The 115,343-nt window shown below is 42.5% G+C and carries 112 protein-coding genes and 6 pseudogenes (1 of these 118 running past the window's edge); 20 read left to right on the top strand and 98 right to left on the bottom strand.

Annotated features, from left to right (window positions below):
• The 3 genes from HF992_RS01695 to HF992_RS01685 form a co-directional block, all read right to left on the bottom strand.
• Positions 1-1,426, bottom strand: partial view of an endonuclease MutS2 gene (locus HF992_RS01695; RefSeq protein ID WP_168548332.1) — the 5' portion only. The gene continues 908 nt to the left of window position 1, outside the view; 1,426 of the gene's 2,334 nt are visible here — the first part of the coding sequence; it begins with the start codon at positions 1,424-1,426; its stop codon lies beyond the left edge, outside the window.
• Between the two features lie 297 nt (positions 1,427-1,723).
• Positions 1,724-2,272 carry a CvpA family protein gene (locus HF992_RS01690; protein WP_168548331.1) on the bottom strand — a complete coding sequence of 183 codons (549 nt, stop codon included), beginning with the start codon at positions 2,270-2,272 and terminating at the stop codon, positions 1,724-1,726.
• Positions 2,272-2,580, bottom strand: coding sequence for a hypothetical protein (locus tag HF992_RS01685; protein WP_168548330.1), 309 nt, complete (start codon positions 2,578-2,580; stop codon positions 2,272-2,274). Before HF992_RS01685 ends, HF992_RS01690 begins: the two co-directional genes overlap by 1 nt.
• 89 nt (positions 2,581-2,669) lie before the next feature.
• Between HF992_RS01685 and rnhC the strand changes: the two genes are divergently transcribed.
• From rnhC to recD2, 3 genes are all read left to right on the top strand, one after another.
• On the top strand, positions 2,670-3,578 hold the full coding sequence (gene rnhC, locus HF992_RS01680; protein ID WP_168548329.1) for a ribonuclease HIII: 909 nt from the start codon (positions 2,670-2,672) through the stop codon (positions 3,576-3,578).
• 2 nt (positions 3,579-3,580) lie between these two features.
• Complete coding sequence (lepB, locus tag HF992_RS01675; RefSeq protein ID WP_168548328.1) at positions 3,581-4,204, top strand: signal peptidase I; 624 nt, start codon at positions 3,581-3,583, stop codon at positions 4,202-4,204.
• A 90-nt stretch (positions 4,205-4,294) separates the two neighbouring features.
• The gene (gene recD2, locus HF992_RS01670) at positions 4,295-6,727 is read left to right on the top strand and encodes an SF1B family DNA helicase RecD2 (RefSeq protein WP_168548327.1); all 2,433 of its coding nucleotides are present in this window, start codon (positions 4,295-4,297) and stop codon (positions 6,725-6,727) included.
• A gap of 213 nt (positions 6,728-6,940) precedes the next feature.
• Here recD2 and HF992_RS01665 read toward each other — a convergent pair whose 3' ends face one another.
• From HF992_RS01665 to HF992_RS01655, 3 genes are all read right to left on the bottom strand, one after another.
• The gene (locus tag HF992_RS01665; RefSeq protein WP_168548326.1) at positions 6,941-9,097 is read right to left on the bottom strand and encodes a G5 domain-containing protein; all 2,157 of its coding nucleotides are present in this window, start codon (positions 9,095-9,097) and stop codon (positions 6,941-6,943) included.
• A gap of 1,103 nt (positions 9,098-10,200) precedes the next feature.
• On the bottom strand, positions 10,201-11,304 hold the full coding sequence (gene dinB / locus HF992_RS01660; protein WP_168548325.1) for a DNA polymerase IV: 1,104 nt from the start codon (positions 11,302-11,304) through the stop codon (positions 10,201-10,203).
• 196 nt (positions 11,305-11,500) lie between these two features.
• Positions 11,501-11,878, bottom strand: coding sequence for a hypothetical protein (locus HF992_RS01655; RefSeq protein ID WP_168548324.1), 378 nt, complete (start codon positions 11,876-11,878; stop codon positions 11,501-11,503).
• Positions 11,879-12,826: 948 nt separating this feature from the next.
• Here HF992_RS01655 and pflB point away from each other — a divergent pair.
• Positions 12,827-15,169, top strand: coding sequence for a formate C-acetyltransferase (pflB, locus tag HF992_RS01650; protein WP_168548323.1), 2,343 nt, complete (start codon positions 12,827-12,829; stop codon positions 15,167-15,169).
• 377 nt (positions 15,170-15,546) lie between these two features.
• Here the strand turns inward: pflB and HF992_RS01645 are convergent, their stop codons facing one another.
• From HF992_RS01645 to HF992_RS01625, 4 genes are all read right to left on the bottom strand, one after another.
• Positions 15,547-16,782, bottom strand: a complete 1,236-nt coding sequence (locus HF992_RS01645; RefSeq protein WP_168548322.1) for an MFS transporter — start codon at positions 16,780-16,782, stop codon at positions 15,547-15,549.
• 607 nt (positions 16,783-17,389) lie between these two features.
• Entirely contained in the window at positions 17,390-19,885 is a 2,496-nt protein-coding gene (locus tag HF992_RS12265; RefSeq protein ID WP_168548321.1) for a YSIRK-type signal peptide-containing protein, read from the bottom strand.
• Between the two features lie 251 nt (positions 19,886-20,136).
• The gene (locus tag HF992_RS01630) at positions 20,137-21,060 is read right to left on the bottom strand and encodes a serine hydrolase domain-containing protein (RefSeq protein ID WP_168548319.1); all 924 of its coding nucleotides are present in this window, start codon (positions 21,058-21,060) and stop codon (positions 20,137-20,139) included.
• Complete coding sequence (locus HF992_RS01625) at positions 21,057-21,809, bottom strand: CppA N-terminal domain-containing protein (protein ID WP_168548318.1); 753 nt, start codon at positions 21,807-21,809, stop codon at positions 21,057-21,059. Before HF992_RS01625 ends, HF992_RS01630 begins: the two co-directional genes overlap by 4 nt.
• 300 nt (positions 21,810-22,109) lie before the next feature.
• On the opposite strand from HF992_RS01625, the gene HF992_RS01620 reads away from it, so the two are divergent.
• A complete protein-coding gene (locus HF992_RS01620; protein WP_168548317.1) occupies positions 22,110-24,389 on the top strand; it encodes a Xaa-Pro dipeptidyl-peptidase in 2,280 nt (759 codons plus the stop codon).
• A gap of 33 nt (positions 24,390-24,422) precedes the next feature.
• Positions 24,423-24,722 carry a YbaB/EbfC family nucleoid-associated protein gene (locus HF992_RS01615; RefSeq protein ID WP_168548316.1) on the top strand — a complete coding sequence of 100 codons (300 nt, stop codon included), beginning with the start codon at positions 24,423-24,425 and terminating at the stop codon, positions 24,720-24,722.
• 420 nt (positions 24,723-25,142) lie between these two features.
• Here HF992_RS01615 and HF992_RS01610 read toward each other — a convergent pair whose 3' ends face one another.
• On the bottom strand, positions 25,143-26,345 hold the full coding sequence (locus HF992_RS01610; protein ID WP_168548315.1) for a transglutaminase domain-containing protein: 1,203 nt from the start codon (positions 26,343-26,345) through the stop codon (positions 25,143-25,145).
• Positions 26,346-26,508: 163 nt separating this feature from the next.
• Between HF992_RS01610 and HF992_RS01605 the strand changes: the two genes are divergently transcribed.
• Complete coding sequence (locus HF992_RS01605) at positions 26,509-27,294, top strand: L-threonylcarbamoyladenylate synthase (protein WP_168548314.1); 786 nt, start codon at positions 26,509-26,511, stop codon at positions 27,292-27,294.
• A gap of 139 nt (positions 27,295-27,433) precedes the next feature.
• Here the strand turns inward: HF992_RS01605 and HF992_RS01600 are convergent.
• From HF992_RS01600 to HF992_RS01560, 10 genes and pseudogenes are all read right to left on the bottom strand, one after another.
• A pseudogene (locus HF992_RS01600) lies at positions 27,434-28,339 on the bottom strand (IS3 family transposase); the annotation flags it as partial.
• A 250-nt stretch (positions 28,340-28,589) separates the two neighbouring features.
• Positions 28,590-29,165 (bottom strand): ABC transporter permease, encoded by a 576-nt coding sequence (locus tag HF992_RS01595; protein ID WP_168548313.1) that lies wholly within the window; start codon positions 29,163-29,165, stop codon positions 28,590-28,592.
• Positions 29,158-29,898, bottom strand: coding sequence for an ABC transporter permease (locus HF992_RS01590; protein ID WP_168548420.1), 741 nt, complete (start codon positions 29,896-29,898; stop codon positions 29,158-29,160). Before HF992_RS01590 ends, HF992_RS01595 begins: the two co-directional genes overlap by 8 nt.
• Complete coding sequence (locus HF992_RS01585; RefSeq protein WP_168548312.1) at positions 29,888-30,787, bottom strand: ABC transporter ATP-binding protein; 900 nt, start codon at positions 30,785-30,787, stop codon at positions 29,888-29,890. The genes HF992_RS01590 and HF992_RS01585 overlap by 11 nt, the downstream gene beginning before the upstream one ends.
• The gene (locus tag HF992_RS01580) at positions 30,780-31,040 is read right to left on the bottom strand and encodes a phosphoglycerate mutase (protein WP_168548311.1); all 261 of its coding nucleotides are present in this window, start codon (positions 31,038-31,040) and stop codon (positions 30,780-30,782) included. The genes HF992_RS01585 and HF992_RS01580 overlap by 8 nt, the downstream gene beginning before the upstream one ends.
• The gene (locus HF992_RS12260; RefSeq protein WP_343032936.1) at positions 31,027-31,767 is read right to left on the bottom strand and encodes an SPASM domain-containing protein; all 741 of its coding nucleotides are present in this window, start codon (positions 31,765-31,767) and stop codon (positions 31,027-31,029) included. Before HF992_RS12260 ends, HF992_RS01580 begins: the two co-directional genes overlap by 14 nt.
• Positions 31,768-31,854: 87 nt before the next feature.
• Complete coding sequence (gene gggC, locus HF992_RS01570) at positions 31,855-33,417, bottom strand: streptosactin export ABC transporter GggC (RefSeq protein ID WP_168548310.1); 1,563 nt, start codon at positions 33,415-33,417, stop codon at positions 31,855-31,857.
• Complete coding sequence (gene gggB / locus HF992_RS01565) at positions 33,410-34,606, bottom strand: streptosactin maturase GggB (protein WP_168548309.1); 1,197 nt, start codon at positions 34,604-34,606, stop codon at positions 33,410-33,412. Before gggB ends, gggC begins: the two co-directional genes overlap by 8 nt.
• A gap of 63 nt (positions 34,607-34,669) precedes the next feature.
• Positions 34,670-34,774: a streptosactin gene (gene gggA / locus HF992_RS12320; protein ID WP_423191654.1), complete on the bottom strand. Its 105-nt coding sequence runs from the start codon at positions 34,772-34,774 to the stop codon at positions 34,670-34,672.
• A gap of 78 nt (positions 34,775-34,852) precedes the next feature.
• Complete coding sequence (locus HF992_RS01560; protein WP_168548308.1) at positions 34,853-35,716, bottom strand: helix-turn-helix domain-containing protein; 864 nt, start codon at positions 35,714-35,716, stop codon at positions 34,853-34,855.
• A 467-nt stretch (positions 35,717-36,183) separates the two neighbouring features.
• Here HF992_RS01560 and HF992_RS01555 point away from each other — a divergent pair, with 467 nt between their 5' ends.
• Positions 36,184-36,915, top strand: coding sequence for an alpha/beta fold hydrolase (locus HF992_RS01555; RefSeq protein ID WP_168548307.1), 732 nt, complete (start codon positions 36,184-36,186; stop codon positions 36,913-36,915).
• On the opposite strand, the gene HF992_RS01550 is transcribed toward HF992_RS01555, so the two are convergent.
• Both HF992_RS01550 and HF992_RS01545 read right to left on the bottom strand, forming a co-directional pair.
• On the bottom strand, positions 36,898-37,854 hold the full coding sequence (locus HF992_RS01550) for a glutathione S-transferase family protein (RefSeq protein ID WP_168548306.1): 957 nt from the start codon (positions 37,852-37,854) through the stop codon (positions 36,898-36,900). The genes HF992_RS01555 and HF992_RS01550 overlap by 18 nt on opposite strands.
• A 171-nt stretch (positions 37,855-38,025) precedes the next feature.
• The gene (locus HF992_RS01545) at positions 38,026-39,474 is read right to left on the bottom strand and encodes an NCS2 family permease (protein WP_168548305.1); all 1,449 of its coding nucleotides are present in this window, start codon (positions 39,472-39,474) and stop codon (positions 38,026-38,028) included.
• A gap of 395 nt (positions 39,475-39,869) precedes the next feature.
• Here HF992_RS01545 and HF992_RS01540 point away from each other — a divergent pair, with 395 nt between their 5' ends.
• The 5 genes from HF992_RS01540 (at position 39,870) to HF992_RS01520 (ending at position 44,634) form a co-directional block, all read left to right on the top strand.
• Positions 39,870-40,682 carry a Cof-type HAD-IIB family hydrolase gene (locus HF992_RS01540; RefSeq protein WP_168548304.1) on the top strand — a complete coding sequence of 271 codons (813 nt, stop codon included), beginning with the start codon at positions 39,870-39,872 and terminating at the stop codon, positions 40,680-40,682.
• Between the two features lie 692 nt (positions 40,683-41,374).
• Entirely contained in the window at positions 41,375-42,358 is a 984-nt protein-coding gene (locus HF992_RS01535; RefSeq protein WP_168548303.1) for a PTS sugar transporter subunit IIB, read from the top strand.
• A gap of 110 nt (positions 42,359-42,468) precedes the next feature.
• A complete protein-coding gene (locus HF992_RS01530; protein ID WP_343032938.1) occupies positions 42,469-43,278 on the top strand; it encodes a mannose/fructose/sorbose family PTS transporter subunit IIC in 810 nt (269 codons plus the stop codon).
• A 14-nt stretch (positions 43,279-43,292) separates the two neighbouring features.
• A complete protein-coding gene (locus tag HF992_RS01525; protein WP_168548302.1) occupies positions 43,293-44,204 on the top strand; it encodes a PTS system mannose/fructose/sorbose family transporter subunit IID in 912 nt (303 codons plus the stop codon).
• A 67-nt stretch (positions 44,205-44,271) separates the two neighbouring features.
• Complete coding sequence (locus HF992_RS01520; RefSeq protein WP_168548301.1) at positions 44,272-44,634, top strand: DUF956 family protein; 363 nt, start codon at positions 44,272-44,274, stop codon at positions 44,632-44,634.
• A gap of 350 nt (positions 44,635-44,984) precedes the next feature.
• Here the strand turns inward: HF992_RS01520 and HF992_RS01515 are convergent, their stop codons facing one another.
• From HF992_RS01515 to xylA, 3 genes are all read right to left on the bottom strand, one after another.
• Complete coding sequence (locus tag HF992_RS01515) at positions 44,985-46,043, bottom strand: aldose epimerase family protein (protein ID WP_168548300.1); 1,059 nt, start codon at positions 46,041-46,043, stop codon at positions 44,985-44,987.
• 1 nt (position 46,044) lies between these two features.
• Complete coding sequence (xylB, locus tag HF992_RS01510) at positions 46,045-47,517, bottom strand: xylulokinase (RefSeq protein ID WP_168548299.1); 1,473 nt, start codon at positions 47,515-47,517, stop codon at positions 46,045-46,047.
• Between the two features lie 111 nt (positions 47,518-47,628).
• On the bottom strand, positions 47,629-48,936 hold the full coding sequence (gene xylA, locus HF992_RS01505; protein WP_168548298.1) for a xylose isomerase: 1,308 nt from the start codon (positions 48,934-48,936) through the stop codon (positions 47,629-47,631).
• A gap of 167 nt (positions 48,937-49,103) precedes the next feature.
• On the opposite strand from xylA, the gene HF992_RS01500 reads away from it, so the two are divergent.
• Positions 49,104-50,267 carry an ROK family transcriptional regulator gene (locus tag HF992_RS01500; protein ID WP_168548297.1) on the top strand — a complete coding sequence of 388 codons (1,164 nt, stop codon included), beginning with the start codon at positions 49,104-49,106 and terminating at the stop codon, positions 50,265-50,267.
• 102 nt (positions 50,268-50,369) lie between these two features.
• A complete protein-coding gene (locus HF992_RS01495) occupies positions 50,370-50,678 on the top strand; it encodes a LapA family protein (RefSeq protein ID WP_168548296.1) in 309 nt (102 codons plus the stop codon).
• A 337-nt stretch (positions 50,679-51,015) separates the two neighbouring features.
• Here the strand turns inward: HF992_RS01495 and HF992_RS01490 are convergent, their stop codons facing one another.
• From HF992_RS01490 to HF992_RS01465, 6 genes are all read right to left on the bottom strand, one after another.
• A complete protein-coding gene (locus tag HF992_RS01490) occupies positions 51,016-51,984 on the bottom strand; it encodes a Gfo/Idh/MocA family protein (RefSeq protein ID WP_168548295.1) in 969 nt (322 codons plus the stop codon).
• Positions 51,985-52,071: 87 nt separating this feature from the next.
• A complete protein-coding gene (locus HF992_RS01485) occupies positions 52,072-53,109 on the bottom strand; it encodes a sugar ABC transporter substrate-binding protein (protein WP_168548294.1) in 1,038 nt (345 codons plus the stop codon).
• A gap of 64 nt (positions 53,110-53,173) precedes the next feature.
• Complete coding sequence (locus HF992_RS01480; RefSeq protein ID WP_168548293.1) at positions 53,174-54,127, bottom strand: ABC transporter permease; 954 nt, start codon at positions 54,125-54,127, stop codon at positions 53,174-53,176.
• Positions 54,128-54,129: 2 nt separating this feature from the next.
• Positions 54,130-55,626 carry a sugar ABC transporter ATP-binding protein gene (locus tag HF992_RS01475; RefSeq protein ID WP_168548292.1) on the bottom strand — a complete coding sequence of 499 codons (1,497 nt, stop codon included), beginning with the start codon at positions 55,624-55,626 and terminating at the stop codon, positions 54,130-54,132.
• An 8-nt stretch (positions 55,627-55,634) separates the two neighbouring features.
• The gene (locus HF992_RS01470) at positions 55,635-57,251 is read right to left on the bottom strand and encodes a glycoside hydrolase family 43 protein (protein ID WP_168548291.1); all 1,617 of its coding nucleotides are present in this window, start codon (positions 57,249-57,251) and stop codon (positions 55,635-55,637) included.
• Positions 57,252-57,292: 41 nt separating this feature from the next.
• Positions 57,293-58,474: an iron-containing alcohol dehydrogenase gene (locus HF992_RS01465; protein WP_168548290.1), complete on the bottom strand. Its 1,182-nt coding sequence runs from the start codon at positions 58,472-58,474 to the stop codon at positions 57,293-57,295.
• Between the two features lie 365 nt (positions 58,475-58,839).
• On the opposite strand from HF992_RS01465, the gene serS reads away from it, so the two are divergent.
• Positions 58,840-60,120, top strand: a complete 1,281-nt coding sequence (gene serS / locus HF992_RS01460) for a serine--tRNA ligase (RefSeq protein WP_168548289.1) — start codon at positions 58,840-58,842, stop codon at positions 60,118-60,120.
• Between the two features lie 23 nt (positions 60,121-60,143).
• Here the strand turns inward: serS and HF992_RS01455 are convergent, their stop codons facing one another.
• From HF992_RS01455 to fabM, 14 genes are all read right to left on the bottom strand, one after another.
• The gene (locus HF992_RS01455) at positions 60,144-60,776 is read right to left on the bottom strand and encodes a ribonuclease P (protein WP_168548288.1); all 633 of its coding nucleotides are present in this window, start codon (positions 60,774-60,776) and stop codon (positions 60,144-60,146) included.
• Positions 60,777-61,006: 230 nt separating this feature from the next.
• Positions 61,007-61,777, bottom strand: a complete 771-nt coding sequence (locus tag HF992_RS01450) for an acetyl-CoA carboxylase carboxyl transferase subunit alpha (RefSeq protein ID WP_168548287.1) — start codon at positions 61,775-61,777, stop codon at positions 61,007-61,009.
• The gene (gene accD / locus HF992_RS01445; protein WP_168548286.1) at positions 61,774-62,640 is read right to left on the bottom strand and encodes an acetyl-CoA carboxylase, carboxyltransferase subunit beta; all 867 of its coding nucleotides are present in this window, start codon (positions 62,638-62,640) and stop codon (positions 61,774-61,776) included. Before accD ends, HF992_RS01450 begins: the two co-directional genes overlap by 4 nt.
• An 85-nt stretch (positions 62,641-62,725) precedes the next feature.
• On the bottom strand, positions 62,726-64,096 hold the full coding sequence (locus HF992_RS01440; RefSeq protein ID WP_168548285.1) for an acetyl-CoA carboxylase biotin carboxylase subunit: 1,371 nt from the start codon (positions 64,094-64,096) through the stop codon (positions 62,726-62,728).
• Positions 64,097-64,627: 531 nt separating this feature from the next.
• Positions 64,628-65,050: a 3-hydroxyacyl-ACP dehydratase FabZ gene (gene fabZ, locus HF992_RS01435; RefSeq protein ID WP_168548284.1), complete on the bottom strand. Its 423-nt coding sequence runs from the start codon at positions 65,048-65,050 to the stop codon at positions 64,628-64,630.
• The gene (gene accB, locus HF992_RS01430; protein WP_168548283.1) at positions 65,047-65,523 is read right to left on the bottom strand and encodes an acetyl-CoA carboxylase biotin carboxyl carrier protein; all 477 of its coding nucleotides are present in this window, start codon (positions 65,521-65,523) and stop codon (positions 65,047-65,049) included. The genes fabZ and accB overlap by 4 nt, the downstream gene beginning before the upstream one ends.
• Positions 65,523-66,758 (bottom strand): beta-ketoacyl-ACP synthase II, encoded by a 1,236-nt coding sequence (fabF, locus tag HF992_RS01425; RefSeq protein WP_168548282.1) that lies wholly within the window; start codon positions 66,756-66,758, stop codon positions 65,523-65,525. The genes accB and fabF overlap by 1 nt, the downstream gene beginning before the upstream one ends.
• Before the next feature lie 230 nt (positions 66,759-66,988).
• Positions 66,989-67,723 (bottom strand): 3-oxoacyl-[acyl-carrier-protein] reductase, encoded by a 735-nt coding sequence (gene fabG / locus HF992_RS01420; protein ID WP_168548281.1) that lies wholly within the window; start codon positions 67,721-67,723, stop codon positions 66,989-66,991.
• A 4-nt stretch (positions 67,724-67,727) separates the two neighbouring features.
• Positions 67,728-68,657, bottom strand: a complete 930-nt coding sequence (gene fabD, locus HF992_RS01415) for an ACP S-malonyltransferase (protein ID WP_168548280.1) — start codon at positions 68,655-68,657, stop codon at positions 67,728-67,730.
• A 1-nt stretch (position 68,658) separates the two neighbouring features.
• Positions 68,659-69,627: an enoyl-[acyl-carrier-protein] reductase FabK gene (gene fabK, locus HF992_RS01410; RefSeq protein ID WP_168548279.1), complete on the bottom strand. Its 969-nt coding sequence runs from the start codon at positions 69,625-69,627 to the stop codon at positions 68,659-68,661.
• A gap of 105 nt (positions 69,628-69,732) precedes the next feature.
• Complete coding sequence (locus HF992_RS01405) at positions 69,733-69,957, bottom strand: acyl carrier protein (protein ID WP_168548278.1); 225 nt, start codon at positions 69,955-69,957, stop codon at positions 69,733-69,735.
• Between the two features lie 61 nt (positions 69,958-70,018).
• The gene (locus tag HF992_RS01400; RefSeq protein ID WP_168548277.1) at positions 70,019-70,996 is read right to left on the bottom strand and encodes a beta-ketoacyl-ACP synthase III; all 978 of its coding nucleotides are present in this window, start codon (positions 70,994-70,996) and stop codon (positions 70,019-70,021) included.
• Entirely contained in the window at positions 70,993-71,427 is a 435-nt protein-coding gene (fabT, locus tag HF992_RS01395) for a fatty acid biosynthesis transcriptional regulator FabT (RefSeq protein WP_168548276.1), read from the bottom strand. The genes HF992_RS01400 and fabT overlap by 4 nt, the downstream gene beginning before the upstream one ends.
• 108 nt (positions 71,428-71,535) lie before the next feature.
• Positions 71,536-72,327, bottom strand: coding sequence for a trans-2-decenoyl-ACP isomerase (fabM, locus tag HF992_RS01390; RefSeq protein ID WP_168548275.1), 792 nt, complete (start codon positions 72,325-72,327; stop codon positions 71,536-71,538).
• 213 nt (positions 72,328-72,540) lie between these two features.
• Here fabM and HF992_RS01385 point away from each other — a divergent pair, with 213 nt between their 5' ends.
• Complete coding sequence (locus tag HF992_RS01385; RefSeq protein ID WP_168548274.1) at positions 72,541-73,896, top strand: aspartate kinase; 1,356 nt, start codon at positions 72,541-72,543, stop codon at positions 73,894-73,896.
• A gap of 701 nt (positions 73,897-74,597) precedes the next feature.
• Here HF992_RS01385 and rplQ read toward each other — a convergent pair.
• The 38 genes and pseudogenes from rplQ to purK all read right to left on the bottom strand — a co-directional run.
• A complete protein-coding gene (rplQ, locus tag HF992_RS01380) occupies positions 74,598-74,984 on the bottom strand; it encodes a 50S ribosomal protein L17 (protein WP_168548273.1) in 387 nt (128 codons plus the stop codon).
• A gap of 14 nt (positions 74,985-74,998) precedes the next feature.
• Positions 74,999-75,937, bottom strand: coding sequence for a DNA-directed RNA polymerase subunit alpha (locus tag HF992_RS01375; protein ID WP_168548272.1), 939 nt, complete (start codon positions 75,935-75,937; stop codon positions 74,999-75,001).
• Positions 75,938-75,984: 47 nt separating this feature from the next.
• A complete protein-coding gene (gene rpsK, locus HF992_RS01370) occupies positions 75,985-76,368 on the bottom strand; it encodes a 30S ribosomal protein S11 (RefSeq protein ID WP_004195509.1) in 384 nt (127 codons plus the stop codon).
• A 17-nt stretch (positions 76,369-76,385) separates the two neighbouring features.
• Positions 76,386-76,751 carry a 30S ribosomal protein S13 gene (gene rpsM, locus HF992_RS01365; protein ID WP_168548271.1) on the bottom strand — a complete coding sequence of 122 codons (366 nt, stop codon included), beginning with the start codon at positions 76,749-76,751 and terminating at the stop codon, positions 76,386-76,388.
• An 18-nt stretch (positions 76,752-76,769) separates the two neighbouring features.
• Positions 76,770-76,886, bottom strand: coding sequence for a 50S ribosomal protein L36 (gene rpmJ, locus HF992_RS01360; RefSeq protein ID WP_001808836.1), 117 nt, complete (start codon positions 76,884-76,886; stop codon positions 76,770-76,772).
• 22 nt (positions 76,887-76,908) lie between these two features.
• On the bottom strand, positions 76,909-77,127 hold the full coding sequence (gene infA / locus HF992_RS11865; RefSeq protein ID WP_018374463.1) for a translation initiation factor IF-1: 219 nt from the start codon (positions 77,125-77,127) through the stop codon (positions 76,909-76,911).
• Positions 77,128-77,244: 117 nt separating this feature from the next.
• Positions 77,245-77,886, bottom strand: a complete 642-nt coding sequence (locus tag HF992_RS01350) for an adenylate kinase (RefSeq protein WP_168548270.1) — start codon at positions 77,884-77,886, stop codon at positions 77,245-77,247.
• Positions 77,887-78,011: 125 nt separating this feature from the next.
• Entirely contained in the window at positions 78,012-79,319 is a 1,308-nt protein-coding gene (gene secY, locus HF992_RS01345; protein WP_168548269.1) for a preprotein translocase subunit SecY, read from the bottom strand.
• Positions 79,320-79,333: 14 nt separating this feature from the next.
• Positions 79,334-79,774, bottom strand: a complete 441-nt coding sequence (gene rplO / locus HF992_RS01340; RefSeq protein ID WP_168548268.1) for a 50S ribosomal protein L15 — start codon at positions 79,772-79,774, stop codon at positions 79,334-79,336.
• 241 nt (positions 79,775-80,015) lie between these two features.
• Positions 80,016-80,198 carry a 50S ribosomal protein L30 gene (gene rpmD / locus HF992_RS01335; protein WP_168548267.1) on the bottom strand — a complete coding sequence of 61 codons (183 nt, stop codon included), beginning with the start codon at positions 80,196-80,198 and terminating at the stop codon, positions 80,016-80,018.
• Between the two features lie 14 nt (positions 80,199-80,212).
• Positions 80,213-80,710 carry a 30S ribosomal protein S5 gene (rpsE, locus tag HF992_RS01330; RefSeq protein ID WP_018374468.1) on the bottom strand — a complete coding sequence of 166 codons (498 nt, stop codon included), beginning with the start codon at positions 80,708-80,710 and terminating at the stop codon, positions 80,213-80,215.
• A gap of 18 nt (positions 80,711-80,728) precedes the next feature.
• The gene (rplR, locus tag HF992_RS01325; RefSeq protein WP_168548266.1) at positions 80,729-81,085 is read right to left on the bottom strand and encodes a 50S ribosomal protein L18; all 357 of its coding nucleotides are present in this window, start codon (positions 81,083-81,085) and stop codon (positions 80,729-80,731) included.
• An 86-nt stretch (positions 81,086-81,171) separates the two neighbouring features.
• Positions 81,172-81,708 (bottom strand): 50S ribosomal protein L6, encoded by a 537-nt coding sequence (gene rplF, locus HF992_RS01320; RefSeq protein WP_168548265.1) that lies wholly within the window; start codon positions 81,706-81,708, stop codon positions 81,172-81,174.
• Between the two features lie 204 nt (positions 81,709-81,912).
• Positions 81,913-82,311 carry a 30S ribosomal protein S8 gene (rpsH, locus tag HF992_RS01315; RefSeq protein ID WP_168548264.1) on the bottom strand — a complete coding sequence of 133 codons (399 nt, stop codon included), beginning with the start codon at positions 82,309-82,311 and terminating at the stop codon, positions 81,913-81,915.
• 205 nt (positions 82,312-82,516) lie between these two features.
• Positions 82,517-82,702 (bottom strand): type Z 30S ribosomal protein S14, encoded by a 186-nt coding sequence (locus tag HF992_RS01310; protein ID WP_001085697.1) that lies wholly within the window; start codon positions 82,700-82,702, stop codon positions 82,517-82,519.
• 14 nt (positions 82,703-82,716) lie between these two features.
• Entirely contained in the window at positions 82,717-83,259 is a 543-nt protein-coding gene (gene rplE / locus HF992_RS01305) for a 50S ribosomal protein L5 (protein ID WP_168548263.1), read from the bottom strand.
• Between the two features lie 23 nt (positions 83,260-83,282).
• The gene (rplX, locus tag HF992_RS01300) at positions 83,283-83,588 is read right to left on the bottom strand and encodes a 50S ribosomal protein L24 (RefSeq protein ID WP_168548262.1); all 306 of its coding nucleotides are present in this window, start codon (positions 83,586-83,588) and stop codon (positions 83,283-83,285) included.
• Between the two features lie 78 nt (positions 83,589-83,666).
• Positions 83,667-84,035, bottom strand: a complete 369-nt coding sequence (gene rplN, locus HF992_RS01295) for a 50S ribosomal protein L14 (protein ID WP_168548261.1) — start codon at positions 84,033-84,035, stop codon at positions 83,667-83,669.
• Between the two features lie 24 nt (positions 84,036-84,059).
• Entirely contained in the window at positions 84,060-84,320 is a 261-nt protein-coding gene (gene rpsQ / locus HF992_RS01290; RefSeq protein ID WP_168548260.1) for a 30S ribosomal protein S17, read from the bottom strand.
• A gap of 20 nt (positions 84,321-84,340) precedes the next feature.
• Positions 84,341-84,550, bottom strand: coding sequence for a 50S ribosomal protein L29 (gene rpmC / locus HF992_RS01285; RefSeq protein ID WP_168548259.1), 210 nt, complete (start codon positions 84,548-84,550; stop codon positions 84,341-84,343).
• Positions 84,551-84,559: 9 nt separating this feature from the next.
• On the bottom strand, positions 84,560-84,973 hold the full coding sequence (gene rplP / locus HF992_RS01280; protein WP_168548258.1) for a 50S ribosomal protein L16: 414 nt from the start codon (positions 84,971-84,973) through the stop codon (positions 84,560-84,562).
• 3 nt (positions 84,974-84,976) lie between these two features.
• Complete coding sequence (gene rpsC / locus HF992_RS01275; RefSeq protein WP_168548257.1) at positions 84,977-85,627, bottom strand: 30S ribosomal protein S3; 651 nt, start codon at positions 85,625-85,627, stop codon at positions 84,977-84,979.
• 11 nt (positions 85,628-85,638) lie between these two features.
• Complete coding sequence (gene rplV / locus HF992_RS01270) at positions 85,639-85,986, bottom strand: 50S ribosomal protein L22 (RefSeq protein ID WP_168548256.1); 348 nt, start codon at positions 85,984-85,986, stop codon at positions 85,639-85,641.
• Between the two features lie 15 nt (positions 85,987-86,001).
• Positions 86,002-86,283 (bottom strand): 30S ribosomal protein S19, encoded by a 282-nt coding sequence (gene rpsS / locus HF992_RS01265; protein WP_000533766.1) that lies wholly within the window; start codon positions 86,281-86,283, stop codon positions 86,002-86,004.
• A gap of 238 nt (positions 86,284-86,521) precedes the next feature.
• On the bottom strand, positions 86,522-87,355 hold the full coding sequence (gene rplB / locus HF992_RS01260; protein ID WP_168548255.1) for a 50S ribosomal protein L2: 834 nt from the start codon (positions 87,353-87,355) through the stop codon (positions 86,522-86,524).
• A 17-nt stretch (positions 87,356-87,372) separates the two neighbouring features.
• On the bottom strand, positions 87,373-87,669 hold the full coding sequence (locus HF992_RS01255) for a 50S ribosomal protein L23 (protein ID WP_168548254.1): 297 nt from the start codon (positions 87,667-87,669) through the stop codon (positions 87,373-87,375).
• Positions 87,669-88,292 carry a 50S ribosomal protein L4 gene (gene rplD / locus HF992_RS01250; RefSeq protein WP_168548253.1) on the bottom strand — a complete coding sequence of 208 codons (624 nt, stop codon included), beginning with the start codon at positions 88,290-88,292 and terminating at the stop codon, positions 87,669-87,671. The genes HF992_RS01255 and rplD overlap by 1 nt, the downstream gene beginning before the upstream one ends.
• A gap of 23 nt (positions 88,293-88,315) precedes the next feature.
• Complete coding sequence (gene rplC / locus HF992_RS01245; RefSeq protein ID WP_168548252.1) at positions 88,316-88,942, bottom strand: 50S ribosomal protein L3; 627 nt, start codon at positions 88,940-88,942, stop codon at positions 88,316-88,318.
• Between the two features lie 201 nt (positions 88,943-89,143).
• Positions 89,144-89,452, bottom strand: coding sequence for a 30S ribosomal protein S10 (gene rpsJ / locus HF992_RS01240; protein WP_168548251.1), 309 nt, complete (start codon positions 89,450-89,452; stop codon positions 89,144-89,146).
• 381 nt (positions 89,453-89,833) lie between these two features.
• Positions 89,834-91,126, bottom strand: coding sequence for an adenylosuccinate lyase (gene purB, locus HF992_RS01235; protein ID WP_168548250.1), 1,293 nt, complete (start codon positions 91,124-91,126; stop codon positions 89,834-89,836).
• The gene (locus HF992_RS01230) at positions 91,126-92,322 is read right to left on the bottom strand and encodes a hypothetical protein (RefSeq protein ID WP_168548249.1); all 1,197 of its coding nucleotides are present in this window, start codon (positions 92,320-92,322) and stop codon (positions 91,126-91,128) included. The genes purB and HF992_RS01230 overlap by 1 nt, the downstream gene beginning before the upstream one ends.
• A gap of 4 nt (positions 92,323-92,326) precedes the next feature.
• Positions 92,327-92,554, bottom strand: coding sequence for a phosphoribosylaminoimidazole carboxylase (locus tag HF992_RS01225; protein ID WP_168548248.1), 228 nt, complete (start codon positions 92,552-92,554; stop codon positions 92,327-92,329).
• 348 nt (positions 92,555-92,902) lie between these two features.
• Positions 92,903-93,373: a Rossmann-fold NAD(P)-binding domain-containing protein gene (locus HF992_RS01220; RefSeq protein ID WP_162012409.1), complete on the bottom strand. Its 471-nt coding sequence runs from the start codon at positions 93,371-93,373 to the stop codon at positions 92,903-92,905.
• A gap of 10 nt (positions 93,374-93,383) precedes the next feature.
• Positions 93,384-93,440: pseudogene (locus tag HF992_RS12315) on the bottom strand (hypothetical protein); the annotation flags it as partial.
• A gap of 333 nt (positions 93,441-93,773) precedes the next feature.
• A pseudogene (locus HF992_RS11860) lies at positions 93,774-93,995 on the bottom strand (phosphoribosylaminoimidazole carboxylase); the annotation flags it as partial.
• Positions 93,996-94,070: 75 nt separating this feature from the next.
• Positions 94,071-94,832 carry a hypothetical protein gene (locus HF992_RS01205; RefSeq protein ID WP_168548247.1) on the bottom strand — a complete coding sequence of 254 codons (762 nt, stop codon included), beginning with the start codon at positions 94,830-94,832 and terminating at the stop codon, positions 94,071-94,073.
• Positions 94,790-95,509 carry a hypothetical protein gene (locus HF992_RS01200; RefSeq protein WP_168548246.1) on the bottom strand — a complete coding sequence of 240 codons (720 nt, stop codon included), beginning with the start codon at positions 95,507-95,509 and terminating at the stop codon, positions 94,790-94,792. Before HF992_RS01200 ends, HF992_RS01205 begins: the two co-directional genes overlap by 43 nt.
• A gap of 20 nt (positions 95,510-95,529) precedes the next feature.
• Positions 95,530-96,297: pseudogene (gene purK / locus HF992_RS01195) on the bottom strand (5-(carboxyamino)imidazole ribonucleotide synthase); the annotation flags it as partial.
• 239 nt (positions 96,298-96,536) lie between these two features.
• Here purK and HF992_RS01190 point away from each other — a divergent pair.
• Positions 96,537-98,567, top strand: a complete 2,031-nt coding sequence (locus HF992_RS01190) for a GBS Bsp-like repeat-containing protein (RefSeq protein WP_168548245.1) — start codon at positions 96,537-96,539, stop codon at positions 98,565-98,567.
• A 540-nt stretch (positions 98,568-99,107) separates the two neighbouring features.
• Here the strand turns inward: HF992_RS01190 and HF992_RS01185 are convergent.
• From HF992_RS01185 to HF992_RS01170, 4 genes are read right to left on the bottom strand one after another with little or no spacing between them, the layout of a single operon-like run.
• Entirely contained in the window at positions 99,108-101,309 is a 2,202-nt protein-coding gene (locus tag HF992_RS01185) for an alpha-galactosidase (RefSeq protein ID WP_168548244.1), read from the bottom strand.
• A 39-nt stretch (positions 101,310-101,348) separates the two neighbouring features.
• Positions 101,349-102,179, bottom strand: coding sequence for a carbohydrate ABC transporter permease (locus HF992_RS01180; RefSeq protein WP_168548243.1), 831 nt, complete (start codon positions 102,177-102,179; stop codon positions 101,349-101,351).
• A 12-nt stretch (positions 102,180-102,191) separates the two neighbouring features.
• Complete coding sequence (locus tag HF992_RS01175; RefSeq protein WP_168548242.1) at positions 102,192-103,085, bottom strand: carbohydrate ABC transporter permease; 894 nt, start codon at positions 103,083-103,085, stop codon at positions 102,192-102,194.
• A gap of 54 nt (positions 103,086-103,139) precedes the next feature.
• The gene (locus HF992_RS01170) at positions 103,140-104,426 is read right to left on the bottom strand and encodes an ABC transporter substrate-binding protein (RefSeq protein ID WP_168548241.1); all 1,287 of its coding nucleotides are present in this window, start codon (positions 104,424-104,426) and stop codon (positions 103,140-103,142) included.
• Between the two features lie 199 nt (positions 104,427-104,625).
• On the opposite strand from HF992_RS01170, the gene HF992_RS01165 reads away from it, so the two are divergent.
• The gene (locus HF992_RS01165; RefSeq protein ID WP_168548240.1) at positions 104,626-105,462 is read left to right on the top strand and encodes an AraC family transcriptional regulator; all 837 of its coding nucleotides are present in this window, start codon (positions 104,626-104,628) and stop codon (positions 105,460-105,462) included.
• Positions 105,463-106,702: 1,240 nt separating this feature from the next.
• Here HF992_RS01165 and HF992_RS01160 read toward each other — a convergent pair.
• From HF992_RS01160 to HF992_RS01140, 5 genes are all read right to left on the bottom strand, one after another.
• Positions 106,703-106,945 (bottom strand): phosphopantetheine-binding protein, encoded by a 243-nt coding sequence (locus HF992_RS01160; RefSeq protein WP_168548239.1) that lies wholly within the window; start codon positions 106,943-106,945, stop codon positions 106,703-106,705.
• 2 nt (positions 106,946-106,947) lie between these two features.
• Positions 106,948-107,943 carry a phosphate acyltransferase PlsX gene (gene plsX / locus HF992_RS01155; protein WP_168548238.1) on the bottom strand — a complete coding sequence of 332 codons (996 nt, stop codon included), beginning with the start codon at positions 107,941-107,943 and terminating at the stop codon, positions 106,948-106,950.
• 50 nt (positions 107,944-107,993) lie between these two features.
• Entirely contained in the window at positions 107,994-108,758 is a 765-nt protein-coding gene (gene recO / locus HF992_RS01150; RefSeq protein WP_168548237.1) for a DNA repair protein RecO, read from the bottom strand.
• Positions 108,745-109,923, bottom strand: coding sequence for a pyridoxal phosphate-dependent aminotransferase (locus HF992_RS01145; RefSeq protein WP_168548236.1), 1,179 nt, complete (start codon positions 109,921-109,923; stop codon positions 108,745-108,747). Before HF992_RS01145 ends, recO begins: the two co-directional genes overlap by 14 nt.
• Positions 109,924-110,239: 316 nt before the next feature.
• On the bottom strand, positions 110,240-111,205 hold the full coding sequence (locus HF992_RS01140) for a ribose-phosphate diphosphokinase (protein WP_168548235.1): 966 nt from the start codon (positions 111,203-111,205) through the stop codon (positions 110,240-110,242).
• A 354-nt stretch (positions 111,206-111,559) separates the two neighbouring features.
• Here HF992_RS01140 and HF992_RS01135 point away from each other — a divergent pair.
• Positions 111,560-111,835, top strand: a pseudogene (locus tag HF992_RS01135) (transposase family protein); the annotation flags it as partial.
• A gap of 136 nt (positions 111,836-111,971) precedes the next feature.
• On the opposite strand, the pseudogene tnpA reads toward HF992_RS01135, so the two are convergent.
• The 5 genes and pseudogenes from tnpA to HF992_RS01110 all read right to left on the bottom strand — a co-directional run.
• Positions 111,972-112,444, bottom strand: a pseudogene (gene tnpA / locus HF992_RS01130) (IS200/IS605 family transposase).
• A gap of 244 nt (positions 112,445-112,688) precedes the next feature.
• Positions 112,689-113,300 (bottom strand): 30S ribosomal protein S4, encoded by a 612-nt coding sequence (gene rpsD, locus HF992_RS01125; protein WP_168548234.1) that lies wholly within the window; start codon positions 113,298-113,300, stop codon positions 112,689-112,691.
• 220 nt (positions 113,301-113,520) lie between these two features.
• Positions 113,521-114,102, bottom strand: a complete 582-nt coding sequence (gene rpoE, locus HF992_RS01120) for a DNA-directed RNA polymerase subunit delta (RefSeq protein ID WP_168548416.1) — start codon at positions 114,100-114,102, stop codon at positions 113,521-113,523.
• A gap of 234 nt (positions 114,103-114,336) precedes the next feature.
• Entirely contained in the window at positions 114,337-114,654 is a 318-nt protein-coding gene (locus tag HF992_RS01115) for a DUF4298 domain-containing protein (RefSeq protein WP_168548233.1), read from the bottom strand.
• 252 nt (positions 114,655-114,906) lie between these two features.
• On the bottom strand, positions 114,907-115,343 hold a 437-nt coding region (locus HF992_RS01110), incomplete at its 5' end, for an IS30 family transposase (protein WP_168548232.1).

The raw sequence follows: 115,343 nt of genomic DNA, 5'->3' as shown, positions 1-115,343 counted from the left end.
GTAGGAAGCGATAAGTCGGGCTCAAGGTTTCCGTATCAAAAGCCATGCTGGCATTTTCAGCGTATGCTGTATTAATGCCATACGCCTTAAGTTCTGGGTAGTGCGTCGTTGCCATGGTCTTGATCATGCGCAAGCGTAAATCCTCTAAGATAGCCATCGCCAGTGCCGCTCCCTCTTGAGGGTCTGTCCCAGCTCCTAGTTCATCAAAGAGGACCAAATCCTCTTCTGTCACGTCAGCAAGAATACGGATAATATTGGTCATATGACTAGAGAAAGTTGACAAACTCTGCTCAATAGACTGCTCATCTCCAATATCTGCAAATATCTGCCGAAAAATCCCAACACGACTACCTGAATCCGCCAGAATTGGCAAACCCGATTGGGCCATTAGCTGCGCTAATCCCAAGGTTTTTAACATGATGGTTTTCCCACCTGTGTTCGGCCCTGTAATCAAGATAGCTGTTAAATCTTTTCCAAAATGCAAATCATTGGGGACAGGATTTTCTAGGAGTGGATGGCGGACGTTTAAGAGCTGAATCGCACGTTCTTTTGACAGTTTAGGAACAGTCGCTTGATGGGTTCTGGCAAAGAGATGTTTCGCGCGTACCAAATCCAAGTGTCCAATTAACCAGGCATTGTTCTTGAAGGCCTGATGGTGAGGGCGAACCAGGTTTGACAACTCTGTCAAAATTCGATAAATCTCATGGCGCTCATCTGCTCTAGCATTGGTAATCGCTTCGTTCAAGGTGACCACAGCTCTAGGTTCGATGTAAACCGTTGTCCCAGAGGCTGAAATATCATGCACAATTCCTGGGATTCGGTTGCGGTAAGTGTTCTTGACCGGCAGAACATTGCGACCATTCCGGTTAACAATCATTGTCTCAACCAGCATATCTCCTTGTTTTTTGAGAATATCCTGGAGTACCTGACGGATTTGATTTTCCCCCTCTTGGATACTGCGGCGTATTCTGCTCAATTCAGGACTCGCAAAAGATTCCACAAAACCACCGTCATTGATTGCCTGCAAACTTCCCTGCAACTGAGGAAATACTGCAATGTTTTCAAATAAACGGCTCAACTGATCAAGCGTAACATTCTCTAAATTGTCATAAGTATCCTTAAGCGATTTGCTGACTTCTAGGACACGTTTTAGGGCTAAAAATTCATCGATATTGAGCTGTCCTTCGACCGCTAGACGCGCCACAACAGTCGAGATATCTCTTGTTTCTCCGATGGCAAATTGGGGTGAGGCGATAAACAGCTCTGCCATTTCCGTCATCTCTGCAAAAAGCGCCCTCAAACGGCCTTCTTCAGCCACTGGATAAAGCGCATCTAACTCTAGATTGCCTTGAGCCGTCGTTAGGAACGGCCGAAAACGTTCCTTAACTTTGTCGAATTCCAACGTCTCTAATATTTTTTGATTCATATTTGTTAATCCTTATCACTAAAAAAGGAAGTAGACCAAGAGAGGCTTGAAGGGGCCTGCTCTTTTCTCGCTCCCTAATAGTTTTTTGAAAAAATCAATGGTACCAAGGTCATCTTGACTCATTCTTGGCAACTCAAGGATGCGCTAAAACAGTTCATTCCCAGATTATTTCACCCTCATCTTAAAAAGGGAAATTAGGATGAGCAGTTAGGCTTATACAGTGAAGCACAAACCTCCCACCTCATGCCTCCAGTTATATAGCTATGAAAGTAGAGATCAAGAAGCTTTTTGCCAGCATCAACCGCCAATCACCTTGGTTACCCAAAGATTTTTGAGGAATTGGGAAACAATAGGCGTGTGGAGCATCAGCTTCACTAGCCAACTTCCCGTAATCCGTTCTTGAACCATGGCTATTGGAATCGTCGTCAGGATCATCACAACCATTTCGAGACCTATCCAGGTCACAAGAACAGACAAAACTCCTGCCCCAATCCGTGAATAGCCAATATCTAAGGTATCTAAATCTGTTAAATGAAAGAAAATTCCTAGCAAACGCACCAAGCCATAGGTCAGGAGATAAACAGCCAAGAAGGCTGACCCTGCATAGAAGACCTGATCCAGGTCAAAAATGTTATTTTGATCAAAGAAGACCGTCTTCGCTCCTTCTGCCGGGCTGGCATATGGCACCCACAAATAGAGCCAGTCGGCCAAACGCCGATAATATAAACTCGCAACAAAAAGCGAAATCAAACTCCCCAAAAAGTAAAACCCCTGCAGGGCTAAGCCTCTGCGAAAGCCAATATAAAACTGCCAAGCTAGAATCAGTAAAAGGGCAAATGTTACCATTATTTTACCTCCGTATCACCAGCACTGTCAGCTGTTTGAATGTGTTCCAACATTTTCTTACGCAGACGAGCCAGCTCCTCTTCTTGCTGATCAAACTCCAGCTCACGCACCAACTGAACAGACAAGGTATTGATTGCTAACAATATCGCCAAGGTTTCCGTATCTGCTGTCGGCATCTCCTCTTGAAGCGCGCGATACTTTTCCTTAGCCACACGCTCAATCTCTTCCATAAAAAGATTATCATGCTCAGTTGTCAGGGTTAATTGCTTATCTGAAAATGTAAATTTGTATCGATTTAAATCTGCCATAGCTTACCTCATCCCTCATTATACCTTATTTTTAAGCATTTGACCATTTATCAGGGGCTTTTTCTCGAAAATATGATAGAATAGAAAGCATGAATCCTATCGTATTGCAATTGACCACTGCGCAAATTTCCCAACTGGTCAAGGCTTATCAAGACTTTTCTGTCCCTCATAAGGACCCCTACAAAACGCATTTTTTCAAAGTTCGCTCAACCAGTATCAGTGTTTATACGACAGGCAAGGTCCTCTTTCAGGGCCAGGAGGCAGCGGTATTGGCCAAGGACTGGCAGACGGCTACTAACCTTTCAGCAAGAAAAAGCAAGCCAGCCACAAAGGTGGATCAATCCTTTACCACTGTAGGCTCTGACGAGGTTGGGAATGGGTCTTATTTTGGAGGAATTGCGGTAGTCGCCAGTTTTGTGAAACCCGAACAACACCAGCGCCTCAAGGCTTTAGGGGTTGGAGACTCAAAAACGCTGACTGACCAAAAAATTCTCCAGCTAGCTCCTATTTTAGAAAAAGAGATTGACCATCAAGCCCTACTGCTATCCCCGCAAAAGTATAATGAAGTTGTTCCCGCGCGCTATAATGCTGTTTCAGTCAAGGTCGCCCTTCATAACCAAGCCATTTTTCTCCTTCTCAAGAGAATTGAAAGACCTGAGCAAATCATCATCGATGCCTTTACTAGCGATGCGAATTACCACAAATACCTCAAAAAGGAAAGCAACCACTTTGACCAAGCTGTCTCCTTGATTGAGAAAGCTGAAGGGCAATGTCTGGCAGTCGCAGTCTCATCGATTATCGCGCGTAGCCTCTTTCTCAATCAACTCAAAGAACTAGGGCAAAAGGTCGGCTACCAACTTCCGAGTGGTGCTGGCACTACCTCTGATAAGGTCGCTAGTCAAATCCTTGCGGCCTACGGCCAAGCAGGGCTTGAGCAGACAGCTAAACTACATTTTAAAAACACAGAAAAAGCAGCCCAGCTGCTCAGGAGATCTTAACTATGTCACGAAGAAAAACCAGACAGTTCCATTTTGTTTCTTTCCTTAAGGAATGGGGAGGGTTTATCCTCTTTATGACTCTTTTTCTTATCTCACGGTATACCCTTTGGAATCCTGTAACGGTTGATGGCCATTCCATGGATCCTACGCTCTCCGATCAGGATAAACTCATCGTCTTACTTCACACTAAAGTCGAGCGTTTCGACATTGTGGTGGCTAATTCTGTTGATGATAAAGGAAAGCTAACCCAAATCGTTAAACGAGTGATTGGGATGCCTGGAGACGTTATTTCTTTCAAAAATGATCAGCTAATGGTCAACGGTCAGGTTGTGGAAGAACCCTACTTAAAAGAGTATCTAGCAGCCTTCCAAAAGGACAAGCTGCAATCTACATACAGCTACAACACCTATTTCCAAGAGCTAGCCCAGAAATCTCCTAGCTTCACTACAGACAGCAACTTTGTCTCAGAATTTACTGTAACTATCCCCGAGGACCAATACTTCTTGGTCGGCGATGATCGCATCGTCTCTAAGGATAGCCGCCATGTGGGTACCTACTCTGAAGAAAGTCTCGTCGGCGAAGTCAAACTCAGGTTCTGGCCTATTCCACACTTTAAACTTTTTTAACAGAAGATAAACTCAGTTGGTTAACCCGCTGGGTTTTATCATAAGTCTAGCTGTGATAGCAGACTTTTGCTATTTCAGAGAAAGGATCTCATGACCTATTTTTTCTCGGGCTCTATTGAGCGAGTGATTTTTGAAAATCCAAGCAATTTCTATAAGATTATCCTGTTAACCATTGAAGAAACAGATTGTCCAGACTTTGATGATCTTGAGATTATCGTGACCGGAACGGTTGCCGAGGTTATTGAAGGGGAAGACTATACCTTCTTTGGTGAATTAATCACCCACCCACGCTACGGCCAGCAATTGGCCATCTCCCGTTACGAGCGTGCTAAACCAAGTGCCAAGGGGCTGGTCAACTACTTCTCTAGCGACCATTTTAAAGGGATCGGCCGCAAGACTGCTGAACGTATTGTCGACACCTATGGCCCGGAAGAGACCATTGACCAGATTTTGAAAGCTCCTGAAAAACTGACCAATATCCAAGGTCTTTCTCAAAAAGCACGGGAAAATTTCCTAGAGAAGCTACGGGCCAACTATGGGACCGAGATGATTTTAGCCAAGCTAGCTGAGTATGGCATCCCCAATAAATTAGCCTTTCAGATCCAGGATACCTACAAGGAAAGTACCTTGCAAGTTATCGAGGAAAACCCCTACCAGTTGGTTAGCGATATCCATGGCATTGGTTTCAAGCTGGCCGATCGGATTGCTGAAAACCTCAATATCGCTAGCGATGCCCCAGAGCGTTTCCGAGCTGGCTTGCTCCACAGCCTCTTGCAACGCTCGATGGAGACCGGCGATACCTATGTGGAAGCAAGAGATCTGCTAGAAGCCAGTTTATTGCTTTTAGAGGAGTCTCGCCCTGTCGAGTTGTTCCCCGAAGCTGTGGCAGCAGAACTGAGACATTTGATTGAGACTGGAAGCGTCCAGCAAGTCGGAACCAAGATTTTCAACAACAGCCTCTATTTTTCTGAAGAGGGGATTCAAAAACACCTCAACCGCTTATTAAAGCAAGGGCCCCCGCAGACTTTTGCTCCAGAAACGATCCGTGCAGAATTGGCAGAATTAGAACAACAATTCGGTATCCAATACGATTCACTGCAGGCCTCCGCCATCATCGAGGCCATCAATCAACCGGTCTTTGTCCTGACAGGTGGTCCTGGCACCGGAAAAACAACCATCATCAATGGTCTGATTGCCGTTTACGCCCGACTCCATGGGATTGATTTGACACGGTCAACAGGCGATTTGCCCATTATGCTGGCAGCTCCAACCGGCCGAGCTGCACGGCGGATGAATGAGCTGACAGGCCTGCCTGCCGCAACGATTCACAGGCACTTAGGGCTGACGGGAGAATCTGCAGAAGAGGTCAGCTACCTTAGTGACTATCTGGATGCGGAGCTTCTGATTGTTGATGAGTTTTCCATGGTAGACACCTGGTTAGCCAACCAGTTGCTGACTCACGTTTCGCCCAATACTCAGCTTATTCTTGTCGGCGATAGCGACCAGCTGCCGTCCGTCAATCCTGGCCAGGTTCTTGCTGACCTACTCAAGGTCAAGACAATCCCCCACATTGCACTCAAGACGATCTATCGTCAAACTCAGGATTCGACGATTGTTTCCTTGGCCAACGATATCCGACAAGGCCAGTTACCTCCCGATTTTCGTGATAAAAAGGCTGACCGTTCTTATTTCGAGGCCCTGCCTGAGCAAATCCCTCAGATGGTCAGTCGGATTGTCAGCGCAGCAATAAAAAGCGGCATTCCTTCAAGAGATATCCAAATCCTCGCTCCCATGTACAAGGGAACAGCTGGCATTGATCAGCTTAATCTCCTCATGCAAGAACAACTCAATCCCTTAGCCAATGAGCAACTGTCCTTTGCCTTTAACGACCTCAGTTTTCGCCAAGGGGACAAGGTCATCCATCTGGTCAACGATGCCGAAGCCAATGTCTTCAATGGCGATTTGGGCTACATTACCGATCTCCTACCTGGCAAATACAGTGACAGCAAGCAAGATGAAATCAGCATCAGCTTTGATGGCAACGAAATCACCTACCCTCGAAACGAATGGTACAAAATAACGCTGGCCTACGCTATGTCTATCCATAAATCGCAAGGAAGCGAGTTTCCTGTGGTTATCCTGCCCTTGGTCAATGCGAATCGACGCATGCTCCAGCGTAACCTCCTCTACACGGCCATCACCCGTAGCAAGAGCAAATTGATCTTGCTCGGCAACTACACCGCCTTTGATTATGCAACCCAGACCAGAGGAACTGCCCGAAAGACCTACCTTATTGAGCGCTTCGAACCATTTGAACCCGTCGAAGGGCAACATCAACAAGAAAACACGCCTGTTTCTATCACCGAAGACCACCCAGTAAGCACGAAGCAAGAACAAGTTGAAGTACCTGACCAAGTTCTGACCGAGCCCACTGAATACCGCCTGACGCCAGACAACTATCTGGCGATTGACACCATGATTGGTCTTGACGAGGAACTGATTGCTCAATTCTTTAAAAGCTGAACTATCTTCTATCAAATCTTAGTCCACATCACCAGCCAGCGCCTATTCTGCTCTCTTTCACTTTTCTAATTGTTTTGTGGTTATAATAATTATAAACCATGACATGGAAAAACGAGCATCTCCTACTGCGGAAATGCTCGTTTTTTCTATCTTGAGACTAGTTTTTGCCCAGCCTCTTTAACACAATAGAAAACTAAATGGTTTTTCTTCTGGTTACGATAAAGATGAAAAACGTCTTTTAAAGAAAGCGTAAGCAGTTAATAAAACTAAACCAATTCCACCCAATAGGCTCAGGAAAAGGCTATGTTTGGTACCTGTTTGTGGTAACACTCTCCTACCAGTAGTGTCTCCTGCTTTTGCTTGGTTAGAGGACGTTTGGCGCATGCCATTTGCATCTCCATTTCCTTCGCTCGGCTGTGTATTCCCCACTATCTCTTTTGTGCCAACTTCTACAACTTCTGTAACAGCGGCCTTAACCACTTGGCGACCTATTTCCTTGCGACTGGTTTCCACGCCATCGGTATAGGTCACTTCATAAGTAATAGCTACCTCTCCTGCTTGGCCTTTTGTCTTGATGCGGCGCTCCCCTTTTGGCAATACTGGATTTTGTTCCTCTTTGGTGTCAAAGGGAATTGGGCTATTCAGAACTTCTTCTTTTGTAGAAACAAGAGGATTTGGTGCCAATTCTTTTGTGCCAACTTCTACAACTTCTGTAACGGCTGCTTTAACAACCTGACGGCTAATTTCCTTGCGGCTGGTTTCCACACCATCGGTATAGGTCACTTCATAAGTAATAGCTACCTCTCCTGCTTGGCCTTTTGTCTTGATGCGGCGCTCCCCTTTTGGCAATGCTGGATTTTGTTCCTCTTTGGTGTCAAAGGGGATTGTTTCTTGCTTGATTTCTGTCTTGACTTCAGTTTTTGTTCCTGGGTCAGTTTTTACAATTATTTTGTTGCCTTTTTCTAAGTGCGGTTTCAAGGTATCAGCAATGGATTGTTCCTGCACATAGATGATCGTTTCAGCTGGAATGGCTAAACTCTTAGCTTCTACTTTCCAGTCTGAGCTATCTGTCAAGAAATGAATTTCTTTTAAAGAATCCAAATTTCCAGATAAAAAGTTCGCTGGGAGATGAGTGACTCCTTTTCCAAATGTGATTTTTTCTAACTTTGGCAATCCGTTAAATGGGTGTACTTCAAACTCCGAAACCTGATTTGGAATCGTCAATTCCTTTAATTCCATATCTTCATAAAAAGCAAGACGTCCAATCTTTTTCAGACTAGTTGGCAATGCAATGCTTTCAACATTGATAGTCGTTGCAAAAGTAAAGGTTGGAATTTCTTCAATCCCTTCTCCAAGGGTAATCTTCTTTAAAGTCGTGTTATTATTAAATGCATAAGGTGATATAGCCTTGGTTGCATTCGGTGTTGTAAAGCTATCTCCTGGTTTTTGAGCAGGATAATAAATCAAACGGTCTAATCCCTTAGTATACAAAACACCATCTTGCGATTCGTAACTGTCATTTCCTTCTGCTACATAAACAGCTTTCAAACCAGACGACAAAGCAAATGGTTTTTCCCCAATATTTTTTAAGGTTTTGGGAAGGGTCAATTCTTCTAATTTGGGTAGGTTCGAAAATACTTCATTTCCCATACTGTTTAGGTGTGATCCTTCTTCAAAGGTAAAACTTTTCAAACTTTCATTGAAATTAAAGACCCGGTTTCCTATGGTTTCAACAGAGGCTGGGAGCTGAAAACTTTGTAGGTTGGTAAAGGAAAAAGCACCATCTTCTATCGTTTGCAGTTGACTGCCGGCTTCAAAGGCAATCGTTCGTGCATTGCTAGCCTTAAAGCCATTTTTCTTGATGAGGGTAACTCCTTTTGGTATGGTAATAGCCGAAGGGTAATAGGTCAGCATTCCAGATTCATCAGCATAGTAAGCTAAGGCCTCTTCACCGATAGCGGTAACCGTATAGGTTGTGCCATCAATCGTCACTTGAGATGGCACGGTATAGGGCTGACCATCTTGTTCACTTTTAAATTCAATGGGGTACAGCCCATTTCCTAGCTGAACAGTTGGGTGCTCGCCTAAACTCAAAACCTTAAATTTCACACCATTATCGACTAGAACCTTCCCTACCGACACAGCCTCATTACCAAGACTTGTCTCTCTGTTCTCTGCTTCAAGGCCCGGAAAAGTCGTGCCAGCTTCTGAACGACTATCCTCGGGCAGCGTTTCACCAGTGCCGACAAGGGCTTCCACTGACGAATTTGTAACAGGTGTTTCTTCAGCCAAAACAAGAATCGGTTGAGTCAACTGTGATGTCAACAAGGTTGCAACAGTCGCTAAATAAATAATTTGTTGTCTTTTCATATCAATTCCTAACTAAATAAAAAGAAATGATGAAACAATAAACTGCGAGCTCTTTCAGTTTATTCTTCCTCGCAATTCTTGAGAACACATTTTCCAACAAAAGAGGATTCCATTTCTCAGTAGAATTGGTTCGAAAAAGTTGTTAACAAGCCTTTTCTCTTGTTTTCCAGTATAGCACCACTTACTTGTTAAGTCAACTTAATTTATTATTTAATCAATGTTAATTTTTTTAAAGTCATACCCACTCGTCTAACGGATGGTTTGTATAAGAGCTATAAGCCCACACTATCAGTCAGCGCTTAAAGGCGCTGGTTTTCACTTTGTTTAAACCTCACCCGCTTTTGACTCATCAACAGCCTCATAAAGAGGCATTTGTATTACTTACCACTATCCCTAAAGGAATCTTTATATGCTTTCGCACTCAGTTTGACAAGTGCGATATCATGTTAATTCGCCTTCTTATTTCTAGGCTCATGAAGAAATCATCCACTGGAAAATTCTTCTCCTTTCGCTATGCAATAGGCATAAACACCTTTATTGTATAGCGTTTGAAGTTTTTGGGTATAACCAGAGACACGCACCTTACGGAACGTGACAGACTTAAAGTCATAAACCCAAAATCCCCCTGCTTCTTGTCTGGAAAAAAACAAAGGGATTTTTACAGTGCTCCTACTTAAAAAATGTTCAATACTTGCGATAGCGAGCCGTTGAAACAGCGAATCTTGAAATCAGAAAGCAACAGGAGCTCAAAATTCAGCAATGACAACACCTTATACGCAAAAAAATCAATCTAGCCTAGCAAACGAAACTGATGATAGAACTGGAGTTCGTAGAAGAGAGTTGACAAGGGCTATCTTTCTACCATTTGTCAAGTCTATCAATGTTTTGATTGTCAGAGAGTATTGAATTTCCAAAACAGTCTCCCTGACTGATTTGCTAATATCCGTTCTATCTCCCCAAACGGTCTGAGCCTAAAAATAAAAACGCTCAGAAAAAGAGAATTTAATTTCCTAGATTAGGAAAAATGTTTTTAAAATGGAACAATTATATCATATGATCTGGTTTCCTATCTGCCGTCAAAGGGGTATGAGTGTCCTAGTCGTCTAAATCGGATCCTCCAAGATTCCCTGATCCTGCCCCAAAGGTTCGAGACCGGTCACCGTTATCCCCAAGAGCCTGATACCGCCACGTTGGACCTCCAGTTGTTGATAAATGGCCTGGGCCAGCTCTGCGATTTCCTCCGAACCATGAATCCCCCTGTCAAGAGTCTTACGCTTGGTTAGGGTATAAAAATCTTCATAACGCACCTTTAGAACGATGGTTTTCCCCTGAAAGCCATGGCGCATCAGGCTTTCCGCCACCCTCTGACTCAGTTTGCCCAATTCCTTGAACACGTCCTCATCCCTGTAGAGCCACTTGCTATAGGTTCGTTCCTTGCCCAAGGACTTCCTCACGCGCTCTGTTCGGACAGGCGAGTTGGAAATCCCTCTGGCCTTACGGTAAAGGTCATAACCCAATCGGCCAAAGGCATCAATTAGGGTCATTTCAGGAATCGCCTGCAAATCTTTCCCACGATAAATGCCCATCGCATTTAAACGCTCAACCGTCTTTGTCCCCACACCATGAAATTTCTGAATCGGGAGGTCCGCTAAAATAGACACCGCCTGGTCAGGCAAAATGACTGTTAGACCGTGAGGCTTTTCCATATCAGAAGCAATTTTGGCTAAGAACTTGTTGTAAGAGACTCCTGCGGAGGCAGTCAGGTGCAATTCCTCCCAAATGTCGCGCTGGATCAGTTTAGCAATCTTGACAGCAGAAGAGAGACCCAACTTATTAACCGTCACATCAAGGTAAGCTTCATCAATCGACATAGGCTCCACGGCATCAGTGTATCGTTGGAAAATGGCCCTTACCTGACGGCCAACTTGGACATACTTGTCATAGTTCCCTGAGATAAAAACTGCCTGCGGACACCGCTGATAGGCTTCTTTGGCAGACATCGCTGAACGAATGCCGAAGGCCCGTGCTTCATAGGAACAGGTTGATACCACTCCGCGCCCACCCGTCAGTCTGGGATCTCTAGCTATCACAACCGGTTTCCCCTTAAGTGTAGGATTATCCCTTTGCTCAATGGCCGCAAAAAAAGCATCCATGTCAATATGGATAATCTTTCGGCTCCGATCATCAACCAAAGGAAAAATAAGCATGTCTTCTCCTACCTCTTTACCATTACAGAGCCAAGCTTATTGACCACTCTGAACTCTATTTCTTAAAACTAACACTAGTATAGCAAATATTGCTAAAATAGACCTCCTATTAGCATTAAGCTTCCTAATAAAAGAAATCCCCCGATCTGTCCAAATTAGGAAAATCGAGGGAGCCTCAAAAGGCAACACAAGAAGGTTACACCCAGCCAGCATATAAGCTACTGAAAAACAACAGCCATAAATAAAGGAGCAAGGCAAGTAGTATCGCTAGTACAAGGTAGGTCGCCAAGGTTTGCTTGTGAGACGTCACTTTTCGAATCAGCGCTGAAGCCAGAGGCAAAAACAGAAGAACAGCCGTCCCGTTTAAAAGCAAGGGGGACTCAGCAATCACTTCAAAGGCTTTGTTTTGATAGATGTGATGATAATAGTAGGCAGAAAAACTCAAGTGAATCATGAAAAAGAAGAGAAAACTGACTTTTGGGAAAAGCAACCCCCGTCGAATAGCGCGAAGGATGAGAAAATAAACAACACATCCTAGAAGTAAGTAAAGCGGTCTGATTGCCATAATTGCCATAACTAGTTATTCCAACAAAATACAGTCATCGCGGCTGCCGCAAACCTGAATTTTGTTGTCCCTTCTGAACTATTTCGAATGACTCCCCTGAGAGCATCGCAAAATTGTTGATTGCAAGCACTATTATCGCCACCATGAACAGTGCACTGATCATGAGCCCTACAAGCACTACCCAAGTCATCACGAGGCGCAACAGACCAACCTCTATTCCCTCTCCCACAATAATTTCCGTGCAACATCAATCCAGAAACAACTGCTCTAAATCTCAACTAACGATCTTTTTCAGGATCACTCATTGTAGACAGTTGAGAAGTTAGTTGATTGATGTGACTCCCTATGGCTATGACTTCTTTCGTCTCACCTGCAGAAACAGCTGCCTTATCGTCAAAAATCACTTTCCCATTACTATCTTTAGAGACCTAGTGTTTAACCTTTTCTATGATCAACGCTTTATCTAAAGGGATCCCTTCCGTACAGGTTACACACCTTTCCCTTCCAGATTCAAGCGTCACTATTGTGGCAGAGCCTAAGAGAGTGGGTAAAAATAGAGCTATCGCGATTAAACATTGACGTTTCAGTTTCCGAAAAAACATAACATCAACCTGCTTATTTAACCAAAAAAACTACGGTTTGACAATGCTCTGTACAGAGATAAGTACAGTTACACTTCAATGATAAAGTAAGCGCTCTCTTTTGTCAAGCATTCCCATCTATCCAAATCAATAAGAATAACAATAATACTGAAAATTTCCAAAATACATTCTATTTAATGTTCTGTGATTCACTTATCAAAGTTAATGAGCTTTTTAACCATATTAGTCAATGTAAAATAAATAACACAAGAAAGCGGTTACTATTGTTTTTTAGCTGTTCTTCGCCTTGTGCAAACGGTTCCTGAGTGCTATAATAGGAACTGTAAAAGCAATAAAAAAGAAAGAAGGATATCACATGTCAACAATTGTTAAAACAAAAAATGTGACAGAAGATGTTTTTGCCAAAGCCTGGGAAGGTTTCCAAGGTGATGACTGGCGTACCAAGGCCAGCGTTTCTCGCTTCGTGCAAGCGAACTATACGCCTTACGACGGAGATGAAAGCTTCTTGGCTGGACCAACTGAGCGCTCTCTTCATATCAAGAAAATCATTGAAGAAACAAAAGCTCATTACGAAGAAACACGTTTCCCAATGGATATTGATCGTGCAACGTCTATCGCTGATATCCCTGCTGGTTTCATTGACAAAGACCGTGAACTTATCTTTGGTATTCAGAATGATGAGCTCTTTAAACTTAATTTCATGCCACGCGGCGGTATCCGTATGGCTGAAACCACTCTGATCGAGAACGGTTACACACCTGACCCACTTCTTCATGAAATTTACACCAAACACGCTACTACGGTTAACGATGGGATCTTCCGTGCTTACACAGCTGACATCCGTCGTGCGCGTCACAGCCACCACGTATCAGGGCTTCCTGATGCTTACTCACGTGGTCGTATCATCGGGATGTATGCGCGTTTAGCGCTTTACGGTGCTGACTACTTGATGGAAGAAAAGGTGGCAGATTGGAATGCTGTCACTGAAATCGATGAAGAATCCATCCGTCTTCGTGAAGAAATCAACCTTCAATATCAAGCGCTTCAACAAGTTGTAAAACTCGGTGACCTTTACGGTGTGGATGTGCGTCGTCCAGCTCTTGATACCAAAGAAGCCATCCAATGGACTAACATCGCCTTCATGGCTGTCTGCCGTGTCATCAATGGTGCCGCAACTTCTGTTGGTCGCTTGCCAATCGTTCTTGATATCTACGCAGAACGTGACTTGGCTCGCGGTACTTACACCGAGTCTGAAATCCAAGAATTTGTCGATGACTTCGTTCTTAAACTCCGTACAGTGAAATTTGCTCGGACCAAAGCTTTTGACGAAATTTACTCCGGTGACCCAACCTTCTTGACTACTTCTATGGCTGGTATGGGGAACGATGGCCGTCACCGTGTCACTAAGATGGATTACCGTTTCTTGAACACCCTTGACAACATCGGTAACTCACCAGAACCAAACTTGACCGTTCTCTGGTCTGACCAATTGCCATACGCTTTCCGTCGCTACTGTATGGCCATGAGCCACAAGCATTCTTCTATCCAGTATGAAGGCGTGACAACCATGGCTAAAGACGGTTACGGTGAAATGTCATGTATCTCTTGCTGTGTGTCACCGCTTGACCCAGAAAGCGAAGACAAACGCCACAACATCCAGTACTTCGGTGCCCGTGTAAACGTGTTGAAAGCGTTGCTCTCCTCTTGGAATAACGGTTATGACGATGTCCATAAGGACTATAAGGTCTTTGATGTGGTTGAGCCAAACAACTCAGAAATCTTTGAGTACGATGAAGTTATTGCTAACTTTGAAAAAGCTCTTGACTGGTTGACAGACACTTACGTAGATGCGATGAACATTATCCACTACATGACCGACAAATACAACTACGAAGCAGTCCAAATGGCCTTCTTGCCAACCCACCTTCGTGCTAACATGGGCTTCGGTATCTGTGGCTTTGCCAACACTGTTGACTCACTCTCAGCTATCAAATACGCCCAAGTTAAGCCAATCCGTGATGAAGATGGTTTCATCTACGACTATGAAGTAACGGGTGAATTCCCACGTTACGGTGAAGATGATGACCGCGTTGATGATATTGCGAAGTGGTTGATGGAAGCCTTCTTTACTCGCCTCAACCGTCACAAGCTTTATAAGAATGCTGAGGCAGCTGTGTCTATCTTGACCATCACATCAAACGTTGCCTACTCTAAGCAAACCGCTAATTCACCTGTTCACCGTGGGGTGTTCCTCAACGAAGATGGTTCTGTTAACACGTCTAAGGTTGAATTCTTCCCACCAGGTGCCAACCCAACCTCTAAATCTCGTGGTGGTTGGTTGCAAAACTTGAACTCATTAGCAAAACTTGACTTCAATCACGCTAATGACGGTATCTCACTCACTACTCAGGTATCACCAAAAGCACTTGGTAAGACCTTTGATGAGCAAGTGAAGAACTTGGTGACCATCCTTGACGGTTACTTTGAAAGTGGTGGCCAACACGTCAACTTGAACGTTATGGACCTTCAAGATGTCTATGACAAGATCATGGCTGGTGAAGACGTTATCGTTCGTATCTCTGGTTACTGTGTCAACACTAAATACCTCACTAAAGAACAAAAAACAGAATTAACACAACGTGTCTTCCACGAAGTACTCTCCCTGGATGACTCTGTTGATGAGTTGATCAATAACTAATCTAAAAAACCTATCCCTAATTAAAAACCAGGGATAGGTTTTTAATTTATATAGTCAAGCAGCTTGTCTCTATCACCTTATATTTCTGATTAATAGCAGAAATCCTGGTATTTCGTCCGTCTACCCTATTCCTAGACCGATCACTTTATCTGTTTGCTGCCTATCTGGCTTCCTTGCTTTAAAAACTCTCTTAACCACTGAAAGCCATGAAGTACTAATAATCTCAAGCTGACTTCATCAAGAAAAGAGGCCACTTTCGATTCTTAAGCAAATAGCTCATTCAAGAGTCCTTAGGACCTCCTCGGATAATCAGTAAAGAATTATGACCACCCAAAAAATCAGTAGTGGTCTTATCCCACTACTGAACTCTTTCTTTTCTAGACCAAAGATGAGCTAGCTCCCAAGGTTTTATAGTGATGCGTTTTGAGGTTGGCAATGGAGAGCATAGCCACCAAACTAACCAGGTAAAGACTAGCTAGGAAAACCATCACTGTTGAAGGACCTGACACATCTAGGATTCTTCCAATAATCACCGATGAAAATCCTCCAATTGCTCGACCGACATTTAGGATAATATTATTGGCTGTTGAGCGAATGTGGTGCGGGTAAAGGCGAGTAATCATAGCCCCGTAGCCTGCAAACATCCCATTGACAAAGAAACCAACAACAGCACCTCCCAAAAGCAGAGCAAGCTGTGAATTAGCAAACTGAAAGAGGTAAACACAGACGGCTGAAGCAATCAGAAACACTGCATAGACAGGTCGCGGCCCAAACTTATCTAGGATATTCCCAAAAACTAACATGCCTAGACACATGCCAAGAATGGTCGTCACCATCCAGAGAGAGGAGTCCTTCACTGAAATTCCTAGGCTTGTCTGAATCATAGTAGGAAGCCAGTTCATCATGCCAAAGTAGCCTGCAATCTGCACAGTCGTCATTACCATGAGGGCAATGGTCTGTGCCGTCAAAGCTGGTGTCTTGAAGAGTTCTTTGATGCTAACCAAATCTGTAGAATGTTCTTCGACTTCTCCTTGATCTAGGATTGCATCGTCTTTGACGAAAACCTGCATCCAAATCACAAGGGCCAAAGGTGCTAGACCAAAGAGGAAGAGGCCTCGCCATCCCAAGGCTGGAGCGATCAAACCCGCTAAGACTGCTGATGTGATGGAGCCAATTTGCCCTGCGATGCCATTGAGTGAGGAGATTCGTCCCATCTTTTCCTTAGGCACAATCCCTGCCATGATAGCAATGGCTACTCCGTATTCACCACCAACACCAATTCCAGCAATAAAGCGCATCAGATAAAGGTAGGACAAACTGCTCGTAAAGTAAATTAGGCCACTAGCAAGAGCAAAGATAGCAATGGTCCACTTCAATACTTTAAACTTATTGTACCGGTCAGCCAACAGTCCAAAAATCAAGCCACCCACCAACATTCCTAAATTAGTGATGGTAGCAATCCAACCTGCCTGAGCCCCTGAAATAGCCAAATCTGCAATGATACTAGACATCGAAAATGACAAGAACATGACATTTAGGTCATCCGTTCCAGACGCCACGATGGCAGAGGCAAGCGCACGCTGATTGTTTTTATCGAGTTTTAAACCCAACATAGTATTCCTCCTTTAATGGCAGCTCTCTGTCTGCCGTTATTAAATTGGAACCAACTCTATGAGAAAAGCCGAGGAAAATCCCTCGGCAGTGAAAGCTTCTCAAAAAACATGGTTTGCTAGCAAACCAAGACTTCCTTTTTAGATTAACTTCCATGCCTCACAGGACATCATTAAAGTTATTCGCAATTTTTAATAGTTTATTATAATTTAGATATCTTGTCAATGGATTTGCCGAAATTTTTGAGAAATGTTCGTAACACCGTAACCCAAAAACTGAAGCATCCCCTATGTCTGTATGAATTCAAGAACATCTTAATAGGCTGAAAGCCTTAGCACACTGCCATGAGAAGATTTTAAAAATCTACATCCGATAGTAAACGTTTGATTCTAATTTCTAAACATTTGGTAACTTCTTTTTCCCTAACAAGAGGAGTATGGAAGAATTCCAAACCATGGTAAAGAATTCAATTCATACTCCTTTTATATAGCCTTTGTTTAACAGTCCGACTCTAAATGCCCTATGCCATTACTGTCTAAACAGTTGCAAGGTGAGACATACCACAATTTTATCTAAAAACAATGGATAAGTAGCTTACAGAGATCGGATTTAATTTTTTCTCTTTTTATGGACAAGACCTAACAAGCCGAACAGACTGCCTCCTAACCAAGTTAAGGCTGATGGCAAGTCACCTGTTACTGGCAACTGCTCTGCCTTTTGAGGTTGAGCCATCCTTGTTGCTTGAGTCACAGCTGATTTCATTGGCGCTTCTGGTTGCTTAGGTGCCTCTGGCTTCATTGGCACTTCTACTTGCTTAGGTGCCTCTGGTTTCATTGGTGCTTCTGACTGCTTAGGTGCCTCTGGTTTCATTGGCGCTTCTGACTGCTTAGGTGCCTCTGGTTTCATTGGCGCTTCTGCTTGCTTAGGTGATTCTGGTTTCATTGGCACTTCTGGCTGCTTAGGTGATTCTGGTTTTATTGGCACTTCTGCTTGCTTAGGTGCTTCTGGTTTCATTGGCGCTTCTGCTTGCTTAGGTGATTCTGGTTTCATTGGCACTTCTGCTTGCTTAGGTGCCTCTGGTTTCATTGGCACTTCTGCTTGCTTAGGTGATTCTGGTTTCATTGGCACTTCTGCTTGCTTAGGTGCCTCTGGTTTCATTGGCACTTCTGCTTGCTTAGGTGCTTCTGGTTTCATTGGCACTTCTGCTTGCTTAGGTGCCTCTGGTTTCATTGGCACTTCTGGCTGCTTAGGTACCTCTGGTTTCATTGGCACTTCCGTTTCTGGGAAGAATGGTTTTTCCTCATGCAGTTCAGGCTCAATCTTCTTCTCAACCTTTCGTGTAAAGGTCAAGGTGACACGCTTGTTATATGACTTCTTATCTTTATCCTCGTCCTCTTGTTTGAGCACATCATAGCCATCTGCGCCATTCTGCAATTCTTGGATGCGATCTTCCAGTTTTTCCTTATCATAGAAAGGAGTCTCTACATGCTGGCGACTGCCTTCATCGCCAGAAATTACTCTCAACAGGTATTTTTCTTTGTAAAATTGCAAAAGCACACGTTTGTCATTTTGAAATCTTTCCACGTAAGGATAGTGCCCAGATTTATAAGCTGTAATCGTCTCCTTTATCTTTTTTTCCAATTCTTCTGGTGTTCCATGGAAAGGATACTCAATTCTCTCTTTATCCGTGTACAAGAAAATAGTGTAAGCGCCTTCCAGAAGCCTCATCACCTGTTTCTCTTGTTCTGAAAGACCCTGTTTAGAGCTTCCCAAACCTAAACCTCCCGGCTTACGTGTAAGCGGCGCTGGCGCTTCTGGGGACTTATCAGCTGGTGCCTCAGTTGGTGATGTTGGGGCCTTAGCAGCTGGCGACTCAGCTGGTGCTGATGGTACCTTATCAGCTGGTGCCTCAGTTGGTGATGTTGGGGCCTTATCAGCTGGTGCCTCAGTTGGTGATGTTGGGGCCTTAGCAGCTGGCGACTCAGTTGGTGATGTTGGTGTCTTCTCAGCGGGCGACTCAGTTGGTGATGTTGGGGCCTTAGCAGCTGGCGACTCAGTTGGTGATGTTGGGGCCTTAGCAGCTGGCGACTCAGTTGGTGATGTTGGTGTCTTCTCAGCTGGCGACTCAGTTGGTGATGTTGGGGCCTTATCAGCTGGCGACTCAGTTGGTGATGTTGGGGCCTTAGCAGCTGGCGACTCAGTTGGTGATGATGGTGTCTTCTCAGCTGGCGACTCAGTTGGTGATGTTGGGGCCTTAGCAGCTGGTGCCTCAGTTGGTGATGTTGGGGCCTTAGCAGCTGGCGACTCAGTTGGTGATGTTGGGGCCTTAGCAGCTGGCGACTCAGTTGGTGATGTTGGGGCCTTCTCAGCTGGTGCCTCAGTTGGTGATGATGGTGTCTTCTCAGCTGGCGACTCAGTTGGTGATGGAGTAGACTCAGGTGCTGGAGTAGCACTTGGAATGCCTATACTTACCTTTTCTGACTGCTTTCCATCATTATAGACAGCAGTAGCGCTAAGGTCCGTTTCCTTTACAAGGGACTCAAGCGGAATAGTCCATTGTCCTGTTTTTGGATCAAGTTTAATACCATTAAACCAACCCATATCAGATAACTTCCATTCATCAGAAGATTTGGTAGCTTTAGGAAAAAGATCCCCCTGACTCTCTTCATCAAAGATGAAAGTCCCATCAAGTTCTACTGCCGCCACATCTTCATCCTCTGGAGGCGTCACAATGACAGAATCATTCTCTAATTTCAATGTTGGAGGAGCAGGAGAGGTAGTCTCTGGGTTTCTCGGTTCCCCCTCAAGCGCTTTTGATGCAACCTGAGCCATTGGGTACGCTTCTTTTCCTTTTACAATATCCTCTTTTTCTCCATCAAGAATAAAAGAGTCCCCCTCAAATGAGAAGCTGTCCCCATTCCAGCTGAAATCACTACCCGAAATGAGAGTATTTCCTCCAGTATCCATCTGCCCTTCAGACCCACTTAACTCTTCTGCCATAACGACACTTGTCCCTGTTAAGAGAAGGGTACCGACAAGGACAGAGCCTACGCCTCCTTTTAACTTGCGAAGGCTGTAGCGCTCTTTTCTATTCTTTGCTGTCACGTGATTTCTCCTTTCTTCTGTGACGACATCCCTTTGGACGACATCCCTTTGGACGACATCCCTTTGGACGACATCCCTTTGGACGACATCCCTTTGGACGACATCCCTTTGGACGACATCCCTTTGGACGACATCCCTTTGGACGACATCCCTTTGGATAAAACGATCTTAACAACTAATAGTTTAAAACAAAAAAACAGATATAGCTATCTCGTTAGAGTATTCTTTATCTGTTTTTTACCTAATATTAATTAAGAAAGGGCGCTTTTAATCACATCGCGCAATTCCCGACGTTTTTCAATCCAAAGGGGCCTGTCATCATAAGCAAAGGTGCGATTGGTCAAAAAAATGACTGCTTTTTGTTGGCTACGGTTCACCATGACAAAGGGGCCTGTGTAGCCGGTATGATCAATCCAATCGCCATCCAAATTCCAGCCTAGGGTTCTGGTTTTTTCAACACTTCCATAATTCTGCCAGAGGTCTTGGGCAAAGGGGGCTCTTAGATAATGCTGACAGAAACGTTGGAGGTCGCTAAGCGTTGAAAAAAGACCCGCTGAACCACAGTGGCTGCCTAAAACTTTGGCTTTGGGATCATGTACTTCACCATCTGTGACACCAGCTACAGTTGGGACGGCCTCTCTTCGAGGCCCAAAAGAGGTTGCTGACATCTGCCAAGGAATGAAAATCCGTTCGCGGAAAATTTGGTCCAAGGGTTGTCCCAGTACCTGCTCCAACAGGAACCCCAACAGAATAAAATTGATGTCCGTGTAGTGAAAAGCTTTCTGCTCTGTGACCCTTATGCCTAAGATTGCCTGTCTCAAACCTTCAAAATCAAGGCTATCCCGGTTTGGGATATAGGGATCAATTCCCGACGTGTGGGTCAATAGCTGTCGCAGGGTGACCGCAGAATCTGCAAAGTCAGGAAGATAGGCCTGCAAGGGTGCATCCAGCTCCAGCTGGCCAGCATTGAGTAGCTGAATCATGACCGTAGCAACACCAACCACCTTGGAGACACTGGCCAGGTCATAGACAAGGTCAGGACCAGTAGCTTGTTTCCCGTCCTGACTTCCGAGGTAAAAGCTCTGCCATTGCCCCTGACGATAAACCGACAGACTCGCCCCTAAATACAAGCCCTGAGCTATCTGACCCTCAATCTTATCCAGAATGGCTCTCATCGGCGAATACTCAAACTCAGTCGGTTGGAATCTTCAAAAGCCAAGAGACGTTCTTTTTTATCCAAAAAGACTGCCAATCCCTGATTCATCAAATCCACCTTAAGTTCCGCTAGGAGCGCGCCCTTGTCTACTTGAATATCAAACCCAGCCAAATCCCAGGTCAAACTATTATCCGCTTGTAAATCTTCCCCTTGTCCCCATAAAAAGGAAACTGGAAGCTGATCTCCAAACAGGGATTGGTAAAAGGCTTGACTGTGATCAGGTTCGGGTGTTCTGATGATAACCTGGTCTAGTTTGAGCACTGTAACCCCCAAAAATACCGTTAAGAGGTTGTCAAAGCTAGGGACTGCCTCAACAGGCTCCAAGTCCTCCAAAGAGGTTTCACTGTGGAGTAAAACTTCATGGCCTTCAGGTGAAATCGCCGAAAAAGCCCAGCCATTTTGACCGCGAAAAAGTGTCTGGTAAGAGACGCCTTTGGCCAATAGAACTTCAATTTCTTGGGGGTTAGCTACCTTAAAGACTAGCCGAACCAACTTAGAATCCCCCCTGACCTGACGCGTCCGCATAGATGGTGATTCTTCTAATGTCAATAGCACGGTCCGCTCACCATGGCCACCTAAATCAATAAAGGCATTTTCTTCTTGCAAAATTTTGAGCCCTAAAACGTCCTCATAGAAAGCTAGGTTTTGGGCACGATTATTTACTTTTAAAACGGGAACAACCGTCTGGATCGTATCTACTTTTTTCATAATTCTTATTCTAAGAAAAATTCTTTTTTTTGACAAGGATTTAACGGCTCTTCCCCAGTTTTTAGCGAAATTTTCTACAAAACTGGAATAGATGACCAATGAAAATCGTAGAGCATGAACAATTCCTATTCGCAGAAAGCTATTTCCATTTGCACGGTCTTCCAGACCAACGCCGATATTTTCGGTCCTCTAACAGAAAGACACTTTCCGAGGATAAGCGTAGTCCAATTGCACATTTTTTAGACAATTCGCCACTTATCCAGTATAATAGAAGGTGATTCTTCAAAAGAAAGGAAATTTATGCGTTACAATCAATTTTCCTATATTCAAACTCCTAAAGAAACCATGCTCAAAGAACTTGCTCAACTTGGGTTTGACTTGGATCCTACCTTATCTGACAAGGAAAACTTTGAACTCTTTGTCCGTAAAACATTTTTCAATTATCAGGACACCGACTACCCGCTATCGACCCTACTAGCCGATCCATCAACTGACCTGTTGAGCTTTTTTCAGTCAGACCAAGCCTTAACGGATGCTATTTTCTACAGAGTAGCCTTACAAATTTTGGGATTTGTCCCAGGTGTAGACTTTGAAGATCTGGATACTTTTTTAAAGGACAGTAACTTCCCCATCACTGCGACCGATGGTATTGAGCGTCTCTATCATTTGCTCAATTGTCGAAAAAAATCAGGCAATACTCTGATTGATCACCTCGTCGCTCAAGGCTTAATTCCTGAAGATAATACCTACCACTTCTTTAATGGGAAAGCCTTAGCAACCTTCACCACCCATGATTTGATTCGTGAAGTGGTCTATGTTGAAACAGGACTGGATACTGACCAAGATGGGCAGATTGACCTCGTCAAGGTCAACATTATCAGACCACGCTATAATGGTAAAATCCCTAGCATGATCACTAATAGCCCTTATCAGCAAGGGGTTAACGAGGTTGCTAGCGACAAGGCCCTCTATAAAATGGAGGAGGAATTGGCCGTTAAGGAACCTGGCACAATTCAAGTCTCAGCCCCTAACCAGCCTAACGTGTTGGAAGGAACCGCTCCTAGCAAACAAGCTTTTGAAGCTGAGGAAACCTTTACTTACCAGGGACGCTTTACCACCCTCAACGATTTCTTCCTGCCGAGAGGTTTTGCCAACCTCTACGTCTCTGGAATTGGGACTCTTGGCTCCGACGGCCTCATCACTAGCGGAGACTACCGCCATGTCCAATCCTTCAAAGCTGTAATTGATTGGCTCAATGGCAGAGCTGTCGCTTTTACCAGCCATCGTAGGGATAAGCAGGTTCTTGCAGACTGGTCATCTGGTAAAGTAACCACTACTGGGCTTTCCTATCTTGGAACCCTCTCTACTGCTCTCGCAACGACTGGTGTCCCAGGGTTAGAAGTGATCATCGCTGAGGCAGGTATCTCGTCTTGGTACGATTACTACCGTGAGAATGGTCTAGTCGTCAGCCCAGGTGGTTATCCAGGAGAAGATTTAGATAGTCTGGCAGCCCTCACCTACTCCAAAAGTCTACAAGCAGGTGATTTCCTCAAAAACAAGGCTAAGTACCAAGCCTTTATGACAGACCTGTCTCAGGCGCTGGACCGCCACTCTGGGGACTTCAGTCAATTCTGGCAGGACCGTAACTACCTCCCTCAAGTCAATCGTATTACCGCTGAGGTCGTTTATACTCATGGCCTTCAAGACTGGAATGTCAAACCCATCCATGTCTACAAGGTCTTTAAGGCTTTGAATCCTCAGCACCCCAAGCATCTCTTCCTCCATTTAGGAGAGCATGTTTACATGAATAACTGGCAGTCCATTGACTTCAGGGAGAGCATGAATGCCCTCCTCAGCCGAAAACTTCTGGGGTATGACAATCATTACCAACTGCCCGAACTGATCTGGCAAGACAATACCGCCAGCCAAACCTGGCAAGTCTTAGACCGTTTTGGTAGCGACAAGTCACTTGAACTCTCCCTGGGACAAGGCCAAGTTAGCATTGCCAACCACTACCCTGAAGAAACCTTCACGCGCTACAGCAAGGACTTCAATAGCTTCAAGCAGGACCTCTTTACTGATCAAGTAAATCAAGCGACCATCGACCTCACTCTGACCGAGGATTGCTGGATCAATGGCCGCACCAAGCTCAACCTTCGCCTAAAATCGAGCACCAACAAAGGCTTCATCTCTGCCCAGCTCCTGGATTACGGACCAGCTAAACGGATCACTTCGATCCCGATGCCCTTAATCCCTCGTTCTATGGATAATGGTCGGAATTTTGTTCAGGAAGACTTGCGAGAATTGCCTATGCCTGAAACCCCTTACCGTGTCCTCACTAAGGGCCATCTCAATCTGCAAAACCGCACAGACCTTATGACCATTGAAGCTGTCCCTGCTGACAGCTGGCTAGAGGTGAGCTTTGAACTCCAACCGACCATCTACAAGTTGAAAGAAGGCGATACCTTGCGTCTTGTTATCTACACTACCGATTTTGAGCACACCATTCGCGACAATGGCGACTGGACGATTGACTTAGATTTAGACCAATCAAGCCTCCAGCTTCCGCTCGAAAATTAACAATTTGACTAACTTTAAAGGAGAACAATCCCTATGATGAATATGAACAATATCATGAAACAAGCCCAAAAACTCCAAAAACAAATGGAGAAAAGCCAAAAAGAGCTCGCTGCAACGCACTTTACTGGTCAATCCGCCCAAGGCTTAGTCACTGCAACTTTCTCAGGTGACAAGCAACTGCAATCCATCGATTTTAAACCTGAAGTGGTTGATCCAGAGGACCTTGAAACCCTGCAAGACATGACTCTACAAGCTGTTAACGACGCTCTCCAGCAAATCAACCAAGCAACCGAAAAAAGCATGGGTGCCTTCGCAGGAAAATTGCCGTTTTAAAACCTGTTATCAATCAAAAAGTAGCAGACAATTAAAAGTTAATGAACGTTTAGATTAAGCTAAGAAAATCTTATTTGGTCTCACTTTCCAATCTGAGACTGAGCAAGAACTTTAATCATCAAAAAAGCCTTAGAATCCAGTTATTGAAAACCGCGATTCTAGGGCTTTTCCTTATATTCTCCCACCTCCAAAAAGCATTGGATAAGTAAGAGATTCACAATCTAAGTACGGAGGGTTAAATGCAGCTACTAAAGCATCCCCCTATCAATCAGACACCAAAACCACTCCATATCCCAAAGTTTCCATTTTTACATGTGACCAATGGTCATAGCTCTTGTTGCTTCAACGGTCCTCCTGATCAGTAGCATGGCAACTCCAAATAACCTTCACAAGTGAAATAGAGCCAAGTGCCAATATCTCTTAAGCCCCTATCAACTTCACACTAATCACATAGGTATAGTCGTCATAGCGAAATTCAAAACCCTGATAATGAGGAAGTCCCATCAGATAATGATGGAGATAGGAATCCTGGGCCTCTAAATCTGCTACCGCTGCCTTAAAAAATTCACCATTGGCAAACTGAACCTCTACTGTATCTTGACTCGTTTGACCTAATTGCTGGGCTATTCTTGCTCCAAGAACTTCTTGGCTGTAATCTTCAAAATAATTTCCCTGAAGCTCAAAATAGTTATAACCTGTGTCTGCTATATCAGGATAGGTAATCTCCCGGCCTGCCGCCTGCCAAAAGCTTCCCCAAGGCTTGTGTGTCGCTTCAAAGATCGTTTTTGGAGTACAAAGATAGGCATAATTGATGGTTTCCATGGGCTGATCAGCAACCCTAGACTCAAACACAGGATCGCCCCAAGTCACATCGACGGGATAATACTGGCCGTCAATCTGGACCAGGTTCCAGGCATGATCTTCTTCATAAGCAGCAATATCACCCACCACATAAATCGATTCAATCCCAGCCTTCTGGCAAAGGAACTGAAAGGCTCTGCTATAGCCTGCACAGACTGACAAACGATCGACTAAAACGCTCCGCATGCTCTGGCTCTGGTAGGCAAGTTCGTCATTTTCCAGAGCTTCTGTATGGTAGTCTGTTTGGTGGATGATGAACTCATAGAGGTATTTCACCTTGTCGTAGTCACTACCATCTGGCATCCCAGCGATAACCTGATCTGCTAATGCCTGCAACTCCTGATAGGTATCTTTCACACCGGCAGGATAACGGTGATAACTCAAATCGAGTTCTGAAGTCTCTGTCAACCAATAAAAGTCAGGAAAGTCATAAGCTACCACTAGGTAAATTTTTGAAAGAGTGTCAGTATCTCTTATTCTTGTTTCTACCGTGGGGGCAAAGTTCTCAAAACTTTCAACAATGCGGATATAATCCGCCTTCTCCTCCGTGTTCAATTGTTGATAGTAAAACCGTTGGCCAAATCGGGCTTCTCCGTCTTGAATCACTGCTGCATTCTCCGCCGACTCTCTCTTCAGCTGCGCTGTTAGCTGCTTTCTCACCTGGGCTTGCCTAACCTCCGATAAGGATTTCTCCAGTTTAGGATAGGCGATTGCCCCCACGAGCACTAAACCAAGTATTACGAACCGAACCAACTTTTTCATGACTTCCTCCTTGATGCAACCTATTATACCACCTCGATGTCTAAAGGCCAAATGGAATCCAGTTCTAACAAATTTTAGGATTCTCTCTTGCTTTTTTTACTTTTTTTGGTATAATATGAATTATCTGAAGATTTGGATTTTCGTTTTATTTGGAGGAGAAAACATGACTAGACAAATTCATTGGGATGGCCAACTGTCACAAGAAGGCTTTGAGATTATTCGTGGAGAGGGAGGCGTCATTGTCTGCCCAACTAAGGTGGGCTACATTATCATGACCGCTGATAAGGCTGGTTTGGAACGCAAGTTTGATGCCAAAGAGCGCAAACGTAATAAACCTGGGGTGGTTCTGTGTGGCAGCATGGATGAGCTTCGCGAATTAGCCCAGATGACACCAGAAATCGACGCTTTCTACCAGAAGCACTGGGATGAGGATATCCTGCTCGGTTGCATCCTCCCTTGGAAGCCTGAAGCCTATGAGAGGCTTAAAGCTTATGGCGACGGCCGTGAAGAGCTGATGACAGATGTCCGTGGCACCTCTTGCTTTGTCATCAAATTCGGTGTGGCTGGTGAGCAGATTGCCAAAGAAATGTGGGAAAAAGAAAGCCGCATGGTCTACGCTTCTTCTGCCAACCCATCCGGTAAGGGCAACCGCGGTAAGGTCGAAGGTATCGGTGAGCGTATCGCTTCTAAAGTAGACCTCATCATCGAGGCAGATGACTACGTGGCTTCTATCCAGCCAGACAAGACCATTGAAACCCGCTACGAGCAAGGGGTTATGGTCTCTATGGTTGATGCAGACGGCAAACTCATTCCCGAACAAGGCAAGGACAGCCGCTCTATTGAACCCTGCCCAGTCGTGATCCGCAAAGGTCTGGACATCGACAGAATCATGATGCACCTATCTGACCACTTCAACTCCTGGAACTACCGACAAGGGGAATACTACTAAATCATAGCCAACCATTAGACGATGGGTTATGACTTGTTTCACACCTGCGGAGCGAAACCAACTTAACGTTACATCAACCAAAAGAGGCTGTGACAAAATGAACTGCACCCTGTCAAGTGGACAATGACATAATAAAAGATTAAGCAACGGCCTTGTTCCTCATTTCAAGAGGGGCAAGGCCGTTGTACTTCTCTTGAAATCGTTCGTTATTGTAAAAATAGATATAGTCATCAATGTCAGCGACTAACTCCTCAAATGTCTTGTAGGTCTTCAAATCATAACACTCCGTCTTAAAGTGACCAAAGAAACGCTCAATTGGCGCATTGTCAATGCATTTACCAACTCGTGACATTGAACGTGTCATCTGATATTGTGTTGTTACCATGCGGTATTCCTGTGAAGTGCATTGACTTCCTCTGTCGCTGTGGATGATTGGTGTGCCATCTGGATTAGCTCCCATAACCTTTCTTAGGTTCTCCATAACAAGTGGATTATCATTGTGCTTACTGATATGGTACGCCACGATAGAGCCGTCATAAAGGTCTTTAATAGCACTTAAATAAGCCTTGCAACCTCGTCCATACTGCAAGAAGGTCACATCTGTACACCACTTCTGATTAGGTGACTGGGCTGTAAACGCTTGATTAAGAATGTTCTCTTCGATCGTCACAAAACTTGTCTTGGTGCAATAGCCTCGAGAACGACGGATAACTGATGAGATACCAAGAATACGCTTTTTGTTATAAGTTGTCTTTAGTTTTCGATTGACAAATCGTGTCATTCGACGATAGCCTAAAATTCCCTTGCGTTTGGTATGGAGTTCCTTGATGGTTTTTAATAGTGTTCGATTTGTCTCCTCAGATGTCGTTTCCTTATGATTGAGCCACTTGTAATAGCCTGAACGAGATACTCCAAGCAATTGGCATAACTGGCTAATAGAGGCTCCACTAGGCTTATCAGAATAATCTTTGATGGCTTGAAATTCTTCTAAGCAACGACCAAGCCTTACCGTCGGTTTCTGCGTCTGATGTCTTTCAACTTTTTGGCGCTAGCCATTCGAAGCAAAGCGAGTTACGGATAGCCCTGCAAGGCTTGTCCAAGCTTCCATCCACTGCGTCTTGTTCGTCAGGCTAACATACAAAGAAGAGGATAGGACTTTTTCCCAACCTCAGGCCTGAGCCTTGAAATAAGATAGCGAAGACGAACGCTTTTTCGTTTGTTGGAGTTCTTTTCCACTCCCATAACCTTCGTATGCTGAAATGATACGCTTTGAGCGTATCATTTAAATCTCGAATCTAATTCAAAAAGATATCCAACAAATCTGCATAGCTAGCAAATGAAGTTGGAAATACTAGGCCTGAATAAAATAACATAATAGTATTAAATAAATTTAATAAGACCGAGATTCTTTTAAAACGTTCAGTTAACTTAATTGTCAAGACATAAATCACCAAAAATGAAATACAATTAAGTGCTGTAATTACCATCAGACCGACCATATCTAAAGAAGGAATAGTGAATTTCTTATAAAAAAATGGGTAAGATAATAAAATTGAAATTGAAAATATAAATGTTGACCAGATAAAATAGGTTAATGAACGGGTGATATAAATCATTATTGGAGTATATCTTGTTGTCCTGATATTTGTATATTGATTGGTTCTAATTTCATATTCCAACTCTTCATTCGCAAGTAACATTATATTAGTTATCGAATAATAAATAAAAAAATGGATTAAATTTATCGAGCTATCCCTATCGAAAATAACAATAATGCCAGTAAGAAAAATCAAAGAATAGATAATTTCACAAATACTATCAAATAGGTATCGAACTTTATAATTAAAATATCTTCTCAATTCACTAAACATGGAAAAGGCTCCCTCTTTTTTTAGCTATTTTCAGTAAAAAAACAAATAGTAAAGTTCCAACAGACCAATATATAGCACCATAAATGATAATTAAAAATACACTCTGATATGAAGAATAAATGATGAAATTTCGCAAGGTATAATAAGGGAAGAGTTTCCCTATCTCCCTCAATATGCCACTTAGTGGCGCTAGTATGCCAGTAAAGTATAGCATAAAGTAAGAAATTAATGATGTAATGCTAGATGTACGATTAAAAATAAAACAGAGACTGGATAAGCAAAAACCAAAGCCATACATGCTAATAATGCTTAGCATACATGCAGCGATACTCCCAACTAATTTAAAAAAATCATCTGGAAAATTAATATGATTAATCATGGATAAAACAATAAAGATAGGAATTGCTTTGACAAAATCTACCAATATTTGAACTATGATTTTAACCATTAATACATGTAAAATACTTTTACTGCTCTGAATGATGCTTATCAGAGTACGATCATAAAGGTCATCTTCAATAAAGAATGTTGGATGTGTAATAGCATGACTTGTAAAGTACCAAGTAAATAGTAGACATAATAATAAATACTTACTCTGTACATCTTTAAAGTATTGGAGATAAGCTGAAACCATTATTAGGATTCCAAAATTTGCAAAAAATAAATTAAATTTAAACTGTATCATCTCTTGCAGCTGTCGCTTCAACTCCCTCCTTATTTCTTTAATCATGATTAATAACCTCATACAATATTTCTTCAATACTTTCTTCAATTTCTTCAAAAAATATAATATTAAAATGATTGAAGATATGATTTTTTATATGACTTTCTTTCACTTCAACAATTAATCTCTCATTGTCTACATGATAAGATAGCTCGGGAAATTGTTTTTCAAAGGACTCTTTCTCAAAGTATGAAATGCCAATTCTATATTTAGTCCACCTATTATTTTTTCCAAAAATTTCTGAGAAACTGCCTTCTTGCTTTATTTCTCCTCTATTCATCACGCAAACTCTTGTTGAAATCTCTTCTGCAAAATATATGTCATGTGTAGTCATCAGAACTATGGTTCCTTTTTCTTGGCTTAGGGCCATTAATAATTTTGCAAATTGTTTTTTTGCAATGATATCTAAACCATTTGTAGGCTCATCTAAACACAAGACTTTTGGATTGCAAAGAAGAGCAATAATCAGGGACAATTTTTGTCTCGTTCCTTGTGACAATTCAGATACCAATATATTGGCGTAGGCATTAAAGTCAAGTATTTCAAATAAATTCTCTAAATCCTTCTTAATCTGATTCCGTGAAATTCTATTCAAGTGCAAAAAATAGTCAATGTTTTGATTTGCAGTTAAATACTCATAGTACCCCCTACCGCTTTCTAAAACAAATTTGACATCCTGATGAACAGCTACTGAATCATTACTATTGCCAAAAACAAAAACATGACCTGAATCTTGTAACATTAGACCCGAGATAATCTTTATCAAAGTGGATTTACCCGCACCATTAGCACCTACTATAGACACGACTTCTCCTTTATCCACTTCAAATTTTGGTATAGTCAGTACGAGTTTACCATGGAAACTTTTTTTGATGTTGTAAACTCCAACCTCACTCATTAATAATTACTCCTAGTGATATTAGATTTTTTAAAATCGTATTTTCAATCTCAAATACATCTTCTTTTTTGATTTTATATTTTCTTAAGAGAAGCGTTTGAAAATTAGTTCCACTTCTTAATGAATCAATGAAATCATAATAAACTTCTGTCACTTCATACAATTCTCCATTTAATTTATTGAATAAAATTGTATTTTGTTCTGTTTGAAAATTAGGCTCAAACCTAATAAACCAATTTTTACTTATTTGCATGTATGATACACCTCTTATCATATTCTCGTTTCGAAACAAATGCCATGGCATAGCAACCTCCACCACAATCTTTAAAAAGTTTGCAATCCTTACATTTGGTATCATCTGACCAAGTAGTTCTATTTAATCTATCTACGCCAGAACTCCACACTAATTCAAAATCATTAGTAAGCAAATTTCCCATTAAATGAGTTTCATCATGCAAAAAAGGACATGGAAATACATCTCCATGCATATCAATCTCAAATTCTGTTTTTTGAGCTGGACAATAAAGTGGTGAATTATATTCAACTCCGTTCTTAATTGCAAGTGACCAAGGATGACAAAACGGTGATGTTAAAAATTTCATACCTTGATTGCTAAATTTCATTATTAAATTATTGTAATAATCAGCATATTGTTCATCCGATACTAGTAATCTATTATGAATAGAAAAAATAGAAGATAGTTGAATGCGTCGTAAGCCGTGCTTATAGCAAAAATTAATAATTTCATCCAGTTCGTGAATATTTAGAGAACTGATCACAATATTGACCAACAATTTCTGATAGTGCTTACTCAAACCATCTTTAACAAAAGAACATATTTGTTCTAAAGGGTTTATATCAATCTGATTTGGTCTAAGTTTATCAAAATTTTCAATTGAATCTATACTAATTTGAATAGAAGAAAATTTTTCCAAATTTGAAAGAATATCTGATTCTCTCTCGTGTATGATATAAGTCACCCACTACAGTTGACAATGAGCCCTCTTTATTAAACTAACTATATCTTTCTAAACTAGGTTAAAATTTATCATAAATTTTAACTTATTCTATTCACCAAAGGTAGGAAATTTAGATAAATCAATTACTTTATCATATCTAGCTAATATCTCGTCATCATAATGATGAATCACTTCCACTAAGGTCTGTGGGATGGACAATAAAATATTTGAAATTTGGCTAGCATTTTCCTTATCAAGATTCGATTTGACTTCATCAGCTAATATCAGCTCATTATCATGGTACAAGCTACGCGCAATTTCTAAGCGTTGCTTTTCACCTCCAGAGAGTTTATCTGCATGAAGAATTTGACCCCTTAAAAAGGCTAGATTCACTCGATTAAGAATATCATCCATTTTAGCATCATCGACTGCTTCACCAAGAGTGATATTATCTTCCAGTGATAGCCCATCAAAAACATAGGACTCTTGTAAAATATAAGAAATTGATTTAGCAATTTGTTCCTTCTCTAAAGTCTGTCCAGCATAAGTCACTTTCCCTAAATCTGGCGATATTTCTCCATAAATCATATTCAATAAGGTTGACTTACCACATCCACTGGCGCCAACTAAAGCAATTTTCTCACCTTTTTTGATTTCAAATGACAGATTTTCAAAAAGCAATTTATCTTTAAAACTTAAACTAAGCTTATCGCATACGATAGGGAAAAGGGAGATCGAGGGTTGTTCATTGGTTTCTACATTATCATCTTCAAGTAAATAGGCATACTTTTCTCTAAGTTGCTTAGTTGACTTATAAGTATTGATAAAATACGACAGTTCATTAAATTGATAACCAATATTATGAGAAACCAGATAAATAGCAACAAAACTAGCACCAGAAAGATAATGATAATAAGTCATCATCCCGCCAATAATAATAGGAATGACCGAACAAAAAGCATCAATGCTATTGATTATCATACTATTCAGAGTTCGTTGCTGCTCGTATCTAATATCCTGTTCAACCCTTGTCAACAAAGATGTCATAAAACGAGAAAAGAAAAAATCCCTGGCATCGTAATTTTTTAGAACTCTCTCACCACCAATAATATTAGTTACTTGTGAAAGGTAATTCTGATTAGACTTAGATTTTTGCTCAGAAATTTGGTCTAAGGCTTTGCTACCAATACCACTACAAAGTGCAGGAACAGAATAAAAACAGATAAACACTAAGCCCAGCCAAAAATTGGTAGCTAGGGCATATATCATAGAAACAGTCGTAAAACCTAGCGATGAAATGATAATAACTGCAGGTTCAAGATAAGAAGTTTCTAATTGTTTAACATCATTTTCAAGATGAGATAAAATATCTTTGCTATCCCTGTGTTTATTATAAAGAAAATGCCCAAAGAGTTTGCATTTCATGGTCAATGTAAAATCAGCTACTATTCTCGCATAATAATAACGTTTTCCAGCTAGTCCAATAAGGAGAATTAAATTTCCAAAAATTCCCACAGCAAGAGCCAACCATAACTTATCAAGAGATCTCTTTTCAAAACTCGCCACAATCATTGATACTAAGGTCGGTGTGATGATAGCCTCTAGCCAAGTTATACCGATAAAACTAAAATACAGAATTAAATGTTTTTTAGTAATGAATTTATTAAGCATATCTGATAAACCTTTCAAAATTATTCACTAATTTTGACAAACGATCTCTATCCTTACTCAATTCAATAATTTTATAGACACAGTATTCCATTAAATCTTGTTTTTTACACTCAATAAATATCCCTTCTTCTGAAATAATTGGTGAATATCCGTCAATCATGTTCGCCACACATTCCATGCACATTCCCTTACACCAACATTCTTTGCACTTAGAGAAATTCTCTTTATTATTGAACAGTGAGACTTTATCACTATTGTGAGTCCCCCAAAATCTAAAACAAGATTTGGATGTTCCATCTACATCAAATGTCATAGTAGTTTCTGGATCAATATCATCACAGAATGATTCAGTCTTACTTTTAAAAATCATTGAAAGTAAAACATCGTATACTATGGGGCTAATATAGTTTTTTACGTTATTATTGATAATATCCTCGAGAGACTGTTCGATAAATCGTTTTCTATTGTCTAAAGTCATCTCCATTTCTTTAACTACAAGAACTTTATTTTTACTGAATACATTATTTATATGAAATCTAACATCCATATCTGTGAAATATTTATATATGACTTCTTTTGGATAACCAAGTTTTTGGTGCATGCGCGTATAAGTTGAAGCAACCTCAAAATTTTCATAATCTATTTTTTTTAAATACTCAATAAACTTCAAAGTTCGTCTATGACTCCCCTTACCTCTTAATTTATCATGAATCAGCTGTGGACCATCAAGACTGACAGTCAAGAAAGGGTGATATCTGTCAATCATCAATTTAACTTTATTATTTAATACTGTACCATTGGTAACTGTCTCAACTTTCTTAATCTCAATTGTTTTTGAGAGTTCTTCAATAAGATAAACAAATACATCAATATTTAAAAATGCTTCCCCTCCAAAAAGTATTAATCTTTTTATACATCGAATCCCATTGTTATTGATTTGTTCAATAATTTTGTTTGCAGTAGTAATTTCCATGAGCTGATTTGTCCTTCCATAATTACCACCATCAGCATAACAATATACACATGAAAGATTACAACTATTTGAAACGTTAATTACTACTTTTTTCAAAATACTGCGATCATTTTCTTTATTAATCTCGATACCACATTTATCTGAAGAAGTTGAAAGAGTAAAGTTTTCGGAATTAAAATAATAAGTGTCGGACTCTGTTATAAATGTCTTTAACATGTTACTCTCCTATCAAAAAGAGAGGGAATATAAATCCCTCTAACAATAAAAGCAAGACGGGGATTATCCACCTCCACCGCAAGAATGACTAGGACCACAATCATGAGCAAGATAGCTTGATTTATTGATCAGTAATTCTTCCAAATCGATAATTTTTAAATTATCCATCTTAGTGTCCTCCTCTATTTGACAATAGGATTATAGCATTTCTATCTTTGGGCGAGATTACTTTCCCATATCTGCTGACTAGTTATTTTCAGATAAAACTTTTTCTAAATGGCCTTCATAAATCTTTGCTAAGTGGTTACTTCCTGCTAATTTCATTGCAGCGATACACTTCCTCATTTCAATAATTGCTTTACAATCCGTCCCTTTTTTATAGCGATACAAATGTTGAGTATAATGAAAAACGAGACGTTCATAGACTTCAGTTTCGATAAAAAAGCATTGATTCAATTGTTTTTCAAAATACAGAGCATCCAGAAATTTTTCTCTCTCAACACATGTGATATATCCATTTAATAACATTGATGAGATTAATCGTCTATTATTTGGAATTTCTTTATAGAAATCAGAACGCCTAGACATTTCTCTAGCCAAAACCATGAAAACATCATGTTTTAGGACATCTAAAGTATTTGAAAAAATCAATAATTCATAGTATCCCCAATATTCCACACTAAAAAGATAATCGGTTAGATACGATAAATCACCACTAGAATAATAAGCTTCTCCTGATAAATCTTGTAAGCGAATTTTTAATAAAATAATATTAAGCTTATGAAATTTCTCCTGTTTAGGATCTGACTCCATTTGGGAATAGAGTAATTTTTTCAACCCATCAATATCATGATTAGATACAAACTGTCGAACCTTTGATAGAAGTTCATTTAGTTCATCTCTATGAAAATCATGAGCCGCATACATAAATTCATCAATTGGCATGTTGATTTCATCTAAGATAAGCATGAACTTAGAAATGGTTAAATCTGTCTCTCCTTTTTCAAATCGAGATAGCTGGGAGATTGATATACCAGCCTTTGCAACATCTTTTAATCGTAAACCTCTTGATTCTCGAAACTTTTTAAAAATTTCTCCAAATTTTTTCATCATACACCACCAATAAGCATATATGGGAATATTTTTTGATTGTTAACATTTTAGCATAAAATAGAAAAAAAATAAAAGCGAGGTATTTCACATGAAAAATCAAAAACTACTACCTTTATTGTTCCTACTCTTTGAGGGAATTATTATTATCGTTGTTGGCTAAGTTTGTCACTGAAGTGCGTACTTTTTCATAAAAATGAGACCGAGCAAAAATAATTGAGAGACAAAGACTTTTGTCACATCCTCAAAAACCACACAGTGATTCGTTCATCTTGATTATTTTCAAGACAGGAATCTCTGGGTGGTTTCTTTTTGAAGCAAGTTTTTCCCCAGCCTCATTTGAGCTGTGCGGGGGTGGTCTGGGAAGAGAGTGTTTTAGCCCCAACCTAGAAATACGAGAGTGAGGGAAATCGAACCCTTCAGGTTACCGATTTCTGTCCCACTCCCTTTTATGCTATAATCATACTATGAAACACTATTATTTTTTAACAGGTGGCGGAGCCAATCGCTTTGATGCTGCGGATCTGGTGCATTTTTTAGGCAAGGAGGTCTCCGTCATCGAATTGCCTGGGCATGGCCTTGAAAGAGAGCAAATCGTCTCTAGTCTAGAGGAGTTAAGAGACTGGTTTACAGGAAAAATTGATGCCACAAGCGATGGTGTCCTCATCGCCCATTCTATGGGGGCCAATCTCGCTCCTTACTTGGCAAAAACATGTCCCTCAATCACAAGCCTCATCCTACTGGACGGGGGCTACTATGACTTTGATCAGATTCTTCCCCTAGAAGAGGAAGTGATTGAAACCCATTCCTATTTTGACCAAATGGTCTTCGAACGCCAAGAAGACTACCGCAATCTCCTAAAAGAAAATGCTCCCTACTGGTCAGACCATTTAGAAGCAGCTGCCAAGGAAAGCCTTAGGCTTGAAAACGGCCGCTACTGTCTCAACATCAACCAGACCAGCTTCTTTCACTTACTCCGTTTGCAGCGGGAATGCCAAGGAACTTTGGCAGACCTAACTTGTCAAACACTCCTCATCCCTCAGACCTTGGATTGCCCCGCATGGAAAACAAACATGCTACAAGCTGTGCCAAGCCCTATTGTCATTGACAGACAGATCCAATGTGGCCACAGTCCCCACACAGAAAAACCTGAGCAAACAGCCCAGGTTATCCTCGATTTTTTAGAGGCTCCAATCTAAATCAGGGCCCAAAGGTACAATCCCATTTGGATTGATGGTCTTGTGGCTGCCATAGTAGTGTTGTTTGATGTGGTCAAAATCCACTGTCTCAGCTATGCCTGGCAGGTGGTAGATCCGCTTGGTATAGGCCCAGAGATTGGGATAGTCTATCAAGCGCTTCACGTTGCATTTGAAATGACCAAAATAGACCGCATCAAATCGCACCAAGGTTGTAAAGAGACGGATATCGGCTTCGGTCAACTGATTTCCCACTAGGTAATCATCAACAGCCAGACTGGTCTCCAATACATTTAAAGCTTCAAATAGTTTAGTTAGTTCCTCTTCGTAAACGGACTGTTGGGTCGCAAAGCCAACCTTGTAGACGCCATTGTTCACGTTATGGTAAACAAATTCATTGATTTCGTTGATTTCATCTAGGAGATGCGCTGGAGCGTAGTCTCCTTTTTTGGCACCAATTTCATCGAAGGCACTGTTGAACATGCGGATAATATCAGACGACTCATTGCTGACGATTGTATCCAACTGTTTATCGTACAAGACTGGCACGGTTACGCGTCCTGTATAAGTGGGATTGACATGGGTATAAATCTGGTGGAGGTAATCCGCCCCTAGAATCGGGTCTGCAATGATCCCTGCTCCCTCTTCAAAGGTCCAGCCATTTTCCAACATCAAGGGATGAACAACTGAGACCGAAATCATATCTTCTAGGCCCTTCAAGGCACGAAGAATCAGGGTACGGCTAGCCCAAGGACAAGCCAGAGATACATAAAGATGGTAACGACCAGCCTCAGCCTTAAAACCACCCTGGCCTGTTGGCCCAGGTGAACCATCTGCGGTAATCCAATTGCGAAACTGCGGACTTGTCCGCTCGAAGCGACCACCTGTTTTCTTGGTGTCATACCACTGATCAACCCATTTTCCATCTACTAATAACCCCATAGTTGTCTCCTTCTTTTCTTCTATATTATCACTAGTTATTGATTTTTTCAAGCAATTCTACTCTGCTTGGTTCGCCAAAGAAGCAAAGATGATTCAACCAAGGCAAACAAATGAGCCACATCCCAATCTAACAATTAAGGTGCGGCTCAAGTGTCCATATGCTTTCTAGGGTTACAGAATGGCTAAAATGACAAAGTTTACAATGAAGAGGAAGGTAGCTCCCCAAAGAATTGGATGAACCTCCTTGGTCTTCCCAGTCGCTACCTTAACCAAGCAGTAGAAGATAAAGGCTGCTGCAATCCCGTAAGAGATAGAGTAGCAAAGGGCCATGAAGAAGGCAGCAAAGAAAGCTGGAAGCGCGTCATTGAAGTCAGACCAATCCACATCAAGGAAAGAAGAAACCATCATAACACCCACGATAATAAGGGCTGGTGCAGTCGCTGCTGCTGGTACAATCCCAATGATTGGCAAGAGTAAAATAGAGGCTAAGAAGGCTAAGGCAGTTGATACCGCAGTTAAACCCGTCCGCCCACCTTCTGCAATACCAGCTGCAGATTCCACGTATGTGGTGGTATTAGAGGTTCCAAAGAGAGCACCGATTGAAGTTCCAATTGCATCCGCAAAGAGTGCCCGGTCCATTTTAGAAGAGAAACCAGTCGATTCTTCCAGAGCAGCCTCATCTTCAGCAGAGAAGATACCAGTCTTACGACCAGTTCCGATAAAGGTCCCCAAGGTATCAAAAGTATCTGACAAAGAGAAGGCAAAGATCGTCATAAGCACAAGTGGCAGGCGACTAGCATCCGAAAAGAGGGAAGCTATACCTCCAAAAGCAGCCAAGAAGGTCGTCCCTAGTTCTCCAAAGGCAGAGCCGATACTGTTGTTAAAGCTGATCGATGACACATCCACAACACCCATCGGGATTCCGAGTAACGTTGTCGCAACGATACCAATCAAAATTGCACCACGAACATTTTTAATCACCAAGACAGCTGTCAAGAAGAGTCCTAAAACCGCTAAGATAACCGACGGCTGAGTAAAGGTTGAGATGGCTGGTACTACTCCTCCATTAGCAGCTACGGAAAAAACGCCTTGTGATAGATCTGCTGCCTCAGGTGCAACACCATTTATGCTAACGATATTATTTGCGGATAACGAAAAGTCGATAATATTAGCATTTTTAAAACCAAGATAAGCAACAAAGACACCGATACCGCCACCGATAGCATGTTGGAGGCTGACTGGAATCGCCTTGATAATGCTCTTACGCACGCGCGTTACGGTAATAAAAATATTGAAAAGTCCGCAGATGAAAACCATTGCGAGGGCTTCCTGCCAGCTAAACCCAAGGCCGAAGACAACCGTATAGGTAAAGAAGGCATTGAGACCCATACCTGGTGCGAGGGCATAAGGAACGTTAGCAAACAATCCCATAATCAAGGTTGAAATCACCGTCGCAATGATGGTCGCTAGAAAGACTGCCTGAGTTGGCATCCCTGCAGCTCCTAAAATGGCTGGGTTGACGAACAAAATATAACTCATGGCAAAGAAAGTTGTCAGACCTGCCATCACCTCTGTCGAAACGGTTGTCCCGTGTTCTTTAAGCTTAAAAAAGGTTTCCATGTTTGTAATAAACTCCTTGTTTACGAATGATGTAATCATTATAAATTATTTTGTTCGCTTTTTCAAGGAGTTTTGCGCATTTTTTAAAAGAAAACGTTATCTAATAAAGATTTTTCACGAAACTCGTCTGTTGGCTACCTAAAAACGCCGTCTTATGAATCAAGTCTCGATAAAAACCAAGCTAGAATTACGCGCCAACGCTTGTTTTTGCTCAATCGGAGGAATTGTTGTTAGGAGGAATGTTATCGTGTCAGACAAACGGACTATAACACACAACAACAACATACAGCCTTGCTGCAGATGAACACACAGACTGGTGTGTCGCTCCACCTTAAAAACAGTTTTTCCTCCTACGCCGTTTGGTATTTCAAGTAGAATGTGCTACAATAAACCCTATGAAGAAGAAATTAATTGCCATTGATTTAGACGGAACCTTGCTCAACTCTGCTAGTCAAATTTCAGAGTTTTCCAAGAAAATTCTCAAAGACATTGAAAGTCTCGGCCATACAGTTGTCATCACAACTGGCCGCCCTTTTCGCATGGCCCATCATTACTATAAGGAACTAGGCATGACCGGTCCTATGATCAACTTCAATGGGGCCCTGACCCATATTCCTGGTCAAAAATGGGCCTTTGAACACGAACGCCTCCTTGATAAAAGAGTTTTCCTTGATATTGTCAAACGTGAGGAAGACTGGCAGGCTGATTTTATCGCTGGAGAATACCGGAAATCCTTTTATGTGACCCACACCAATCGTCACAAGATTGCACCCGAACTCTTTGATGTTGAAACCATTGAGGACGGGTCAGAGCTCAAAATCGATAAGATTACCAAGTCTCCCAATGTCGTCCTCATGCAGACCCGCCATCAGGACAAATACGCCCTCGCCGAAGAAATGGAAGCCATTTACCCCAACCAGCTTACTGTCAGCACTTGGGGCGGACCGCTCAATATCTTAGAATGCGCTCCCGAAGGGGTAAACAAGGCTTATGCCCTCAAGCAACTGTTACACAATCTCAATATGGACCGTTCCCAGCTAATTGCTTTTGGTGATGAGATGAACGACGATGAAATGCTTGCCTTTGCTGAGACAGGCTTCGCCATGAAAAATGCCAACACTGACCTTCTCCCCTTTGCGGATCAACAATTGGAGTGGACAAACGACCAAGACGGTGTCGCCAAACAACTTCAAAAATTATTTCTTTAAGGAGCTTATAGTGTCCTTGAAGAATGGGCGTCCGATAACAAACGCGTGACGAGGACACCGATTTCCTAAGCACTCTACGTAACCATTGACAGTTCTAAGATGGCATTCTGCTATCATTCTAAAAAACCAAATATCACTCATGAAAATGTAGCATTCTTAAAAATGGCGGTAAATCACAACATTACCGCCATTTTCTTCATACCTGTGCTGTGAGCTTGTTTACTAAAATCACGGCCATAGAGCAAAATAAATATGGACGATTGTCTCCAAGACATTTGAGGATTACCCCTCTAAAAACGGGACTATCAAAATAAACCTAGTCCCTTGCTGACGCATCTCATTCGTTACCCCACTTCCAATCCACCCTTCGAATGCGTCTCAAAAGGAAAACAGTGAATAAACACAATAAGAGCGTTCAGAGAGATTAACGTCTGAGGACTAACCGATTTTCATCTCACTCTCTTTTTCTGTTGCTCTGATCAGCTAATCTATCCACGTATCACTCCTTGTTATCAGCCTTCTATTTACTGATAAACCTTCTTTTTTTACTAATTTTTGGTAAAACTTTGGTGAATTTGTTATAAAAGCTTGAAAAGGCATTGACAATTACTTGAAAGCGCCTTATACTTGAAGATGTATTTTTAAAGGCAAACAACCTTTAAAAAACAAAAATCATTAAGGAGGAGTCAATAATGAGTATCGGAATCATTATTGCAAGTCATGGCGAGTTTGCTGCAGGCATTCATCAGTCAGGTCAGATGATTTTCGGCGAGCAAGAAAAAGTCCAAGTTGTGACATTCATGCCAAGCGAAGGTCCAGATGACCTCTATGCTAAGATTGCAACTGCTATTGACACATTTGATGCTGATGATGAAATTCTAGTCTTGGCCGACCTTTGGAGCGGGTCACCATTTAACCAAGCTAGTCGTGTTATGGGCGAACGTCCAGAACGCAAATTCGCCATCATCACAGGTCTCAACTTACCAATGCTGATTCAAGCCTACACAGAGCGCTTGATGGACGCAACTGCTGGTGTGGCACAAGTTGCTGCCAACATCATCAAAGAATCAAAAGACGGTATCCGAGTACTGCCTGAAGAATTGCAACCCGAAGAGGTCGTTGCTACTGCCGTAGCACAAGCCCCTCAAGCTGCTATTCCAGAAGGAACAGTCATCGGTGATGGCAAATTGAAAATCAATTTGGCGCGTGTCGACACTCGTCTCTTGCACGGTCAGGTAGCGACAGCCTGGACACCAGATTCTAAGGCTAACCGTATCATCGTTGCATCTGACAAGGTAGCTGGCGATGAATTACGTAAACAACTCATCAAACAAGCTGCACCAAACGGTGTACGCGCTAACGTTGTTCCCATTCGTAAATTGATTGAAGCCGCAAAAGACCCTCGCTTCGGCGACACCAAGGCCCTAATCCTTTTTGAGACACCTCAAGAAGCTCTAGAAGCCATCAAGGGTGGCGTGCCAATCGAAGTCCTAAACGTTGGTTCAATGGCCCACTCAACAGGTAAGACTCTGGTCACAAATGCTTTGTCAATGGACAAAGCAGACGTTGCAACCTTTGAAGAGTTGCGTGACTTGGGTGTCAAGTTTGATGTCCGTAAGGTCCCTAACGACAAACCTGGTAACCTCTTTGAATTGATTAAGAAGGCAAACTTGTAATCCTTTCACTCGTTTCAATAAGTCTTGCCAAGGATTTTTAGTTGGACAAGTCCAGTGCTTTGAGGCTTACCCAACTAATTCATCTAAACTATAAAAGAAAGAAGAATAAGATAATGGATATTTCAATTATTTCTGCTATTTTGGTCGTTATCGTGGCCTTCTTAGCTGGTATGGAAGGAATTCTTGACCAATTCCAATTCCATCAACCCATTATTGCTTGTACCTTGATCGGTCTTGCAACTGGTAACTTGACTGGTGGTGTCATGCTCGGTGGTACCTTGCAGTTCTTGGCTCTTGGTTGGGCTAACATCGGTGCTGCCGTAGCACCAGATGCTGCTCTTGCTTCTGTTGCTGCAGCGATTATCCTTGTTAAGGGTGGGGACTTCTCACCAGCAGCGATCTCTGTCGCTAGTGGTATCGCGATTCCGCTTGCTGTTGCGGGTCTCTTCTTGACCATGATTGTACGTACCATCTCTGTTGGTTTGGTACACGGTGCGGATGCTGCTGCTGAGCGCGGTGATTTCGCTACTATCGAACGTCTCCATATCATCGCTCTTTGCTTGCAAGGTCTGCGTATCGCTATCCCTGCGGCTGCCCTTCTAGCCATCCCTGCTGAAGCTGTAAAAGCTGCTCTTGAAGCTATGCCTGCTTGGTTGGTGGGTGGTATGCAAGTCGGTGGTGGTATGGTTGTGGCCGTTGGTTTTGCCATGGTTATCAACATGATGGCAACTCGCGAAGTGTGGCCATTCTTCGCCCTTGGTTTTGCTTTTGCAGCCATCAGCAATTTGACCCTTATCGCCCTTGGTGCCATCGGTACTGCCCTTGCCTTCATCTACCTCAACTTGTCTAAAAAAGGTGGTAACGGTGGTGCAGTTTCTGGCTCAGGCGACCCAATCGGCGACATCTTGGAAGATTACTAGAAGGGAGACCACACATGTCTGAAAAAATAACATTAACATCAGCAGATCGTAAGAAAATCTGGTGGCGTTCTCAATTCCTACAAGCTTCATGGAACTACGAGCGGATGCAAAACATGGGTTGGGCTTATGCTATTATCCCAGCCATCAAAAAACTCTACACTAAAAAAGAAGACCAAGTGGCTGCTCTTAAGCGCCACATGGAATTCTTCAACACACACCCCTATGTGGCTGCTCCAATCCTCGGGGTAACCCTGGCTCTTGAAGAAGAGCGCGCTGCCGGTGCTGAAATTGATGATGCGGCTATCCAAGGGGTAAAAATCGGTATGATGGGGCCTCTAGCTGGTATCGGTGACCCAGTCTTCTGGTTTACGGTTCGCCCAATCATCGGTGCCCTCGGTGCTTCAATGGCCGCAGGCGGTGATATCCTCGGTCCAATCATCTTCTTCTTCGCTTGGAATGCGATTCGTATGGCCTTCCTGTGGTATACTCAAGAATTTGGTTACAAATCTGGTAAGGAAATCACCAAAGATATGTCAGGTGGCCTGCTCCAAGACATCACCAAAGGAGCGTCTATCCTTGGTATGTTTATCTTGGCTGTTTTGGCCCAACGTTGGGTTAGCATCGGCTTCACAACTGTTGTTGCCCGCGTTCCTCTAGATGAAAAAGCTTATATCCACTGGGACAAATTACCAGAAGGTAGCGAAGGGATTCGTCAAGCCTTTGAACAAGTTGGGAGCGGACTCTCTCAAACCCCTGAAAAAGTCACTACTCTTCAAGACAACTTGAACGGTCTGATTCCAGGCTTTATGAACGTCCTTCTCGTCTTCCTTTGCATGTGGTTACTCAAGAAAAAAGTTTCTCCAATCACTATCATCATCGGTTTGTTTATCGTTGGTATCTTAGCACGTGTAGCTGGTATCATGTAAGGCTCAAAAGGTTTCCGTAAGGGAACCTTTTATGGTATACTGTAACAAAAAGATTAGAAAGACTCTTATGGTACAATCACTTAATAAAACAGTCCTCCTACACACAACAGGGGTTTACTATACTGGATTAGGGAACAAAGTCGGTAAGTTTCTCCTCGGCGATATAGCCATCGAATTTTATCCCGACGCTAATGTTGAGCAATTCATCCAAATCCCCTGGAAAAATATCCTTGAGGTGGGCGCCAATGTTTCTGGAAAAGCGATCAGCCGCCACTTTGAAATTTATACCGATAGCGGAAAGTTCCTCTTTGCCAGCAAGGATTCTGGCAAGATTCTCAAAATTGCCAGAGAACAGCTTGGGAATGATAAGGTTGTTAAACTCCCAACCTTGGTACAGACCATAACGAAGTGGTTTACGAAGAAAAAGTAAGGAAGGCTTCAAACCAAGCCTGAGCCCCCCTTGTTAAATAGGTTAACATTCAAAAAGATAGAGTAGGAGGGCTCTATCTTTTTGAATGTTATAGCTGTTGCACTTCAATCAATTGAAGAAAGAGTTATGGAGCAGAATTTACACGATCAAATGACTTTTCTTAAAATACTTGATTTTTAAAGTAGAAATACTATCATACTCGTTTCCCATCTCCAGTTCCAAACGCCTGGAATATCATTACCATGTTCACGGCTATAACCTTTATCACAGGTAACCGGTACGACTATCCTAGTCTCTATGCCACTAGACACTCCCCTTGTTTAAATATCTTTGTCAAACAAGAATTGCCATTATTTTCCCTTCATTTCGTCAAACACCAGACGATAACTGGTCTGACTTGAGTAGATTTGCCTCTTAGCTACAATAATATTTCCTAGTTGAGGTTGATTAATAGCATCTGGCACTTCCTGGGTCTCCAAGACAATACCGGCATAAGGTTTGAGAGGATGATCCCAAATCAGAGTAGGGTCTCCAACTTTGTTATGGGTATAGACAACGATTGCTGGGCTAGTCGTATAGACCTCCAAGGAACGCCCCTTATCTGGACAGGTAAACTGGGCAACTGGTTCTGCCGTCCCAGGTGTATCCAAGATAAAAGGATGATCAAAGCCATTCATCAAGCGAAACTGCGGATCTTGGCTGTCCAACAAATCGCCAAACCGTTTGCCCTCTCTCAAGTCAAATGGCGTCTCCTCAACACTGGCTTTCTCCCCCAAGGGAATCGCTTCTTGGTCTAAGGGCAGATAATGTGAAGCCTTAATTGTCATCTCGTGGTTCAAGACACTGGTTTGATTGTTGCCGTTTAGGTTGAAATAGACGTGATTAGTTGGATTAAACAGCGTCGTTTCTTCTGCTTCACCTTTATAAATGATCGTCCAAACATTATCATCTGTAAAACGATGCTTGACTTCGACAGCCACTGAACCAGGATACTCGATCTTTGGAGAATGTAAGCGGAAGGTTACGGTGACAGCGTCAGCAGCCTCTTCAATCGCATAGGCAAACTGTTGGAGATCGTAACCTTCTAATCCGCCATGCAGATGATTCCGACCGTCATTTTGGGACAATTGATAGGTTTTGCCATTGAGAGTAAAGCGCCCTTCTGCAATCCGCCCCGCAACAGGCCCAACTGTTACGCCATAGTAGTCATTGGACTCAAATGCCTCTTGCGCATTGGCATGTCCCAAAACAATCTCCTCAAAGTGACCTTCTTGATTCGGAATACCCCAGCGGTTAATCCTAGCCCCTAAATCAGAGAATCCGATGCGGATCCCCTGCTTATTTGTCATCAGAATTTCAACAAAATCTTTGCCCCCATAACTGCCAAAGGGAACAACCTCTACTTTCATACTAGATTCCTTTCGTTGCTGGATAAATCTCACGATAGCGGGCATAGGCTTCTTCATAAGCTGCTACGCGTTCGGGAAGCGGAGAGACTACATCGGTGTATGACACAAATTGCAAGGCACAGTCTTGGATCGTCTCGAACCAACCAGCCCCATAAGCTGCCAACATGGCCGCCCCCAAACCTGGACCCTGTTCAGCCGTTAAAGTTACCACTTCCACATTAAAGATGTCTGCCTGCATTTGCAACCAGTCCTTATTTTTAGCGCCACCACCGACAGAGACGATACGTTTGAAACGCTTCCCTGCAACCTCCTGCATCAGGCGTTGCGAATCTTTCAAAGAGAAGGTAATCCCTTCTAAAACTGCCCGTGTGAAGTGCGCCTTGGTGTGAATCGCATCAATCCCAATAAAGCTGCCTCTAACCTTGGAGTCCACATGCGGTGTGCGTTCCCCAACGAGGTAAGGCGTAAACAAGAGCCCTTCGCTGCCTGCAGGAATAGCCGCAATCGGTGCCAATAATTCTGGGAAGCCTTGCTCTGTGGCAAAGGTCTTCCGATACCAGTCCAGGCTATGCCCAGCTGCCAAGGTAACCCCCATGGAGTAACAAGTCCCCTCTAAAGCATGGTTGAAGAAGTGTAGCTTCCCTTGATAATCCGGATTACCCTGTCCCTCATAGGAGAGGAAGACTCCAGAAGTCCCGATACTAGCCATGCCAATATCACTGGAAAGAATCCCCGCACCGACAGCCGCACACGCATTGTCTGCACCGCCCGCAAAGACCTTAACTTCCTTCTTAAAGCCAAAACGGTCTACAAGGTCTGGCTTAATAGTACCAATGCAGTCTGAAGCTGATACAACTTTTGGTAGATAGTCTAAAGGAATCTGAAAAGCTTCTGCCACTTCTTGAGACCAGGTTTTCTTCTCAATATCTAAAAGCAAGGTCCCTGCTGCATCTGAAAAGTCCGTATGGTAGTCGCCTGTCAAATAGAAGCTCAAATAATCTTTCGGCAAGAGAATCTGACGCGCCCGAGCCCAAATATCAGCTTCATTTTCCTGAACCCAGAGGATTTTTGGTAGGGTAAAGCCTTCCAGAGCCAGATTTCGGGTAATGCCCAAGAGGCGGTCCCCCAAAACCTCTTCAATACGACGGCATTGAGCCGTTGTACGTGTGTCATTCCACAGGATAGCTGGGCGCAACACCTCTTGATGCTCGTCCAAGAGAACCAAGCTGTGCATCTGCCCTGAAAAACTAATGCCTTCCAATTCGCTGGTAAAATCTGTTACCTTCTCAGCCAATTCATTCAAGACGCTATCACAGGCCTTGAGCCAATCGTTTGGATCCTGCTCACTATAGCCTGGCTGAGCATGAACCACGTCATAGTCTGCAGAGGACTGAGCTACTACTGTCCCCGTTTCATCTACCAAAAGCCCTTTCAATGAGCTAGTCCCCAAATCAATTCCTAAAACATAAGCCATCGCAATAATACCAAGAATAAAGAGAAAATGTCCCTAGGTCGATTTCCCTTTATGTCTGCCTTTCTTTTGATTTAAAAGAGGGAGCGGGATTGCCCCACTCCCTGCCGGTCGTTAGAATAAGTAATCATTCAATTGTGACTTGACAAGCTCGATATGGCTGGATTCCAATTTTGGATCATCATGCTTGAGCGCGTATTCTGTCAAGCTTTCAAGGTCTTCCTTGTCTGCGACAATACTTGCACCGATGCCTTCACGGAAGCTCGCATAGCGTTTTTCTTTCAAGTCTTCGAAAAAGCGATCTTCACGTAATTTAGCTGCCGCCTTCAAACCACGAGCGAAGGTATCCATACCAGCGATGTGGGCAAAGAGAAGATCATCCATTTCGTGAGATGAACGGCGAACCTTAGAGTCAAAGTTGATACCACCAGGTGCGATACCGCCATTGTCAAGGATTTGAAGCATAGCAAAGGTAGTGTCGTAGACGTTTGTCGGAAATTCATCCGTATCCCAACCAAGAAGCATATCGCCCTGATTCGCATCGATCGAACCTAGCGCGTCATAATCACGTGCCACATTCAATTCGTGCTCAAAGGTATGACCAGCCAAGGTCGCATGGTTAGCTTCAAGGTTGAGTTTGAAATCCCCTTCCAGACCATGTTTCAAGATGAAGGCCATCGTAGTTGCCGCATCAAAGTCATATTGGTGTTTTGATGGTTCTTTTGGTTTTGGTTCAATCAAGAATTGTGGTTTATGCCCAATCTTTTCACCATAAGCAATCGCCATCTTGAACAAGCGCGCAATGTTATCTTGTTCAAATTTCATATCAGTGTTAAGCAAGGTTTCATATCCTTCACGGCCGCCCCAGAAGACATAGTTTTCACCCCCAAGTTTTTTAGAGATGTCCAAACCTTTTTTCACTTGCGCTGCAGCAATGGCATAAACATCAGCATTGTTAGTTGACGCTGCACCGTTGTTGAAACGTGGGTGTGAGAACATATTTGCTGTGTTCCACAACAATTTCTTACCAGTTTCTTCCATTTTTTCTTTGATATGGTCTGTGATTTCATCGAGGTTCGCAAAGAATTCCTCCAATGAATCACCAGCTGGTGCAATATCAATATCATGGAAACAGAAGTAGTCAACATCTAATTTTTCCAAGATTTCAAAGAAAGCATCCACACGGTTGTGAGCTGTTTCAAGAGGTGTTTCTCCAAACCAAGTCCGCTGGTTCGTTGGGTCACCAAATGGATCTGAACCATCTTGAGTCATGGTGTGCCAGTAAGCTAATGCAAAGCGCAAATGCTCACGCATGGTCTTGCCTTCTACCACTTCCTCAGGATTATAGTGGCGAAAAGCATAAGGATTTTTACTACCCTTGCCTTCATATTGAATCTTTTCTACATTGGGAAAATAAGCCATCTTTTTCTCCTTTATTAAAAAAATTTGATTTTGGTTTGTTAGTATGGTAAACTAACTTACATAGATAGTATAAAACTATCTCAATCATTTGTCAAGCGTTTTCAATAAAAAATTTGGCTTTTTGAATAACTTAGGTTAAACTGATATATAAGGCAGGAGGTTTTGCTATGATTACAGATAAATATTTAATACGAGAACAGAACGCGTCGCTTGTCCTCAACACCATTATTGAACACCAGCCCATTTCACGCGCGGATATTGCCAGTTACACTCAGCTCAATAAGGCAACCGTCTCTTCCATCATTACAGACTTAATTGAAAAAGAACTGATCTTCGAATCAGGTATTGGCGAATCGAGTTCAATCGGAGGCAGAAAGCCAATCTACCTGACGTTCAATGCCTATGCTGGCCTCGCCTTAGCTGTTGATGTGGGCTACAATTACGTCAGTCTAATGGTAGCCTATCTTGATGGTACAACCATCCACTCCCAAAAGATAAAGCAAACCATTGATGCCACTACTATCATCCCTAGTATTGTAGGGATAATCAAGCAAGTGATTCCATCACTCCCCCATACACCGCATAGTATTGTCGGTCTCAGTGTTGCCATTCACGGTATCGTTGTAGATAATAACATCCAGTTTTCTCCTTTTTACGATACGCAAGGAACGCAGATTTACGATGCCCTCAGCCAGGAATTTTCATTCCCTATCTATATCGAAAACGAGGCAAATCTAGCTGCCTTAGGAGAGTATACCTTCAGAGTTCAAGAAGATAATGTCATCAGCGTCAGTATTCACAGTGGTATCGGGGTTGGAATTGTCCAGGATAAAGTGCTCCAGACTGGAGCCCATGGCCATTCTGGTGAAATCGGCCACACCATTCTCTATCGAGATGGGATTCCTTGTGCCTGTGGCAACAACGGATGCTTGGAAAAATATGCCTCGAACAAGGCCATCTATGATGCCTATGCTTCACACAAAGGCCAGCCAGATGTCAATTCTGATGTGATCACTAAGAGCCTAACTGAACATGACGAGTTTACCCTCAATTTACTTGAAGAAAAAGCGGCTGAGCTTGCTATCGGTCTCAATACCCTCATCATGCTTTATGATCCAGAAGTTGTCATTATCAATAGCTCTATTTACAAGAAAAACCCTCAGTACCTGAAGGTGTTACAGAAAAATCTTAAAAGTGCCTTTACCAGGGACGTGAGCCTCACTATCAGCACCCTGGAAGATGAAGCGACCCTCTTTGGCGGTATTTCAGTTGTTACTAGCCAGTTTTTAAATCTTCCATCACTCAAATTTTTCAAAACAAAGGCGGGATAGGCGCTGATACTTCCTTTATTGCATGCAAAAAACATCAATCAAAGATAGCTTTTCAAAATATGCAACCTTGCTTTTTTCTTCGATTTCCTTTATAATGGAGGCATGAAAAAGAATTTAACCATTATTTTATTGATCTTCACCATTATCACCACTGCTGCACTGGCTCTTGCTAACCGTCAGTATGTCGAAGTGAATTATCTCTTTGGATACTTTCGCATGCCGCTTATCCTTCTGATTTTGGTTTCGGTTGCTCTAGGGATTTTAATCCAGTTTCTTTTGGCCTTTCCTAAAAATATGGCTAATGCCCGCCAGCTTAAACAGATCAAGCGCGAGATGGAAGACGTCCAACGTGCCATTAAAACACCAACAAAATCTATCTCTGCCATTGACAGCGACACCCAAACGGATTAATCCGTGCAGGAAATAGGCCTGCTGAGTCCCTCTCTAATCCCCTGATGTGTGCCTAGTGAAATAGCTATTGTTATTCTACTAGACACATCAGGGGATTTTTATCTGTCACCAAACAAATCAGTAGAGGGGAAAGAGAGAGTATATAGCTCTATTTAGAACGCTCTCAATCCGACATCACCGATTATAATTATCACCAGAGCAGTAAGGATAGATAAACTCATAAATCCTCAAAACGGAACACTTATCGTTCCAAGCAAAAGATCAAACTGTTGCGTAAGCTTATACTATTTCACTATACACTTGATAAAGAAATGTTCAATAGTGCATAATACTTTTCTTATTCTTCATTGGGGTACACCACCCCTAATTGCCGACGACACTCATCTAACAACTCCATAACCTCCAAGCTAGCGTCTAAAGTTAGATCGCCCTGAAGTTGACCTCTTTTTATTTCTTCAGCTACTAAATCAGCCTGCCTCAGTAAGAGCAAGTCATGCTTCGCACGATAGGTTTCCCGTTGTCTGCCATAAATTTCCGCCTGCTTGGCCATATGGAAATCCTGCACCAGGAGTGTCCCTTCTTCACCAAAGATTAACAAGTGCTCCCCACGAGAGCCATTAATGCCAATCATCAATTTAGCGGTAAAGTCACCATAATCCAAACAAATCTCTTCGTTGAGATCAACACCTGTATCAGCCAAGTCTCCTTGACAAGTCAGAGATTTTGGCAAGCCAAAGAGCTCATAAGCATACCGAAGGGCATAGACACCAATATCCATGACCGCTCCACCAATCAGGTCCCGCTCTATCAAACGAGGTCTTGGATAGGTCCAAATCATAGGCAATGAATAAGCGATTTCGACAGCTTGAACCTTACCCAAACGGCCGCGTTTAATCCAAGTTTTCACCTGCTTGGCCACATCATTGTGCCAAGTCCACATGGCTTCAGAGACATAAACTCTTTTTTCCTTGGCCAACACCATAACCTCTTCTGTCTCTTTAGCGTTTACAGTAAAAGGTTTCTCGCAAAGGACTGGCTTACCGTATGAAATGCAAGCTCTCATATATTCTGCATGCTTGTCAGCTGTCACTGCAATATAAACACCATCAATGTCTGGCTCCTTAAGGAAGGCGTCTAACTCTTCGTAGACTTTTCCTCCAAATCGCTCCGTAAAGGTTCGGGCACGCTTAGTTGTTCGATTCCAGACAGCCATAATCACGTGATTCTCTGACTGTTCAAATTCAAGAGCCATTTGCTCAGCAATCCAGCCACAGCCGATGAAACCCCATTTAAATTGATCTCCCATTATTTTTCGTCCTTTATTCAAAGAAAAAACGGTGAATAAGCTTGTCTTTTCTGCAAAGCCTAGCAAATATTCTACCGTTTTTCCAGATTATTCAGTTGTAGTGGTTTGCAGTTTTTCTTTTTCCTTACCGTATTCCACAAGCTCATCTGCTTCAACGAATTTCACATCGATTGGAATAACAGAATCAATTTTTTCACCTTCAATTGATTTCACAAGATTTTTGATAACTTGCACACCGATATTATAAGCATCTTGATCGACAATGGCTGTGATACGACCATCAGCGATTCCTTTTTCCCAAGTCGGGGTGTAGTCGAAACCAAAGTGAAGGATTTCGCCAGCTTTTCCTTGAGAAGAGATAGCTTCCATAACACCTACGTCTGGGCCTTCAGATCCCATTGAGAAGACCAGTACCAAATCTTTGTTAGAGGTGATTTGTCCTTCCAATTGTTCTTTGGAAACAGCGGCTTGGTCTCTATCTTGGATGGTCTCAAGATACTTAAAGTTCTTAGCATCTTCACCCATGACTTCTTCAAAGCCTTCTTTGATCCCTTTTTCACGGTTGATCATTGTTGGCATAGCACGGTCAACCGTTACAAAGGCGATTGAACCTTTTGTGATGCCTTTTTCTTTCAGGCGTTTTGCACCTTGACGGCCCAATTCTTGACCTGCTTGAATATTATCTGTCCCAACGTAGGCTGTACGGTCAGCAGGATCATCCAAGTCACCGTCAAAGGTAATCACAGGGATACCAGATTCACCAGCTTGCTTGATTGGGTTTTTAAACATGTTGGCTTCGATCGGAGCAATGGCAATACCTGCTGCCTTGTTAGCTACCGCTTCGTTAATAAAACCGATATGTTTTTCATTCTTTTGAGCTTCTGCAGGAGGTGACGTTTTAACAATCAAGTCGTAACCAAGTTCTTTAGCGGTATCTTCTGCACCTTTACGCATTGGGTTCCAATAAGCGCCAATATCCACAACCGGGATGAAGTAAAGGGTTTTGTTACCAGCTTCACCGCCTTCTGCGCTACCACCTTCTGAACTGCCAGAGCCAGAAGAACATCCAGTGATAACTAGCAAGAGCGCTAGAAGTGCCATCAACGTTTTGAAAATCTTTTTCATGATTTTCCTCCTTTGTTTTTTTTACATTTTATAAATAAGGATAGTTCCTTAAGTCATAAATCACTTATTTTTCAACCTTACGGCGAATATAGTCAATAATAATAGAGAAGACGATAACGATACCTGTGACAGCTTGTTGCATGAAGGCATTAATCCCAAGAATCGCCAGACCATTGTTAAAGATTTGGAGGGTAAAGATACCAACGATAGCACCCCCAATCGTACCGACACCTCCGCTGAATTGGGTTCCACCCATGATTGGTGCCGCCATGGCTAGGAGGTCAAGACCTTGCCCTTCGTTTGGTCCACCAACATTCAAGTTACTCATCAACAAGATCCCTGCCAAGGCAGCTAGAGCCCCCTCAATGGCAAAGACTTTAATGACATGCTTATCTGTCTTAATCCCAGAAAGACGAGCAACTTCAGCGTTAGAACCAATCGCATAACAATTGCGTCCAAAGCGTGTATTTTTCATAACATAGGCAAAGATAGCTACTAACACGGCAAAGATAATCGTATTGCTGTAGATAACATTGCCAACTACTTTTGTTGTCGCAATCTTAGCAAACCAATCTGGAGTCCCTGTCACATAAATACCATTAGTCACAAACATGATAATCCCGCGGATAATATAGTTAGTCCCTAGAGTCAGGATAAAGGCTGGCAGGTTCATCTTCTTGATTAGGATTGCATTGATAACCCCGAACAAGACACCGATTAATAAGCAGATCGGAATGACTAAAAACGGCCCCATACCTTTAGTCGATAGGTAAACTGCAACAGTTCCGCAGAAGGCTGCAATTGAAGCGATAGACAAGTCCACGTAACCAGTAATCAAGATCATGGTGTAAGCAATGGTCAGGATTCCGACTGGTGGAATTTGCCTAAAGAAGTTCCCGATATTTCCTTCCGTAAGGAACATAGGGCTAGCAAATGAGAAATACACAAACAGGATGATCAGCATCAGGTAAACTGAGTGTTTGAGTAATAATGATTTAAGATCTAAGTTTTTCAACATCTTTAAATTCCTTTCACTTCAGCCGTGGCATAGGTCATGATTGCTTCTTGAGTAAAGGCATTTTTGTCCCTTAATTCTCCTGTTAAGCGTCCTTCGCTCAATACGTAAATGCGGTCGCAAATTCCCATCAATTCTGGAATCTCACTAGATACCACGATGATTCCCTTGTTTTCCTTTGTCAGGTTATTGATAATGGCATAAATTTCACTTTTAGCACCAATGTCAATCCCTTTTGTCGGTTCATCAAAAATATAGATTTCGCTATCGGTATTTAACCATTTTGCTAAAACAACTTTTTGCTGATTTCCCCCGGACAGAGAAGAAACAGGATTTTGAATATTTGACGTTTTGATTTTTAAGGCTTCTACAAATTTTTCAGTTGTTTGCCGTTGTTCTTTATGATTTAAGATGGCACCTGTCTCAGCAGCCATGTTGACATTCTCATTGATAGACAGGCCAAGCGCAACCCCTTGTTGCTTACGGTCTTCTGTCAGTAAGCAAATCCCTTGAGCGATGGCATCTACTGGACTGGAAATGGAGATTTCTTGCCCGCGTAACTTGATACTGCCGGTGTAGCCTTTATCTGCTCCAAACAAGAGCCTCATAATCTCTGTCCGGCCACTCCCCACCAAACCAGCAAAGCCAATCACCTCTCCTCGCCGGAGTTTAAAACTGATATCTTTCAAAAAATCACGTTGATCAGACAAATGATCAACTTCTAAGATGTACTCTCCAATAGCAGTCTCTCTAGTCGGATAAAGATTTTCCAGCGAACGTCCTACCAGTTTTTGGATAATCTGCTCATCTGTCAAATCCTCAACAGCATCCGTGCTGATATAGGTCCCATCCCGCAGAATAGTGATACGGTCACACAATTCCTTGATTTCTTCCATCCTATGAGAGATGTAAATACTTGAGATTCCTTTGCCTTTCAAAGCTCTGATGATGATAAAGAGAACCTCAACATCCTTGTCAGACAGAGAGGTTGTTGGCTCATCGAAAATGATGACCTTTGCATTCATGCTCAAAGCTTTTGCAATCTCAACCAATTGTTTGCCTGCTGTAGGAAGAGAACTAACCAAGTCGGTCGGCTTGAATTTCACCCCAATCAAATTGAGGATATTTTGAGTATCTTCATAGAGCTTTTTATAGTCTACGATGCCCAGCTTTTCATTGATATAAGGCAGACGACCCATGTAGACATTTTCAGCAACGCTGAGTGGCTCTGCAAGGTTAAACTCCTGATGAACAAAACCAATTCCAAGTTCTGCCGCTTGAAGAGGAGTGAGGTGATCGATACTCTGTCCATCAAAAATGACTTCTCCTCGGTCTTTAGGGATAACGCCTCCCAGGATATTCATCAGGGTTGACTTACCAGCACCATTCTCACCCATCAAGGCATGGATTTCTCCGACCTTAACATCGAACGAAACATCCTTCAAGACTTGAACAGGGCCAAATGATTTGTCAATCCCTTTCATCGATAATAACGTTGTCATCTGATCACCTACTCCTCTCTTTCTGTGTATCTGAAATAATCAAACTTAGCCGCTTCATCATAACCGCTATAATCAATAGCCATCATACCGACAAAAGCACCCGTAAAGAAACCACCATAGGTCTGATTCACATAATCATCTGAAAGAATCTTCGCATCTAACTCAACTGGGATAATCTGCCAATCTTGACCGTCAAAGGAGTAGGCATACCGATAATATTCCTTATCCACGATAGTCTTCATATAGATGTATTCCACTTCTTCCGGTACTACGATGTAATCCTTGTGGAGGTAGGAATTCAGGTTGCCACGGTCCATCTCAAGAATATCCAAGACACGACCTTTTTCCTCATCCCAAGTAATAGCGAGCATCGACCAGTGTTTAGAGTTGTAAAGATTGACCAGACCTGCCAACTGTTGGTAGGTATCTGGACTGAAGCTCACCTTTGTCTCTGCTTCAAAGTGGAAGGCCTGCCAACGTCTCGCAACCAAAGAGGAATCGTGCAGATTAGACGGTGACCCCTGACCTTTCAAGACCAGGTGATCGTCCTCGATTGTTCCCATTTTTTCAGTAAAGGGCACGCGCAGCGTATTAAAATCAATTCCTAAATCTTGCTCTATAAAGTCATCGAAAATGTTAACCTTGCGGTCTACGCCATCTTCCTTCAAAGCTTTAGGCCCCTCGACTATCAGGTTACCTTGTTTGCCACCAACGATGTAGGGCCACTTGTCTTGGTCCCACTCAACCCGCTGAATGGCAGTCTCACGGCCAAGTGTACACCACCCTCTCGGGTCACGGATAGACTCTGTGGCATGATGCCACGGTCTACCCGTTAGATGTGCAAAGAACCATTCACCATCCGGTGTATCTACCAGAGCTCCATGGCCGCATTTTTGAAGAGGATTCAACGGAGAATCGTAGGCTGTCAAGAAAACCTCTGGTTGCGACTCGTAAGGACCAAACAAATCCTTACTCCGGGCAACCACTTCTTGGTGACTGTAAACTGTTCCACCTTCTGCACAGAAGAGGTAGTAATAGTCATCAATACGATAGATATGCGGTCCTTCAACCAATTTAACATCGGTTCCACCCCAGATAATCTTTGCTGTTTCGGGCAGTAATTTCTGGCTTTCTGGATCATATTCGGTCAACTTGATGCCGTGGAAAGGATGATTCCAGGGTCTATGATCCCATTCCATCTGAACCAAATATTTCTTGCCGTCATTGTCATGAAAGAGCGAAGCATCAAAACCAACACCATTTAACGGAATCGGTTTTGACCACGGGCCACGGATGTCCTCAGCTGTTGTCAAATAATTGATACAGTCCTTAAATGGCCCTTCAACAACTTTCACATCGGTGAATATCAACCAGAACTTGCCATCAGCATAACTGAGGTCAGGAGCCCAAATCCCTCCAGAATCTGGATTACCTTTCATGTCCAAGTGTTCAACCGTTGAAAGCGGGTGAGCAATCAATTCCCAATTCTGCAAATCCTTCGACTCGTGAATCTGTACTCCTGGGAACCATTCAAAGGTCGAATTGGCGATATAATAAGTGTCCTCTACCCGAATAATGGATGGATCTGCATTGAATCCCTTTATAACTGGATTGAGAAGTTTCATTAGCATTACCTCAAATTTTGATCCTAAATTAACATCTAGCCTTATAACATGCGACGATAAATCTGAACAACATCCTCTTTTTCAAGTTTGACAAATCCACCGATTGTCCCGGAACGTCCATTGCCATAGACACAACGTTCTGCCATCTTTTCAATATCTTCTTCTCTGGCTCCTAAGTCAGCAAAGGTAGCTGGCATGCCGATAGATTTTAGAAAAGCTCTAAAGCGTTCGATTCCTTCAAGCGCTGTACGTTCTGGGTTTTCAAAATCCATTTGACAGCCCCAGACACGTGTAGCTAGTTGCGCAAAACGCATGATGCCATTCTTGTAAACGTAAGACATCCAGGCTGGGAAAACAACTGCCAAGCCAGCACCGTGGATACAGTCATATTCTGCTGATAGCTCGTGTTCAATGTCATGACTGGCCCAATCTTGTTGGCGACCAACACCGCAAGAATTATTGTGGGCCATCATCCCTGTCCACATGATATTGGCCCTTGCCTCATAATCGTTTGGATTAGCAATAACCTTTGGCGCTTCATTGATTATAGCCAACAAGTGACCTTCAATCATACGATCTGTCGCTTCAACCTGCTTGGTATTGGTAAAATAACGTTCCAACAAGTGGGCCATGATATCCGTGATACCTGCTGCTGTATGGTAGGCAGGCAAGGTCTCTGTCAAGGCTGGATTCAAGATGGAAAATACAGGTCTTAGCCCTTCACCACTAGCACCGCGCTTATACATACCATCTTCTTTGGTAATCACTGAATCTGGCGAGCCTTCAGAACCCGCTGCAGCGATGGTTAAGACAGTCGCTATTGGAAGAGCCATATCTTTTTCAACGACCTTTCCTGAATAAAAATCCCAAAAATCGCCATCATACTTAGCCCCTGCAGCAATAGCCTTAGCAGAATCGATAGCACTTCCACCACCGACAGCTAGGACAAAGTCAACATTTTCCTGTTTGCAAAGCTCAATTCCTTGGTAAACCAAGCCGTCTCTCGGATTCGGCTGAGCGCCGCCCAACTCGACAAATGCGATATCCTGGGCACTTAGAGATGCTTTCACTCGATCTAGTAAGCCAGATTTTACTACACTTCCACCGCCATAATGAATCAAGACCTTGGTCCCACCGAAACGTTTCACATACTGTCCCGTTTCTAACTCTTGGTCCCTACCGAAGGCAAAATAGGTTGGTGCATAAAAGGTAAAATTCTCCATAGGATTTCTCCTTTAGGTTTGTTTGTTTGTTAAACTAACTATAGTATATACTATGCCTTTTATTTTGTCAAGCGTTTTCACAAAAAATATTTTGGAAAAATTTTAGCCTATAAAATGTTATTAATTGCTCTCTATCTATTTACATTTTAATCCCTTTCAGGTATAATACCCTTAACGGATAAGTAGTTTGTCCTTTTCTTTCAGAAAATCTGCGGTCGTTGCGAGCAGATAGAAAAGCCAGATGAAATTCTACCGTGTTTACAATTCAATATCAATCAAGGCACAAGTGCGAAGCTGGATGGAACCGCGTTAGACAACGCTCCAGCAGGTTACTTGTGCCTATTTTTTATCAAGGAGGACATCCCATGTTAGACATTAAAAAAATCCGCGCGGACTTTGACGGCGTCGCTAACAAATTAGCCAGCCGTGGGGTCGAAGCAACTACCATTGCCAGCCTCAAGGACTTGGACGAAAAACGCCGGGAGCTCTTGGTTGTTTCAGAAGAAAAAAAAGCTGAGCGCAATACCGTTTCTGCGGAAATCGCCCAAGCCAAACGCAATAAAGAAGCAGCTGACGACAAGATCGTTGCCATGCAGACTCTCTCTGCGGAAATCAAAACCATTGACGCTGAGCTAGCCCAGATTGAAGAGCAGGTAACGGCTATCATCACCACCATTCCCAATACACCACACGACAGCGTTCCTGTCGGAGCTGACGAGGAAGACAATGTGGAAGTGCGTCGCTGGGGGACACCACGAACCTTTGACTTTGAGCCGAAGGCCCACTGGGATCTAGGCGAAAACTTGGACATTTTGGACTGGGAGCGTGGCGCAAAGGTCACAGGTAGCCGCTTCCTCTTCTATAAGGGCCTTGGAGCTCGTTTGGAGCGCGCACTCTATAACTTCATGCTGGACGAGCACAATGCCGAAGGCTATCAAGAGATCATCACACCATACTTGGTCAATCGTGACTCTATGTTTGGGACTGGGCAGTATCCTAAATTCAAGGAAGACACCTTTGAAATCGCAGACGACGAGCGTCCGCTGGTGCTGATTCCGACAGCCGAAGTGCCTCTGACCAACTTCTACCGCAACGAAATCATCGACGGCAAGGACCTGCCAATCTACTTCACTGCTATGAGCCCATCTTTCCGTTCTGAAGCAGGCTCAGCTGGTCGTGACACCCGTGGTCTCATCCGCCTTCACCAATTCCACAAGGTGGAGATGGTCAAATTTGCCAAGCCAGAAGAGTCTTACGACGAATTGGAAAAAATGACAGCTGACGCTGAAAACATCCTCCAAAAACTAGGCCTTCCTTACCGTGTGCTTGCCCTCTGCACAGGCGACATGGGCTTCTCAGCTGCTAAGACCTACGACTTGGAGGTCTGGATTCCAGCCCAAAATGCCTACCGTGAAATTTCCAGCTGTTCAAATACGGAAGATTTCCAAGCCCGTCGTGCTCAAATCCGTTACCGTGACGAAGCAGATGGCAAGGTCAAACTCCTTCATACCTTGAACGGCTCTGGCCTTGCAGTCGGTCGTACCGTAGCAGCCATCCTTGAAAACTACCAAAACGAAGATGGCTCTGTCACCATTCCAGAAGTCCTACGTCCTTACATGGGTGGGATTGAGCGCATTGAGCCTTAAATAACAAAAAACGGATGATTAACTCAATCCGTTTTTTTACTCGCTTCATAATAGGGAAGTAACCGATGAAACATAGAGGCCAGTTGCAAGACAACTTTTTCTCGTGATCGGTCTACCTGCAAGGGAAAATCGGTTTTCACCAAGACCTTACGGACAAGCCCTGTTCTGACCTGCTCCTGCAATAGGCGACGGTTTGCTTCTGTCGCTTCTACTCGCTCACTCACCCCATCCTTCTGGACCCAGTAATAGATTCCTTCTTGGACAGGGATCTCAAGCACCTGATTTTGTTTAGAGAGGCTTGTTTCTGATTTCTTACGCTCCACAAAGCTGACCTCCACAGCAATTCCCCAGTCTTCTGACTGTCCATACAAGCGAATAGCCAGGGCCACATCATCTCTTGCATCAGAGGGCAGGCGGTAATAGACCAAAAAATGCGGTCGGCAGATTTGCGCCTGATTCATCCACTGGCTGACTTGCTCCATTTGAAAGGGGGCAATCCGTTTTTCCAATTCCCGTCCCAGCTGACCAAATTCTTTTCTGGCTTCTTGAGCAAGAAGGCGGGTCCTTTTCATCTCTTCGCTCATCTCTCCCGCCTTTTCAGGCTTGATATATTTGAAGCCTTGATAGGCTAAGTAAATTTCTACTTTCTCTAACATACCATTCCCCTATTGCCTCTCCCTTTCTTTAAGCATAACAAGACTTCTTCCAATCGTCAACAACTAAGCCATACCAGCCCTATCAAACTCCCATAAAAGCAAACCAAGCTTTAAGCTCTGATGAATTTCCCCTAGGATATTGAACGTTTTATTTTCCCAAAAGAAGAGCTTCCAAGAATTAGCTTATACTGACCATGGCCTTCAAAAAAAGATTGCTTTTGAACAATCTTTTAAAATTTACGAAAACGGGCATAGCGCTGATCTAACATTTCTTCTACAGACAGGGCTTGTAAGGCCTGTAATTCTTCTATAAGCGCTGCTTTCATATCCTGAATGAGTTCTGACCCAAAACGACCGCGCTCGGAAATCACCTGGTCCACCACTCCCATTTTGAGGAGTTCGTAAGAGGTGATCTTCATGAGCTCCGCTGCTTCCATAGCCCGACTACCATCCTTCCACAAGATCGAGGCAAAGCCCTCTGGTGACAAAACAGCGTACATGGAATTTTCCAGCATCCAGACCCGGTCCGCAACAGCTAGGGCCAAGGCACCACCAGATCCCCCTTCTCCGATGATAATGGCGATAATGGGGACCTTCAAACCACTCATTTCCATGAGATTGCGAGCAATGGCTTCCCCCTGTCCACGCTCCTCCGCACCAACACCAGGATAGGCTCCAGCCGTATTGATGAAGGTAATAACTGGACGTCCAAATTTCTCTGCCTGCTTCATGAGACGCAAAGCCTTGCGGTAGCCTTCTGGATGGGGCTGGCCAAAGTTACGCTCCAAGTTATCTTGAAGATTTTTTCCCTTTTGAATCCCAATCAATGTTACGGGCTGACCTGCCAGAAAACCAACACCACCAACGATGGCACCATCATCACGGAAATTACGGTCTCCGTGAAATTCCATAAAATCATCCAAGATGAAGTTGGCATAGTCCAGGCTCGTCAAACGACTCTGGTCCCTAGCCTGTTTAATAATCTGTGCTATTTCACTCATTTGGTACCTCCGTGTAGCTGCAAGAGCTTCCCAATCGTCTCTCGCAAGTCTTGGCGTTTGACAATGGCATCGATAAAACCATGTTCCTGCAAGAATTCAGCCTTTTGGAAGTCATCTGGTAAGGTCTCTCGTACCGTGCTTTCAATCACACGACGACCTGCAAACCCAATCAGAGTCTGAGGCTCTGCCAAAATGACATCCCCTTCCATGGCAAAACTAGCTGTTACACCACCCGTTGTAGGATCCGTCAAAATGGTCAGGTAGAAAAGACCTGAGTTAGAATGGCGTTTAACTGCTGCTGAAATCTTAGCCATCTGCATGAGAGACATAATGCCTTCCTGCATCCGAGCACCACCAGAAGCTGTAAAGAGGACCACTGGCAGTCCTTCTTTTGTAGCCAGTTCAAAGAGACGGGTAATCTTTTCCCCCACAATGGTCCCCATAGAGGCCATGATGAAGTTAGCATCCATGATCCCAAGAGCACAGGTCTGCCCCTTAATCTGAACAAGACCTGTCACCACCGCTTCATCTAGGCCTGTTTTTTGGCGGGTTTTAGCCAATTTCTCCTTATAACCAGGAAAATGCAGCGGATCCTTGGTCTCAAGACCTGTAAAGTATTCCTCAAAAGTTCCTTCATCCCCAATCAGCTGCAGGCGCTCCTTGGCCGAAATCCGGAAATTATAGGAACAGGATGGACAGGTCTTATCAAGTCCTAGATCCTTTTGATAAATAATCTGTTTACAAGCTGGACACTTATCAAATAGTTGGTCTGGAACCTCAGGCTTTGTCTGAGACTGGGCATGGCCCAGCGAACGATTTGGATTAATACGGATGTATTTTTCCTTCCTTGAAAACAATGCCATAACATCTCCTTTTAAACGAGGAGACCCAAACTCCTATCCAGAGACTGAGAAGCAATCTCCCTTAAGACATCTGGGTCCTCTCTTTTTAATCATTTCCCTTTTGGTAGTTGGGGAGAAAGCTTTCCATCAAGTAGGCTGTATCATAATCCCCAGCAACCACCTTAGGATCTGAAATCAAATCTAATTGAAAATCTACATTGGTCACAACACCGTCAATCTCTAGTTCATAAAGAGCCCTCTGCATCTTCATCAGAGCCTCAAAACGATTGGAGCCATGAACGATAACCTTGGCAATCATGGAATCGTAATATGGCGGAATGGTGTAGCCTGGATAGACTGCTGAATCTACGCGTAAGCCTACACCACCACTCGGCAGATAGAGGTCTGTAATTTTCCCTGGACTTGGTGCAAAATTGAAGGTTGGATTTTCCGCATTGATCCGACACTCGATCGCGTGGCCTGTGATGGTCACATCTTCCTGAGTGACAGACAAGGGTTCACCTGCCGCAATCTTAATCTGCTCCTTGACAATGTCCACGCCTGTCACAAACTCCGTCACAGGGTGCTCTACTTGGACGCGGGTGTTCATCTCCATGAAGTAGAATTCGCCCTTTTCCTCGTCCAGAAGAAATTCGATGGTTCCTGCGTTTTCATAGCCGACAGACTCCGCTGCTCTTACTGCCGCTTGACCAATCTTAGTGCGCATGGTTTTCCCAATAACAATAGACGGCGCTTCTTCTAAAACTTTCTGGTTATTCCGCTGGAGGGAACAATCTCGCTCACCGAGATGAATGACATTGCCGTAGCGGTCTGCCAAAATCTGAACCTCGATATGACGCGCGGGATAGACCACGCGCTCCATGTACATGGCTCCGTTACCAAAGGCTGCCTTAGCTTCTGACGAAGCTGACTCAAAGGCAGGCACAAGATCTTGAGCCTTTTCGACCTTACGAATCCCTTTACCACCGCCACCAGCTGACGCCTTGAGCATGACTGGATAGCCGATTTTCTCCGCAATGGCTAGAGCCTCCTCAGCAGAGAAGACCTCTCCATCTGAACCAGGAATGACAGGAACACCAGCCTTGATCATCTCGGAACGGGCATTGATCTTATCTCCCATGGTATCCATGACGGCACCAGATGGGCCAATAAACTGAATGCCTACCTCTTCACACATGGTCGCAAACTTGGAATTTTCACTTAAAAATCCAAACCCAGGGTGAATAGCTTCTGCACCTGTCACAACTGCAGCAGATAAAACGGCGTTGATATTCAGATAGGAGTCGATCGATTTGGCAGGTCCGACACAAATCGCCTCATCTGCCAAGAGCACATGAAGGGCGTCTTTATCCGCCTGCGAATAAATCGCCACCGTTTCAATTCCCAATTCTCTCGCTGCACGAATAATCCGTACCGCAATTTCGCCACGGTTGGCGATTAAGATTTTTTTGAACATACTTTTCTCTCTTTATGGCAGTTTCTGCTAAGACAGCTATCCTAGCCAAAGGTTTCCAATGAACACTTTTCCATCGCAGTAGCTGTTGGGGCGTTCACTTCGCTATGCTTGTGACCAACCTGCTCCTTTTCCGATTTTCAGACTCGCACCTTCCAGAGTCACTTCACTGACTCTGGAAGTCTTGCGGGGATAGGACAACGACATCGAACCGATTTCTGTATTCTCGCTTTCTAACTTTCATGCTCGAACCTTAAGACTGGGACAAAAGTCCCGGTCTCTCCATGTTATTATCATAACGTCAGCAAGACGCAGTGGTTGAGTGGGTTCTAATACGCTGATGTCATCAGCTGAACAGCCCTCAAAATTGTGGCGAGCCTTACTCGCTCTATCCAAAACCTCAAACAGCAATCTTTAGGCTGTTTGAGCTGCGTGGAGGTGGGCTAACGACTCATCGAACCCTTCGGGTTACCGATTTTTGTATTCTCGCTTTCTGACTTTCAGGATCGAACCTTAAACAGTCCACTGGACTGTTTAAGTCCCAATCGCAAAGGTCAGCGTGCCACTCGCAGCCAGCTTGCCATCGACTTCGGCTTTGGCTTCAACGACTGCAATCGTGCCACGGCGTTTGACAAAGGTCGCCGTCATGACGAGCTGATCTCCGGGAACGACTTGTTTTTTGAACTTGACCTTGTCCATACCGGCGTAAAAGACCAACTTGCCCTTGTTTTCAGGTTTTGATAATTCAAGAACACCTGCCGTCTGGGCCAGTGCTTCCATGATGAGGACACCCGGCATGACTGGGTATTCAGGAAAATGCCCATTGAAAAAGGGTTCATTGATGGTCACGTTTTTCACTGCGACAATCGTATCGTCTGTCATCTCCAGTACCCGATCCACCAAGAGCATCGGGTAGCGGTGAGGCAGCGCTTCTTTAATCTGGTTTATATCCATCATTTGATGCGCACCAATCCTTGTCCAAATTCTACTACATCTTCATTATAGACCAAAATTTCTGTCACCACGCCATCACGCGGAGCTGGAATCTCATTCATGACCTTCATAGCTTCAATGATAACAAGCGTTTGGCCTTTTTTCACACTATCTCCAACTGCCACAAAGGCTGGCTTGTCCGGAGCTGGCGACAGGTAGGCCACACCGACGAGCGGGCTCTCCACCACTTCCCCTTCGGCTTGTGCTGTTGGAACAATAGCAGAGCTAGCAGTCGCAGGCTTATCTAGGGAAACGACTGGCGTTTGCGCTTGAGGGGCAGCATTAGCCACCGTAGGCTGAGCAACTGGTGTCACGGCCAAAGCGCTACCTTCATTTTTACTAAAGGCAAGCTCATCGCTGCCATTCTTATAAGAAAATTCACGGAGACTTGAACTGTCAAACTGTGCCATCAAGTCTTTAATTGCTGCTAATTCCATTAGCCCTCCCATTTCTTAAATGCAATGACTGCATTGTGACCACCAAAGCCAAAGGTATTGGAAATGGCGTAATGGATTGCCATTTCACGCCCTTGTCCGTAAATCACATCTGCTTCAATATCATCTGATAATTCGTTTGTTCCCGCAGTCATTGGCGCATAGGAGTTACGCATGGCCTCAACAACAGCAATTGCCTCGACAGCTCCAGCGGCACCGAGCAAATGACCTGTAAAGGACTTGGTTGACGAAACAGGTGTATTTTTACCAAATACGGAAACAATTGCCTGACTCTCACCCTTTTCATTGGCAGGAGTGGAGGTCCCATGAGCATTGATGTAGTCCACATCTGCTGGCTCGATGCCTGCTTCTTTGAGCGCCAATTTCATCGCCTTTATGGCTCCCAATCCTTCTGGATGTGGCGAGGTCATGTGGTGGGCATCACAGGTATTGCCATAACCCACGATTTCCGCCAAGATTGTCGCCCCACGTTTTTGGGCATGTTCCAGACTTTCTAAAACCAGAACACCTGCACCTTCACCCATGACAAAGCCATTGCGTTCCTTGTCAAAAGGAATCGACGCACGAAGCGGGTCTTCGGTCGTTGACATAGCGGTCAAGGCCTGGAAACCGCCGATGGCAAATGGTGTAATCGCTGCTTCTGAACCGCCAGCCAGCATGACATCTTGGAAGCCGAATTTAATTTCACGAAAAGCATCCCCCAAGGCATTATTAGACGATGCACAGGCAGTAATCACACACTTGCAGACCCCATTGGCACCAAACCGCATGGCGATATTCCCTGCTGCCATGTTTGGTAGGGCTTTTGGCAGAGCCATCGGGCGAATCCGCTTAGGACCCTTGGTGTTCATTCGCTCCACTTGTTGCTCGATTTCTAAAATGCCACCGATACCTGTCGACAAAATCACCCCAAAACGGTCTCTATCCAAAGTGTCCGGCGTCAAGCCTGCATTGGTGACTGCTTCTTCTGCCGCATAGAGAGCATAGAGCGAGTAGTCATCGTAGCGATTGGTGTCTTTTTTCGTAAAGTATTTGTCAAAAGGGAAATCCTTGATTTCCGCAGCATTATGGACACTGTATTCGCTCGTATCAAACTTGCTAATCTTGCCAATACCGACCTTGCCTGTATACAGGCTGTTCCAAAATTCTTCTGGCGTGTTCCCGATTGGGGAGGTAATGCCGTATCCTGTGACGACGACACGATGGGTTTTTGTCATGGTGTTCTCCTTTTTGAACTGTACGATTTTTACAACTGTCACATCAATGAAACGCAGTGGCTGAGTGCGTCAAGGCGTTTGCGCCTTGACGGCGAGAAATCGTGAGTTGCACAGCTCAAACAGCCTAAAGATGGCTGTTTGAGGTTGTGGATAGAGCGAGCAAGGCTCGCCACAATCGTCAGGGCTGTTTAGCCGATACCATCAGCTTTCCCCCCTACTCAACTGTATTCTCATTGCATGGTCAAGCCACCATCAATGGCAATCACTTGACCGGTGAGGTAGTCTTGACTGGCCAGAAAGACTGCCACATCAGCCACTTCCTCCGCCTGTCCAAAGCGTTTCATTGGGATTTGTCCCAGCATCGCTTCTTTGATTTTATCTGCCAACACAGCTGTCATATCCGACTCGATAAAGCCTGGGGCAATGGCATTGACACGCACATTGCGACTTGCCACTTCCCGTGCGATGGACTTGGTCAAACCAATCATACCCGCCTTCGAGGCTGCATAGTTAGCCTGACCGGCATTGCCCACGAGACCAACCACGCTCGAGAGGTTGATAATCGCCCCCTCACGTGCCCTTGTCATAGGTTTTAGGACAGCTTGAGTCATGTTGAAGGCCCCTGTTAGGTTGATTTTGAGGACGCTGTCAAAGTCCTCTTCTGTCATCCGCATAGCCAGCCCATCCTTGGTAATACCGGCATTGTTGACCAGAATGTCCACACTTCCCAGCTCTTCGATGGCTCTATCAACCATTTGCTTGGCCTGCGCTTGACTGGAAATGTCTCCTGAAATGCTCACCACCTTGACACCGTAGGGCTCAAAGGCAGCCAGCGTTTCTGCTGGAATCTCCCCACGACCGTTGATTACGACATTGGCTCCCAGACTGGCAAATTTATGGGCAATCGCCAAGCCAATACCACGTGTTGAACCAGTAATAAACACATTTTTCCCTTGTAATTTCAAAGTATTATCCTCCAATATTTTCTAATAATTTTTCTAAATCAGTTAATGTTTCAATTGATTGACAAGCTAATGTCTTGTCCATTTTTTTGATAAAGCCACTCAAGACCTTACCTGGACCAATTTCAATGACCTTAGTCATTCCTAATGCTTTCAAGGTTTCTATAGACTCATAAAACCGAACCGGCTCCATTACCTGACGAGCCAACAAACTAGGAATGGCCTCTTTTGCCATGACAGCGGCCTCTGTGTTGCCAACTACTGGAACCTCTGGTTCCATAAAGGTGACCTTGGCTAACTCTTCGGCGAGTCCCTGACTGGCAGGTGCCAAAAGAGCGGTATGAAAGGGACCAGATACATTGAGTGAAATCATCCGCTTAACTCCCGCCTCCTTGAGGTAGGCAACTGCCTGGTCCACTGCTTCTACAGTACCACCAATGACAATCTGTCCCGGTGTATTGTAGTTAGCTGGACCGACATAGCCTTTATAAAGCGCCTTTTGACAAGCATCTTCGATGATAGAAGCCTCTGTATTCATGATAGCCATCATCTTCCCACTCCCTGCTGGAGCAGCCGTCTCCATCAACTCACCCCGCTTGGCGATCAAGGTTACAGCATCTGAAAAAGAAATGGCCCCCGCAGCCACCAAGGCTGAATATTCTCCCAAGGATAAACCTGCAACCATATCCGGTTTAATCCCATTTTGCTCCAATAGGCGGTAAATCGCTATCGAAGTCGTCAAAATAGCCGGTTGCGTGTAACGCGTTTGATTAAGCTTAAGCTCATCACTATCAATCAGCTCTCGCACGTCATAGCCCAAAATCTGGCTAGCCTCATCAAAGGTGGCCTTGACAATCGGGTAGGCGTCGTACAAGTCTCTTGCCATGCCTAAACTTTGGGCGCCTTGTCCTGCAAATAAAAAGGCTGTCTGTGTCATCTTATTCTCCAACATTTGCCCAGCGAGCAGCTTCTTCTCTAATAACAGCTGCCGCGCCATAATAAATATCCTTCAGGATTTCTTCACAGGTTTCTTCCTTGGAAACTAGACCTGCAATCTGACCTGCCATCACTGACCCTGTGTCGACATCACCGTCAACAACGGAGCGCCTAAGAGCTCCTGCTCCCAGATTTTCAAAGACTGTTAAATCAGGCTCTTCTTGTTTGAAAGCTTCCCGCTCTGCCAGATCAAATTCCTTGGTCAGTTTATTTTTGATGGCCCTTACTGCATGGCCAAAATTAGCTGCCGTAACCACCGTATCAATATCCTTCGCTTTCAGGATCTTGTCTTTATAATTTTGATGGGCGTTGGATTCCTTAGCAACAAGAAAGCGTGTCCCAACCTGTACTGCCTCAGCACCTAACATGAAACCTGCAGCTGCACCACGGCCATCTGCAATACCACCAGCAGCAATCACCGGAATGGACACGGCTTCTGCTACTTGACGAACCAAACTCATCGTTGTCAATTTCCCAATATGACCGCCAGCTTCCATTCCTTCCGCAACAACAGCATCTGCACCGATTTTTTCCATCCGCTTAGCTAGAGCCACACTCGGAACAACTGGAATCACCACCATACCAGCTGCATGGAAGCGTTCCATATACTTTCCAGGATTTCCAGCACCAGTCGTCACGACCTTAACGCCTTCTGCAATGACCAGATCTACGATATCATCGACAAAGGGCGACAAAAGCATGATATTAACACCGAATGGTTTATCCGTAATTTGCTTCACGCGATCAATATTGGCTTTCACAACTTCTTTAGGAGCATTGCCACCACCAATGATGCCAAGGCCACCAGCATTGGAGACCGCACCAGCCAAATCACCATCAGCTACCCAAGCCATGCCTCCTTGGAAAATAGGATATTTAATATTTAACAGTTCTGTGATACGTGTTTTCATAAGTCTCTTTTCTGTTATTGTTTGCTTCACAAATCATTTGATTATCAAACAATTTGTGAAACAAGGGAGAATACCAACTGGTTGATATTCTCATTTCCCTTATTCTTACTTCGTTTGTGCTTCTACATAAGCGACTAAGTCACCTACAGTTTTTAAGCTATCTTCTGCTTCGATCGTAATATCAAATTCATCTTCAATCTCAGAAATCACTTGGAAGATATCCAACGAATCTGCATCTAGATCTTCAAAAGAAGTTTCCAATTTGACTTCTTCCGCTTCTTTACCCAATTCTTCAACGATGATTTCTTGTATTTTTTCAAATACTGCCATAAGTGTAACTCCTTATTGTATAAAAATTTTTTATAAATGGCGCTAAGCACCAATTTATGAACTAAATAGATACGAGCAGGACGCCCCAGGTCAATCCTCCGCCAAAACCAGAGAGAATCAGTTTTTGACCACTCCCTAACTCAATCATCCCCTTCTCGACACATTCAGACAAGAGAATGGGGATACTAGCGGCGCTAGTGTTGCCATAAGCCATCATATTGGCTGGTAGTTTTTCTCGAGGAACCGCGAGTTTTCTAGCCATTTTATCAAGCATCCGATTATTAGCCTGATGTAAGAGAAAGTAATCAACTTCATCTGGCGTAAGGTTAACCTCAGACAGGAGGTCTTTTAGACTAGCCACCACATCCCTGATCGCAAAGTCAAAGACGGCTCGCCCATCCATTTTCAAAGCCAAATGTGAACTTTGGAAATCTGAGTAGGGAGAATGCAACCCCTGATAGCCTGATTCAAGCGCCTGGCCTCTAGTACCGTCTGTATGTAGCGATTCTCTCAGGAAGTGCCTTTGATCATCAAGCTCAAGCAAGACTCCACCAGCTCCATCGCCAAAGAGAACAGCCGTGCTCCGATCCTCCCAATCTAAGGTCTTCGATAAGACCTCTGCCCCGATCACCAAACCTTTTTGATAAACACCTGAAGCCAGCAACTTTTCCGCTGTCGCTAAAGCAAAGACAAACCCAGAGCAAGCCGCAGTAACATCAAACGCAAACGCTTTACTAGCGCCAATATTGGCCTGAACTCTAGCCGCCGTAGACGGCATCATCGAATCTGGTGTGATTGTCGCAAGGATGATAAAGTCTATATCGAGAGCAGATAATCCTGACTGAGCTAACAATTTTTCGGCGACTACTGTCGCTAAGTCACTCGTCTGCTCATCTTTGCTAATCCGCCTCTCTCGAATCCCAGTCCGAGAGCGAATCCAATCATCACTCGTCTCCATGATACGAGACAACTCTTCGTTAGTCACCACTTGGTCGGGGAGATAATGGGCTACCTGGCTTATCTTAGCATGGTAAGTCATTTCAATCCCTCCAAGAAGGAGTGAAGTTTAAAGAGACCTTTTTTCATGACTTCAAACTCTTCTGGAGTGAAGCCTTCTGCAATTTCAGCAATCATTCGACGGTGAAACTTTCGGTGCAATCGATAGATAAGGCGTCCTTTTTTTGTCAAATATAAGTTAACCACACGACGATCCCTCATGGAGCGTTTTCGCTCGATATAGCCCTTTTCTTCAAGACGATTTAAACTAGCCGTCACCGTTCCCAAGGTCACCATCAAGGTTTGAGCTACATGAGTCGGTTGGCAATCTTTGATACTCCCAATCGCATCAATCGTGTGCATTTCCTTGAGCGAGAGATCATTGAATTGACTAGATTTCAGACTATTTTCCTCAATAACAAGCACATTATTAAAAATAGACACAATGTACTCATTAATCAATTCTTCAGACATATCTTTCTCCTCAATACCAAAACAATTTGACACTCAAAGTATATCAGATCATGAATTATTTGACAAGTATTTAGTATGTCTATAAAACTATTTTTTCCAAGCACAGCTTTACTCACCCTTAAACTGAGGCCGTCTCTTTTCCGTATAAGCTCTAACGCCCTCTTTGAAATCTTCAGTGAAGGCTAACGATTTCTGCAAGTTAATCTCAAACTTAGCAAAGTCATGCCATCCAGCAAACTCGCTCTGCCAAATCATTTCTTTGATTGCTGTATAAGAATTATTCGAATTTCGGAGTAATTTTGTGATCAAGCGGTCGGTTGTCTTTTCCAACTTTTCAGAGTCACAAACCTTGTAAACAAAGCCATACTCTAAAGCTTTTTCAGCACTGACCGGCTCTCCTGTCATGGTCAACTGCGTAGCGCGGTTAATCCCGATAGATCGCGTCAGAAGGTACATTCCTCCTGCATCTGGTGCTAAACCGACCCCTACAAAGGCTTGGATGAATTTGGCTTTGTCTGACGCAATGCAGAAATCTGCTGCTAAAACAAGATTGAAAGCAGCACCTGCTACTGCACCATCAACGCTCATGACCACTGGCTTTGGTAGACGTTTTAAAGCATAGGCAATCTCGTTGACCTGCTCTGCAATTCTCCCTAAGGACGCAATATCATCCTCATCCACAGCGCGTTGCATCTCAGCCAAATCACCACCAACCGAGAAAATTTTCCCAGTTGCTTTGATGAGAAGCAAGCGGACGCTAGCATCCTCTTCAGCCCTAGCAAGAGCTTCCAGAATTTCATCACAGACTGGTATATTAAAACCATTAGCAATCTCAGGCTGATTTAACGTAAGATGGGCAACACCAGCTTCCACCTGATATAAAATTCCTTTAAACGTCATGAGAGCCTCCTCAGTTGAATTAGTTGCTCTTATTCTATCCTAAACTATCCCCATTTTCAATTAACAATCATAGCCGATTTGTCACACCCCAGTCATTTGTCGGCTAAATAATCCCGAAAAAGACCCTTTTTCCTGAAAATAACCAATATGACTTACTGACAAGTTCCTCTTTTTTTGCTATAATAGGCTTAAATTTTTTATAAAGGAAATATTATGAAAGTTGTGAAATTTGGCGGCAGTTCCTTAGCATCTGCCCAGCAATTAGAAAAAGTATTAGATATCGTAAAAGCAGATCCTGAACGTAAATTTGTTGTCGTATCTGCCCCTGGTAAACGAGACAGCCAAGACACCAAGGTTACAGATGCCCTCATTCAGTATTATAAGCATTATGTAGCTGAAAAAAATGTTACCGCTGATCAAGAATGGATTATTGAACGCTATCAAGCCATGTCAGACGAGTTAGGATTAAAGCCTAAAGTGATGACAAAGATTGCACAAGCCATCAAAGATCTCGCTAAATTACCAATTCAGGACAATCTTTTTCTGTACGATAGTTTTTTAGCAGCTGGCGAAGATAATAATGCCAAGTTAATCGCTGCCTATTTTAACCAAAATGGGCTACCTGCTGTCTATGTCCACCCTAAGGAGGCAGGCATTACAGTTACCCCAGAACCAGGAAATGCGCAAATCATTCCTTCTAGCTACGACCGTATCGAAAAACTAAGAGGTTATGACGAAGTAGTGGTTATCCCAGGCTTTTTTGGTGTTACTGCAGAAGGCGATATCTGCACCTTCTCCCGTGGTGGTTCTGATATTACTGGCTCTATTGTCGCCGCTGGTGTCAAGGCAGATCTCTATGAAAACTTTACTGATGTGGATGGCATTTTCTCTGCTCATCCGGGTATTATCAAAAATCCTCAGTCCATCTCTGAACTAACCTACCGCGAAATGCGGGAACTCGCCTATGCTGGTTTCACAGTTTTACACGATGAAGCACTTATTCCTGCCTATCGCGGCCGTATTCCGCTAGTCATCAAAAACACGAATAACCCTAGCCATCCTGGTACTAAAATCGTCCTAAAGCATTCTCGTAACCAGCAACCCGTTGTTGGTATCTCAGCAGACGATGGCTTTGTCAGCATCACTATTTCAAAATACTTGATGAACCGTGAAATTGGGTTTGGTCGAAAAGTTCTTCAAATCCTTGAAGATTTAAACATTGGCTTTGAACACATTCCGACAGGAATTGATGACATGTCTGTGATTATTCGAGAACGTCAATTAACCCCCATCAAAGAAGAAGAAATTTTACGCCAACTAACGCACAAATTAGAAGTCGATCATGCTGAAATTGAGCGTGACTTCTCCATCTTAATGATTGTCGGCGAAAATATGAAGAGCCATATTGGTGTCACAGCAACAGCTGCCAAGGCCCTATCTGACAAAGGAATCAATATCGAAATGATTTCACAAGGGTCAAGTGAAGTCTCTATCCTCTTTGTCATTAAGACTGCTCAGAAAAATGCAGCCATTCAAGCCCTTTACGAAGCTTTTTTCCCAAAAAACTAGAATGATACCGACTTGATTTCTTGAAATTCCCTTCCCAAGCCGATATAAAAACAGCCATGTCCTGCTTTACCTACAGGAGATGGCTGTTTCTATTTTCTAGAAGGTAAGCATTATTGAAAAGAAGCTTCCTCCATTTTGACAAAAAAGAGAAGACCTCATCGTCCTCTCCTGATCATAGAAAGACTAGGAAAAATAGTTTGCTCTACTAGAACTGTATTAAAAAGAACTATATCAGGCTTATCATTCTAAGCCTCTTGAAAACGACTAAACGATATAGCCTTTATGTTGGAAAATACTAGCTCCTGGAGTCATTACCTAATGAGGAATCTCGCCAAAATACAGGTCCAAGAGGTTATTTACTGGGAGCTAGAAACATTCAAAAAATAGTAGATAGAAGAACTTGCAAAGCCGATCAAGACACTGAAAATTTTAAATAGCTGCTGCGTCATTGAGCAGTCACCAAAACAGTATAAGAAATTCTGCAACGCCAAATCACTCCATTTCCTAGGGAAGGAAATAAGATAAAACGCCTGCTTACGGAATAACTACTGTCTATAGTTATTTCGTAAACAAGCGTTACGTTTTACAATCCCAATGATGATGAGTGTTACCGTCAGGACAAGCCTGACGGTAGACCAGAGCTAGACTAAGTTACCTGGTGTAGGCAACCATCATCATAACACTCAACAAAATTGATGATTTTATACTAATTCGATGATTGCCATCGGTGCTGCATCACCACGACGTGGTTCAGTCTTCAAGATACGCGTGTAACCACCGTTACGGTCTGCATAGCGAGGTGCAATCTCAGAGAACAATTTTTGAAGTGCTGTAGTAGCAGTATACTTATCAGTAGTTTCATCATAGTTTTCTGAAGCAATCTCGTTACGAACAAAAGCAGCTGCTTGACGACGAGCATGCAAATCACCACGCTTACCAAGCGTAATCATTTTTTCAACAGTTTTACGGATTTCTTTAGCACGAGCTTCAGTTGTTACGATTGATTCGTTAATCAAAAGGTCAGTCGTCAAATCGCGGAGCATCGCTTTACGCTGTGAGCTAGTGCGTCCAAGTTTACGGTATGCCATGTTTTCCTCCTCTATTATTTATCGTTTCGCAAACCAAGACCTAAGTCAGCTAGTTTAAATTTAACTTCTTCAAGACTCTTACGGCCAAGGTTTCTCACTTTCATCATTTCAGGCTCAGATTTTTCTGTCAAATCAAATACAGTATTAATTCCTGCACGTTTCAAACAGTTATAAGAGCGAACAGATAGATCAAGTTCCTCAATTGTCCGGTCAAGCATCTTATCTTCAGAGCTTGTTTCAACTTCTTTCATCACATCAGTTGATTTTGCAACTTCAGTTAAATCAGTGAAGAGAGCCAAGTGCTCAGTCAAGATACGCGCTGAAAGACCAAGAGCATCTTCTGGAATAATGGTACCATTTGTCATGATTTCAAGTGTCAATTTGTCAAAACCATCATTGCTACCTACACGGGCAGGTTCAACTTGGTAATTGACTTTTGTTACCGGCGTGTAGATTGCATCTACGGCCAAGGTACCTACTGGGGCATTATCCTTTTTATTGCCTTCAGCTGGAACATAGCCACGTCCAGTATTTACTGTTAATACAGCTTTGAAGGTTTTTCCTTCACTGATGGTGAAGAGATAATGATCAGGGTTGACGATTTCAATATCGCTATCAGACAGGATATCTCCAGCAGTCACAACAGCTGGCCCAGTTACATCAAGTTCGATTATTTTTTCGTCAGTTACATATGATTTTACAGCAATTCCTTTAATGTTAAGGATGATTTGCATAACATCTTCACGAACACCTGGAACAGTGTCAAATTCATGAAGAACTCCCTCAATCTTAATAGAGGTAATCGCCGCACCAGGGAGTGAGGCCAACAAGACTCTACGAAGAGAATTTCCAAGCGTTGTCCCGTAACCACGTTCAAGCGGTTCGACTACAAATCTGCCATAATCTTTATTTTCATCAATTTTTGTTATTGTTGGTTTTTCAAACTCAATCATTTACTGTACTCCCTCTTCAACGTCCGTTGTGTCAGTTGTATGATCAATTATACACGGCGACGTTTCGGAGGACGAGCACCATTGTGTGGCACAGGAGTCACATCACGAATTGCGGTTACTTCAAGACCAGCGGCAGCAAGAGCACGAATCGCAGATTCACGACCTGAACCAGGACCTTTAACTGTAACTTCAACTGTTTTCAAACCGTGTTCTTGTGCTGATTTAGCAGCAGCTTCTGAAGCCATTTGAGCAGCGAATGGTGTTGATTTACGAGAACCTTTGAATCCAAGCGCCCCAGCTGATGACCAAGCAATCGCATTACCATGCACATCTGTGATCATGACAATTGTGTTGTTAAATGTCGCATGGATATGAGCAATACCTGACTCAATATTCTTTTTCACACGACGTTTACGTGTTGGTTTAGCCAATTTTTTTACCTCCTATTTTATTTTTTCTTACCTGCAATCGCAACGGCTTTCCCTTTACGAGTACGAGCGTTGTTCTTAGTATTTTGTCCACGAACTGGCAAGCCACGACGGTGACGAATACCACGGTATGAACCAATTTCCATCAAACGCTTGATGTTCAAGTTAACTTCACGACGAAGGTCACCTTCAACTTTAATCGCATCAACTTCACGACGGATTGCGTCTTCTTGTTCAGGTGTCAAATCTTTCACACGAATATCTTCAGAAATACCTGCGGCAGCAAGGATCTTCTTAGATGTTGGAAGACCAATACCGTAAACGTAAGTCAATGAAATTACTACACGTTTGTCATTTGGAATATCAACTCCAGCAATACGAGCCATTTTTTCTCCTTTCTATGTTTAGCCTTGACGTTGCTTGTGTTTTGGATTTGCTGGGCAAATTACCATAACACGACCATTACGACGAATTACTTTGCAGTATTCGCAAATCGGTTTAACCGATGGTCTTACTTTCATTCTATCCCTCCAATTTTTTCGACTATTTAAAGCGGTATGTGATGCGTCCGCGTGTCAAATCATAAGGACTCAATTCAACAGTAACACGGTCTCCGACCAAGATACGGATATAATTCTTACGAATCTTACCAGAAACTGTTGCCAAAATTTGATGACCATTTTCAAGTTCGACAGTAAACATTGCATTGGGCATGGTATCAACTACCTTACCTTCAATTTCAATCACATCTTCTTTTGCCACGCAAAAGACCCCCTTTAAATTTCGATTTGATGTCCCCCATAAAGAGGGGTAACAATTATAAGTCAGACTAGCTTATCATACCATTTTCCCAGTAAAAAAGCAAGCCATGCGAACACTTTATTTCAAATTATTCAAGACTTTTTCGATAGTTGCAAACACCAATTCGATGTCTTGATCGCCATCGATATCGTGAACTAGTCCTTTGGCACGGTAATGGTCAATAATCGGCTGCCCTTGTGCAATATTGACTTCCAAACGCCGAGCAACAGACTCTGGCTTATCGTCTTCGCGCTGATAATAATCGTCTTCGTTGTAATCACCTGCAGGTGGGTTGAAGACTTTATGGAAGGTTTCCCCCGTTTCTTTGTGGATAATGCGGCCACTCAAGCGCTCTTGAAGTTTAGCTGGATCAATCTCAATATTGATAACACCATCCAGGGCAATACCTAAATCAGCCAAGTTTTGATCTAAGGCATAAGCCTGATCAATGGTCCGAGGATAACCGTCTAACAAGAAACCTCTTTCTTTGATATCATCTTGTCCCAAGCGCTCTTTAACAATACCATTGGTCACTTCATCCGGCACCAGATTACCACCATCCATATAAGACTTGGCCAGAAGGCCAAGCTCTGTTTGATTGGCAATTGCAGCACGGAACATGTCCCCTGTTGAAATATGAGCAACATCAAATTGCTCTACAATTTTAGCGGCCTGAGTCCCTTTTCCAGCACCCGGCAAGCCCATAATTAAAAGGTTCATAAAAACTCCTTATTTTGTGTTTTAATCGGTCTGCCATAAAACTGACAAACTCATTAAAAAACAAAATAGAGAGGGTGGAACGAATCATCCGCGAAAGAACCTGGATTGTCGTCCCACACCATATTCTATTTTGAACCAATCATAAAGCCAGTATACTTACGCTTAAGTAGGTAACCTTCTAACTGCTTAATGCCTTCAATAGCGGTTGAAATCAGGATTAAGAGACTCGTACCACCTAGCGCAACTGCATTGGACAGGCCAAATGCATTTTGAGCTAGAATCGGTAGGATCGCTACAAAACCAAGGAAAAGAGCACCGACTAGTGAAAGATGACGCAATAAGTTGGTCAAATACTTCTCTGTTTCCCGACCTGGACGCACCCCATGAATATAGGCTGCGCTCTTTTGGAGGTTTTCAGCTGTCTTCTCTGGATTAACCTGAACAAAGGTATAGAAGAAGGTGAACAGAATAATCAAACCTAAGTAAACCAACATTCCACTTGGAGTTGTTGTCACAAAGAAATCATTTAATTTACTCAACCAACTTAGGTTCTGATTACGAGCGCTAAAGAATTGAATCAAAGCACTTGGTACAGCTGTTATGGAGCTGGCAAAGATAACTGGAATAACACCAGCTGGATTGACCTTCAAAGGTAGATAAGAGGTCGACGGTGCACCTTGTGCTAGCTTCGTATACTGAATCGGAATCTTATATTCTGCCTGTTGAACAAATGTAGTAAACATAATAATAGCAAGAACCGCAATTATCATAATCCCCACAAAGATATAAGATGATGTCAGCCGATCGCTTGAAACGTTGACAAATTTATCCTCGTATAAGGAATAAAGCATATCTGGAATGGATGAGACAATCCCCGAGAAGATAATCATGGAAACACCATTCCCATACCCTTTATCCGAAATTTGCTCTCCCAACCACACTACAATCATACTACCTGCGGTCATGATCATGCCAATAACAAGGTAGGTCTGCCAAGTCGGATTTGGAACCAGATTAGCACTCGCTAAAGCTTCAAACCCACCGGTGATAACAATCGATTGAACAAAGGCCAGGAAAAGAGAAATCCATCGCGTTGCTTGATTAAGTTTGCGGCGACCAACTTCACCTTGCTTGCCCCATTCCACAAACTTAGGATAGATGTCCATCTGCAAGAGCTGAACAACGATCGATGCAGTGATATAGGGGCTAACCCCCAGAGCAAAGACTGAAAAGTTTTTCATGGCATTCCCTGAAACCAGACTAAGCATATTGAGGAAAGACAGATTGCTCAATTCATCCAAGGCTTTGGCATTTATACCAGGCACTGTAATATGAGTCCCTACTCGAAAGACTAGTATAATAAAGAGGGTAAACAGGATTTTAGAGCGCACCTGTTTTACCTTCAACGCTTCTATAAGAAGTTTAAAAAACATATAGAGCCACCTCGTTAGATGATCTCGATTGAGCCACCCTTAGCTGTGATTGCTTCTTCAGCTGATTTTGAAAATTTAGCTGCTTTAACAGTCAATTTCTTAGTCAATTCTCCGTTACCAAGAATTTTAACACCTGATTTTTCAGCCTTAACAATACCTGCTTCGATCAGTGTTACTGGCGTTACTTCTGTACCATCTTCGAAGGCATTCAAAGCAGCTAAGTTAACAATAGCGTACTCTTTAGCATTAATATTAGTGAAACCACGTTTTGGCAAACGACGGAACAATGGCGTTTGTCCACCTTCAAAACCAAGACGCACACCGCCACCGCTACGCGCTTTTTGACCTTTTTGACCGCGACCTGAAGTCTTACCGTTACCAGATGACGTACCGCGACCTACACGGTTACGAACTTTACGAGAACCTTCAGCAGGTTTCAATTCATGTAATTTCATTATAAATTTTCTCCTTTTTTGTAAACTGCTAGCGCCTCTAACCTGTGCAGGACACGCAGGCTAGAAACTCGCCTATACGTTAATGGTACTTAAGCCGCATGGCTAACCAAGCGACTTAAGTGATAATTAATAGTAGTAAGGAAAGAGTTGACCGGCATTTTTTCACCTGAGTCACTCTTCTTACCGTACTCATCACTAATCCTCTAGCGATTCGCTGACGATCAATGATCATTTGTGTTACTTATTTAACCTCTTCAACAGTTACCAAGTGAGAGATGGTGTTAACCATACCCAAGATCGCTGGGTTGTCTTCTTTGATAACAGACGAGTTTAATTTGCCAAGTCCAAGCGCAACAACTGTTTTACGTTGGTTAGGTTTGCGTCCGATTGGAGACTTAGTCAAAGTAATTTTAATTTGAGCCATTTGAATCTCCTTTCTTATGCCAAGTCAGAAACTGAGATGCCACGAAGAGCAGCTACCTCTTCTGCACGTTTCAATTGTTTCAAACCTTCAACAGTTGCACGAACGATGTTGATTGGTGTATTTGAACCAAGTGACTTAGAGGTGATATCTGCAACACCTGCTAATTCAACAACGGCACGAACTGCACCACCAGCGGCAACCCCTGAACCTTCCGCAGCAGGTTTCAACAAGACACGAGCGCCTCCGAATTCAGAGTAAACTTCGTGAGGGATTGTTGTACCAACCATTGGAACTTCAATAAGGTTTTTCTTAGCAGCTTCAACAGCCTTACGGATAGCTTCTGGAACTTCTTGGGCTTTACCAGTACCAAATCCTACACGACCATTGCGGTCACCCACAACGACAAGGGCTGCAAAACGCAGACGACGTCCACCTTTAACAACTTTTGTAACACGGTTGATGCCAACCAAGCGTTCTTCAAGTTCAACTGCATTGTTGTCTTTAAATGCCATTTTTTAGTGTCCTCCCTATTAGAATTTCAATCCGTTTTCACGGGCTGCATCAGCCAAAGCTTTTACACGTCCATGATAGAGATATCCACCGCGGTCAAAGACAACTTCAGTAATACCTTTAGCAACTGCACGTTCTGCAACGAGCTTACCAACAGCAACGGCTTGTTCTGTTTTAGTTCCTTTTGAAACGGCTTTATCAAGAGTTGAAGCGTGAGCGAGTGTAACACCCGCTACGTCATCAATCACTTGAGCGTAGATGCCTGTATTAGAACGGAAAATGTTCAAACGTGGGCGTTCAGCTGTTCCAGAGATTTTACCGCGCACGCGTTTGTGGCGTCTTTGGCGGATTTTATTTTTATCTGGTTTTGAAATCACTTTATTTCTCCTCTTAATAGTCTTTGTCTATCAAAGTTGGAAGTCTTTAGGCAGCCAATCGAAAATTGATCAGCCGATTCCTAAGATTACTTACCAGTTTTACCTTCTTTAAGACGAACATGTTCACCAACATAGCGGATACCTTTCCCTTTGTAAGGTTCTGGAGCACGCAAGCTACGGATGTAAGCAGCAGTTTGACCAACAAGCTCTTTGTTGATACCACTCACGTGGATAGTTGTTGGGTTTGGCAGTTCAAAGGTAATACCTTCTGGTGCTTCTACTTCATCTGGGTGAGATTTACCGACAGCAAGTGTCAACTTGTTGCCAGCCAATTGCGCACGGTAACCAACACCCTTCATTTCAAGCTCTTTTTTGTAGCCTTCTGAAACGCCAACAACCATGTTGTTGAGGAGGGCACGAGTCGTTCCGTGGATTGTTTTCATTTCTTTTGAATCGTTTGGACGGTGAAGGGTTACTTCAGTACCGTCAACACGGATTTCAATATCTGTAGAGAGTGCACGTGACAACTCTCCTTTTGGACCTTTTACAGTAACTACGCCATCGGCTTGAGAAAGCTCAACGCCTGCAGGCAATGTAATCACTTTATTACCAATACGTGACATGTTTTATTTTTCTCCTGTTAGATTGTCAGGTCTTGCGACCAGTTTTCACGGGGTGAACGAAGATACAAAGGGCGTTAAAGAGCCAAAGTGAAAATAGAAAATCTGACAAAGAATGCTTGCATTCTAGGAAGATTTGTCTTTTTCACACAGGCTCTAGCCCGTGTTCAATTCGTTCTTTTATGTAAGCTAATCTGAAAAATCAGATTACCAAACGTAAGCAATAAGTTCTCCACCAACGTTCTTTTGACGAGCTTCTTTATCTGTCAAGAGACCTTCTGAAGTAGAGATGATTGCAATACCAAGTCCGTTAAGAACTTTAGGAATGTCATCGCGTTTTGAGTAAACACGAAGACCTGGTTTTGAAACGCGTTTCAAGTTTGTGATAACGCGCTCACCGTTAGCTCCGTATTTCAAGAAGACACGGATGATGCCTTGTTTGTCATCTTCGATGATTTCAACGTTCTTTACAAAACCTTCGCGCTTAAGGATTTCAGCAATCCCTTTTTTGATGTTTGATGCAGGCACTTCAAGAACTTCATGTTTTGCTTGGTTAGCGTTACGAATACGTGTCAAAAAGTCTGCAATTGGGTCAGTCATAACCATTTGTTTTTTCTCCTCTTACTGGCAGTTTGCATGGCACTTACCAGTTAATGATGCCCGATTGGGCATATTTGTTCAAATCCGTTTATCAGTCGATTTGAACTCGTGCTAAGCTCTTAGTGAAAATGATAGATTCTCCCAGACGCAAGTCGCCTGTGTCAAATCTCCTGTTTTCACTGTGAGCTTTTAACGCACTCGTATCATGTTATTACCAAGACGCTTTAGTCACGCCTGGGATTTGTCCCTTGTATGCTAATTCACGGAAGCAAACACGGCAAAGTTTAAACTTGCGGTATACTGAATGTGGACGGCCACATTTTTCACAACGCGTGTAAGCTTGTGTTGAGAACTTCGCTGGTCGCTTGTTCTTAGCAATCATTGATTTCTTAGCCATTTTTTACCTCCCTATTATTTTGCAAAAGGCATCCCTAAGCCTGTAAGCAATGCACGTGATTCTTCATCAGTCTTAGCAGTTGTAACAATTACGATATCCATACCACGTGTTTTATCAACGTCATCAAAGTTGATTTCTGGGAAGATCAATTGCTCTTTAACCCCCAATGTGTAGTTCCCACGACCATCAAATGATTTTGTTGGTACACCATGGAAGTCACGTACACGTGGAAGAGAAACTGATACCAATTTATCCAAAAATTCATACATGCGTTCGCCACGAAGAGTGACTTTAGCACCGATAGCAACACCCTCACGAAGACGGAAGCCGGCAATTGATTTCTTAGCTTTTGTAATCAATGGTTTTTGACCAGAGATCAATGCTAATTCTTCAGCAGCCTTTTCAAGGTTTTTCGCGTTCGCAGTTGCATCGCCGACACCCATGTTGATAACGATTTTATCAACTTTTGGCACAGCCATAACTGAGCTATAGTTAAATTGTTCTGTCAAAGCAGGCACAACTTCATTAAGATATTTTTCTTTTAAACGATTAGCCATTTTACTTCTCCTTTCCTTCGTGATTAGTCAAGCACTTCGCCTGATTTTTTGTTGTAACGAACTTTTTTGCCGTCTACTACTTTGTAGCCAACACGTCCAGCAACACCATTTTTGTCCAAAACTTGAACGTTAGAAGCATGGATAGGTGCTTCTTTTTCAACGATTGCTCCTTGAGGGAACTCGTTGTTAGGCTTTTGATGTTTTTTGATGATAGCTACACCTTCAACGATAACTTTGTTTACTTTTGGAAGAGCTGCAAGCACTACTGCTTCCTTGCCTTTATCCTTACCGGCAATCACGCGAACCTTGTCGCCTTTTTTTACAAACATTTGATTTCTCCTAGTTATTCTTACGCCCTAAGGGCACCCTGACAAACTTGTCAGGGGACTGCGTTTGCTTTCTTTTGATTAAAGTACTTCTGGTGCCAATGAAACGATTTTCATGAAACCGCCATCACGCAATTCACGTGCCACTGGGCCAAAGATACGGGTACCGCGAGGGTTTTTGTCCTCACGAATGATAACAGCAGCGTTATCGTCGAATTTGATGTAAGAACCATCTGGGCGACGAGCACCTGTCTTGGTACGAACGATAACAGCCTTAACAACGTCACCTTTCTTAACCGCACCACCAGGAGTTGCTTGTTTTACTGATGCAACGATGATATCACCGATGTTTGCGAACTTACGTCCTGAACCACCCAAAACCTTGATGGTCAAGATTTCACGTGCACCGCTGTTATCAGCGACTCTCAAACGAGTTTCTGTTTGAATCATTTAAGTTTTCTCCTTTCTGGTTAATTAGATGACAATTGCTTCTTCCACAACTTCTACCAAACGGAAACGTTTTGTAGCTGACAGTGGGCGAGTTTCCATGATACGAACGATATCGCCTTCTTTGGCAGTATTGTTTTCATCATGTGCTTTATACTTCTTAGAGTAGTTGATGCGTTTACCATAGACTGGGTGGTTACGTTTGGTTTCAACTACAACTGTGATGGTTTTGTCCATTTTGTCAGATACAACACGTCCGACAAGAACTTTACGTTTATTGCGTTCCATTGAAATTCTCCTTCCCTAGTCTATTCTTTGATTTCAGATTGCACGGTCTTAACACGTGCAATTTGCTTTTTCACTTCGTTCAAACGAGCAGTTTGATCAAGTTGGCCTGCAGCAGCTTGGAAACGGAGCTCAAATAATTCTTTCTTGAGCTCATTTTCCTTCTTAGCAAGCTCTTCTTGAGACAAGCCACGAAGCTCTTCAACGAATTTTTTAATTTCTTTAAGTTTCATGTCTTCTCCTTACTCTGCTTCGCGCTTTACGAATTTGCATTTAACTGGCAACTTGTGGCTAGCAAGACGAAGAGCTTCACGAGCGATTTCTTCAGAAACGCCTGCAACTTCAAACATGACTTTACCACGTTTAACTGGTGCAACCCAACCTTCAGGAGAACCTTTACCAGAACCCATACGAACCCCGATAGCTTTAGCGGTGTATGATTTATGAGGGAAGATCTTGATCCAAACCTTACCACCACGTTTCATGTAACGCGTCATAGCGATACGGGCAGCTTCGATTTGGCGGTTAGTGATCCACGAGCTAGTTACTGCTTGAAGACCGTATTCACCGAAGTCTACTTGCTTACCACCTTTTGCTTCACCGCGCATTTTTCCGCGGAATTCACGACGGTGTTTTACACGTTTAGGTACTAACATGTGTTATTTACCTCCTTGGTTTTTACGAGCTGGCAAGATTTCACCACGGTAAATCCATACTTTAACACCAAGTTTACCGTAAGTTGTGTCTGCCTCTTCCCAAGCGTAGTCAATATCGGCACGAAGAGTGTGAAGTGGAACTGTACCTTCAGAGTAACCTTCGCTACGCGCGATATCCGCACCATTCAAACGACCAGAAACCTGAGTTTTAATTCCTTTAGCACCTGCGCGCATTGCACGTTGGATAGCTTGTTTTTGAGCACGGCGGAAAGCCACACGTTGCTCTAATTGACGAGCAATTCCTTCACCAACAAGGTGTGCATCAAGATCAGGTTGTTTGATTTCAATGATGTTGATGTGGACTTGTTTACCAGTCAATTTGTTCAATTGTGCACGAAGTGCATCAACATTGCTACCAGATTTACCAATAACCATACCTGGTTTAGCAGTGTGAAGTGAAACGATCACTTTGTTAACAGCGCGTTCGATTTCGATGGTTGAAACAGATGCATCTGCTAATTCTTTGTTGATGAAGTTACGGATTGCAAGATCCTCATGGAGGTAATCCGCGTATTCTTTTTCAGCGTACCATTTGGCATCCCAGTCACGGATAATACCGACACGCATACCGATTGGATGTACTTTTTGACCCACGTTTTTACCTCCTAGTTTACTTCAGATACAACCACAGTGATGTGTGATGTACGTTTGTTAATTGGTGAAGCTGAACCTTTCGCACGTGGACGGAAACGTTTCATTGTTGGTCCTTCGTTTGCGAAACATTCGCTGACTACCAAGTTAGCTTTCTCCAAACCAAAATTGTTTTCAGCATTTGCGATAGCTGAATTCAAAACTGACAAGATGATTCCAGCAGCTTTGTTTGGAGTGAATGTTAAGATGGCAATTGCGTCTGCAACGTTTTTGCCACGAATAGTATCTAGTACAAGACGTGTCTTACGAGGTGAAACACGCACTGTACGAGCCATTGCTTTAGCTGAAGTAATTTCTGCCATTGTGTTCTCCTTCTATTATTTACGTCTTGTTTTCTTATCGTCAGCAGCGTGACCTTTGTAAGTACGTGTTGGCGCAAATTCACCAAGTTTGTGACCTACCATATCTTCTTGAATGTACACAGGCACATGCTTGCGTCCATCATAAACTGCAATAGTATAACCGATAAAGCTTGGGAAAATCGTTGAACGACGTGACCAAGTTTTGATGACTTTTTTCTTTTCGTCGTTAGCTTGAGCTTCAACTTTTTTCATCAAATGCTCATCGACGAAAGGTCCTTTTTTAAGACTACGTCCCATTTTGTAGTGTTCTCCTTTAAAATATGTACCACAGCGGCCTGGGTTCTGGACAGAACCCCAAGACCATGTTCGTTGTTCAGCCCCCGCACAGTTGATTAGCCGTTTCGAGGTAGCCAAGCTACTAGAAACTGCAATCAACCACTGCGTCAAACTGGTATTTCAATCAAACTATCCTTGGAATTTCAAGTCCAGTAGAAACCCTACCGAGCTGGCGGATGTCTATCAGCTAACTAGCTGATTATTTCTCGTTGCGACGACGAACGATAAGTTTGTTCGAACGTGCTTTCTTGTTACGTGTTTTAAGACCAAGCGCTGGTTTGCCCCAAGGCGTAGATGGCGCTTTACGTCCAACTGGTGCTTTACCTTCACCACCACCGTGTGGGTGATCGTTAGGGTTCATTACAGAACCACGAACGGTTGGGCGGATCCCCTTCCAACGGTTACGGCCTGCTTTACCAATGTTAACCAGTGATTGTTGTTCGTTACCTACGCTACCAACAGTCGCACGGCAAGTACCAAGAATCATACGAACTTCGCCAGATTGAAGACGGACCAGTACGTACTTGCCTTCTTGACCCAATACTTGAGCAGAAGCACCTGCAGCACGGACTAACTCACCACCACGACCTGGTTTCAACTCGATGTTGTGAATCACTGTACCAACTGGAATGTTGGCAAGTGGCAATGCGTTACCAACTTTAATATCTGCATCTGGGCCAGAAACGATACGTTGACCAACTTCAAGACCTTTCGGTGCAAGAATGTATGCTTTCACACCATCTGTGTAGTGTACAAGAGCAATATTAGCTGTACGGTTTGGATCGTACTCAATCGTTTTGACAACTGCTTCAACACCGTCTTTGTTGCGTTTGAAGTCAATCAAACGGTAATGACGCTTATGTCCACCACCGTGGTGACGAACTGTAATGCGGCCAGCGTTGTTACGGCCTGCTGTCTTTTTCAAAGAAACAAGCAAGCTTTTCTCTGGTGTATTTGTTGTGATTTCAGCAAAATCCAAAGAAGTCATATTACGACGGCCATTTGTCGTTGGTTTATAAACTTTAATACCCACGTTAATTCCTCCTTAGATTATTCAGCTTCAGTCGCGAACAACTCGATTGCTTTTGAATCAGCTGTCAAAGTGATGATTGCTTTTTTAACCTTGTTAGTGTAACCAACATAACGGCCTACGCGTTTTTGTTTTGGTTTCACTGTTACAGTATTAACATTAGCTACTTTAACACCTTCGAAAGCAGCTTCTACAGCTTGCTTAATCAAAAGCTTATGAGCACGAGTATCAACTTCAAAAACATATTTCCCTGCTTCAAGTTCAGTCATTGACTTTTCAGTGATAACAGGTTTTTTAATTACGTCGTACAAATTCATTATGCAAGAACCTCCTCGATAGTAGAGATAGCTGCTTTGGTTACAAGAAGTTTGTCCGCGCTTGTGATGTCAAGTACACTTGCAGTTGTTGCAGTTGAAACTTTAACATTTGGAAGGTTACGAGCTGACAAAGCAGCGAAGTCGTTTCCATCCTCAAGGATAACTAAAACTTTTGTATCAATGCTAAGTGCTGCAAGAACTTTTGCAAACTCAGCCGTTTTTGGAGCTGCAAATGAAAGAGATTCTACAGCTACAAATTTGTTTTCAGCAACTTTTTCTGAATAAACTGATTTCAATGCCAAGCGACGAACTTTTTGTGGAAGTTTGTAGCCGTATGAACGTGGCGTTGGACCGAAGACCACACCACCGCCACGCCATTGTGGAGAGCGGATAGAACCTTGACGCGCACGTCCAGTTCCTTTTTGACGCCATGGTTTGCGTCCGCCACCGCGAACTGCTGAACGGTTTTTCACTGCGTGAGTCCCTTGACGAAGGCTAGCACGTTGGCTGATGATGACATCAAACACAACAGATTCATTTGGCTCAATGCCGAATACTGCATCGTTTAAGGTCAACTCGCCAGCTTCTTTACCAGTTTGGTCAAATAATGTTACGTTTGCCATTTCGACTGATTCCCCTTTCTTTATTATTTAGCAGCCTTAACTGCTGACTTGATAGTGATAAGAGATTTCTTAGCACCTGGAACGTTACCTTTAATTAAAAGAACGTTCTTTTCTGGAACAACTTGTACGATTTCAAGGTTTTGAATCGTTACACGGTCGCCACCCATGCGTCCTGCAAGGTTTTTACCTTTGAAGACACGGTTTGGTGCAACAGGTCCCATTGAACCTGGACGACGATGGTAACGAGAACCGTGCGCCATCGGGCCACGTGATTGACCGTGGCGTTTGATAACACCTTGGAAACCCTTCCCTTTAGATGTTCCTGTGACATCCACAACATCACCGGCTTCAAACTGTTCAACAGTTAATTCTGAACCAACTTCCAAGCCTTCAATGTTTTTGAATTCACGAATGAAGCGCTTAGGAGCTGTGTTTGCTTTCGCTACATGGCCTTTGGCAGGTTTGTTACTCAACACTTCACGCTTGTCATCAAAACCAACTTGAACAGCAGCGTAGCCGTCTGTTTCAACAGTTTTCACTTGAAGCACTACGTTTGGAGTTGCTTCGATGACAGTAACAGGGATAAATTCACCAGTTTCAGTGAAGATTTGAGTCATTCCCACTTTTTTCCCTAAGATTCCTTTTGTCATGAGAAAATTATTTCCTTTTCTTCTTTTTTAAAAAGTTTTTAACGAGCGTTTTTCATGCTCACATCAAGATACAATAGCGTTAAACACGAGATGAAAACAGGGAGTCTTGCGACGAAACCAAAGCTTCAAGGAAGGACCTTTTTCACGAAGTATTTAGCCCGTGCTCAGTTACCTGGACACGTGTTCTTCTTTTTTTCTTGATTAAAGTTTGATTTCGACGTTTACACCACTTGGAAGATCCAATTTCATCAATGCATCAACTGTTTTTTGAGTTGGGTTGATGATGTCAATCAGACGTTTGTGGGTACGCATTTCGAACTGCTCACGAGAGTCTTTGTACTTGTGAGTCGCACGAATAATCGTGTAGAGGCTACGCTCAGTTGGAAGTGGTACTGGACCAGCAACAGTCGCACCTGTGCGAGTAGCAGTTTCTACGATTTTTGCAGCTGCTGTGTCAAGTGTACGGTGCTCGTACGCTTTCAAGCGGATGCGGATTTTTTTGTTTGCCATCTTTGTCTCCTTTTTCGTCTATTTAAGATAATAGGCTAGCTCTTCAGGAAAACCAACACGAGTTGCGTGGCAATGCAACCAAGCGTGTCGCAACCTCCTGCGTCAAAGCTAAAGCCGTATTTTTTACGGCACCATAGTAGTATACCAAATATCTTCCTTCCTTGCAAGACTTTTAAATAATTTTTTTCTCTCTTAACATAGACTATCCGTTTACATAATGCTAAGCCTCTCAATTTCCGGTCTCCGTTTAGCATTCTATTGCTGACATAGCCTATTCCTCACTCGGATAACGCCATATTCTTTCGCCATGTCATATAGAAAAGAACTTCACGCCTCATCCTTGGTGAAGTTCTTTTCATAACATCGTCTTCTGAATCGTGACTACAATCCCAATCGCTCAAAAATCTCATCGACCCGCTTGGTGTAGTAGGCTGGGTTAAAGAGTTCATCAATCTCGTCTTGGGTGAGTTTTTCGGTGACTTTTTCGTCTGCTTCAAGAAGCGGTTTGAAGTCCACTTGATTATCCCATGAGTAGGCTGTTTTGGGCTGTACCAAGTCGTAAGCCTCCTCACGCGTCATGCCTTTTTCGATGAGTTTCAACATGACACGCTGGCTGTAAATGAGACCAAAGGTAGAGTTCATGTTCCGAATCATGTTTTCAGGAAAGACCGTCAAGTTCTTGACGATGTTGCCAAAGCGGTTGAGCATGTAGTTGATGAGAATCGTTGTGTCTGGTGTGATGATCCGCTCCGCTGATGAGTGCGAAATATCACGCTCATGCCAAAGCGCCACATTCTCATAAGCTGTCACCATGTGCCCACGAATGACACGCGCAAGCCCTGTCATGTTTTCTGAACCGATTGGGTTACGTTTGTGAGGCATAGCAGAGCTGCCTTTTTGGCCTTTTGCAAAGAACTCTTCAACTTCACGTTGTTCAGACTTTTGCAGACCACGGATCTCCGTTGCCATGCGTTCAATGGATGTCGCGATGCTTGCGAGAACCGCAAAATATTCGGCGTGGAGGTCACGCGGCAAGACCTGGGTCGAAATCTCCTGCGAACGGATGCCCAACTTACCACAAACATACTCCTCGACGAATGGAGGAATGTTGGCAAAGTTTCCAATGGCACCAGAGATTTTTCCAGCCTCAACACCAGCTGCTGCGCGCTCGAAACGCTCTTGGTTGCGCTTCATTTCGCTGTACCAAGTCGCCAATTTGAGACCGAAGGTCGTTGGCTCCGCATGCACACCGTGAGTACGACCCATCATGATGGTCATCTTGTGCTCTTTGGCCTTCTCAGCCACAATGTTGGTAAAGGTTTCAAGGTCACGACGGATAATGTCGTTGGCCTGCTTGTAGAGGTAGCCGTAAGCCGTATCCACCACGTCGGTAGAAGTCAAGCCATAGTGAACCCACTTGCGCTCCTCACCGAGGGTTTCAGAAACCGCACGGGTGAAAGCCACCACATCGTGACGGGTCTCCTCCTCTATCTCTAAAATACGGTCGATATCAAAGCTCGCATTGGCACGAATCTTCGCCACATCTTCCTTGGGAATCTCACCCAACTCAGCCCATGCCTCGCTAGCTAGGATTTCCACCTCCAACCAAGCACGGTACTTGTTCTCTTCACTCCAAATGTTCGCCATCTCAGGGCGGGAATAACGTGTTAGCATTAATGTATCTCCTTATAAATCAATCTTTTTAATAACTTTATAATTTTTGTTCTCATCCATTGAGCAAATCGAATAGCCTTATTGGTTTCTTGATAAAACTGCAATTCCTTTTCTTTTTCACGAATCTTCCATTTAAGTGATTTGTCATAAAAAATTAATTCTTGAAATCTTTCTCCACCGAAATATATGCAATCTCTAACCACTTCATATTCAATGTTCTCCCTATTTCTGATATCTTGGATTTTACTATATAAATCTTCTGCAACTAGACTAGCAACTTTTAGTTTTGTATTTATTATCAAACTCCCAATTGCATAACTTGACAACCATAAGAAGCTGATTTGAGATAAAAACTCTTTCTGTTCAATTAACGATACTCTCCCCATAGTATGAAATATTACTTTTAGAAAATTGTTTAAATCTGGATTATCTATAATGAAGTTTAAAACTTGCTGATTCTCTATGGAATTGATAAATTCTGAATAAACTAAGGAATCAATTCTCGATAGAAAATTCTCAGAAAAATATCCATTAATTACATCAAATAGTATCGGTATGACAATAGATAACAACACCCCAAAAATTAATGTCGTATTATTGATCTTCCTTAAGAAATGAATTGGAATAATTAATACAAATATCAAATAAATTACTGCTATTAACAAAAAGAAGAGTATTAGAGCTATTATCTCAGAGCTTCCTAATAAATCTATATAGAACAATAATGGTAATATAGGAATCAAGTAATAATATAGACTAGTTAAATAATTTCGTGCTTGTAATATTATTCCAATCATAGCAATACATAAAAAAATGATTACTAACATATAAATCGGAACTGATACTATTTTTCCAAAAAAGGTTGAAAATATAATTAACATAAAAACAATAAAAAAGAAGCCAAAATTAGTAATCTTATATATATATTCTCCTAACTCTCTACGCTTTTTTAAATCCGTTCGATATCCATTATCTGTGACAAAAAAATACTTCCGTGCTCGTATTTCTTTATAGAGTAATTCCACTTTATGTATCCAAATTTTTAAAGAACTATACCAAGAACAGATTAAACTTACAATAAGCCCCATTGAGAGTAGCATCAACATCTTATTATTAGTAGTCACTAAATACATAGATATAAATCCTAAAATAATAGATAAAAACTGCTTTATATTAGAATTACTTCCGTTATCCATAAATTTATTTACTAATCTCCCCTTTCCCTACCGCTAATGACGGATAGTGTGGCAGTTTTGACAAATCTGTATCTAGTGGTAAATCATAGATAGCAAGATAATCATATGGGTATAAATTTTGCAGCTCTGCCATTTTTTCAGAGATTGCTTGAGAATTTTCTGAAGCAAAAACGACTGCGGCAACACATGGTTCCCCATTTCTAATAAAAGAGTGAACAATAATTTGTGTCATGTTTTTCTCTTTTAACCAAGCAGTAGAATATTCTTATTTAGGAAATCAAAGTACCAATAATGGTCTTCTAGCACTTGATAGTCTATAATGCCTTATGCTTCGGCTTTTTGTCGTAACTGCGTTAAGTCACTTGCAATAGTTTCGAGATTAGCATCATCTCTTCCTACCAAATGAGGTGAGGAACATTTATCTCATCTCCCTATAAAACATTTGAGCACGCCTCCAAACGTTCCAAAGCAACAATTCAATTATTAATGTTTATAGTAGCGATATGAGCCCAATTCCCCAAAGGACTTAGTCAAGCAATCCTCATCAATAATCTATGAATCTCCAGCCTCCACTTCCTCCTCAATGATCTTGATAGTCCTGTATGGTTTCAACAACTTGTTGGCTAATTTCGTGATTAGTGAGCCAGCGATCTTCTGTTTGATGTCTACCTAGTTGAATGGTAACTAAGCGCTGAGATTCCATCATTTCTATTAAAAATGGATGATTGCTACTTCCTTTGACCAAATAAACATCCTTTATCGCTGAGCCTAACCCCTTTATCAAATCAACTAGGTAAGGATAATAAGGGCTATGTACCCAAGCAAGAAGAGTTAAAGGAGTTTTTGAAGAATCCAACAAGACTTCTAAGCGCTGAAAGTCTTCTTTCTTAGAAAAATCAAACAAGACAAATTGTGCCTTTTCATTTTCTAAGAGGATAGGTTCATAACGTTCTCGATGTCTCCCGCAAAGAATGACAGGATTCGAACTCTCCTGGGTCAGGATTCTACTTGCCTCAAACAACATTCCCGAACCTCCAATAATAACCAACATGATTGCCCTCCTAAATAAATTCTTCCGCATCTTCCCCCAACACCGTCACGTGTCCCATTTTGCGGTTGTATTCACCATAGCAAACTCATTTTATTAAATAATAATTCTACGAGTAACTTACTACCAAACTAAGCAGTCTTTATAACTCCTCATCAGTCACACCAAATATATCATCATCCTCATCAATTTCTACTTCAAATTCAAAGGAAATGCGTTTTGGTGTTCTAGGTAAACCGTACGTTGCAAGATAATCTTTTACACACTTTTCATCACAAGTATACTCTAGTACAATCTGATGTTCACTTTGAGAAATGATTTTTATTCCTTCTGTATCAGCAATTTTAGGAATAACAATATCATCCTCATAGGTTAAAATAACCTCCGTAGCCTCATCCACATTATCAAACTCCTCTTTCTCTATTACCACTCCCGGATGATGTGGCAATTTTGACAAATCTGTATCCAATGGCAAATCATAGATGGCAAGGTAATCTTTCGGGTATTGATTTTGTAGCTCTGCCATTTTTTTAGAAATAGCTTGAGAATTTTCCGAAGCAAAGACAACTTCGACAACTCCTGCTTCGCCATTTTCAATAAAAGCATGAACAATGATTTTTATTATACATTCTCCCCAACCAAGCATAGCATTTGTTTTCTTCACCTCAAATACGGTAATAACGGCTTATTACAACGGGTTCTACTTTGAGTTTCTACTTTTTAAAATCAATAAATTTAAATTTGGGAAAATAATTTTTAAAAATCGATAAACTACTAAAAATGTCAGTATAAACCCAAACAAAGTCAATAGGTTATCTAACGATTCGTATGAAATCTTTTCCTTATTCCAATGATTCAAAATCAAATTAACCCCATCCATCAATAAAATTATTAAAGGCGCCACTACAAATTCATATATTGGTGATGTAGATAACAATAGTGAAATTATCGCTAATGAATTTTGTAATTGAAAATTGTCATCATTTTTTTGAGACTCACTCATCGCCAAGTGTAAATTTATTTTTTCTGAAGTTAATATTATTAAACTATCAATATTATAGATATCCAAAAACAAATAATCTAAAATATCGTTTAACATATTGACACTGTTTTTATATAGTAATCTTTGTTCACTTAACTTTATCAATTCCACTTTCCTGTTGATTAAAGCAGAAATATTATTTGAATCTATATTATTAAGAGTAGAGTAATTCAAAATATACATTTGACCCGCATATTCTTCTATTACTCTTGAATATATAAACGACTTTTCACGTTCTTCTTGATTATCTATAGTTATCAAGGTCGTACTCGGTGAGAAGATCCATAAGCTATCTTTTGCATTCGGATTAGCAAAATTGGGAATAGATTTACTTTTTATAAAATAAGAATCTCTATCTACATTAATAAATTTATCAATTAAATTTCTAGAAAGATTGTTTTTTTTAAGCTGTATAAACATCTCATATTATAAGATTGAGACTCATAATCAAAGTACCTATCAACAATTGTTAACAATACCTCTTGTAATTCCTTACCGTGAAAAAAGCTTTGACCTAAGAATGGTATTAAAGCTGAATTTCCAGATAACTTAGATACCTTATCATCTAAGTGAATTGTATTTTCGTAAAAATCTAAATCACTTTTGTAATTATTTGTATCATACTTTTTAGACCCTTTATCTAAATAGTATCTATCAACAAAGTTGATAGATAGGTGTATATACTGATTGTTAATAATTTTTATGAGCGGGGAAACAGGAAACTCTTTATTCGGTAGTCTTTCTACATGAATGTTAAATGGCTTTAAACAAATATATTTAATATTATCATATCTATCTATTGTGTGATTATAAAATAGATTAATCTTTTGGTTTTCAAATATTGCCAATTCTTTAACTGTTGCTAAATGATCTTCATCCAGAGATTCTTCTTTATCCAACCTACTTTTATTATACGGAAAAACGCCGTAAATTTTTCGATTCATAATATCATCTCTATACTGTTCTTCATTTAAATCTAAAGTAAAGTCAATAATCTTTTTTGAGAAATCTTCCTCTAATATATTTTCTTTAAACTTGCCGTTCTCCAAATATATGTGTAAATATATTTCATTATAATATTTTTTAAATCGAAGCATCTTTAATGATTAATCCCCTCCTACTCCAATCTGGGTAACACAACATCGTTTAACCTATCACTAAACACCGTCACGTGTCCCATTTTGCGGTTGTGCTTTGCTTCTATTTTACCATAGAGGTGGAGGTGGGCGCTAGGGTTTTCTGCAACATAGCTTCTAGCTTGTTCTATGTGTTGGCCGAGGACATTGAGCATGACGGCTGGGGCATGGAGTTTGATCGTTGGCAGGGGTTGACCTAGCACGCCCAGAATATGGGTGTCAAACTGTGAAAAATCACAGGCTTCGATAGAGTAATGCCCTGAATTGTGAGGGCGTGGAGCAATTTCATTGACCAGAATCTCATCGCCTGCCACAAACATTTCCACACAGAGGGTGCCAGACAGGTTGAGCTGCTCTGCGATTTTGACTGCCATCGCCTGCGCTTTAGCGCTCAAGTCGTCTGAAATACGGGCTGGGACGATGGTTTTTGACAGGATATTGTCGCGGTGGATATTTTCCTGAACGGGAAAGACGGTGACATCTCTGCCATTGCCAGATACGATGACCGAGATTTCCAAGTCAAAATTGACGAACTCCTCCAGGACGCACTCGGTAGCATTAGCCAGCTTGTTGGCTACTTCAAAGTCTGCTTCCGAGCGAATAACGACTTGACCGTGGCCATCATAGCCATCTGCGGCAGTTTTGAGGACATAGGTTTTTGAGAAGTCAAGATTTTCCAAGTCAAGGCTAGAAGTCACCACCTTGTAAGGTGCCACGGTCACACCTACTTTATTGGCCAAGAAATCTTTCGTCCCATGATTCAGTCAAGTGGAGATTCAAACTATTTTGATTCTAACGTCTTGAAAGACTTGGCAAATGGGAGAAAAGAGGCTCCTATAGGTAACTTCCTCTAAACTGCTCTAACCCTTATTTCTAGTCGGTCCCCATTGGGGGCACGTAGTAAGTTTCTTTGAACCATTCACTGTCATCCATCTTTTTTCATAGAAATGATATTTTTCAACGAATAGAATTTGTGAAAGGAGATAATATGAAAATCAAAACATTATTATTATCAAGTTTAGTTTTAGGCAGTTTGACCACTCAAGAGGCAACTCTTGTGCAAGCTAATCAACATCTTTCCCCTGTTTCTATAGAGGTCAGTGGAACTAAGTTGAAACTACGTTATCTAGAGGCTTTCCCTGAAAATGCATCTATTCAATACGCTATCTGGTCAGAAGAGAACGGTAAAGATGACCTGATTTTTTACAATAGCCAGGCCGGCTTTGCCGACATTTCATTACGAAATCATGCAGGTTCCGGAACCTATCATCTTGAAACATATCTGGTGCAAAATGGTCAGAAGAGCCTTTTGAAGGCAGAAACCTTCCAGTCTCTAGACAACGAGAGACAAACCGATACGCCAGTCACTTCTAGCACCAATATTCAACCAAATCCCACAACAGTCACTCCGCCTACCACTACTACCAGACTGGAGACATCCACTACCACCCCGAGTACTACAGGCAACATAGCGACAGAAACGAGCCAAACCCCTCAGGCGCAGGTGACTACGGCACCCCTTAACCAAACCACCGCAACTCAAGCCACTAGCAAAGGTAGCACCACTGTCACCCAAGCAACTACGAGTCAGTCTATTTCCAAACCTACGACTACCAGCACATCTGAAACCAATACAAGGGCAGCCAACCTACTTGAACGTTCTGCAACAAGCACCTCTCCTAAAATCACTACTGCTTTTAGTAGCTCACATATCTTGACTGTTAAGGTTACCGGGATTACAGATAATCCGTACGAAGTCCTTCTCCCTACTTGGACAGAAAAGAATGGTCAAGACGATATTCAGTGGTATGGAATGAAACGCCAGGCAGATGGATCTTACTTACTGGACATTCCCCTCAAAAACCATAACAATGAAACAGGCGTCTATAACCTCCACCTTTACCGGCGTAACAAAGCTGGAGAAGCTCTCATTGGTATCGGAGGAACAACGGTCACACCACCAACCACTTCAACGGTTACCCCTACTCCTTCTGCCCCTAAAACGCCTCAATTTTCGCTGACAAGCCTCAACAAAGCAACAGGATCCTATATTCTCAACGTCCAACCTGAGAAAACTATTACTTCTATGGACATTGCCGTCTGGAGCACCAGCAATCAAAGCAATATCAAATGGTATAAAGTAAGCGCTAATGCAAGCAATCGCTATAGTCTTGCGGTCTCTATTGCTAATCACCAAAATATATCAGGAGTTTATCATAATCATGTTTACATCAATTATGCTGATGGCACTCGAGTTGGATACGTTGCAAACACTGCAGATTTAACGAAACCTAGCACGACTGTTCCAGTCACCTATACCCCAACAGCCAGTAGCCGTTTTGTCCGGTCAGGCACCTACGAGCTGAGTCTCAACAATGCCAGCACCGGCGAATATCTCTTCGCTGTTTGGTCTGACAAAAACGGACAAGATGACATCGGTTGGTATACCGCTAATTCCCTTGGCTCTAGTAGTTATGGTTTCCAATTGGATTTGAACAAACACAAGGACAGTGGTCTCTATCATTTCCATATCTATAAACGCAACGGAACTGGCTTATCAGGTGTTTTGTCAACTAGCTTCACCGTAGATCCGAACCATCTGACACAGACAAGTCCAGCTCCTGCTCCCATCACTACACCAAGCATTCCAAAAACTTATGTCGCCACAAATTATCCAGTAGGTCAATGCACCTGGGGAGTCAAACAAGTGGCTCCTTGGGTCGGAGAATGGTGGGGAAATGCCAAAGATTGGGCTAACACCGCCAAAAACCTAGGTTACATCGTCAGTGACACTCCTCGGGTTGGAGCCGTAGCTGTTTGGCCGACAGACGGAGGAGGATTCGGTCATGTCGCTGTCGTCACCCACGTTGACAGCCCGACACGTATCCAAGTCTTAGAATCCAACTACGCTGGTAAGCAATACATCAGCAACTTCCGTGGCTGGTTCAACCCCTACCAAGTTTGGAACGGTAGCGGCTATTCTCCTGGACCAGTACACTACATCTATCCCAAAGGATAGGCAAAATGGACCTTCGTGGTCCATTTTTTGTCAAATTCCTCACACTTGTAAAAACCATGATCACACGCCGAGTAGCAGTGATGGGGTTCAATCCTATTCCTTGATACGTCCACTATCGCGTCTTTCTGCTTTATGACGTTGTTGTTTAGAGCCACCAATGAAGGGGCAATGCATTTTCAACAGGGATCTTACCTGTTTATTTTAGGCTTCTAAAACCCTCTCGTTTAGGCGAATCGTTTCATTGCCATTTCGGAAATTCATTTGCTACTTTTTCTTCTACTGATTTTGGACTTCTTTGAGACAGCTAAAGACTCCCCATACTGTATCTAGCAAACTCATTGTTGTTATTTTACTAGATACTATATAGGGAGTCTCTTAACTCTCTAAAACGTTTGCTAGCTTTTTCTAACAAAGCTAGCCTTGATTCCATCTATTCCTTCAAATCAACTATGCTAAAAAGATCTATGACATCGTTGGCTGATATCTACGGTAACAGAATATCACGCGATCCTTCATTATTAGCTAAAAAGAAGGATGGAGTTATGAGAGGCATTTCAGAATATAGAGCCGAGAGGTGAAATCTTTTGCCTCACCAACATGGTCTTTATTCCGAATTAAGAAACCGGCTTCCATCAGTTGACTGCCTGAATAGATTTGATGATCGCACTCATAGTAAGCGTCTGCTTGCAATCCCTTGAGACGTAAGCGCTGATAACCGATGTTCGCTCTAGCCAATCTCCTGTATTGTCCCACAATAATCGTCTCATTGTCCTCTGAAACCACTTGCCAAGCTGATAAGTCACTTTCATACGGACTTTTCAGACGTGTGAAGGTACCAAATTGAAAAACGGAACGGTAGTGCTTATAAAAGGCAATCTGTTCTCTAATGGCCTCATATTCTTCCTTACTCAATTCGGATAAATCCAATTCATAACCAAAACTGCCGAAGAAAGCAACGTTTGCGCGTGTTTCCATCGGTGTTAGCCTACCCATTTGCTGATTAGGACTGGCTGAGATATGACAGCCCATACTATTCAGTGGATAAACCATAGAAGTCCCATACTGGATTTTCAGGCGCTCTATAGCATCCGTATTATCACTGGTCCAAGCTTGAGGAGCGTAGTAAAGCATACCAGGATCAAAACGACCACCTCCACTTGAACAGGATTCAAAAAGAACTTTTGGAAAAGCCTTTGTCAGCTGGTCATAAAGACGATAGATATTCAAAATATACCGATGAAAAGTTTCGTTTTGTTGATCAGCTGACCGCATCAGACTGAAAACCTCTGTCATGTAACGGTTCATATCCCATTTGACATAGTCTATCTTATGGTCTGATAAGAGGCGGTAAAGTTGTTGGTAAATGTTTTGGTAGACTTCTTCACGCGATAAATCAAGTGTGTATTGAAAGCGGCCATGCGATTGACTGTGGTTCGGGTGGTGCAAAATCCAATCAGAATGCTCTCGAAATAGGTCACTATCTTTATTGACCATTTCTGGTTCAATCCACAGACCAAACCCCATTCCCAACTGATGAATCTGCTCAATAATCCCTGTGAGACCATGCGGAAGCTTCTCCAAATTAGTCACCCAGTCTCCTAGGCCAGCATGTTCGTGATTACGCTGACCAAACCAACCATCATCCAGTACAAAGAACTCTACTCCTACATTTGCTGCCTGTCTGGCCAAATCCAGAATCTTTTCTTCATCAAAGTCAAAGGACATCGCTTCCCAGTTATTCAGCAATATTGGACGTTCCCTATCACGCCAGTAACCTCTCACTAAATGTTTCTGGAAAACTTTATGAAAAGTCTGGCTCATCGCATTTAAACCAGCATCACTATAAACCATGACTACTTCAGGCGTTTGGAATTGCTCTCCCTTGCTTAATTTCCAAGAGAAGCGCTCAGGATGAATCCCCAAACTTACTCGGAGCTTATCAAACGCATTGACATCTATCTGTGCTAAAAAATTGCCACTATAGATGAGAGAAAACCCAAGAACTTCCCCTTGGTGCTCATCTGCTGTAGGGCGTTTTAAGGCTAGAAAAGGGTTATGCTCCGCACTACTTGAACCCTTTAAACTATAGATGGACTGGCAACCATTTTGCAAAGGATTTTCCACAACATAACGTTCTCGTCCCCAAGAACCATCCAAGTGTAGCCAATCATAATCTCGATCTGGCAAGTCCAAATTCATTGATAATGCTCTATTAAGAATGATTGGTAAATCCCCTTCTTGTTCAAACCGCGCCTGCCTTGTTATGACCGAATAGCCCCTAAAAACGGTATAGCTCAATACCAGTCGTGTTTGGGAACCTTTATCCCAAAGCTCTATTTCCAAGGTTTCAGCTTCGTCTTCCTGATTCAAATACAAGGCTGGTAAGCCTTCTAAGTGGGGTTTCCCTTTTAGGATGCGGTAAGTCTGATACTCAAAATGCGACAAACAACTACCGTCTATTTGTTCGATTTCAAAAGCAGGTAAACCATAGTCGGTCGTGCCATAGCAGGCATATTCCTGTCGCGTATGCTGTAAAGAGAACGAAGTCCCATCGTCATAGACAAAAGACGTCAGCGCGCGATACTCATCTTCCAGCAAATAGCGGTAAGAAAGATCTGTACTAACACGTTTCCCGTAATAAAGTTGCCCAATATGCCCGTTTGGAAGAATGCCCATCACATAACTGATTGTCTCATTGTAAAGATGAAACTCTTGGCTTTCTTGTTTAAATAGAATCCCCATAAGTCACTCCAATCTGTATAAATTTCTTTTAACCAGTCATTACAGTTTGCTACCTGAACTGGCAATTCCTTGAATAAACTGCTTTTGGAAAATAATGTACAAGATAACCATCGGCCAGATCGCTAGTACGCTTGCAGCCATCAACTGAGGGTAATTAACCGTATAGGCGCCTTGAATCTTAGATAGAGCGCTAGATAGCGTCGCCTTACTAGGGTCTGCATTAATAATCAACGGCCATAGCAAATCTTTAAAAGCAAACAGAGCTGTAAAAATCGCCAAAGCAATCAGACCAGACTTGGCCAGCGGTAACATTACTTTGAAAAAAGTTTGCCCAATGTTGCAACCGTCTAACTTAGCCGATTCTTCCAGCTCTTTTGGTAAACCCATGAAAAATTGACGAAGCAAGAATGTTCCAAAAGCGCTCACCAAACCAGGAAAGACAAGCGCAAAAATGGTATTTCTCATGCCCATTTGGTCAATCATCAAATACTGCGGAATAACAAAGAGTTGTGGAGGCACCATCATTTGAAACAGAACCAATCCAAATAAAACGTTTTTAAATGGAAATTGTAATCTGGCAAAGGCGTAGGCTGCCATAGCAGAGAACATCACCGAGCTAAAGATGCGCCAGACCATCATCAGAATAGTATTCAAATAGAGTACTATAAAATTATTGGTTCTTATAACTTCTGTGTAGTTCCCCACCAACCACTTAGACGGTAAAATTTGGAAGGGGTTCATCTGGGTTGATTCTGTAACCGACTTGAAGGAAGTTAAAACCATCCAAATAAAGGGCAAAATCATTCCAAAAGAAACAGTTATGAGTAAAAGGTGAATCCAAAGGTTTTGTTTTAAGAATTTTGACTGCATTTGCTCCCCTTCCTAGCGATAGTGAACCCATCTTTTTTGGACGTTCATTTGGATTACTGTCAGTAGTAAAATCAGTCCTAGCAATAAAATCACGACCGTAGACCCATACCCCTTATCTGAGTATTTGAAAGAATGATTATAAAATAGATAAACCAGTGAAACGGTCTTATCATAAGCTGGGCTCTTAATATCTTCCATCATGTAGATGACATCAAAAACCTGCATAGATTGGATAATACTTGTCACAACTACAAAAAATAAGGTAGGAGAAACAAGTGGTAGCGTAATATTGAAAAATTGCTTAAAAGGGCTAGCCCCATCAATAATCGCTGCTTCATAAAAATCGTTTGGAATTTCTTGAAGGCCTGCTAAAATGAGAATCATGCTATACCCTACCGTACTCCAGATCCCGATTGCTGCTATAGCGTATAAGGCTATACTAGGATTCTCAATCCAGTTCACAGGGCCAATGCCAAATCGCCCTAACACATGATTAATCAAGCCAAAATCCGTATTATACAGCCATCTCCACACCATAGTCACTGCAGCAGGCGCCGCGACCATCGGTAAAAATAAAATGGTTCGGTAGACATGCTTGCCTTTCAATTTTGTATTAAGTAAAACAGCTAAAAGCATTGCAAGCATAACCGTTATCGGCACCACTAACAGCGTGTATTTAATCGTATTCCACGTTGCCTGCCAGACTTGAGGATCTGTCATTAAACGACGATAATTTTCTAACCCTATAAAAATATCGCTCTTGCCGAAATCGCCACTTTTAAAGAAACTCAATTTTATCGTCTGAAAAATAGGAATAATATTTAAGACCATGAGTCCAATAATCGTCGGAGCTACCATTCCTAAGCCCCACAAAGCTTGATTCCTCTGTTCTCTTTTTGTCGCCATAACTCCTCCATTAATCGAAAGTCTGGACAGCCAGCTATCCAGACTTTCGTGCTTTTATTTCTCTGAAGCAAGCACCTCATTCATTTGATCCGCTGCTTTTTGAGCCGCATCTTTCGTTTTTTCTTCTCCCAAATAAGCTGGTTTTAATAACTCATAGGCCTTTTCTTCCCACTTAAGGGTCATTTGAGAGTAAGGCCTGATTTGGGCATACTCGAGCATATCAACATATTTTTGAACCGCAAAATCTTTATTCGAGTCAACCCAGGTTTGAGCAGCGCCTTCATAGGCTGATATGGCCACACCTAACTTAGCTTGCATTTCTTGAGCCTCCTTGGAACTCAAATATTCCACCCATTTCCAAGCTGCTTCAGGATGTTTGGTGTTTGCTGCAATCGCATTTCCCAAACCATTAAAAATGGTAGCTCGTTTGCCATTTGGCCCTTTTGGTAAAACGGCGACATCTGCATTCGCTTTTACATAATCATTAGAAGAAAATCCAGATAAATTCCACGAACCAAAGACTCCCATAGCTACTTGACCGTTTTGGAAGGCTTCTGCGCGTTTTCGATCCTCTGTCATCACAGGAGATAATTTTTCTTTGACGAAACTGAAGTAGTAATCCAACGCCTCCACTGTTTTAGGATCATCATATCCAGATGTTTTAGCATCTGCCAGAACCTGACCACCATTCTGGTAAATAAAGTTGTAGAAACCTTCTTGATTACTGAAACCTGCTCCAAAACCATATTGACTACCATCGTCTTTGGTTAGTTTTTTAGCAACTTCTTTTAATTTATCCCAATCCCAAGTCTCATCTGGATAAGCTATGCCGGCCTCGTCAAACATTTTTTTGTTATACCATAAGCCGATGGTGTCAAAGTCTTTTGGTAAGGCATATTGCTTATCATTAATATTGTAAATGGCATTCAGGCCATCTGGGAAATTCGATAGACTAGCGGTCTTGCTTTTGGCTAAATAATCATCCAATGGCAACAGCATGTCATTAGAAGCATAGCGGTAGATTTCATTAGAGTGCATCCAGAATGCATCTGGTAAAGACCCTCCTGTTGCCCCTGCTTCCAACATGGTCCAGTAATTATCCCAATTAACTACTTGAATCTTAACCTTAATATCAGGATTCTGAGCCTCAAATTGATCAGCAATTTGACGAATCCCAGGTTCTTGGTTGGAATCCCATATGGCGTAGGATAATTCTGTTTTGCCAGAATTATTGGATTGAGATTCTGACGAGGATGAACTGTTATCAGAAGTACCAGATCCACATGCGGCTAATAAAGTTGACACTGCCATTAAGCTACAAAAACGTACGAGCGTCTTCATCATTAATCTCCTTTTTCAAGGGAATCCCTTGTTATTTGTAATTTAAGTTTATCAAAGATAACGCTTTCAATAAATAGGGGGATTTGACTTGATTTATATGAGTTTAAGGTCAATTTGTTGTTTTTAATATAAAAAGTTACAAAAGCATATAGAAATGCTATAATAGTCCTATATTTTTTGTTTTCTTTAGGTGAGGTTTATGGTACAAAAAGCTAAATTTTATGTTTTTAATAATAGGTCGTACGTTGATTTTTATCCCATTCAATTCGGCATGGAAGCATGTAAACCCCTGCACTCTTTTGGTCCAACCATGAAGCAACACTATCTGTTTCATTATGTTATTTCGGGATCTGGTACATTTTATTCCACAGGTGAAGAACGTTGTTTTCCCTTAACGGCTGGTCAAGGCTTCTTAATTTCCCCTAATATGATCTGTAGCTACGAAGCCGATTTTGAGGACCCTTGGACCTATATTTGGATTGAATTCGACGGCTTAAAAGCCGAGCATTTTATCAAGCAAGCTGGTCTATCTGCTAAACAACCCATTTTTACCCAGAAGAAAGCAGCCTTGGAAAGCCCTGTCTACCAAGAGATGAGAACGATCCTTGATCTCAATAACAGCCGAAGTTCTCTTTTATTAGGGCACCTCTACCTATTTATTTTCCACTTGATCGAGGAATCTATAGAGCAAACATCCATTTCGCATGAGGATATCAAAGATTTCTATATTCGTGAGGGGATTAATTTTGTAGAGAGAAATTACCATCTTCCTATTGGTGTAGAAGATATGGCCAAACGCTGTAATCTCAACAAACATTATTTTAGTCGCCTATTTAAAAAAGAGATGAACATCTCTCCTCAACAATTTATCATTCAATACCGATTAAGTGAAGCTTGCGAACTCCTTAAAAATACAACACTAAGTCTACAAGAAATTGCTGAGACTGTTGGCTACTCCAACCAGTTTAATTTTTCCAATGCTTTTAAGCGCCAATTTCATCAATCTCCAAGCCAATGGCGCAAACAAAACCGTTAGATAGGATATAAGCTTATGAATCTATTGATGCCATCACTAGCTTAACTCCAATCCTTCTTCCCCATTAAAACTAACGGTTCGCCATGCTATAACAATAGAGCTCTCTAAAAAAACAACTGCTGCCAACTCTTTCTAGTATGAGCAAAGTCTGTCTTAGCTAGGATCAAGTCGACTATTCTTGATTTTTAAAACCAATGAACTTCTCTTTGCATATATTTTTATGTAAACAAAGCATTCAGAATTCCTCCCAAACAGAGCCAAGAAAAATGATTTCTCTCAGACCTATCCCGCTCCTATCCAGACCCATTGGTAGCACACTCTGATAAGCCAATTTTGTCTTCCTTTGACAACCAAATTTCCCAAGGAGGACATCGCCCTTGCACGTGCGCATAAGATGCCCCAATATCCCATTATCTCCTGAAAATAAAACCAATCCCTGTGATCGTGGAAGTAACTTCTAACTGCGTCATTTCAAAAAAACGTGTCAGTGCTCTTTTCTTTGTTAAGCTAGACCTTCCTAGAAAATACTGACACACTGAATACTAAAAAGGCATAGAAGAAACGATTCTCATAACGCAATTCTGTGCCTTTTCTGTACTCTATTTTTTGTCCGACCTCTACTGTTTATCGTCATGTCACCGAGATACGGTTCTTAAATGTCCCTAAGTGTAGGGCTTTTGAAGGCAAAAAGCTGAGGTGCAACGCCATTTATCTCATCCACTGAATTCATCACCCAAACAGCTTTAGGACTGTAACGATCCTAACTATCACCTTAAACAGTTCGTTTACACTGCAGGAACGACTAAGGTAACGGTTGATAACAACTCATCACATTCTGATAATGGCTCAATTGTTTCCCCTCCTTAAGATAACATTCTAATCATTACTAAACAACTAGTACCTCTATACTCTTTCAAAATCAAACATATAAATGGTTCGTTTACTGGACTGTATCATGTCTAGTCCTACCGTCACTAGTTTTCCCAGTTCCATAGGGTACTTCTCTAATAGTCCCCTAGACTATTGGAAAAGTTTTGGGTTAATTGCGGCATTTGGCAATTAACCCATAGTGTTTCTTTGACAATCAGTCGGTAATGTCCCTAAATTATCTGTTTTTTATTGAGTACTACCGTTTTGGGGAGTTGGATGACTTGCCTGACTTATTTTAACAATTAGTGCGCCAAAAATAAGCACCTGATCTTCCTTCCTTTGATCAAGTGCTATTCGATACTCATGTTAGTTAAAACTGGCGATTGCTTTTCGCGATATAATCAACCAGGTCTGCTACTGTCTGAAAAGTTTCTAGATCTCGGTCTGGAATCTCAATGTTAAAAGCATCCTCCAAACTGATGACAAATTCCATCAATGCGACAGAATCGGTAAACTGATCCCGAAGTAGCAAATCCTCAGAAAGCACAACGCCTTCGCCTTGGAATTCCTTAACTAAAGCAAGGAGTTTTTGATAGATAACTTCTTGTGACATTTTTATTCCTCTTCTGAAAATTCTTGAACCGACTGACCGACCACATCCGTTTCCAGCATGGTCCTAATTTGACGAAGCGTGCTGACAATACTCTTGGCATCACTGGACCCGTGCGCCTTAACCACAGGCGCCTTAAGCCCAAACAAGACTGCCCCACCAGCGCTAGAATAGTCTAAACTGTCTTTTAATCGGTAAAGACTTGGTTTAAGCAGAAGGGCACCCAGTTTAGCACGTAGCCCTCCTGAAGCAATGGCTGATTTGAGCTGACTCATGACAGACATGGCTGTTCCCTCAATGGTTTTAAGCACAGCATTTCCCACAAACCCATCTGCCACGACAACATCTGCCACACCATTCAGAAGTTCTCTAGCCTCTATGTTACCAATAAAATTCAGATTTGGATCAGCTACCAACAACTGATAGGTCTCCTTACGCAAGCTATCGCCTTTTGTCTCTTCAGTGCCATTATTCAAAAGGCCAATGCGAGGATTAGTTAAACCGCGCACATGCTTAGCATAAAAGGCACCAAGAACAGCATATTGATAGAGGTGATGCGGTGTATTCTCAGCATTTGCTCCTAGGTCAAGCATATCAAACCCCTGACCATCCCGAGTCGGCAAGGTAGATAAGAGCCCTGGCCGTTCAACTCCCTTGATGCGTCCAACCACAAAGAGACCCGCCGCTAAGAGTGCACCTGTATTTCCCGCTGATAAAACAGCATCTGCTTGGCCATCCTTGACCGCCTTAGCTGCCAGAACCATCGATGCCTGTTTCTTACGGCGGATCGCCTTAGCCGGCTCCTCATCCGAATCAATCTTTTCCTCGGTGTGGACAATACGGATACGCGGATTTTCCTTAAGATAAGGCTTGATCTTTGCCTCATCCCCATAAAGTTGGACCTCAATATCCTTATAAAGCTCTATGGCTTGATTAACCCCCTCGACAATCGCCTGAGGTGCGTAATCCCCTCCCATGGCATCAACAGCAATTCGTTTCATTTTCTCTCCTTTGCTATAGCTCAATCAATAGCTCTATTTTATCATATTCTTCAGCGATTATCCTTGAGGAGGTGACCCCATTGAGCCATATCATCAATAAACTTTTTAGCCTTGAGATGAATTCCCACGTATTCCTCGTACAGCTGATCGATAAAGGTTCGCAATTTTTGTTTCATTTCTGACTTAATCGAAATCGTCTCCAAGTCCGTAAATTGAATTCCTTGGAAACGGCTCAAGAGATAGATGACATTTGGGTCTACATGAACACGATGGCTATCCTGATGCTGATGTTGGGGACACAGACAACCGTTGTATTTATAGGAAAAATCCAAAGGCTGACCAACACGGTGACAGACCAGGCATTCGTCAAAATTTAAACTGACCCCAAATCGGCTTAAGATTTGCACTTCAAAAATATTGGTCAAGACCTCAATATCCAGTCCTTGCTCCATCAAAGCCAAGGTTTTTGATAAAAAAGCAAAGAGGGCTGGATCTGACACATTGTCTTGAAGGGCAGCATCTGCCAAAGCAAGCAGATAAGTGGCATAAGACAGCGAAAAAATATCCCCATTAACCTTTGGAAAGGTATGACTCTCTCGATAATCTTCAATAAAACTAAAGCCTGTCGCATTTAAATTAACAATAAAAGACGAGGCCGTCAATGGCTGGATAACACTGGTCAACTTAGAGTCATGAGCATGCCGCACAAAGAACATCCGTTTGCCATAAGATTCCGTAAAAATCTTTACCAGCATATCCTGCTCGCGATAAGGGCGGTTATAGAGGACCAAACCCTTTGTCTCAACGCGATTCATCCGATTCCATAAAACGCGCCAAACGCTTCATGGCCTCCTCAATGGTTTCCATGCTAGCTGCATAAGAAATCCGAACATAACCTTCACCATATTGCCCAAAGGCAGCTCCAGGTATAAAGGCTACCGCCTCCTTACGAGCAAATTTTTGCAGAAAGTCGAAAGAATTTTGATTATAACCCGCTGGAATCTTGGCAAAGATATAAAAAGCACCATCTGGACGGATGATTTCAAAGCTAAGAGCAGTCATTTTTTCAATAATCAGATCCCGACGCTTCATATAAGCTTCCTTCATCGGCAGAGCATCATCTTTGCCATTTTTTAAGGCTTCTAAGGCACCATGCTGGGCAACCGTCGCCGCAGCTGTTACGAGGTACTGATGGCTCTTGATTAACTGCGCTGTCAAGGTAGCTGGGGCAAAAATCAATCCGATCCGCCAACCTGTCATGGCATGGCTCTTCGAAAGACCTGAAATAACGATCGTTTGATCTGGTAAGAATTCTGCAATGGATACATGGCGTCCTTCAGAATAAGTCAATTCTGCATACACCTCATCTGAAATAACAAAAATGTCATACTTTTTCAGCACTTCGGCAAGACCTGCCATCTGCTCTCTCGAGTAGGTCACGCCTGTCGGATTGGCGGGGTAATTAAGGATGACTGCTTTCAATCGGTCCCCTTGCTCTAAGATAGCAGTCTCCAACATTTCCGGGGTCAAGACAAACTGATTCGCTGTCGTATCAATCTCAACGATGGAACCACCAACCATAGTCACAATCGGCTCATAGCCAGGATAAGCTGGCGCAGGCAACAAAACGGTGTCACCCGACTCAATAATAGCTACTAAGCTAGCGGAAAGCGCCTCTGTCGCCCCTACTGTCACCAAGATTTCGCTAGCTGGATCGTAGGTTAGGTTATACTTTTCTTGGACAAAGTCAGCTGCTGCCTGACGTAGCTCCAAGAGTCCACTCATTCCTGTATAATAACTCTGGTTGGCATCAATCGCTGCCTTAGCAGCCTCTTTTACATGTTCTGGCGTCGTAAAGTCAGGCTCTCCCAGCGTCAGCTTCAAAATACCAGGAACATCCGAAATCGACTGATCAAACTGACGAATCATTGAAATTTGAATCTTGTCCAATTGTTTATTAAATCGTTTACTTAAATCCATAGGTTTCTCCAATCTTTAGACTATTATATCGCAATTTTCAGAAAATGTTAAATGAGAAAGCACTCCCTGACAGGAGGCGTCAAAAAATTGGAAGAGGCTCACCTTCTCCCAATTTCCATCTATTTCTAAAAGCTACCCATGAAATTACTTACCAGCTGACTCCCTCATACCACGTTGACAAGACCTTCTTAGTGGTGTCTTTTCCACCTGCATAACGATAAGCCATCTGGTACTCAACTATATTGGATTGAGATTTTAGTGTCACCGATTCAAGTTTTCCCCAAGCACTTCTCTACTTTCCCAAAGTCCCTTTAAATTAAAGCTTCTTTCCTTCAAATAGAGGAGATAAAGGACGTTTTTCATGAATCCGCACAATAGCATCCGCCAGCAAGTCAGCAATCGAAATCTGTTCAACCTTATCTATCAAGCGGTCTTCCGGCAGATAAATCGTATCCAGAACAACTAATTTCTCAATCGCAGATTTAGCAATATTATCCATGGCAGGTCCGGATAAGACTGGGTGGGTACAGCTAGCATAAACAGCTACTGCTCCCGCCTCTGCCAAAGCATCCGCCGCATGGCAAATGGTTCCTGCTGTGTCAATCATATCATCAATCAGAATACAGGTCTTGCCGTCTACCTTACCGATAATATTCATCACCTCAGAAGTGTTCATCTTATCCACTGACCGACGCTTGTCAATGATGGCAATAGGAGTCTTTAAAAATTCTGCCAACTTACGCGCCCTGGTCACGCCACCGTGGTCTGGAGAAACCACTACATAATCAGCACCTGTCATCCCACGACGTTCAAAATAGTCCGCAATCAAAGGTGCCCCTAAAAGATGGTCAACAGGGATATCAAAGAAACCTTGAATCTGTGAAGCATGCAAATCAATGGTTAAAAGGCGATCAACACCTGCCACTTGAAGCATATTGGCTACTAATTTTGACGTGATTGGCTCACGCGCTCTAGCCTTACGGTCCTGACGGGCATAACCGTAATAAGGCATCACAATATTGACTGATTCAGCGCTAGCACGCTTGAGAGCATCCACCATAATGAGAATTTCCATCAAATTATCATTAACTGGTGACGAAGTTGACTGCAAGATATAGACCTGAGAACCACGGATCGATTCTTCAATATTGACCTGAATTTCACCATCTGAAAAATGCTTGACCGTTGATTTCCCAAGCGAAATCCCCATACTATCAGCCACTTTTTTAGCCAGTTCCTGATTTGACGATAGCGCAAACAACTTTAAGTTAGCGTATGACATACTGCCCTCCATTTTAATTTAAGAAACATTCCTTATTCTATTGTAACGGTTTTGCTAAGATATTTCAAACAAAAGCAGAGATAGATGAACACTTACTCAAATAAACTAGAGGGATGACTTACGGTATTGATTGTAAAGCGCCCGTGCTTTATCACATCTCTGGAAAAAGAACTAACTCAAAAGACACTTAATTCAACGCCAACGAACTCACCCCTGTCAGACAGCCCCTTAAAAAGGCCCTTTCTTGAATAGATTTTATTGTGTTTGAAACACAGGCAAATCATTCTCAAGAAAAGACATTTCAATGCTTCCCACGCCAAACGCATGAAGGAGATATTGTTTTCAGAAAGCTAGATTGATTTTATTATTTCTATTGATGATTGCGCAGGTGAATTGGATCGTCGTCAATCTTGGAAAACTCGCTATCCCTTATCAACCACTCTATTTCTTGTCTTTGTTTGTCAGTTAGCTGGGATTGAAACATGGAAAGAGATGGAAGATTTTATTGAAATGAATGAAGGTCCTTTAGGAGAATAGGTTGATTTGAGCGATGGTTGTCCATCTCACGATACTCTAGAGCGTGTGGTTAGTCTTGTTAATTCAGACCGTTTAAAAGAGCTTAACGTTCAATCATAACCACCCGTGAAAACGGGTGGCTTGTACACCGGCTATAAGCCGTTAAACTCCAGTAGCGTCTAAAGACGCTCGCTGAACGTTGTTCAGGTTATGCTTCTATTACTTGACTATTGCCCGTAACAACGGGCTTTTATCTTGTTCTAAATCCTCCATCTGAAAAGGGATCTTCGTATTCTTTAACGCTCAACTTATCTAGAGCTATGTCGTCCTTCTCTTGCTCGCGAATATACTTCGCTACGGTTTGTTCGTTTAATCCGATAGTACTGACGTAATAACCCCTCGCCCAAAACTTACGATTTCCGTATTTATACTTTAAATTCGAATGTCTATCAAATATCATCAAAGCACTCTTACTTTTTAAATATCCCATAAAATCGGAAATCGCTAGTTTGGGTGGTATCAGCACAAGCATGTGAACGTGATCTGGCATCATGTGCCCTTCTATAATTTCTACTCCTTTGTACTGGCATAGATGACGGAAAATATCGATGAGGTCTTGTCTAATTTTATAGTAGATGGACTTTCTACGATACTTCGGAGTGAAGACGATGTGATAGAGCACATCCATTTGGTGTGTGATAAACTATAACTGGTTTTAGCCATTGCTAAAATAGTCCATTGGACTATTTTACTCCTTTCTGTATCTAACCTGAACAATTAGATTATACTAGGAAAAATAAATGGAAGCTAGAAGCCTTATCAACCACCAGCTTAGCTGGTGGTTTTCTCATTTTTCTCTCCGAGAAAAACTGGCTTGAAGCCATAACTGAACAAACCCAGAAATCAACATTTTAAGACAAAGCAAAAAGCCCACTGTTGTAGGCTTTCTGTAAGATAACTCTTAAAATTAAAGCATTTTGTTGTAGAATTCTACGACAAGGGCTTCGTTGATTTCTGGGTTTATTTCGTCGCGTTCTGGCAGACGAGTCAATGAACCTTCCAATTTTTCAGCATCGAAAGATACGAAAGCTGGACGTCCAAGAGTTGCTTCAACAGCTTCCAAGATAGCTGGAACTTTAGCAGATTTTTCACGAACTGAGATCACTTGACCAACTTCAACGCGGTATGATGGGATATCTACACGTTTACCGTCAACAAGGATGTGGCCGTGGTTTACGAATTGACGTGCTTGACGACGTGTAGTCGCAAGGCCAAGACGGTAAACAACGTTGTCCAAACGACGCTCAAGAAGAACCATGAAGTTGAAACCAAGAGTTCCTTCTTTGATTTTGGTAGCTTGTACGAACAAGTTACGGAATTGTTTTTCACCCAAACCGTAAGAGAAGCGTAATTTTTGCTTTTCAGCTAATTGCAAACCGTATTCTGACAATTTAGAACGGTTGTTTGGTCCGTGTTGCCCTGGTACGTAGTTACGACGTGCTAATTCTTTACCTGTACCCGTAAGTGAAAGACCCAAGCGACGCGCTTGTTTCCAAGATGGTCCTGTATAACGTGACATATCAATGTCCTCCATAAATAAATTTTATGGAAATAACGATGTAGACAAACCTAATTCGTGCAGCTTGCCTTCGCCCAAACAGCAAAGGTTACTGGTATTGCAGACAAGCTGTTGACGAGCTTTATTTTGTCCTGCTGTTATTTCACACAAAGATTATTGTAGCACAAAAAAAAGCCTATTGCAAGGCTTTTTTTCAATAAATAACGTTTCACAACAGAGTCTAGTCTTCATTTTCAACATCTTCGTCTGAGTAGTCATCATCTTCTTCCGATAATTCGACATCCTCATCAATTTCATCATCTGGGATGATCTCGTTTAATTCAGCGTCGTAAGACTCTACTTCGTCCTTCTCGTCGTCAGGATTCTCGTCATCATACTCGCTGCCGTCACGGTCTAACAGCTCCTCATCTTCTGGATCGTCATCGTTATAGTCAATGGCATCTTCATCCCCATCCATAAAGGCATTGACACGCTTTTTCTTGCGCTTAGGAATTCCATCCTCGTCCTCATCCTCAAGGCTGATCACTTCCTCATCAATTTCGTCAATAGCATACCATGACCGAAGACCCCATTTGTTGTCTCCCAAAGAGATAAAAGAGCCATCCACATTTAAATCTGTGTAGAAATTAGGAAGAGCATCACGGATCTCCCCGTTAGAACGCCCTAGGTACTCCTGTACCGCATTAACCAGATCATTAAAATACATCTCATGATCACGACCACGAGATTCTAAAATAGCACGCGCTACTTCAATCATTGATAATTCTGTCTTGTCTTGACCAGCAAATACTTCAAATTCCATCTTAGACTCCTTCATTTTGTCTCCCTCCTATTTTACGCTAAAAGCCTTAAATAGTCAAAGGCTATACTTAAAATCTCTATTTTTTAAACCTAACCTAGCAGCCTTTTAAAAAGCACTAAGCTACTCCTAAAGGTTAGGTATAGCTAGAAAAACACCCAAAAGAGGTTGAGCAATCCCTCAGCCTCTCTCGCCTTATCATTCAACTAACCCTTTAGCATCCTAGCCTAAATACCTCTATTCTTCAGGTGAAATCGCTTGGTCAATCTGGTCAGCTAGAGTTCGCATGGTTTGGGCTAACTCACGGTAATCTAGGATAGTATTATAAATCCCATCTTCTGACAAGACCCCTCGCGGAAGATGCTTAGGAATTTTCCCCTGCTCATCCAGTTCAAAATGCTCGCGCCATTCTGGACTACCATAGTAGGCAAAGAGATCCTCTAGCCGGGGCATATGCTCTTGAGCAGTTTCCAAGATCTGCCACAACCGGTTTGACTGCTCTATACTTTGACTGAGCACCTGCTCCATCGCTTCAATTTTTTCTAATGCATCCATAGCTTTATTATACCACAGCATTCTTTAAAAAACCATTGTGGCAAGGATCAATCCACGCCAAACGCATGAAGAAAAAAGTTCCAATAAATTTCTGAAATACAAAAATTTATTCTGAAAAGTTAGGAAGTCAAGGACAATAGTCATAGAATGCAATCTTTTCAAGAGCTATTTATAGAAAAGAAGTCAAATATTTTTGAGTAAAATCTCATAAAACACCTAAAAATTTGGACTTTGCTAAATTTCAAGTCCAAGTTAGGCATTTAGTAAAAATTGTCTAGGAGATAAATAGTTCAAACATTTCTTTGGATAGTTGTTAATCCAATTTTCGATGAAGGCGACCATTCTTGTGGTCGTTTTCTTAGTGCCTTTTGGCAACCATCGTCTAATGAGTCGGTTATGGTTCTCGTTGGTTCCTCTTTCCCAAGAGGCGTAAGGGTGAGCATAATAGATACACTCAGGATTAAAGACCTCTGCCAAGCGACTAAATTCTGTCCCGTTATCCGCTGTGATTGAGTTGATGTGATAGTTTCGTAGAATCCCTTTCAAGGCTTGATTTACTGATGTCGCTGACTTGTCAGGAATGAGACGAATGATTTGAAAGCGACTCTTCCTGTCTGTGAGTGTCAGTAAGCACTCGTTTTTAGCACGCGTCTGAATAACGGTATCAATCTCATAATCGCCTAGATTTT

Origin of the sequence: Streptococcus ovuberis (assembly GCF_012396585.1) — a bacterium.
Classification (GTDB): Bacteria; Bacillota; Bacilli; order Lactobacillales; family Streptococcaceae; genus Streptococcus; species Streptococcus ovuberis.
This window is presented reverse-complemented; position numbering and strand designations above follow the sequence as displayed.

Bases quoted from the DNA above. Each gene is read 5' to 3' on its own strand.
- HF992_RS01690 (WP_168548331.1), bottom strand. From the start codon at position 2,272: ATGGTAACATTTGCCCTTTTACTGATTCTAGCTTGGCAGTTTTATATT.
- HF992_RS01685 (WP_168548330.1), bottom strand. From the start codon at position 2,580: ATGGCAGATTTAAATCGATACAAATTTACATTTTCAGATAAGCAATTA.
- rnhC (WP_168548329.1), top strand. From the start codon at position 2,670: ATGAATCCTATCGTATTGCAATTGACCACTGCGCAAATTTCCCAACTG.
- lepB (WP_168548328.1), top strand. From the start codon at position 3,581: ATGTCACGAAGAAAAACCAGACAGTTCCATTTTGTTTCTTTCCTTAAG.
- recD2 (WP_168548327.1), top strand. From the start codon at position 4,295: ATGACCTATTTTTTCTCGGGCTCTATTGAGCGAGTGATTTTTGAAAAT.
- HF992_RS01665 (WP_168548326.1), bottom strand. From the start codon at position 9,097: ATGAAAAGACAACAAATTATTTATTTAGCGACTGTTGCAACCTTGTTG.
- dinB (WP_168548325.1), bottom strand. From the start codon at position 11,304: ATGCTTATTTTTCCTTTGGTTGATGATCGGAGCCGAAAGATTATCCAT.
- HF992_RS01655 (WP_168548324.1), bottom strand. From the start codon at position 11,878: ATGGCAATTATGGCAATCAGACCGCTTTACTTACTTCTAGGATGTGTT.
- pflB (WP_168548323.1), top strand. From the start codon at position 12,827: ATGTCAACAATTGTTAAAACAAAAAATGTGACAGAAGATGTTTTTGCC.
- HF992_RS01645 (WP_168548322.1), bottom strand. From the start codon at position 16,782: ATGTTGGGTTTAAAACTCGATAAAAACAATCAGCGTGCGCTTGCCTCT.
- HF992_RS01630 (WP_168548319.1), bottom strand. From the start codon at position 21,060: ATGAGAGCCATTCTGGATAAGATTGAGGGTCAGATAGCTCAGGGCTTG.
- HF992_RS01625 (WP_168548318.1), bottom strand. From the start codon at position 21,809: ATGAAAAAAGTAGATACGATCCAGACGGTTGTTCCCGTTTTAAAAGTA.
- HF992_RS01620 (WP_168548317.1), top strand. From the start codon at position 22,110: ATGCGTTACAATCAATTTTCCTATATTCAAACTCCTAAAGAAACCATG.
- HF992_RS01615 (WP_168548316.1), top strand. From the start codon at position 24,423: ATGATGAATATGAACAATATCATGAAACAAGCCCAAAAACTCCAAAAA.
- HF992_RS01610 (WP_168548315.1), bottom strand. From the start codon at position 26,345: ATGAAAAAGTTGGTTCGGTTCGTAATACTTGGTTTAGTGCTCGTGGGG.
- HF992_RS01605 (WP_168548314.1), top strand. From the start codon at position 26,509: ATGACTAGACAAATTCATTGGGATGGCCAACTGTCACAAGAAGGCTTT.
- HF992_RS01595 (WP_168548313.1), bottom strand. From the start codon at position 29,165: ATGTTTAGTGAATTGAGAAGATATTTTAATTATAAAGTTCGATACCTA.
- HF992_RS01585 (WP_168548312.1), bottom strand. From the start codon at position 30,787: ATGAGTGAGGTTGGAGTTTACAACATCAAAAAAAGTTTCCATGGTAAA.
- HF992_RS01580 (WP_168548311.1), bottom strand. From the start codon at position 31,040: ATGCAAATAAGTAAAAATTGGTTTATTAGGTTTGAGCCTAATTTTCAA.
- gggC (WP_168548310.1), bottom strand. From the start codon at position 33,417: ATGCTTAATAAATTCATTACTAAAAAACATTTAATTCTGTATTTTAGT.
- gggB (WP_168548309.1), bottom strand. From the start codon at position 34,606: ATGTTAAAGACATTTATAACAGAGTCCGACACTTATTATTTTAATTCC.
- gggA (WP_423191654.1), bottom strand. From the start codon at position 34,774: ATGGATAATTTAAAAATTATCGATTTGGAAGAATTACTGATCAATAAA.
- HF992_RS01560 (WP_168548308.1), bottom strand. From the start codon at position 35,716: ATGAAAAAATTTGGAGAAATTTTTAAAAAGTTTCGAGAATCAAGAGGT.
- HF992_RS01555 (WP_168548307.1), top strand. From the start codon at position 36,184: ATGAAACACTATTATTTTTTAACAGGTGGCGGAGCCAATCGCTTTGAT.
- HF992_RS01550 (WP_168548306.1), bottom strand. From the start codon at position 37,854: ATGGGGTTATTAGTAGATGGAAAATGGGTTGATCAGTGGTATGACACC.
- HF992_RS01545 (WP_168548305.1), bottom strand. From the start codon at position 39,474: ATGGAAACCTTTTTTAAGCTTAAAGAACACGGGACAACCGTTTCGACA.
- HF992_RS01540 (WP_168548304.1), top strand. From the start codon at position 39,870: ATGAAGAAGAAATTAATTGCCATTGATTTAGACGGAACCTTGCTCAAC.
- HF992_RS01535 (WP_168548303.1), top strand. From the start codon at position 41,375: ATGAGTATCGGAATCATTATTGCAAGTCATGGCGAGTTTGCTGCAGGC.
- HF992_RS01525 (WP_168548302.1), top strand. From the start codon at position 43,293: ATGTCTGAAAAAATAACATTAACATCAGCAGATCGTAAGAAAATCTGG.
- HF992_RS01520 (WP_168548301.1), top strand. From the start codon at position 44,272: ATGGTACAATCACTTAATAAAACAGTCCTCCTACACACAACAGGGGTT.
- HF992_RS01515 (WP_168548300.1), bottom strand. From the start codon at position 46,043: ATGAAAGTAGAGGTTGTTCCCTTTGGCAGTTATGGGGGCAAAGATTTT.
- xylB (WP_168548299.1), bottom strand. From the start codon at position 47,517: ATGGCTTATGTTTTAGGAATTGATTTGGGGACTAGCTCATTGAAAGGG.
- xylA (WP_168548298.1), bottom strand. From the start codon at position 48,936: ATGGCTTATTTTCCCAATGTAGAAAAGATTCAATATGAAGGCAAGGGT.
- HF992_RS01500 (WP_168548297.1), top strand. From the start codon at position 49,104: ATGATTACAGATAAATATTTAATACGAGAACAGAACGCGTCGCTTGTC.
- HF992_RS01495 (WP_168548296.1), top strand. From the start codon at position 50,370: ATGAAAAAGAATTTAACCATTATTTTATTGATCTTCACCATTATCACC.
- HF992_RS01490 (WP_168548295.1), bottom strand. From the start codon at position 51,984: ATGGGAGATCAATTTAAATGGGGTTTCATCGGCTGTGGCTGGATTGCT.
- HF992_RS01485 (WP_168548294.1), bottom strand. From the start codon at position 53,109: ATGAAAAAGATTTTCAAAACGTTGATGGCACTTCTAGCGCTCTTGCTA.
- HF992_RS01480 (WP_168548293.1), bottom strand. From the start codon at position 54,127: ATGTTGAAAAACTTAGATCTTAAATCATTATTACTCAAACACTCAGTT.
- HF992_RS01475 (WP_168548292.1), bottom strand. From the start codon at position 55,626: ATGACAACGTTATTATCGATGAAAGGGATTGACAAATCATTTGGCCCT.
- HF992_RS01470 (WP_168548291.1), bottom strand. From the start codon at position 57,251: ATGAAACTTCTCAATCCAGTTATAAAGGGATTCAATGCAGATCCATCC.
- HF992_RS01465 (WP_168548290.1), bottom strand. From the start codon at position 58,474: ATGGAGAATTTTACCTTTTATGCACCAACCTATTTTGCCTTCGGTAGG.
- serS (WP_168548289.1), top strand. From the start codon at position 58,840: ATGTTAGACATTAAAAAAATCCGCGCGGACTTTGACGGCGTCGCTAAC.
- HF992_RS01455 (WP_168548288.1), bottom strand. From the start codon at position 60,776: ATGTTAGAGAAAGTAGAAATTTACTTAGCCTATCAAGGCTTCAAATAT.
- HF992_RS01450 (WP_168548287.1), bottom strand. From the start codon at position 61,777: ATGAGTGAAATAGCACAGATTATTAAACAGGCTAGGGACCAGAGTCGT.
- accD (WP_168548286.1), bottom strand. From the start codon at position 62,640: ATGGCATTGTTTTCAAGGAAGGAAAAATACATCCGTATTAATCCAAAT.
- HF992_RS01440 (WP_168548285.1), bottom strand. From the start codon at position 64,096: ATGTTCAAAAAAATCTTAATCGCCAACCGTGGCGAAATTGCGGTACGG.
- fabZ (WP_168548284.1), bottom strand. From the start codon at position 65,050: ATGATGGATATAAACCAGATTAAAGAAGCGCTGCCTCACCGCTACCCG.
- accB (WP_168548283.1), bottom strand. From the start codon at position 65,523: ATGGAATTAGCAGCAATTAAAGACTTGATGGCACAGTTTGACAGTTCA.
- fabF (WP_168548282.1), bottom strand. From the start codon at position 66,758: ATGACAAAAACCCATCGTGTCGTCGTCACAGGATACGGCATTACCTCC.
- fabD (WP_168548280.1), bottom strand. From the start codon at position 68,657: ATGACACAGACAGCCTTTTTATTTGCAGGACAAGGCGCCCAAAGTTTA.
- fabK (WP_168548279.1), bottom strand. From the start codon at position 69,627: ATGAAAACACGTATCACAGAACTGTTAAATATTAAATATCCTATTTTC.
- HF992_RS01405 (WP_168548278.1), bottom strand. From the start codon at position 69,957: ATGGCAGTATTTGAAAAAATACAAGAAATCATCGTTGAAGAATTGGGT.
- HF992_RS01400 (WP_168548277.1), bottom strand. From the start codon at position 70,996: ATGACTTACCATGCTAAGATAAGCCAGGTAGCCCATTATCTCCCCGAC.
- fabT (WP_168548276.1), bottom strand. From the start codon at position 71,427: ATGTCTGAAGAATTGATTAATGAGTACATTGTGTCTATTTTTAATAAT.
- fabM (WP_168548275.1), bottom strand. From the start codon at position 72,327: ATGACGTTTAAAGGAATTTTATATCAGGTGGAAGCTGGTGTTGCCCAT.
- HF992_RS01385 (WP_168548274.1), top strand. From the start codon at position 72,541: ATGAAAGTTGTGAAATTTGGCGGCAGTTCCTTAGCATCTGCCCAGCAA.
- rplQ (WP_168548273.1), bottom strand. From the start codon at position 74,984: ATGGCATACCGTAAACTTGGACGCACTAGCTCACAGCGTAAAGCGATG.
- HF992_RS01375 (WP_168548272.1), bottom strand. From the start codon at position 75,937: ATGATTGAGTTTGAAAAACCAACAATAACAAAAATTGATGAAAATAAA.
- rpsM (WP_168548271.1), bottom strand. From the start codon at position 76,751: ATGGCTCGTATTGCTGGAGTTGATATTCCAAATGACAAACGTGTAGTA.
- rpmJ (WP_001808836.1), bottom strand. From the start codon at position 76,886: ATGAAAGTAAGACCATCGGTTAAACCGATTTGCGAATACTGCAAAGTA.
- HF992_RS01350 (WP_168548270.1), bottom strand. From the start codon at position 77,886: ATGAACCTTTTAATTATGGGCTTGCCGGGTGCTGGAAAAGGGACTCAG.
- secY (WP_168548269.1), bottom strand. From the start codon at position 79,319: ATGTTTTTTAAACTTCTTATAGAAGCGTTGAAGGTAAAACAGGTGCGC.
- rplO (WP_168548268.1), bottom strand. From the start codon at position 79,774: ATGAAATTACATGAATTGAAACCTGCTGAAGGTTCTCGTAAAGTTCGT.
- rpmD (WP_168548267.1), bottom strand. From the start codon at position 80,198: ATGGCTCAAATTAAAATTACTTTGACTAAGTCTCCAATCGGACGCAAA.
- rpsE (WP_018374468.1), bottom strand. From the start codon at position 80,710: ATGGCATTTAAAGACAACAATGCAGTTGAACTTGAAGAACGCTTGGTT.
- rplF (WP_168548265.1), bottom strand. From the start codon at position 81,708: ATGTCACGTATTGGTAATAAAGTGATTACATTGCCTGCAGGCGTTGAG.
- rpsH (WP_168548264.1), bottom strand. From the start codon at position 82,311: ATGGTTATGACTGACCCAATTGCAGACTTTTTGACACGTATTCGTAAC.
- HF992_RS01310 (WP_001085697.1), bottom strand. From the start codon at position 82,702: ATGGCTAAGAAATCAATGATTGCTAAGAACAAGCGACCAGCGAAGTTC.
- rplE (WP_168548263.1), bottom strand. From the start codon at position 83,259: ATGGCTAATCGTTTAAAAGAAAAATATCTTAATGAAGTTGTGCCTGCT.
- rplX (WP_168548262.1), bottom strand. From the start codon at position 83,588: ATGTTTGTAAAAAAAGGCGACAAGGTTCGCGTGATTGCCGGTAAGGAT.
- rplN (WP_168548261.1), bottom strand. From the start codon at position 84,035: ATGATTCAAACAGAAACTCGTTTGAGAGTCGCTGATAACAGCGGTGCA.
- rpsQ (WP_168548260.1), bottom strand. From the start codon at position 84,320: ATGGAACGCAATAAACGTAAAGTTCTTGTCGGACGTGTTGTATCTGAC.
- rpmC (WP_168548259.1), bottom strand. From the start codon at position 84,550: ATGAAACTTAAAGAAATTAAAAAATTCGTTGAAGAGCTTCGTGGCTTG.
- rplP (WP_168548258.1), bottom strand. From the start codon at position 84,973: ATGTTAGTACCTAAACGTGTAAAACACCGTCGTGAATTCCGCGGAAAA.
- rplV (WP_168548256.1), bottom strand. From the start codon at position 85,986: ATGGCAGAAATTACTTCAGCTAAAGCAATGGCTCGTACAGTGCGTGTT.
- rpsS (WP_000533766.1), bottom strand. From the start codon at position 86,283: ATGGGACGTAGTCTTAAAAAAGGACCTTTCGTCGATGAGCATTTGATG.
- HF992_RS01255 (WP_168548254.1), bottom strand. From the start codon at position 87,669: ATGAATTTGTACGACGTAATTAAAAAACCTGTTATCACTGAAAAGTCA.
- rplD (WP_168548253.1), bottom strand. From the start codon at position 88,292: ATGGCAAACGTAACATTATTTGACCAAACTGGTAAAGAAGCTGGCGAG.
- rplC (WP_168548252.1), bottom strand. From the start codon at position 88,942: ATGACAAAAGGAATCTTAGGGAAAAAAGTGGGAATGACTCAAATCTTC.
- rpsJ (WP_168548251.1), bottom strand. From the start codon at position 89,452: ATGGCAAACAAAAAAATCCGCATCCGCTTGAAAGCGTACGAGCACCGT.
- purB (WP_168548250.1), bottom strand. From the start codon at position 91,126: ATGCTAACACGTTATTCCCGCCCTGAGATGGCGAACATTTGGAGTGAA.
- HF992_RS01230 (WP_168548249.1), bottom strand. From the start codon at position 92,322: ATGGATAACGGAAGTAATTCTAATATAAAGCAGTTTTTATCTATTATT.
- HF992_RS01225 (WP_168548248.1), bottom strand. From the start codon at position 92,554: ATGACACAAATTATTGTTCACTCTTTTATTAGAAATGGGGAACCATGT.
- HF992_RS01220 (WP_162012409.1), bottom strand. From the start codon at position 93,373: ATGTTGGTTATTATTGGAGGTTCGGGAATGTTGTTTGAGGCAAGTAGA.
- HF992_RS01205 (WP_168548247.1), bottom strand. From the start codon at position 94,832: ATGTTTATACAGCTTAAAAAAAACAATCTTTCTAGAAATTTAATTGAT.
- HF992_RS01200 (WP_168548246.1), bottom strand. From the start codon at position 95,509: ATGCTTCGATTTAAAAAATATTATAATGAAATATATTTACACATATAT.
- HF992_RS01190 (WP_168548245.1), top strand. From the start codon at position 96,537: ATGAAAATCAAAACATTATTATTATCAAGTTTAGTTTTAGGCAGTTTG.
- HF992_RS01185 (WP_168548244.1), bottom strand. From the start codon at position 101,309: ATGGGGATTCTATTTAAACAAGAAAGCCAAGAGTTTCATCTTTACAAT.
- HF992_RS01180 (WP_168548243.1), bottom strand. From the start codon at position 102,179: ATGCAGTCAAAATTCTTAAAACAAAACCTTTGGATTCACCTTTTACTC.
- HF992_RS01175 (WP_168548242.1), bottom strand. From the start codon at position 103,085: ATGGCGACAAAAAGAGAACAGAGGAATCAAGCTTTGTGGGGCTTAGGA.
- HF992_RS01170 (WP_168548241.1), bottom strand. From the start codon at position 104,426: ATGAAGACGCTCGTACGTTTTTGTAGCTTAATGGCAGTGTCAACTTTA.
- HF992_RS01165 (WP_168548240.1), top strand. From the start codon at position 104,626: ATGGTACAAAAAGCTAAATTTTATGTTTTTAATAATAGGTCGTACGTT.
- HF992_RS01160 (WP_168548239.1), bottom strand. From the start codon at position 106,945: ATGTCACAAGAAGTTATCTATCAAAAACTCCTTGCTTTAGTTAAGGAA.
- plsX (WP_168548238.1), bottom strand. From the start codon at position 107,943: ATGAAACGAATTGCTGTTGATGCCATGGGAGGGGATTACGCACCTCAG.
- recO (WP_168548237.1), bottom strand. From the start codon at position 108,758: ATGAATCGCGTTGAGACAAAGGGTTTGGTCCTCTATAACCGCCCTTAT.
- HF992_RS01145 (WP_168548236.1), bottom strand. From the start codon at position 109,923: ATGGATTTAAGTAAACGATTTAATAAACAATTGGACAAGATTCAAATT.
- HF992_RS01140 (WP_168548235.1), bottom strand. From the start codon at position 111,205: ATGTCATACGCTAACTTAAAGTTGTTTGCGCTATCGTCAAATCAGGAA.
- rpsD (WP_168548234.1), bottom strand. From the start codon at position 113,300: ATGTCACGTTATACAGGACCATCTTGGAAACAAGCGCGTCGCTTGGGT.
- rpoE (WP_168548416.1), bottom strand. From the start codon at position 114,102: ATGGAATTTGAAGTATTTGCTGGTCAAGACAAGACAGAATTATCAATG.
- HF992_RS01115 (WP_168548233.1), bottom strand. From the start codon at position 114,654: ATGGATGCATTAGAAAAAATTGAAGCGATGGAGCAGGTGCTCAGTCAA.